The organism is Streptantibioticus silvisoli (assembly GCF_027947535.2).
Taxonomy (GTDB): Bacteria; Actinomycetota; Actinomycetes; order Streptomycetales; family Streptomycetaceae; genus Streptantibioticus_C; species Streptantibioticus_C silvisoli.
Genome location: NZ_JAAGKO020000001.1, coordinates 230,686 through 346,028, shown reverse-complemented (window position 1 = coordinate 346,028; position 115,343 = coordinate 230,686). Strand labels below are relative to the sequence as shown.

Annotated in this window: 85 protein-coding genes and 1 pseudogene (2 of these 86 only partly in view); 61 read left to right on the top strand and 25 right to left on the bottom strand. The window is 72.8% G+C overall.

Features of this window, described 5'->3' with window-relative positions:
* The 9 genes from POF43_RS01330 to POF43_RS01290 all read left to right on the top strand — a co-directional run.
* Positions 1–880, top strand: partial view of a Gfo/Idh/MocA family protein gene (locus POF43_RS01330; protein ID WP_271321858.1) — the 3' portion only. It extends 173 nt beyond the left edge of the window; only the last 880 of its 1,053 coding nucleotides appear in the window; its start codon lies beyond the left edge, outside the window; it ends in the stop codon at positions 878–880.
* A 2-nt stretch (positions 881–882) separates the two neighbouring features.
* On the top strand, positions 883–1,704 hold the full coding sequence (locus POF43_RS01325) for a DODA-type extradiol aromatic ring-opening family dioxygenase (RefSeq protein WP_271321859.1): 822 nt from the start codon (positions 883–885) through the stop codon (positions 1,702–1,704).
* Positions 1,679–2,011 (top strand): hypothetical protein, encoded by a 333-nt coding sequence (locus POF43_RS01320; protein ID WP_271312803.1) that lies wholly within the window; start codon positions 1,679–1,681, stop codon positions 2,009–2,011. The genes POF43_RS01325 and POF43_RS01320 overlap by 26 nt, the downstream gene beginning before the upstream one ends.
* A gap of 469 nt (positions 2,012–2,480) precedes the next feature.
* Entirely contained in the window at positions 2,481–3,713 is a 1,233-nt protein-coding gene (locus POF43_RS01315; RefSeq protein WP_271321860.1) for an MFS transporter, read from the top strand.
* A gap of 118 nt (positions 3,714–3,831) precedes the next feature.
* Positions 3,832–5,277 (top strand): FAD-dependent oxidoreductase, encoded by a 1,446-nt coding sequence (locus POF43_RS01310; protein ID WP_271321861.1) that lies wholly within the window; start codon positions 3,832–3,834, stop codon positions 5,275–5,277.
* A 40-nt stretch (positions 5,278–5,317) separates the two neighbouring features.
* Positions 5,318–7,720, top strand: a complete 2,403-nt coding sequence (locus tag POF43_RS01305; protein WP_271321862.1) for a non-ribosomal peptide synthetase — start codon at positions 5,318–5,320, stop codon at positions 7,718–7,720.
* Positions 7,717–10,731, top strand: a complete 3,015-nt coding sequence (locus POF43_RS01300) for a type I polyketide synthase (protein ID WP_271321863.1) — start codon at positions 7,717–7,719, stop codon at positions 10,729–10,731. The genes POF43_RS01305 and POF43_RS01300 overlap by 4 nt, the downstream gene beginning before the upstream one ends.
* A gap of 68 nt (positions 10,732–10,799) precedes the next feature.
* The gene (locus POF43_RS01295; RefSeq protein WP_271318520.1) at positions 10,800–11,438 is read left to right on the top strand and encodes a class I SAM-dependent methyltransferase; all 639 of its coding nucleotides are present in this window, start codon (positions 10,800–10,802) and stop codon (positions 11,436–11,438) included.
* Positions 11,439–11,499: 61 nt separating this feature from the next.
* Positions 11,500–12,423: an NAD(P)-dependent oxidoreductase gene (locus POF43_RS01290; RefSeq protein WP_271321864.1), complete on the top strand. Its 924-nt coding sequence runs from the start codon at positions 11,500–11,502 to the stop codon at positions 12,421–12,423.
* Between the two features lie 174 nt (positions 12,424–12,597).
* On the opposite strand, the gene POF43_RS01285 is transcribed toward POF43_RS01290, so the two are convergent.
* Positions 12,598–13,302: a class F sortase gene (locus POF43_RS01285; protein ID WP_271321865.1), complete on the bottom strand. Its 705-nt coding sequence runs from the start codon at positions 13,300–13,302 to the stop codon at positions 12,598–12,600.
* Complete coding sequence (locus tag POF43_RS01280) at positions 13,299–14,099, bottom strand: GVDTG sorting domain-containing protein (RefSeq protein WP_271316924.1); 801 nt, start codon at positions 14,097–14,099, stop codon at positions 13,299–13,301. Before POF43_RS01280 ends, POF43_RS01285 begins: the two co-directional genes overlap by 4 nt.
* Before the next feature lie 482 nt (positions 14,100–14,581).
* Here POF43_RS01280 and POF43_RS01275 point away from each other — a divergent pair, with 482 nt between their 5' ends.
* From POF43_RS01275 to POF43_RS01260, 4 genes are all read left to right on the top strand, one after another.
* Positions 14,582–15,376: a ferritin-like domain-containing protein gene (locus POF43_RS01275; protein WP_271321866.1), complete on the top strand. Its 795-nt coding sequence runs from the start codon at positions 14,582–14,584 to the stop codon at positions 15,374–15,376.
* Positions 15,373–16,191 carry a ferritin-like domain-containing protein gene (locus tag POF43_RS01270; protein ID WP_271321867.1) on the top strand — a complete coding sequence of 273 codons (819 nt, stop codon included), beginning with the start codon at positions 15,373–15,375 and terminating at the stop codon, positions 16,189–16,191. Before POF43_RS01275 ends, POF43_RS01270 begins: the two co-directional genes overlap by 4 nt.
* Before the next feature lie 72 nt (positions 16,192–16,263).
* Positions 16,264–16,698 (top strand): cupredoxin domain-containing protein, encoded by a 435-nt coding sequence (locus POF43_RS01265; protein ID WP_271316922.1) that lies wholly within the window; start codon positions 16,264–16,266, stop codon positions 16,696–16,698.
* A 64-nt stretch (positions 16,699–16,762) separates the two neighbouring features.
* Positions 16,763–17,221, top strand: a complete 459-nt coding sequence (locus POF43_RS01260; protein ID WP_271321868.1) for a hypothetical protein — start codon at positions 16,763–16,765, stop codon at positions 17,219–17,221.
* A gap of 283 nt (positions 17,222–17,504) precedes the next feature.
* Here POF43_RS01260 and POF43_RS01255 read toward each other — a convergent pair whose 3' ends face one another.
* Both POF43_RS01255 and POF43_RS01250 read right to left on the bottom strand, forming a co-directional pair.
* A complete protein-coding gene (locus tag POF43_RS01255; RefSeq protein WP_271321869.1) occupies positions 17,505–18,125 on the bottom strand; it encodes a hypothetical protein in 621 nt (206 codons plus the stop codon).
* A gap of 298 nt (positions 18,126–18,423) precedes the next feature.
* A complete protein-coding gene (locus tag POF43_RS01250) occupies positions 18,424–18,888 on the bottom strand; it encodes a hypothetical protein (protein WP_372515745.1) in 465 nt (154 codons plus the stop codon).
* Between the two features lie 685 nt (positions 18,889–19,573).
* Between POF43_RS01250 and POF43_RS01245 the strand changes: the two genes are divergently transcribed.
* From POF43_RS01245 to POF43_RS01235, 3 genes are all read left to right on the top strand, one after another.
* A complete protein-coding gene (locus tag POF43_RS01245) occupies positions 19,574–19,882 on the top strand; it encodes a chaplin family protein (RefSeq protein WP_271321871.1) in 309 nt (102 codons plus the stop codon).
* A 66-nt stretch (positions 19,883–19,948) separates the two neighbouring features.
* The gene (locus POF43_RS01240) at positions 19,949–21,196 is read left to right on the top strand and encodes a tetratricopeptide repeat protein (RefSeq protein WP_271321872.1); all 1,248 of its coding nucleotides are present in this window, start codon (positions 19,949–19,951) and stop codon (positions 21,194–21,196) included.
* Positions 21,197–21,414: 218 nt separating this feature from the next.
* Complete coding sequence (locus tag POF43_RS01235; protein ID WP_271315980.1) at positions 21,415–21,786, top strand: STAS domain-containing protein; 372 nt, start codon at positions 21,415–21,417, stop codon at positions 21,784–21,786.
* A gap of 160 nt (positions 21,787–21,946) precedes the next feature.
* On the opposite strand, the gene POF43_RS01230 is transcribed toward POF43_RS01235, so the two are convergent.
* Positions 21,947–22,513 (bottom strand): hypothetical protein, encoded by a 567-nt coding sequence (locus tag POF43_RS01230; protein WP_271315979.1) that lies wholly within the window; start codon positions 22,511–22,513, stop codon positions 21,947–21,949.
* Between the two features lie 522 nt (positions 22,514–23,035).
* Here POF43_RS01230 and POF43_RS01225 point away from each other — a divergent pair.
* Together POF43_RS01225 and POF43_RS01220 are read left to right on the top strand one after the other, a co-directional pair.
* Positions 23,036–23,509 carry a hypothetical protein gene (locus POF43_RS01225; protein WP_271321873.1) on the top strand — a complete coding sequence of 158 codons (474 nt, stop codon included), beginning with the start codon at positions 23,036–23,038 and terminating at the stop codon, positions 23,507–23,509.
* Positions 23,506–23,892 (top strand): winged helix-turn-helix domain-containing protein, encoded by a 387-nt coding sequence (locus tag POF43_RS01220; protein WP_271321874.1) that lies wholly within the window; start codon positions 23,506–23,508, stop codon positions 23,890–23,892. Before POF43_RS01225 ends, POF43_RS01220 begins: the two co-directional genes overlap by 4 nt.
* A gap of 337 nt (positions 23,893–24,229) precedes the next feature.
* On the opposite strand, the gene POF43_RS01215 is transcribed toward POF43_RS01220, so the two are convergent.
* Positions 24,230–24,802, bottom strand: a complete 573-nt coding sequence (locus POF43_RS01215; RefSeq protein ID WP_271321875.1) for a TetR/AcrR family transcriptional regulator — start codon at positions 24,800–24,802, stop codon at positions 24,230–24,232.
* Between the two features lie 169 nt (positions 24,803–24,971).
* On the opposite strand from POF43_RS01215, the gene POF43_RS01210 reads away from it, so the two are divergent.
* The 3 genes from POF43_RS01210 (at position 24,972) to POF43_RS01200 (ending at position 29,064) form a co-directional block, all read left to right on the top strand.
* Complete coding sequence (locus POF43_RS01210; RefSeq protein ID WP_271321876.1) at positions 24,972–26,120, top strand: FAD-dependent oxidoreductase; 1,149 nt, start codon at positions 24,972–24,974, stop codon at positions 26,118–26,120.
* A 204-nt stretch (positions 26,121–26,324) separates the two neighbouring features.
* Positions 26,325–26,939, top strand: a complete 615-nt coding sequence (locus POF43_RS01205) for a GNAT family N-acetyltransferase (protein ID WP_271321877.1) — start codon at positions 26,325–26,327, stop codon at positions 26,937–26,939.
* A 922-nt stretch (positions 26,940–27,861) separates the two neighbouring features.
* A complete protein-coding gene (locus POF43_RS01200) occupies positions 27,862–29,064 on the top strand; it encodes a glycoside hydrolase family 64 protein (RefSeq protein WP_271321878.1) in 1,203 nt (400 codons plus the stop codon).
* A gap of 231 nt (positions 29,065–29,295) precedes the next feature.
* Here POF43_RS01200 and POF43_RS01195 read toward each other — a convergent pair whose 3' ends face one another.
* Positions 29,296–30,834, bottom strand: a complete 1,539-nt coding sequence (locus POF43_RS01195; protein WP_271321879.1) for a condensation domain-containing protein — start codon at positions 30,832–30,834, stop codon at positions 29,296–29,298.
* On the bottom strand, positions 30,831–44,789 hold the full coding sequence (locus POF43_RS01190; RefSeq protein ID WP_282704356.1) for a non-ribosomal peptide synthetase/type I polyketide synthase: 13,959 nt from the start codon (positions 44,787–44,789) through the stop codon (positions 30,831–30,833). Before POF43_RS01190 ends, POF43_RS01195 begins: the two co-directional genes overlap by 4 nt.
* Positions 44,790–45,190: 401 nt before the next feature.
* On the opposite strand from POF43_RS01190, the gene POF43_RS01185 reads away from it, so the two are divergent.
* Positions 45,191–45,388 (top strand): hypothetical protein, encoded by a 198-nt coding sequence (locus POF43_RS01185; protein WP_271324167.1) that lies wholly within the window; start codon positions 45,191–45,193, stop codon positions 45,386–45,388.
* 442 nt (positions 45,389–45,830) lie between these two features.
* On the opposite strand, the gene POF43_RS01180 is transcribed toward POF43_RS01185, so the two are convergent.
* The 3 genes and pseudogenes from POF43_RS01180 to POF43_RS01170 all read right to left on the bottom strand — a co-directional run.
* Positions 45,831–46,046 (bottom strand): PLDc N-terminal domain-containing protein, encoded by a 216-nt coding sequence (locus tag POF43_RS01180; RefSeq protein ID WP_271324168.1) that lies wholly within the window; start codon positions 46,044–46,046, stop codon positions 45,831–45,833.
* Between the two features lie 91 nt (positions 46,047–46,137).
* Complete coding sequence (locus POF43_RS01175) at positions 46,138–46,767, bottom strand: DUF3887 domain-containing protein (protein ID WP_271322646.1); 630 nt, start codon at positions 46,765–46,767, stop codon at positions 46,138–46,140.
* A gap of 31 nt (positions 46,768–46,798) precedes the next feature.
* Positions 46,799–47,165, bottom strand: a pseudogene (locus tag POF43_RS01170) (ACR3 family arsenite efflux transporter); the annotation flags it as partial.
* Positions 47,166–47,464: 299 nt separating this feature from the next.
* Between POF43_RS01170 and POF43_RS01165 the strand changes: the two are divergent.
* The 9 genes from POF43_RS01165 to POF43_RS01125 all read left to right on the top strand — a co-directional run bounded on the left by POF43_RS01165 (position 47,465) and on the right by POF43_RS01125 (position 57,555).
* Complete coding sequence (locus POF43_RS01165) at positions 47,465–48,322, top strand: SAM-dependent methyltransferase (protein ID WP_271322647.1); 858 nt, start codon at positions 47,465–47,467, stop codon at positions 48,320–48,322.
* Positions 48,319–49,761 (top strand): FAD-dependent oxidoreductase, encoded by a 1,443-nt coding sequence (locus POF43_RS01160; RefSeq protein ID WP_271322648.1) that lies wholly within the window; start codon positions 48,319–48,321, stop codon positions 49,759–49,761. The genes POF43_RS01165 and POF43_RS01160 overlap by 4 nt, the downstream gene beginning before the upstream one ends.
* Before the next feature lie 2 nt (positions 49,762–49,763).
* The gene (locus POF43_RS01155) at positions 49,764–50,888 is read left to right on the top strand and encodes a hypothetical protein (RefSeq protein WP_271322649.1); all 1,125 of its coding nucleotides are present in this window, start codon (positions 49,764–49,766) and stop codon (positions 50,886–50,888) included.
* Positions 50,888–51,640 (top strand): DUF6182 family protein, encoded by a 753-nt coding sequence (locus tag POF43_RS01150; protein ID WP_271322650.1) that lies wholly within the window; start codon positions 50,888–50,890, stop codon positions 51,638–51,640. The genes POF43_RS01155 and POF43_RS01150 overlap by 1 nt, the downstream gene beginning before the upstream one ends.
* A complete protein-coding gene (locus POF43_RS01145; RefSeq protein WP_271322651.1) occupies positions 51,641–52,303 on the top strand; it encodes a LysR substrate-binding domain-containing protein in 663 nt (220 codons plus the stop codon).
* Positions 52,304–52,358: 55 nt separating this feature from the next.
* Complete coding sequence (locus POF43_RS01140; protein WP_271322652.1) at positions 52,359–53,135, top strand: alpha/beta fold hydrolase; 777 nt, start codon at positions 52,359–52,361, stop codon at positions 53,133–53,135.
* A 235-nt stretch (positions 53,136–53,370) separates the two neighbouring features.
* On the top strand, positions 53,371–54,033 hold the full coding sequence (locus POF43_RS01135) for a hypothetical protein (RefSeq protein WP_271322653.1): 663 nt from the start codon (positions 53,371–53,373) through the stop codon (positions 54,031–54,033).
* Positions 54,020–55,711, top strand: coding sequence for a GH3 family acyl-acid amido synthetase (locus POF43_RS01130; protein ID WP_271322654.1), 1,692 nt, complete (start codon positions 54,020–54,022; stop codon positions 55,709–55,711). The genes POF43_RS01135 and POF43_RS01130 overlap by 14 nt, the downstream gene beginning before the upstream one ends.
* 746 nt (positions 55,712–56,457) lie before the next feature.
* Positions 56,458–57,555 carry a zinc-binding dehydrogenase gene (locus POF43_RS01125; protein ID WP_271322655.1) on the top strand — a complete coding sequence of 366 codons (1,098 nt, stop codon included), beginning with the start codon at positions 56,458–56,460 and terminating at the stop codon, positions 57,553–57,555.
* 319 nt (positions 57,556–57,874) lie between these two features.
* Here the strand turns inward: POF43_RS01125 and POF43_RS01120 are convergent, their stop codons facing one another.
* On the bottom strand, positions 57,875–58,756 hold the full coding sequence (locus POF43_RS01120) for an SDR family oxidoreductase (RefSeq protein ID WP_271322656.1): 882 nt from the start codon (positions 58,754–58,756) through the stop codon (positions 57,875–57,877).
* Between the two features lie 88 nt (positions 58,757–58,844).
* Here POF43_RS01120 and POF43_RS01115 point away from each other — a divergent pair, with 88 nt between their 5' ends.
* Positions 58,845–59,423: a TetR/AcrR family transcriptional regulator gene (locus tag POF43_RS01115; RefSeq protein WP_271322657.1), complete on the top strand. Its 579-nt coding sequence runs from the start codon at positions 58,845–58,847 to the stop codon at positions 59,421–59,423.
* Positions 59,424–59,519: 96 nt separating this feature from the next.
* On the opposite strand, the gene POF43_RS01110 is transcribed toward POF43_RS01115, so the two are convergent.
* Positions 59,520–60,569 carry an aldo/keto reductase gene (locus POF43_RS01110; RefSeq protein ID WP_271322658.1) on the bottom strand — a complete coding sequence of 350 codons (1,050 nt, stop codon included), beginning with the start codon at positions 60,567–60,569 and terminating at the stop codon, positions 59,520–59,522.
* A 369-nt stretch (positions 60,570–60,938) separates the two neighbouring features.
* Here POF43_RS01110 and POF43_RS01105 point away from each other — a divergent pair, with 369 nt between their 5' ends.
* A complete protein-coding gene (locus tag POF43_RS01105) occupies positions 60,939–61,427 on the top strand; it encodes a VOC family protein (RefSeq protein ID WP_271322659.1) in 489 nt (162 codons plus the stop codon).
* Between the two features lie 18 nt (positions 61,428–61,445).
* On the opposite strand, the gene POF43_RS01100 is transcribed toward POF43_RS01105, so the two are convergent.
* Positions 61,446–62,726 (bottom strand): GNAT family N-acetyltransferase, encoded by a 1,281-nt coding sequence (locus tag POF43_RS01100; RefSeq protein WP_271322660.1) that lies wholly within the window; start codon positions 62,724–62,726, stop codon positions 61,446–61,448.
* Between the two features lie 429 nt (positions 62,727–63,155).
* On the opposite strand from POF43_RS01100, the gene POF43_RS01095 reads away from it, so the two are divergent.
* The gene (locus POF43_RS01095; protein ID WP_271322661.1) at positions 63,156–64,400 is read left to right on the top strand and encodes a lanthionine synthetase LanC family protein; all 1,245 of its coding nucleotides are present in this window, start codon (positions 63,156–63,158) and stop codon (positions 64,398–64,400) included.
* 185 nt (positions 64,401–64,585) lie between these two features.
* Positions 64,586–64,714, top strand: a complete 129-nt coding sequence (locus tag POF43_RS01090) for a BBE domain-containing protein (RefSeq protein ID WP_271322662.1) — start codon at positions 64,586–64,588, stop codon at positions 64,712–64,714.
* Between the two features lie 381 nt (positions 64,715–65,095).
* Here the strand turns inward: POF43_RS01090 and POF43_RS01085 are convergent, their stop codons facing one another.
* On the bottom strand, positions 65,096–66,580 hold the full coding sequence (locus POF43_RS01085; protein WP_271312530.1) for an MFS transporter: 1,485 nt from the start codon (positions 66,578–66,580) through the stop codon (positions 65,096–65,098).
* A gap of 180 nt (positions 66,581–66,760) precedes the next feature.
* Here POF43_RS01085 and POF43_RS01080 point away from each other — a divergent pair, with 180 nt between their 5' ends.
* Positions 66,761–67,408, top strand: coding sequence for a TetR/AcrR family transcriptional regulator (locus POF43_RS01080; protein WP_282704355.1), 648 nt, complete (start codon positions 66,761–66,763; stop codon positions 67,406–67,408).
* 486 nt (positions 67,409–67,894) lie between these two features.
* On the opposite strand, the gene POF43_RS01075 is transcribed toward POF43_RS01080, so the two are convergent.
* Complete coding sequence (locus tag POF43_RS01075) at positions 67,895–69,157, bottom strand: serine/threonine-protein kinase (RefSeq protein WP_282704354.1); 1,263 nt, start codon at positions 69,155–69,157, stop codon at positions 67,895–67,897.
* A 723-nt stretch (positions 69,158–69,880) separates the two neighbouring features.
* Here POF43_RS01075 and trpS point away from each other — a divergent pair.
* The 9 genes from trpS to POF43_RS01030 all read left to right on the top strand — a co-directional run bounded on the left by trpS (position 69,881) and on the right by POF43_RS01030 (position 80,661).
* Positions 69,881–70,993, top strand: coding sequence for a tryptophan--tRNA ligase (gene trpS, locus POF43_RS01070; RefSeq protein ID WP_372515740.1), 1,113 nt, complete (start codon positions 69,881–69,883; stop codon positions 70,991–70,993).
* Between the two features lie 342 nt (positions 70,994–71,335).
* Positions 71,336–72,034: a response regulator gene (locus tag POF43_RS01065; protein ID WP_271317507.1), complete on the top strand. Its 699-nt coding sequence runs from the start codon at positions 71,336–71,338 to the stop codon at positions 72,032–72,034.
* Positions 72,035–73,207: 1,173 nt separating this feature from the next.
* Complete coding sequence (locus POF43_RS01060) at positions 73,208–73,927, top strand: MPN domain-containing protein (RefSeq protein ID WP_271313928.1); 720 nt, start codon at positions 73,208–73,210, stop codon at positions 73,925–73,927.
* Between the two features lie 51 nt (positions 73,928–73,978).
* Entirely contained in the window at positions 73,979–74,326 is a 348-nt protein-coding gene (locus POF43_RS01055) for a MoaD/ThiS family protein (RefSeq protein ID WP_271313927.1), read from the top strand.
* A complete protein-coding gene (locus POF43_RS01050) occupies positions 74,323–75,537 on the top strand; it encodes a cytochrome P450 family protein (protein ID WP_271321966.1) in 1,215 nt (404 codons plus the stop codon). The genes POF43_RS01055 and POF43_RS01050 overlap by 4 nt, the downstream gene beginning before the upstream one ends.
* A 67-nt stretch (positions 75,538–75,604) precedes the next feature.
* A complete protein-coding gene (locus POF43_RS01045; RefSeq protein ID WP_271321965.1) occupies positions 75,605–76,558 on the top strand; it encodes a 2-dehydropantoate 2-reductase in 954 nt (317 codons plus the stop codon).
* A 301-nt stretch (positions 76,559–76,859) separates the two neighbouring features.
* Positions 76,860–77,948, top strand: a complete 1,089-nt coding sequence (locus POF43_RS01040) for a histidinol-phosphate transaminase (protein WP_271321964.1) — start codon at positions 76,860–76,862, stop codon at positions 77,946–77,948.
* A 95-nt stretch (positions 77,949–78,043) separates the two neighbouring features.
* A complete protein-coding gene (locus tag POF43_RS01035) occupies positions 78,044–79,912 on the top strand; it encodes a RiPP maturation radical SAM C-methyltransferase (protein ID WP_271321963.1) in 1,869 nt (622 codons plus the stop codon).
* Positions 79,909–80,661 carry a DUF5825 family protein gene (locus POF43_RS01030; RefSeq protein WP_271321962.1) on the top strand — a complete coding sequence of 251 codons (753 nt, stop codon included), beginning with the start codon at positions 79,909–79,911 and terminating at the stop codon, positions 80,659–80,661. Before POF43_RS01035 ends, POF43_RS01030 begins: the two co-directional genes overlap by 4 nt.
* Positions 80,662–80,694: 33 nt before the next feature.
* Here POF43_RS01030 and POF43_RS01025 read toward each other — a convergent pair whose 3' ends face one another.
* Positions 80,695–81,873, bottom strand: coding sequence for a cytochrome P450 (locus tag POF43_RS01025; RefSeq protein WP_271321961.1), 1,179 nt, complete (start codon positions 81,871–81,873; stop codon positions 80,695–80,697).
* Between the two features lie 464 nt (positions 81,874–82,337).
* Entirely contained in the window at positions 82,338–83,741 is a 1,404-nt protein-coding gene (locus tag POF43_RS01020; RefSeq protein ID WP_271313920.1) for a cytochrome P450, read from the bottom strand.
* 313 nt (positions 83,742–84,054) lie between these two features.
* Between POF43_RS01020 and POF43_RS01015 the strand changes: the two genes are divergently transcribed.
* The 12 genes from POF43_RS01015 to POF43_RS00960 all read left to right on the top strand — a co-directional run bounded on the left by POF43_RS01015 (position 84,055) and on the right by POF43_RS00960 (position 98,971).
* Positions 84,055–86,769 (top strand): phosphoenolpyruvate synthase, encoded by a 2,715-nt coding sequence (locus POF43_RS01015; RefSeq protein ID WP_271321960.1) that lies wholly within the window; start codon positions 84,055–84,057, stop codon positions 86,767–86,769.
* Positions 86,762–88,462, top strand: coding sequence for an AMP-binding protein (locus tag POF43_RS01010; RefSeq protein ID WP_271321959.1), 1,701 nt, complete (start codon positions 86,762–86,764; stop codon positions 88,460–88,462). The genes POF43_RS01015 and POF43_RS01010 overlap by 8 nt, the downstream gene beginning before the upstream one ends.
* The gene (locus POF43_RS01005) at positions 88,459–90,114 is read left to right on the top strand and encodes a hypothetical protein (protein ID WP_271321958.1); all 1,656 of its coding nucleotides are present in this window, start codon (positions 88,459–88,461) and stop codon (positions 90,112–90,114) included. Before POF43_RS01010 ends, POF43_RS01005 begins: the two co-directional genes overlap by 4 nt.
* A 91-nt stretch (positions 90,115–90,205) precedes the next feature.
* Positions 90,206–90,418 (top strand): phosphopantetheine-binding protein, encoded by a 213-nt coding sequence (locus POF43_RS01000; RefSeq protein WP_271321957.1) that lies wholly within the window; start codon positions 90,206–90,208, stop codon positions 90,416–90,418.
* Positions 90,415–91,548 carry an SDR family oxidoreductase gene (locus tag POF43_RS00995; RefSeq protein ID WP_271312809.1) on the top strand — a complete coding sequence of 378 codons (1,134 nt, stop codon included), beginning with the start codon at positions 90,415–90,417 and terminating at the stop codon, positions 91,546–91,548. Before POF43_RS01000 ends, POF43_RS00995 begins: the two co-directional genes overlap by 4 nt.
* Positions 91,545–92,555, top strand: a complete 1,011-nt coding sequence (locus tag POF43_RS00990) for a nucleoside-diphosphate kinase (protein WP_271321956.1) — start codon at positions 91,545–91,547, stop codon at positions 92,553–92,555. The genes POF43_RS00995 and POF43_RS00990 overlap by 4 nt, the downstream gene beginning before the upstream one ends.
* 14 nt (positions 92,556–92,569) lie before the next feature.
* The gene (locus tag POF43_RS00985; RefSeq protein WP_271321955.1) at positions 92,570–93,619 is read left to right on the top strand and encodes a ScbA/BarX family gamma-butyrolactone biosynthesis protein; all 1,050 of its coding nucleotides are present in this window, start codon (positions 92,570–92,572) and stop codon (positions 93,617–93,619) included.
* A complete protein-coding gene (locus POF43_RS00980) occupies positions 93,616–94,254 on the top strand; it encodes a nitroreductase family protein (RefSeq protein ID WP_271321954.1) in 639 nt (212 codons plus the stop codon). The genes POF43_RS00985 and POF43_RS00980 overlap by 4 nt, the downstream gene beginning before the upstream one ends.
* On the top strand, positions 94,251–95,195 hold the full coding sequence (locus POF43_RS00975; RefSeq protein WP_271321953.1) for a UbiA family prenyltransferase: 945 nt from the start codon (positions 94,251–94,253) through the stop codon (positions 95,193–95,195). The genes POF43_RS00980 and POF43_RS00975 overlap by 4 nt, the downstream gene beginning before the upstream one ends.
* 5 nt (positions 95,196–95,200) lie before the next feature.
* The gene (locus POF43_RS00970; RefSeq protein WP_271321952.1) at positions 95,201–96,460 is read left to right on the top strand and encodes an amidohydrolase family protein; all 1,260 of its coding nucleotides are present in this window, start codon (positions 95,201–95,203) and stop codon (positions 96,458–96,460) included.
* 283 nt (positions 96,461–96,743) lie between these two features.
* Positions 96,744–97,607, top strand: coding sequence for an SAM-dependent methyltransferase (locus POF43_RS00965; protein WP_271312815.1), 864 nt, complete (start codon positions 96,744–96,746; stop codon positions 97,605–97,607).
* A gap of 167 nt (positions 97,608–97,774) precedes the next feature.
* Entirely contained in the window at positions 97,775–98,971 is a 1,197-nt protein-coding gene (locus tag POF43_RS00960; protein ID WP_271321951.1) for a macrolide family glycosyltransferase, read from the top strand.
* Positions 98,972–99,061: 90 nt separating this feature from the next.
* Here the strand turns inward: POF43_RS00960 and POF43_RS34740 are convergent, their stop codons facing one another.
* Entirely contained in the window at positions 99,062–100,534 is a 1,473-nt protein-coding gene (locus POF43_RS34740; protein ID WP_271321950.1) for a glycosyl hydrolase family 79 C-terminal domain-containing protein, read from the bottom strand.
* Between the two features lie 568 nt (positions 100,535–101,102).
* Between POF43_RS34740 and POF43_RS00950 the strand changes: the two genes are divergently transcribed.
* Positions 101,103–101,879 carry a polysaccharide lyase family 7 protein gene (locus tag POF43_RS00950; protein WP_271312817.1) on the top strand — a complete coding sequence of 259 codons (777 nt, stop codon included), beginning with the start codon at positions 101,103–101,105 and terminating at the stop codon, positions 101,877–101,879.
* Between the two features lie 126 nt (positions 101,880–102,005).
* Here the strand turns inward: POF43_RS00950 and POF43_RS34735 are convergent, their stop codons facing one another.
* Together POF43_RS34735 and POF43_RS00940 are read right to left on the bottom strand one after the other, a co-directional pair.
* On the bottom strand, positions 102,006–104,432 hold the full coding sequence (locus tag POF43_RS34735; RefSeq protein WP_271321949.1) for a thioesterase domain-containing protein: 2,427 nt from the start codon (positions 104,430–104,432) through the stop codon (positions 102,006–102,008).
* Positions 104,429–106,255 (bottom strand): fatty acyl-AMP ligase, encoded by a 1,827-nt coding sequence (locus POF43_RS00940; RefSeq protein WP_271321948.1) that lies wholly within the window; start codon positions 106,253–106,255, stop codon positions 104,429–104,431. Before POF43_RS00940 ends, POF43_RS34735 begins: the two co-directional genes overlap by 4 nt.
* Before the next feature lie 663 nt (positions 106,256–106,918).
* On the opposite strand from POF43_RS00940, the gene POF43_RS00935 reads away from it, so the two are divergent.
* Positions 106,919–108,121, top strand: a complete 1,203-nt coding sequence (locus POF43_RS00935) for a serine hydrolase domain-containing protein (protein WP_271312820.1) — start codon at positions 106,919–106,921, stop codon at positions 108,119–108,121.
* A gap of 555 nt (positions 108,122–108,676) precedes the next feature.
* On the opposite strand, the gene POF43_RS00930 is transcribed toward POF43_RS00935, so the two are convergent.
* Positions 108,677–109,657 (bottom strand): glycoside hydrolase family 64 protein, encoded by a 981-nt coding sequence (locus POF43_RS00930; RefSeq protein WP_271321947.1) that lies wholly within the window; start codon positions 109,655–109,657, stop codon positions 108,677–108,679.
* A 104-nt stretch (positions 109,658–109,761) separates the two neighbouring features.
* Entirely contained in the window at positions 109,762–110,688 is a 927-nt protein-coding gene (locus tag POF43_RS00925; RefSeq protein ID WP_271312822.1) for a glycoside hydrolase family 16 protein, read from the bottom strand.
* Positions 110,689–111,582: 894 nt separating this feature from the next.
* Between POF43_RS00925 and POF43_RS00920 the strand changes: the two genes are divergently transcribed.
* Both POF43_RS00920 and POF43_RS00915 read left to right on the top strand, forming a co-directional pair.
* The gene (locus tag POF43_RS00920) at positions 111,583–112,146 is read left to right on the top strand and encodes a C39 family peptidase (RefSeq protein ID WP_271321946.1); all 564 of its coding nucleotides are present in this window, start codon (positions 111,583–111,585) and stop codon (positions 112,144–112,146) included.
* Entirely contained in the window at positions 112,143–113,006 is an 864-nt protein-coding gene (locus POF43_RS00915) for a hypothetical protein (protein WP_271321945.1), read from the top strand. The genes POF43_RS00920 and POF43_RS00915 overlap by 4 nt, the downstream gene beginning before the upstream one ends.
* Positions 113,007–113,533: 527 nt before the next feature.
* Here POF43_RS00915 and POF43_RS00910 read toward each other — a convergent pair.
* Both POF43_RS00910 and POF43_RS00905 read right to left on the bottom strand, forming a co-directional pair.
* The gene (locus tag POF43_RS00910; RefSeq protein WP_271312825.1) at positions 113,534–114,409 is read right to left on the bottom strand and encodes a DUF72 domain-containing protein; all 876 of its coding nucleotides are present in this window, start codon (positions 114,407–114,409) and stop codon (positions 113,534–113,536) included.
* A 581-nt stretch (positions 114,410–114,990) separates the two neighbouring features.
* Positions 114,991–115,343 carry the 3' portion of an HhH-GDP family DNA glycosylase gene (locus tag POF43_RS00905; protein ID WP_271323424.1) on the bottom strand. It continues 307 nt past the right edge of the window, so only the last 353 of its 660 coding nucleotides appear in the window; the start codon falls outside the window, past its right edge — the gene reads right to left on this strand; it ends in the stop codon at positions 114,991–114,993.

The window sequence follows — 115,343 nt, the reverse complement described above, 5'->3', positions numbered from 1 at the left end:
GATCGACGACGTGCTGGCCGATCCGGACGTCGTCAGCGTCAGCATCGTGGTCGACCACGCCCAGCACGCCGGCCTGGTGGAGCGGGCGCTGCGGGCCGGCAAGCACGTCCTGGTGGAGAAGCCCCTCGCGCTGTCCGTCGAAGAGGGCGAGCGCCTGCTGCGGATCGCCGAGGAGTGCGGCCGCGTGCTGTCGGTGGTCTCGCAGCACCGCTACGACCCGCTGGTCGTCGGCCTGTCCGACTGGCTCAGCGCCGGGCTGCTCGGCCGGCTGCTGTACGTACGGTCCGTCCTGGAGGCCAGCCGCGACGAGTCGTACTACAAGGACAGCTACTGGCGCGGCACCTGGGAGGGCGAGGGCGGCTCCGCGCTGATCAACCAGGGCTACCACTGCCTCGACGTCACCCGTGCCGTCTGCGGTGAGCTGACCGTGGTGTCCGCGATGGCCAGGGCCGGTGAACTCTTCGGCACCATGCGGACCGAGGACACCCTGTGCGCCCTGCTCGCCGCCGGGCCGGTCCCGGTGTCCTTCGCCGTCACCGTGGGCAGCACGGTCACCTGGCGCACCCGGCTGGAGTTCGTCGGCACCGCGGGCACGGTGGAGCTCGACCTGGACCACCCGGGCAAGCTGCACCGCGCCTGGGGCAACCCGGAGCTGGAGCGCCGCGCGGCCGCGCTGGACCCGGCCGCCGAGGAGGCGCCGCCGGGCACCGACTACTACGGCATCTCGCACCGCCGGCAGGCCGCGGACTTCACGGCGGCCATCGCCTCCGGCAAGCAGATGGCCGCGGACGCGCGGTCGGGGCTCGCGATGGTGCGGCTGATCACCGGGCTGTACGACGCCGCGGGACTGCCCCGGGTCCCGGCTGCCGGCGGGGCCTGACCATGGGGCGGATCGTCGCCGCGGTGGGGGTGCCGCACACCCCTGTCTTCCCGCGACTGGCCGCGGAGCCGGCGGGGGCGGACCTGCGGGCCCGCTACTCGGCGGTGGCCGACCTGCTGGCGGCCGCCCGCCCGGACGTGCTGTGCGTCTTCCACTGCGACCACATCAACGCCTTCTTCCTGGACAACTGGCCGACGTTCGCCGTGGTCGCCGCCGAGACCGTGCGCTGCCCGGTCGACGAGGTGCCGCGGGTGCCGCAGACGGACGTCGCCGTGCACACCGGCCTGTCGGTCCGCCTCTACGAGCACGCGGTGCGGCGGGAGTTCGACCCGTCGCTGGTGATGCGGGCCGGCGCGGACCACGGGCTGGCGGTCCCGCTGCACTTCCTGGACCCGCGGCACCGCCTGCCCGTCGTCCCGCTGCACATCAACGGCATGGTGGCCCCGTTCCCCTCGGCGCGCCGCTGCCTCGCCCTGGGCCGCGTCGTGGCGGAGGCGGTGGCGGACTGGGCGGCGGACGTGCGGGTCGCCGTCGTGGCCAGCGGCAGTTTCTCCCTGGAGGTCGGCGGTCCGCGGGTGCCCCCGGGGGCCGGTTACGCCGTGCCCCGGGCGGACTGGGCGGCCCGGGTGGTGCAGTTGCTGCGCGCCGGCGACCTGGAGTCGCTGGTGCGCGAGGCCACCCCGCCGCTGCTCGCGGACGCCGGAACGGTCGCCGGTGAACTGCTCAGCTGGATCGCCACTGCCGGAGCCGTCGACGGCCTCACCCTGGCCCGTCTCGACCACCGTGAAGGAGAGGCCCATGCTTTCGCGGCCTGGACCCGGTGAGGTGGCGGGGCTGTTGCGCACCCACCGGATCAACGAGATCTGCCACCGGGTGGGCCGGGACACCGAGTTCCGCGCGCGGCTGGCCCGGGACGCGGAGGCGGAGCTGCGCACCCTGCCGCTGACCGGCACCGAGCGCGCGCAGCTGCTGGCCGGCGACGTCGCGGCGCTCTACGCGAACGGCGCGCACCCCGTGCTGCTCGTGCGGTTGGCCACCTTCGGCCTGTTCGGCCTGGACGCCGAGACGTACGGGCACCGGATGGCCGGCGCGGTCCGGGCTCCGCGGCACGAGGAGAGCGGGAATGGCTGACCGGCATCCGGACCGCACAGCGGCGGCACCGCGACGTACGCCGCCGGGCCGGTCGTATTCGGGCGGGCGTTCCGCGGAATTCGGGGAATTCCCGGCGGCACCGGCGGGGCCCGCGCGCGGATTTGATTCCGGGGGCGACCGCGGTGCGGCGGCAGCCGGATTCCCGCGGTTCACCGGACGGGCGGCCGTTGCGGGCCGGTACCCTCTGTCGTCGGAAGGGCTGAGGCCGACAGGCGTGGGAGCGGCGACAACCGTGAACCGCCTGGGCGGGCCCGCCTCATGTCGATGTGTTCCGCCGCAAGGCGGACAAACAGGTGGTACTGGTAATGTTGTTCGAAAACGGAGACGCCGGCCCGCGCGGCGACTCCTGTGTCCGGCCGCAATCCCCGCCGGTGGATTCCGCCCCCGCCTCGAACGGCGGTGGATTCCGTGAGAATTCTTCTCGCCAGGGGGCCCGAGGGGTTCGCCGGTGAACCTGGTCCGGCGCAATCGCAATTTCCGCCTCTATCTGCTCGCCCGCTGCATCACCGCGCTGACCCTCGCGATCGGCCCCACGGTGATGGCGTTCGCGGTACTGCGGGTCGACCACTCCGTCGGCGCGGTGGCCACGGTGGTGACGGCCTCGCAGTTACCGATCATGGTCTTCGTCCTGATCGGCGGTGTGCTGGGCGACCGGTACGGGCGGATGTCGATGCTGGCGGGCGCCAACGTCATCTCCGGGCTCTCCCAGATCGCCATGATGGTGCTGCTGCTGACCGGTACCGCCACGGTGACGACGCTCGCGGTGGCGGCCGCCGTCGGGGGCATGGCGACCGCGGTGGCGCTGCCGGCCGGTGGCGGGTTCGTCGCCCAGATCGTGGCCCCGGCGGAGGTGGGGCAGGCGCAGGCGCTGCTGTCGGTCACCCGTACCACCTTGATGGTGGTGGGGGCCGCGGCGGGCGGTGTGATGGTCGGCTTCCTGGGCACGGCGCCCGCGCTGCTGGTCAACGGGCTGCTGTACGCCGCCAGCGCGCCGCTGCTGATGATGGTCGTGGCACCCGGCGCGAGCCGGGCCGTCTGCAGCTCGCTCGCCGGTTCGCTGCGGGACGGGTGGCAGGAGTTCTGGGGGCACAGATGGCTCACCGTCACCTTGGCGCAGACGCTCGTCTACAGCGTCTGCGTCGCGGCGGGCTTCCAGGTGCTCGGCCCGGCGGTCGCCTCCCAGCGGCTCGACGGCGCCGCGGGCCTGGGCCTGCTGATGGCCGCCCGGGCGCTGGGGTCGGTGGTCGGCGCGGTCATGGCGATGAGGGCCAGGAGCATGCGGCTGTACCCCGCGCAGGCCGGCCTGGCCGTCCAGGCCGCGATCCTCGCGCTCATGGGCCTGTCCGCGCCCTTCACGGTCCTGCTGGTGGCGATCGCCGCGGAGGGGGTGGCGTCGGAGTACTTCCAGGTCGTCTGGCAGACCAACATTCAGCTGCGCATCGACGTGGATATGCTCTCGCGCGTCACGTCCTATCCCACGCTGGTGAATTACGGGAGTACTCCGCTGGCCTCCGCCCTGGTGGTCCTGGCGCACCGCCACCTGTCCTACGGAGGGGTTTTCCTCCTGCTGGCCGTATTCACCCTCTGCGCGACGCTCACGACGATCGCCTCTCCCAGCGTGCGGAAACTGGGCACCGCCCAACTGGTAATGGAACACCAGTCGCAGGAGGAGGTCGTATAACCGCGCCGGACGGGTGTGCGGAATCAGGTGCCCGGCCCGGGCCATTGCGGACGGTCTTTCCCGAACCCGCCCATGAACCGCCTTCCGAGCACACCCACCGGCCTGATCGGAGTAGTCGATGACCGAGGAGACCTTGTCGCGCGAGTGGGAGACCATCGTGATCGGCGGCGGACCGTCCGGCCTGTTCGCCGCCCACGAGATCGCCCGCGCCGGGCGCGACGTGCTGCTGGTGGAGGCCGGCGACGGCATGTTCGACAGCCTGTGCCCCCGGGTGAAGGCGGTGGCCCGCGGCCGGCAGATCCGGGAGGCGGAGAAGTTCCGCCTGCAGTGCGCGCGCTGCACGTGTCTGACCGGCATCGGCGGCGCCGCCTTCCACTTCGACACCAACCTCGGCTACATCAAGGGCCTGACCAGGTCGAAGGTGGAGAAGGACGAGAACGGCGCCCTGCGCAAGTACAGCGGCCTGGAGCGGGCGCTCGGCAGCTTCGAGCGGGCGGAGCACGGCACCCGCGACGTCTACGACACCTTCTACCGGCTGGGGTTGAGCCGGGTGCAGGAGCCGCACGAGAGCGCGGCCGAGCAGCGGCAGGCGGACGGCTTCGTCCTGGCGGACACCGCTCCCTCGCAGTCGATCACGGTCGACGAGGCGCTGGTGGTCATCGGCCGGATGTGCGACGAGATCACCAGCAACTCCGGGCGCATCCTGCTGCGGCACCGCGTCACCCGCGTCACCCGGTCCGGCGAGCGGTTCACCGTGCACACCGAGGGCGCGCAGGGCGGCACCCACACCGCCCGCTCGGTCATCGTGGCGGTCGGCAAGCTGGGCCTGGGGTGGGTCCGCGAGGTGCTGGCCGAACTGCACGTCGAGCACGAGTCGCCGCGCCGCGTCGAGGTCGGGGTGCGCCTGGAGACGGCCGCGCCGGAGGCCGCCCCGCTCACCGCGTCCTGCCACAACCCCAAGCTCAGCTACTTCAACGCGGCGGGCGAGTCCGTGCGCACCTTCTGCGTGTGCGTCGGCGGGCGCATCATGCAGTACCAGTTCCTCGACACCGTCGTCCTCGACGGCCAGCACTGCCTGAGCGCGCCCACCCGGCGCACCAACTTCGGCGTGGTCACCACGGTGAACGCGCCGGACGGCACCGGCGGGACCGAGTACGCCCTGGACTTCGCGCGCCGGGTGAACAAGGCGTCCGGCGCCGGGGCGCTGGTGCAGAGCGTCGCGGAGTTCCTCGGCTGGTCCGCGCGGCCCGGCCGCGACATCGGATCGAGCCTGCCCGGCGCCGTGCGCGGCGACCTGGCCGCCGTCCTCGGCCCGGAACGGGTGGCCGACGTGGCCGGCATGGTCGAGCGGCTCAACGACTTCAGCCCCGGCATGATCGCCGGGCACGCGCAGGTCGCCGCCCCCGTGGTGGAACGCATCTATCCGTCGATCACCTTGTCGGACGACCTGGAATCGAGCGTCCCCGGCCTGTACTTCGTGGGCGACTCCTCCTCGAAGATCATCGGCGTCACCTACGGCGCCGTCACCGGACGCGTCGCGGCCCGCGCCGCACTGGCCCGCTAGGCACCGCACCGTACGAAGGGAGGAACCTACCGTGCTCGTGTTGCCAGAACGAACCGCCGCTCCGGCCCCCGGAACGGCCCCGGTGGTGCTGCGGGGGCCCGCCGAGACCGCGCAACGCGCCGCGGCGGCGCTGGGGATGCCCGTCGAGCAGGCCCTGCTGGCGGCCCTCGCCCTGCTGGCCGAGCGGTTCCGGCAGCCGTGGCGCTGGCGGCTGCGGGACCGGCCGGTCACCCCCGCGCCGCTGTCCCCCGGCGCCCGCCTCGCGGACCTGCTGCCCGCACCCGGTGACGTGCCGTCAGCCGCCGCGGCCGGCGGCGAGCAATCCGCGCAGCCCGTGGTGGCCGTCGGGGAAGCGCTCGACCCGCTGCGCGACGACCTCGCGGTGCGCGTCGACGGCGACCTCGTCCTGGAGGCCAACCCGGCGGCCTTCGACGCCGAGGCGCTGCGCCAACTGCGCGACCACCTCGACCTGGCGCTGCACGCGGCGGCCGCCGACCCGGCGGTCCCGGCCGCCGGCATCGAACTGCTCACCGAGGCGGAGGCCGCCTTCCTGGAGCGGCACGGCGGAACCCCCGAGCCCGCGCCGCCGCTCACCCTCCATGAGATGTTCTCCCGGCAGGCCCGGGCGACCCCGGACGCCGTCGCGCTCCAGCACGGGGACGCGGTGCTGGACTACCGCACCCTGGACGAGGCCAGCGACGCGGTCGCACGCGTGCTGGCCGAACACGGGGTGCGCACCGGCTCCCTGGTGGGGGCGACGGGGACGCGCACCCTGGAGCTGTTCGTCGGGCTGCTCGGCATCCTCAAGGCCGGCGGCGCCATCGTCCACCTCGACCCCGCCCACCCCGACGCGCACCTCGCCGCACTGGTCGAGGCCGCCGGCGTGCGGGTGGTGCTGGTCTCCCCGGGCGGGAGCGTACCGGCCGCGGGCGAGCACGCCCCGCAGGGCGTGCCGATCCACGACGTCCTGGCGTGGACCGACCGCACCCCCGCGCCGCGGGCCGGGGCCGGACCCGAGGACCCGGCCTACGTGATCTTCACCTCCGGGACCACCGGCCAGCCCAAGGGGGTGCTGCGCCCGCACCGCATGCACACCTCGCGCATCCGGCTCGAACAGCGGATGTACCACCTCGGCCCCGGCGACCGGGTCCTGCTGAAATCCCCCATATCGTTCCGCGAGTTCCTGTGGCCGCTGGCGGTCGGCGCCACCGCGGTCATCGCCCGCGAGGGCGGCGAACGCGACGACCAGTACCTGGTGCGCCTCATGCGCGACGAGGAACTGACGGTCGTGAGCTTCGTGCCGTCCATGCTCCGGCTGCTGTCGGGGCACCCGTCCTTTCCCGGGCTGACCCGCCTGCGCCACGTCTTCGTCGGCGGCGAGAAGCTCGCCCGCGACCTGGAGGACCGGCTGATCGGCTGGGGCCACGCGGTGCACAACACCTACACGCTCACCGAGGCGGACTACGTACTGCACCGCTCGGGCCCCACCGCGGAGCCCTGCACCGGTAGCGTCGTCGGCAGGGCGCTGGACATGCGGGTCTACCTGTGCGACCCGGTGGGCCGCCGGGTGCCGCCGGGCGTCGTCGGCGAGATCCACACCGGCGGCCCCGGGTTGGCCGCCGGCTACGTGGGACGCCCCGACCTGACCGCGGAACGCTTCGTGCCCAACCCCTTCGACGACCGCGTCCCCCTGCTGCTGCGCACCGGCGACCTGGCGCGCTTCCTGCCGGGCGGCGAGGTGGAGTACATCGGCCGCGCCGACCTCCAGGTCAAGATCCGCGGCCTGCGGGTGGAGCCGACCGCGATCGAGGCGGTGCTGCGCGAACACCCGCAGGTCCGCGAGGCGGTGGTGGTCGGGTACGCCGACGCCGAGCAGGGCGCCCGGCTCTTCGGATTCGTCCGGCCGGGCGACACCGCGCCCTCCGTGGAGAGCCTGCGCGCCCACCTGGCCGAGCGGGTGCCGGAGCACATGGTGCCCTCCTACTTCGTCTTCCTCGACCGGATGCCCATGCTGCTGAGCGGGAAGGTCGACCGCTCCGCGCTGTCGCCCGACTTCGGCGACCGCCCGGCCCTCCAGGTCCCGTACGCGCCCGCCCGCACCGAACTGGAACAGCGGCTGGCGCGGGTGTGGTCCCGGGTGCTGGGCGTCGCCCGGGTCGGCCTCGACGACGGCTTCACCGACCTCGGCGGCGACTCGCTGCGCGTGCTGGTGCTGCGCTCGACGCTGGAGCAGGAGTTCGCCACGACCGTGCCCGTCGCCGACCTCTTCGACCGGCCGACGGTACGCGCCCAGTGCGGGCTGTTCGCCCCGGACACCGGCGGCACCCGGCACCCCGGCACGCCGACGGCGCGGGAGGAGGCCCGTGGCCGCGAACAGGCCCGCCGGGCCGCCCTGGCCGCCACCCGGTCGCGTACCCGCGGCGGCACCGGGGGGACGGCGTGACCGGCATAGCCGTCGTCGGCCAGGCGTGCCGCTTCCCCGGCGCCGCCGACCCGGCGGCCTACTGGGCCGGGCTGCTGGCCGACGGCGACAGCATCCACCGCGCGCCACGCGCCGACCTGGCCGGGCTGGTGCCCCAGGCCCGGCTCGGCAACCCCAGGTTCGTGGCCGCCTCGGGGCTGATCGACGACGTCTTCGACTTCGACCCCGGCCGCTACCGCATCTCGCCCCGCGAGGCGGTGATCACCGACCCGCAGCACCGGCTGTTCCTGCACGTCGCCCGCGAGGCGCTGGAGAACGCCGGCGTGCTGCCCCGGCGGGCCGGCCAGATCGCCGTCTTCGGCGGGGTGGGCCGCAACCGCCACGAGGACATGGTCCGTGCGACCCTCCCGGACCCGGACGTGGAGGACCTGACCCTCGAAATCGGCAACGAGAAGGACTACTTCGCCACCAAGGTCTCCTACCGGCTGGGGCTGACCGGGGCGAGCGTCGTGGTGCAGTCCGCGTGCTCCACCGGACTCCTGGCGGTCCACCAGGCGTGCCTGGCACTGGCCAACTACGAATGCGACGTCGCCCTCGCCGGCGCCTCCACCGTCCGGCTGCCCCTGGAGTACGGGTACGTCTTCGGCCCCGGCGGCATCGGCTCGCCCACCGGTTTCTGCCGCCCCTTCGCCGCCGAGGCGGACGGATCGGTACCGGGCGACGGGGTGGGGTGCGTGGTGCTGCGGCGGCTCGACGACGCGCTGGCCGACGGCGATCCGCTGCTCGCCGTCATCCGCGGCTCCGCGGTCAACAACGACGGGACCAAGGACGGGTTCGCCTCGGTGAGCGCCGCGGCGCAGGTCGCCGTGATCGAGACGGCCCTGGACTTCGCCGAGGTCACCGCGCGCGACATCGGCTACGTGGAGGCCCACGGCTCCGGCACCGCGCTCGGTGACGAGACGGAGTGGACCGCCCTGGGCCGGGTCTTCAAGGACGGGGTCGTGGTGGGCTCCGCCAAGTCCCAGCTCGGCCACCTGCGCGAGGCGTCCGGCATGGCCGGCCTGCTCAAGACGATCGCCGTGCTGCGCGAGGGCCGCATCCCGCCGAGCCTGAACGGCGGCAGCCCGGCCCGTTACGCGACGAACGGCCCCGGACCCCGCCTCGCGACCGCCGCCGAGGACTGGCACGCCGCCGGGGGCGGACCGCGCCGCGCCGGGGTCAGCTCGTTCGGCCTGGGCGGCACCAACGTGCACCTCGTGATGGAGGAGCCGCCGGCCCGCGAGCTGCCCGCCGGGAGCGGCCGGGCCGAGGTGCTGACGATCTCGGCGCACACCGCCGAAGCGCTGCGCGCGACCGCCGAACGCCTGCTGGCCCCCGCCGGCCCCACCGCGCACATCCCGCTGGCGGCGGTGGCCGCCACGCTCCAGCACCGCAGGGAGCACCTGCCGCACCGCTGGGCGGTGGCCGCCGTACAACCGCAGGAGTGGTCGGACGAACTGGCCGACGGCCCCCGGAACACGGAGCCGGCCGCGGCGGACGGCTGCCCGACGGGCTTCGTCTACCCGGGCATCGGCGACCACTACGCCGGTATGACCGAAGGCCTGACGGACTATCTTCCCGGCTTCCGCGACCTGCTGACCCGGGCGCTCGACGAGGCCGGTGAGGTCGCCGGCCGCGACTTCCACCGGGCGCTGTCCCCCGGGCCGGCGGCCAAGGGCGGGCGTGGGACCGGCGCGTCGGTCGACCTGCGGGCCATGGTCCGCGGCACCCCGGGCGGCGCGGCGCTGTCCGACCCGGTCAACGCCCACGTGGTGACCTTCTGCGTGCAGACCGCCCTCACCGCGGCCCTCGCCGGCGTCGGCGTGGTGCCCGCCGCCGTCATGGGACACAGCCTCGGCGAACTCGTCGCGGCCACGGTCGCCGGCGTCTTCGAACCCCGCGACGCCTACCGCGTCCTGGTCCGCCGGGCCCAACTGGTCGCCGCCCAGCCCGAGGGCGGCATGCTCGCCGTCTCGCTGCCCGCCGACGACACGGCCGAACTGACCGGTCCCGGCGTATGGCTGTCCACCGTCAACACCCCGAACAGCTGCGTCCTGGGCGGCGAACGCCCGGCCCTGGCCGCCGTCGCGGCCCGGTTGGCCCGCCGCGGCGTGCAGACCCGCGCCATGCCGGTCTCGCACGCGTTCCACACGCCCATGCTCCACGAGGCCGCCGAAGAACTGCGCGAACTGCTGGCGTCGCTGACCCTGCGCCCGCCGAAGATCCCGATGGTGACCGGTGTGACCGCCGACTGGGTGGGCTCCGAGATCACCCGGCCGCAGTTCTGGGCGCGTCAGCTGTCCTCGACGGTCCACTTCGGCGCCGGCGTCGTGCGGCTGTCCGACCGCTGCGCCGCCCTGCTGGAGGCCGGACCGGGCCAACTGCGCTCGATCGCCCACCAGTCGGGGATCGTCAAGCCCGGCACGGTGGCCCTGGCGACCGTGCGCAGACGCTACGAGGTCGCCCGCGACGATGTCTTCCTGGCCCGGGCGCTGGGCCGGCTGTGGGAGCGCGGCGCCGACATCGACTGGGCCGCGCTGCGCGGCACCCCGGCCGCACCGGGCGTGCCGCTGCCCCCGAACGCCTGCGACGACCGCCCGTTCCGGGCCGGCTCCGGCCTGCTGGGCGCGCGGCCCCGCACGGCCGGCGACGACGCCCAAGGCGTCGGTGGCGGCAGCGGTCACGAGCCGTCCGGCCGCCCCGCGACCGGGCCGGCGCCGCTGCCGTCCGATTCCTGCGGCACACCGCCGCCCGGAACCCGGGAACTGCTGGCCGGCATCTGGCGGGACGTACTCGGCGTGGCCGACGTGGACCCGGCGGACCACTTCTTCGACCTCGGCGGCGACTCCCTCATGGGGGTACGCCTGATCGCGATGCTCGAGTCCTCCCTCGGCGCGGCCGTCCCGGCGAAGGTCGTCTTCGAGTCGGCCGTGCTGTCCCGGATGGCCGCCGCCGTCCAGCGATGGCTGGAGACCCGGCAGGACCCGGACTGAACCACGGCGGCGCGCCCCCGCGTTCCGCTCCGTCCCCCGCCCCACCCCGACGACGAGGAGTCCTTGACGTGGAAGCATTCACCGAGCGCTGGACGAAGAACTTCGCGAAGCTCTACACGGACGTGCCCTTGGCGGAGATCTCCTGGTTCACCGGCGCGGTCAGCCCGATGCTGTCGCAGCTGGTCATCGACGGGACCCTCCAGCCCGGCCAGAAGGTGGTGGACCTCGGCTGCGGCGCCGGCGTCCAGGCCGCGTTCCTGGCCAAGCACGGTATGGACGTCACCGGTGTCGACAGCTCACCGGCCGCGCTGGAGGCGGCCCGCCGGCTCATCGAGCTGTTCGGCGTCGAACTCGACCTCGTCCAGGCCGACATCCTGGAGACCACCCTGCCCGACGGCCACGCCGACGTGGTCAACGACTCCTTCATCTACCACAACGTCCGGCCCGAGGCCCGGGACGCCTATGTCGCCGAGTCGGCCCGCATCCTCAAGCCGGGCGGGCTGATGGTGGTGGTGGGCTTCTCCGACCGCATGACGCCCGGCAGCGGCCCGATCCGGCTGACCTCCGACGACGTGCTCGACCCGTTCATGCGGCACTTCGAGGTCGAGGAGTTCCGCCGGTTCCGCAACCTGCCCACCCAGGTGCGGCCCGACCAGTGGCACTGGTTCGGCCTCTTCCGCCGTCGTGAGGCGGCCCGCCAGGCGTGACCCGGGACCGGCGGCAGCCGGCACCCGCCGGCGGGGGAACCGCACAGGAAGGGAGAGACGCATGGCCGAGCCCCTCGGGGTGCTGGTGCCCGACGAGCTGGGGGAGGCGATGGTCCGCGCGGCCGACGGGCTCACCCCCGTCCGGTACGCGCTCGGCGAGCCGCTGCCGCCGCCGGCCGCGACCGCGGGGGTCCTCGTCCCCGGCCGGGGACCGGTCGATCACCACCTCGACCTGATGGCGGGGCTGCCGGACCTGCGGCTCGTCCAACTGCTTTACGTGGGCGTCGAGTTGTGGAGCGGCCGGCTGCCCGGGCACATCCTGCTGTCGAACGCCCGCGGCGCGCAGGCGGCCTCCACCGCGGAGTGGGCGCTCGCGGCGCTGCTCGCCGTGCTGCGCGAGTTTCCAGCGGCCGCCGCCGCGCAGGCGTCCGGCGTCTGGGGCCGTGTGCCCGCCGGCGAGACGCTGTCGGGTAAGCGGGTGCTGGTCGTCGGCGCCGGCGCCATCGGCCGCGAACTGCGGGTGCGCCTGGCGGCCTGCGGGGCGATCGCCACCCTGGTCGGCCGGACGGCCCGGCCGGGGGTGCACGGCACCGGCGAACTGCCCGGGCTGCTGCCCGCGCACGACGCCGTGGTGCTGGCGGTCCCCCTCGACAAGCGCACCCGGGGCATGGCCGACGCGCGGTTCCTCGATCTGCTGCCGCCCGGCGCGATCGTGGTGAACGCCGCCAGGGGGGCGGTCGTCGACACCGACGCCCTGGTCGACCGGCTGCGCCGGGGCCGTCTGCGGGCCGCTCTGGACGTCACCGACCCCGAGCCACTCCCGCCGGGACACCCCCTGTGGTCGGTCCCCGGTGTGCTCATCACCCCGCACATCGCCGGCGGCGCCGGGGACCACGAACGCCGCGCCTGGTCCGTCGCCGTGGACCAGATCACCCAGTTCGCGCGCGGAGGCCGGCCCGGCAACGTCGTCCACCCGGCGGGCTGACACGCCGCGGCCCGGGCTCCGTCGGACCCCGGGCCGGTGCGGTCGGGTGAAGCCTTCGGTGCCGGACCGCACGCCGCTATCGCCGCCGGCGGACGGCCCGCGTCGCCGGCCGTCCGAGGTGACCGCACCGTCCGCACCGGTGTGCGGTGCCGGGGCGTGCCGCTGCCGCCGTGGTCAGCGGGTCAGGTGGGCGAAGACGACCGTGTTGCCGTCGTACGCGCGGGTGCGGGCGTTCCAGTCCGAGCAGGTGATGAGGCGGAGTTCGGGGTCGGGGGTGTTGCCGTAGACGTCGGGGGTGGGGAAGGACTTCTTGTCGTAGGAGTGGACGGCGTCGACGGTGAAGACGGCGGTGATGTGGTCGGCGCGGGTGACCCGGATCTGCTCGTGGGGTTTCATCGCGCCGAGGCGGTAGAAGACCGCGGGGCCGGTGGCGTAGGAGTCGACGTGGCCGAGGATGACCGCCGGGCCGGGGCGGCCGGGGGTGGGTGAGCCGTGGAACCAGCCGGCCTGGAGTGGTTTGCCGGGGACCTGGAGGCTGCCGTCCTTGTTGAGGCCGAGGTCCAGCAGGGCCGTGTGGACGCCGATCGCCGGGATGTCGAGGGTGGTCGGCCGGGAGGCGGGCAGCGCCGTGACGCCGGCGGCGCTCGCGGACGCGGAGGGCGCGGCGGTCCGGCCGGCCGACGGCGCGGGCACCGGCGCACCGGCCGCGTGCGACGGCCGGCCGGCGGCGGCGCGGGACGGCTGCGGCGGCGGCGTGCCGGAGCGGCCGGTGCCGGCCAGGACGGCGGTGACGCCTGCGGCGACGCAGGCCACCGCGAGCACGAGGAGGATGACCGTCGTGCGTCGCGAGTGGCCCGCGTGCAGTGCGGAGTCCGTCATCGGGTGGCGGTGCTCCGGCGGCGCAGGGCGTAGCCGCCGGCGCCGAGGCCGATCAGCGCGGCGGCGCTGCCGCCCGCGATCATGCCGCTGTCGGCGGGGCGGCCCTGGGTGGCGCCGTCGCCGGTGTCCGCGCCGCCGGCGGGCATCGAGGACATCTGCGCGGTGGTGAACGCACCGCACAGGGCCGGGTCGGTGGCCTCGGCGGGCAGGGACTTGTCGAGTTCGCTGGCGCCCAGCACGCTGTCGTACTTGCCGTTGCCGTTGTAGTCGATGCCGTGGACGACCAGAACGGCCTTGCCGGACTTGAGGTTGGCGGCGACGTCGTCGCTGACCTCCAGGGTGCGGCTGTAGTTGATCCGGGAGCCGGCCGGGAACCGCTTGACGTCGAGCGCGCTCTTGGCGCTGCTGTCGCCGCTGGTGGTGAGCGACGTGCCGATCATGCCGTAGTCCTTCATGGCGTCGGCCACGTCGGTGGAGCTGTGCCCGTTGTGGTCCTTGGCCTCCGACGGCTTGGGGCACACCCCGGCCCCGTCGACGTGGATGTGCATCGCGTGCGGGGACGCGCCGCCGACGAGGCCGGCGGCGGTGACGGTGATCTTCGCGGTGTTGCCGGACAGCTGGAGCATCGCCTTGCCGCTGCCGGTCACGTGGTTGGCGGTGACCGGGTTGAGCGTCGCCTGGTAGGTGGTCCACGGGACGGTCGTGTCGGACGGCGCCGCCCACGCCGTCGCCGGCAGGGCCAGGGGTGCGGCCGCCACCGCTGTGGCCGCGAGAATCCGTACGGGGAGGGAACGCATGCTGGTCCGCCCTTCGCTCACGTGTACCGCGGGGCCGGCCGGCGGCCGGCTCAACAGCAGGAGGGGGAGTCTCCGCCGGGTATTCGGACCGGGCACCTGTTCGGATGGGTGCGGGATTCCCATCCGTGCGGGAACCGGTCCGCACGGCGCCTCCTCCGTACGGTCGTCCACCCTGACGGCAACCGATCCGCACGGCCTGGGTCGAGGCTCCCAATACGTGCGGGAACGGGTCCGCACGGCGTCTCCTCCGTAGGCTCCTCCCCCGGCAACCGATCCGCCTCACCTGGATGAAGACACCCCAACACGTACGGGAACCGGTCCGCACCGCGCCCCATCCGTAGGGTCGTCCACCCCACGGCAACCGATCCGCACCGCGACCAATCCGCCTCGCCTCCGGTGCCGAAGGTCCTCGTGAGTGCCCGTCGGTCGGCGGGCACCGTGAGTGCTCGTCGACCGGCGGGTGCGCGGAGAGATGGGGCGTGATGGCCACGGATCACATCGACACCCGGCTGCTGGAAGAACTTACCGAGCAGTCCCAGGACCTCAACAGCGACGCCGTACGGATCACCACCGGGGCCCTGGGGGACTTCACCGAGGTCAGCCAGGAGCAGAGGCAGTCGCGCCGCTGGTGGCAGCGGGGCGGGGCGGTGGCCGGAGTGGCGGGTGCCGCCGCCGTGCTGACGCAGCTGCGGGCCACGGCGGCCACGTCGAGCAACGACGTCATGGCGTTGCAGACGGCGGCGTCGATCGAGAACCTGGCGATCAGCGTCTACCGGACCGCTGCCGGGCTGCCGTTCATCAAGGACGGCAACAAGACGATCGCGGCGTTCATCGCCAAGACCACCACGCAGCACCAGGCGCACGCGAAGGCGTTCAACGCCGCCGCGACCCAGGCCGGCGGGAAGGCGCAGACCGCCCCGGACGCCAAGTACGCCGCCGTGGTGCAAAAGGCCCTGCCGAAGATCAAGACCCCCGCGGACGTGGTGCAGTTGGCCATCACGCTGGAGGACGTCGCGGCCCAGACCTACGCCAAGAACGTCGCGCAGGTCAGCAGCACGCAGTTGCGCCGGCTGTTCGCCTCCGTAGCGCCCGTCGAGGCGCAGCACCGCGCGACGCTGCTCGCCGTGCAGGCACTGCTCGCCGGAAGCCTGGGCGACCTGGTCGCCATCCCGACGAACGCGGCGAAGCTGCCGTCGGCCGCGGGCAGTGTCGGGTTCCCCGCCGCGTTCTACCCGACCAGGAGCGCTTCGCCGATCACCGAGGGGGCCGTGAAGTGACCGCGACACGCGACGAGTGGGACCTGCCGATCAGCGAGGCGCAGCTCACCCGCCTGACCCGGGACATGGAAGCCGCCCACCGCGAGACGCTGCCCGTCATGCGGGCCGGTGCGGTGGACCTGGCCGCGGAGATCCGCGACCGCGCCGCGGTCGGCGACGGCGGGCCGCGGAACGCGGGCCGGCGCCGGTTCCTGATCGGCGCCGGCGCCGCGGCCACCGCTCTCGCCCTGGCCGCCTGCTCCGGCAAGGACACCTCCTCGGCCAAGTCCTCGGCCACGCCGTCCGGTTCGGCGTCGGCGGCGTCCAGCCCCTACACCGGGGACCTGAAGGTCGTCGCCCTGGCGGTGGCCCTGGAGAACCAGGCGGTCGGCGCCTACCAGGCCGCCCTGGGCGCGGCGAAGGCCGGCAAGCTCGGCACGGTGCCCCCGGCGGTCGCCACCTTCGTCACCACCGCCATGGCCCAGCACACCGACCACGCCAAGGCGTGGAACGCGGTGCTGACCGGCGCCGGCAAGTCCGCGATCACCGGCGTGCCGCTCTCCAACCAGGCGGCCACCACCGCCGCCCTGGGCAAGGCCGCCAGCGTCGGCGACGTGGCCAAGCTCGCCCTGGAACTGGAGGACCAGGCCGCGCAGACCTACCTCTTCGCGACCTACAACGTCACCAGTGCGGCCGGCATCGCCACCGCCGCCTCCATCGCCCCGGTCGAGGCCATGCACGCCGCCATCCTCAACTTCGTCCTCGGCCAGTACCCGGTGCCGGACGACTTCCTGCCCACCGACAAGGCCGCCAATCCGGCCCTGCTGACGGTCTGAACCCCGCGTCCGGGGACGGCCCCTCCCTGCGACGGGCCGTCCCCGGACACCTCTCCCCCTGCGAGGCCGGCATTGACCACCACACACAGCACCCGAACTCCCCTTTCGGCCCGCCGCCGTTACGTGGCCGGCGTCGCCCTGACCGGCGCGCTCATCGCCCTGACCGGCTGCTCCGGCTCCGGCGGCGGCTCCGGGGCCACCCCGACGCCGTCCGCCAGCACCGCGCCGCACTCCGGCGCGGGTGCGGGCGCGGGCGCGTCCACCATCGTCATCGGCAACTTCGCCTTCAGCCCGGCCAGGTTGACCGTGCAACCCGGCGCCACCGTCACGGTGAAGAACAACGACTCCACACCCCACACGGTGACCAGCGACGGAGCCAGGCTCTTCGACACGGGCAACATCGCCCCCGGCAAGTCGGCGACCTTCAAGGCCCCTTCCAAAGCCGGGAGTTACAGCTACATCTGCTCGATCCACCAGTTCATGAAGGGCAGTCTCACCGTCAGCTGACACCGGGCTGCGCCCGCCGGGTCCCGGACACGGCCGTACGTGCCACGTCCACGAAGGAGAAGGCATGCCGATGGCCGAACAGCGTTTCCCCAGTGCCTTCATCCTCCACAGCGCCGCCCGGCTCCTGACCGCGGCCGGCCTGGCGGTGGACGCCTACGTCCACGCCAAGCTCGCCGACCAGTACGACGCGGTCATCGCGACCATCGGCCAGGGCATGCTCTTCCGGGTCGAGGCGGGGCTCGCCTGCCTCGCCGCACTTCTGGTCCTCGTCCGGCCCAACCGGCTCACCGGCTCCTTCGCCTGGCTCGTCGCCGCGGGCGGCCTGGCGGCGATCCTGCTCTACCGCTACATCGACGTCGGCGCCCTCGGTCCGCTGCCCGACATGTACGAGCCGATCTGGTCCACCGACAAGGTGATCAGCGCCGTCGCCCAAGTCGTGTCGGTCGCCGCCGCCTCCTACCTGCTGATCACCCGAAGGCCGCCCCGCCGCGCCCGGGCCGGCACCGTGCGGGACGCGCCGTGACCGCGTTGGGTCCTGTTGCGGCGGCCGGGTCGATGTTCCCTCGTACGGACGGGCTTCAGCGTGATGTGCGACTCAGCGGCGCCCGCTGAGGCCGAGTTCGCCGGCGGTGGCGACGGCGGCGATGCGTGAGTCGACGCCGCGCCCTCGGGGCCGGCGGAGTGGGGGCGACGGCGAAGCGACGGGCGGCCTCGGCGAGGTTGCCGACGGCGGCAGTCTCGCCGGAACGCCTGCCTCGCCCCGGCCGTACCCGCTACGACCACGTGGTGGATGGTCCGGCGCGGACTCAGACGGCGTCGGCACACAGGAGCTTGTCGGTGGAGGTCACCGTCGCCCCGGCGGCGTCGGTGACGGTCATCACGAAGGTGGCCTTCCCGCCGGCGCAGAAGAAGTCCGGGATGGTCAGCGCCTGGTCGTCGTAGACGCCCTGTTTGGTGGCGGCCGTCCAGTCCACCGTGTACGGCGCCGTACCGCCCGAGGGCTGAGTGGCGCAGATGACGTAGCCGCCCCACTGGTCGAGCGGTGTGTCGATGCAGGCGGCCCTGGCCTTCAGCGGCTTGGACGTGGGCCCCGGTGCCGGCGCGGCGCACCGCAGCGTGGTGCGCCTGGTCACCGTGGCCCCGGTGGCGTCGGTGATGGTGACGCTCTCGGTGACCGATGTCCCCGTGCACTCGTCGCTGAACTGGGTGTTGTACTCGCCGCTGGCGTCGCCGTTCCAGGAGTAGGCGTACGGCCCGGTGCCGCCGTGGGGCTCCGCCGCGCACTCGAGGACGTTCTGGTAGCCCTCCAGCGAGCAGGCCAGCCTGGTCCTCAGCCCGACCGGGGCCGCCTGGGCGGTGGGCACCGTGATGAGCACGGCGGAGGCGGTGAGCCCCAGGGTGGCGAGGGCGATGACGGGACGACGCATGGAGATCCTCTCGGACGCGGGGAACCGCTACGCGGACCATCGTCCGACCGCCGGGGCCGCATCGCGTCCGTTTTCCGGTGGATCGTCCGGAACTCGCCCCACCACTTGCCGGAGCGCTCCGTTCCGTCCCGCTCCGGACCGTTCCCACCGCCCCGGGGGCTCTGTGCGGGGCCCCTCCCCACCGGCGCCGAACGCGCCCGGGCCGCCGACCATCCAGCAGTGCTGCCTGCCACGTTCGGCGGGGGCTGCGTCGCGCCCGGGGCCGTGGCCGGGCAACGCCAGCGGGCGGCCGGTGTGGTCAACCGCACCGCTCGTCGCGGAGGAGTTCGGCGAGGTTGGTGGCGCCGGCGGATTCGATGAGGTGGGCGTCGCCGGGGGTCAGGCCGGACGGAGCCGGGGTCTCGGCGTGGATGCGGTGGAGGACGGTGGGGTCGCCGCAGGCTGCGGTGACGTCGGCGAGGGCGAGGCCGGCCAGGCGCTTGACCTGGGCGGGGTCGGCGTCGACGCGCAGGACGGTTTCCGCGATCAGTCGCAGCACGCCTCGGACGACGAAGGTGAAGCACTGGGTCCCGGTGACGAAGTCAACACGCCACTTACGGCCGGCGGCGGTGCGGCGGATGTCCTTGACGGTGGGCAGCAGGACGCTGACGGTCCGGTACGGCACGTGGGCGGTGCGGGCCCGGAAGACGAGCCGGTAATCGGTGAGATACAGCCGCCCGGCGACCACCTCACCGGCTTCCGCCTCGTCGGTGCCCGGCAGCATCCGAGCGTTCCGCCCCAACACCACCCGCTCACCGGGCAACAGGCCCGCCCCCGTCAACCGCCGCGTCCCCCGCGATCCCCGTGATGCCATCAAGGTTCTCCGCTCCTGGTCACTCGTTGGATGGGTGTTCGTGAGCGTCAGGATTCCAGTTCGCGGAGAATTCCACTCCAGGACGAACCGGGGCGGGCCGATGAGCATTGCGGCGGGGACCACCGACTCGTAGGCCGCGGCGGGGCGCCCTGCTCCCCGCGCCCCTCGGGACGCACCGTTTCAACTACCCATCCTGATCCGGGACTTCTGAGACCGGACTGGCTTCCGGCCGTTCACCACGATGCAAGACGTTCCCCGTTGGGTTCGCCGCCGTGTCTGACGCGGGCGTTCAAGACAACCACGTGACGTCAGCGGCCGAGACGCCTCTCCAGGCCAGCGCCTTCGTATGCCGGCACTTCACCGAGGTAACTGCGCGGTCGAGCCGCGCTTCCGTCCGCGTCCGTGCCCCCGTTGTCTTGGTTCCGGGGCGTTGGATATCGCGAACGAACCGTGGCCGAGGTGGGATCCCGGTGCTGTCGTGTCGGTCGCGTGTCGGGAGCCGGGGTCGCTCGTTGGTCCGGGTGCGGGCCGGGATCGGCCGGCCGGATACGAGTACGGGCACCGGGCCGCGGTGCCCGATGGATGGAGGAACACGATGGGCATGGAGACGTCGGGCCGTGGTGGTGCGGGACGCGCGGGCGCCCGGGCCGCGGTGTTCGGTGCGGTGGCCGGCATGGCGTTGCTTCCGGCAGGAGCCGCTCACGCGAGCGTCATCGGGGTGGGGAACGCGGTGTTCGGCAACAGCTGTGCCGGCCAGGACAGCGGTGCGCGGGCCGCGGGCTCCACCGTGGCCGGCAGCGGGGTCACGGGCGGCAACCAGGTCGGCCTGCCGCTGGATCTGCCGCGCAACCACTGCGGCAACAGCGGCATCGTCTGCACCGCGGTGTTCGGGTCCAGCGTGTGAGGCGCGTCGAGAGGGTGACGAAGTGGGAGTGAGCGACGGGGGTTCGGCCGGGTGAAGGTGAGTGCGGTGGCGGGTGCGCGGGTGGCGGAACAGGCGGTGGGCGAGTTGCTGGCCCTGAGCGGGCGGGCGCTGCCCCTGCTGAGAGCGTGGGTGTCCCGTGATCCGGCCTGTGGTGTGGCGCGGGCGCTGCTGACCCTGGCGACCGGCGACCGGCTGGGTGACGCCGTGCTCAAGGAGCAGTTGGTGATCGCGCACCGGGACGCGCTGGCAGCCGGTGAACGTGAGGCGAGCCTCGCGTACGCGGTCTTCCTGCACACCCACCGGCAGTACCGGCTGACGGCCGACCACCTGGTGGGCCACTTCGCCCGCTGGCCCGCCGACGAGATGGCCGGGCTCATGGTGGGCGCCTTCTCCGCCTGCGGCGACCCCGCCTACCGCACGCAGGGCGACGACCTGGTGGAGCGGCAGGCGGCGACGGCCGGGCCGGACAACTGGCCCTGGACGGCCTGGCTGGCCGCGACCCGGGCGGAGCAGGGCCGGGTACGGGAGGCGCACGGGCTGGCCGAGCGGGCCCTGGCCCTGCACCCCCGCTCGGGCGTGGCCGCGCACGCCCTCGCCCACGCCGAACACGAACTCGGGACCGGCCCCGGCGCGATCGGCTTCCTGGACCAGTGGCTCTCGGCGGACCCGCAGGCGGTGCAGACGCGGCACCTGAACTGGCACGCGGCCCTTCAGTCCATCGCCTGCGGCGACTTCTCCGACGCCCGCCGGCGGGCGGACACGGCACTGGCACGCACCGATGTCGGAATGCGCGCCGCGACGAACTGGCGCCTGCTGCTGGCCGGACAGGAACCCGCCGGCCGCAGCGACCCGGCGCAGGTACGCGAACTGCTGGCCGCGCCGGGCGGGATGGCGGAGATCTTCCACACCTTCAACCTCGCCCTCGCGCTGGCCGTGGAGGCCGCCACCGACGACCTGCACGCCCTGGCCCGCACCGCGGACGCCGACGACCGCACCGACTACCGTGAGGTTCTCGCCCCCGTCGTGCGGGCGCTGGCGGAAGTCACCGCGGGACGCCCCCGCGCGGCAGTCGGCCTGCTGACCGCGCTGGGCGAGCAGGCGGAACGGATCGGCGGCGTACGGGTGGAGCGGGAGATCATCCAGGACACCCTCGCCCGTGCCCTCGCCGACGCCGGCGAACCCGCCCGCGCCGCCGGTCTGCTCCGCCACCGCACCACCACCCGCCACCACCACACCTACGAGAACCTTCTCCTCGCGCCGCATCCCCTGGTCACCACGGCCGTGTCCAGCTGACTCCTGGGCCGGGCCCGGCGGATCTTGGCGGGATCGCGACGTCCAACACGGAACGCGACAGGGGCGAGTACAGCCGCGGCGCGGTGAACCGTACGTGAAATCCGTGGGCGTGGGCACACGATCGGAAGCCGCGTTCCACCGGACCGCGGTGGTCCGGCGCTGCGACGGTGCCGGGCCGGACCACCGCCGAGGTCACCCGCATTGCGAGGAGTCCCACCATGAGCGATCAGCTCCATGTGGCCACCGTCGAACGTCACGACGACCTGGCCGTCGTCGAAGTCTCCGGACAGCTCGACATCGACACCGCCTCGCTGTTGTACCAGCGGGTCACCCGCGCCATGGCGGAGTCCCCCCGCCAGGTCCTGGATCTCGCGGGGGTCTCCTTCTGCGATTCCACCGGCTTCAACGCCCTGCTGCGCCTGCACCGCCGCGCTGTTGAGGCCGGCGGCCGACTCGCGCTGGCCGCCATGCCGTACCAGATCGGCCGGCTTCTCGCCCTCACCGGCACGCAGGAGGTCTTCAACGTCTACGACAGCCGGGCCGAGGCGGTCGCCGCCGCGGTCACGCGCGACGACGGCCGAACCGTCTGACCAACTCGGCCCGTCCGCCTGACGGTTGGTCGGCGGACGGGTGGTCGACAGACGCAGAGGCCGCGGGTGAGGACGAAGTCGTGGCACCCGACGCAGGCACCGGTACCGCACGCGTCGTTACCGCGCGGCACCGATGCCGCACGCATCGTTACCGCGCGTCTCACAGCGGCAGGCGCTCCCTCGCCGCACGCAGCAGCACGCCCGCGCCCTGCTGCGAGGGGCGCTGCTGTTCGCCCTGGAGAGCACCGAGGACGACCAGGCCGGCAGTCAGACCGGGAACGATCCACTGCATGACGGACAACTGCCGCCGGGCTTGGGTGAAGTCGACGGGCATCTGGGCGGCGGTCTCCTGGTCCTCGGGGTCGTCGGAGGAGACCAGGTCCACCTTCTTGCCCAGAGCCCGGGTGTAGACGGTCGCCGCGAGAGCAGCGGCGGTCAGCGCCACCTTCGCCGCGGAGGAGACCCCGACCCCCGCCTGGTTCTTGACCCGGTCGCTGTTGGCTGCGAGCAGGCCACTGGCACCGATGAGGTGGGCACCGACCGCCACAGCGCCGATCGGCGCCCACTTCGACCAGCCGATACCGGCCATCCGCGCCGTGCTCAGCTCGGTCCGCCCCTCCTGCGCGGCGACGCCGTTCACTCCGACGGCTCCCATCAACGAACCGCCCAACCACGCGGCGAGACCCAGGTCATGCATGCTGCGCAGAGCCGTATTGCGTTCCGACATATCGGTCCTTTCGAAGACGGAGCAAGCTCGGGGGACCCGCTCAGCTTCCGTCGCGGCAGCCATCCCCGCGAGGGGAGACCCCCCGAATGGGTGACACCCCCCGGTCGGCAGATCGGCCCGTTCAGCGCCCCCGAACGCGGTCGGCGAACGCTCTGACCTGCGGCGATCGTTTCACCGTAGGGGCTGACGAGGTCTCGGCGGGGCGGGCGTCACCGTGCGCCGCCGACCCCGGGAGCAGCGGGCCCGGGAGCAGCGGGCCGGCCGCCGAACACCGGCGCCGGCATGAGCGCCTGGTGGCGATCCCGTTCGACCAACTGCTCGAACGCCTGCGGGAATCGCTCGACCAACTGCTGCGTACCGCCGAAGCCGACGCGCCCGGATGAGCCTGACCGCCCCACGTACTGCGCCGCTCCCCTCCCTGGCGGGCCACGGGTTGTCGCCGGCGTGCGAGGTGCGGGACTTCCCTTCCGTCGATCCGTCATCGACTTTCTTCATGGAAACTAGATTCCAGAAGGAGTTCAAATGCGCGATGTGGCAGGAGATCCGGCGGCGCTGGAGCGGCTGCGGGTGCAGCGGAGCCGGCTGGCGGACCGGATGCGGCCGCCGTGGTGGTACATGTCCGGTTTCGCTGTCGTGTGGTCACTGATCTTCGCTTGCCCCTTCAGCGCACGGTTCCTTCCCCAGGGGGTACGCATCTGGCCCGTCCTGGTCGCCGCATTGGCGGTGATCTGCCTGCTGCAATGGGGCCTGGCCCGGGCCACCGGCATAGCAGTGGCCACCCGGAGCCTGCGTGACCGCTCGGGCCGTCCCGCAGCGATCGCTACGATCGGGCTGAGCATCGCCGCTCTGGCGGCCGAAGCCTTCCTGATCGACCGGAGCCTCCTCGTGGCCGCGATCGCCGTCGCGGCCCTCGCGGTCGTGGCGGAGCTGATCGGCCTGCGGACCCGGCTGCGGGCCATCCGCCGGACCCTGCGAACCGGAGGAGGGACGGCGTGACCGCAAAGCCGGACCCGCTCATTCACCCGATCACCCGATTGTCGATCTGCGGACTGCTGGCGGCCGGCGCGGACTGGATCGAGTTCGCGGCGCTGCGTGACGCGGCCGGGATCAGCGATTCGGTGCTGTCGAAGCAGTCCCGCGTACTCGAGGACGCCGGGTACGTGGACGTCCGCAAGGGTGCGGTCGGCCGGCGGCCGCGCACCTGGTTCCGGCTCACCGCGGAAGGCCGCCGGGCGGTGGAGGGCCATCTGGCCTGGCTGGCCCAGCTGGAGGAGGCGTTCTCCGCCGGCGCCCGGGACGAGCAGCAGGCAGACCCCCCTCTCCCCGGCGACCGCGACCAGCCACACCGCGTACTGCGGCAACTGTGGGACAGCGGCTGAGCGGCCGAGTCGACTCCGCGGTCAGCCGGCATCAGCGCCAACACGCCCGTTCGGCACCCGATGCCGGCATCCTCCGTGCCCTGGGCTCTTCCACGATCGCCGCCTGCGCGTCCAGGTCAGCCGGCATCAGCGCCAACCTCCCGTTCCACACCCACCGTCGAGCACCCTCCGCCCCTGGGCTCTTCCGGCGAACGTTGGCGTCGGCGCCGGTCCGCGACTCCCGGCATGCCGTGTGCCGGTGGGCTGGTGAGCCGGTAGGCCGGCGGCCGGACAACCGCCGTTCCGAGCGCGGACGCGGGTCGGCGCGAAGCCCCATGACCGCACCGTCGGCGTGCCGTTACCGCCAGCCGTGGAGCAGGAGGTCGAAGACCGTGTCCACCACCGCGCGGGGGTCGGGCCGGCCCTTGGTCAAGGTGGGCACTTCCAGGACGAACCGCGCGAGTGCCGCGCAGGCGAGATCGTCCGCCTCCCGGCCGAGTTCCGCCGCGATCGCGGTGGCGAGCGCCCCCGCGTGTCGCATCCACATGCGTTCCGCGTACTCGCGGAGCGCGGGCGTGCGGTTCGCCAGCTCGGTGAGCTGACGCAGGCGGGGGTCCGAGGCGATCGGCACCCAGGACTTCAGCGCGTGGGCGCGGAGCGCCTCGATCACGCTCTGGCCCTCGGGGCGTTCGCGGACGGCGGCGATCAGCTCCGCCTCGACTTCCTCGTCGCGGTCGAAGACCAGCGCCTCCTTGCCCGGGAAGTGCGCGAAGAGAGTCGTGGTCGACACATCGGCCTTCTCGGCGATGTCACGGACGCTCACTTGCTCGAAACCCTGCGCCAGGAAGAGCTCCAGGGCGGCGTCGGCGATGGCCTGCCTCGTGGCGGCCTTCTTGCGCTCGCGGCGGCCGACGGGCGGTGAGTCGGGCATGGCGGCATCGTACCGCAAACTGGAGCGAGGCAGAAACTGCAATGGTTGCAGTTATTGACTCGTTCCTGCTTTAGTGGAGACCGCAGGGGTCGCCGCCGTGCAGTGCGCGGCACCGGCCGTCGTCGACGCCGTCGCGCCACCGGGAACCCCACCGACGAAAGGAACCCCCGTGGACTCTCCTCCGCCCGCAAGAGCGCGGATCAGCATCATCGGCGCCGGCCCCGGAGGCCTCACGTGCGCACGCATCCTGCGGCGGCACGGGATCGCGGCGACCGTGTACGACCGCGATACGGACGCGGACTCCCGCAACCAGGGAGGATCGCTCGACCTGCACGAGGACGACGGCCAGCTCGCACTGCGTGAGGCCGGCCTGCTGGAGGAGTTCTTCGCGCTCGCCCGGTGCGAAGGGCAGGAAACGCGCCGGCTGGACCGGGCGGGGAGGCTGCTCGCCCACCATCTGCCGGACGAGGGCGCGACGGACAGCCCCGAGATCGACCGCGGGCAGCTCCGCGACCTGCTGCTGCGCTCGCTCGCCGGGGGAACGGTGCGGTGGGGACGCGCACTGGTGTCGGTGAGCGGACCGGCCGACGGGCCGCGGACGCTGACGTTCACCGACGGGACGACCGTGGAGACCGATCTCGTGATCGGCGCGGACGGCGCCTTCTCCCGCGTCCGTGCCGCCGTGTCCCCCGCGACGCCCCGCTACACCGGGGTCGGCTTCCTTGAGGCATGGTTCGACGACATCGAGCGCGCGCACCCCGAAGTCTCCGCGCTCGTCGGCAACGGCAGCCTCCATGCCGCCGACGGCGAGCGCGGCCTGTTCGCGCAGCGGAACAGCGGCGGCCACCTGCGTGTCTACTTCATGCGGCGCGTCCCGGTGGACTGGGCGGACGCGACCGGGCTTCGGCTCGAAGACACCGGGGGCGTCCGCGCGCAGCTCCTCGGCGAGTACGCGCACTGGTCACCGCGCCTGCTCCGGCTGATCACCGACAACGACGGCGCCTACGTCGACCGCCCGCTCTTCGCCCTGCCGGCACCGCACACCTGGCGGCACTCGCCCGGCGTGACGCTCCTCGGCGACGCCGCACACCTCATGCCGCCGCTCGGCGTGGGCGTCAACCTCGCCATGCTCGACGCCTGCGAACTCGCCCTCGCACTCGCCCACTCCCCCACCATCGACGACGCCGTGCAGCGCTACGAGACGTCGATGATCCCCCGCTCCGGCCACTTCGCCCAACTGCTCGAAGGCGGCGCCGAGCATCTGCTGTCCGTCCCCGGCTTCGACGACGTCCAGCGGTCCGGCCCGGCCCAGCGGTGACGCGAGCGGTTCGCCCTGCGGGACGTACCGCGCCGGACGCGCCACCGGCGACCGACGCCGCCGCGCGCCACACCGGCCACACCTCCGCGAGCCACACATCCGCGGGCGCGAGCCACTCCTCCGCGGGCGCAGGCCGCAGGCCGCCATGGATACGGGCCGGAGTCGGGGCTTGAGGGGGCGCTCCCTGCGGCGAAGGATGGGGCCATGACATCTGCGGCAACGCTTCGCCCTTACCGGCCCGAGGATCGGGAAGCGCTCTTCGACATCTGCGTTCGCACCGGGCACGGCGGCGGGGACTCCCGGGGGATCTACCCCGACCTGGAACTGCTGCCGAGCATTTTCGCGGCGCCGTACGCGGTCCTCGAACCGGAACTGGCTTTCGTGGTGGCGGACGGAGGGCGTACCGTCGGCTACATCGTGGGCACGGCCGACACCCCGTCCTTCGTGTCGCGCTTCCGCACCGAGTGGCTTCCGCGGCTGTCCACGCGCTATCCGGCACCCACGCAAGCACCGACCACACCGACCGAGGTGATGGTCGACCTGATGCACCGTCCGGAACGGCTACTGCTTCCGGAATTGGAGCCCTACCCGGCGCACTTGCACATCGACCTGCTGCCGAGCCATCAACGGGCCGGATTCGGGCGGAAGTTGATGGAGACGTTCCTCGCGGCGCTTCATCTCCGGGGCGTCACGGGCGTCCACCTCGGCATGGTCAGCACCAACACAGCGGCCCGTGAGTTCTACGACCGCCTCGGTTTTCACGAGATTCCCGTCCCGGACCCCGGACCGCTGACCTATCTGGGGCGCGGCACTTCCTGACCGGCTCGCCCCGCACCCTGTACTCCGTACTCCGCGCCCTGTACTCCGCACCCCGCACCCCGAGGGAACGTCCTCCGCGCCCCGGCGGAACGTCCACCGCACGCCGCCGGACATGCTCGTGGCCCACCAGTCTCCTGGTGGGCCACGAACAGGGTATGGGTCAGAGCCAGCCGAAGTGGCCGAGGACGACGCTGATGTGGGCGAAGACGGCGATAGCAACCATGATGATCTCTCCTGTAGCAATCAACTTCCCACCCCGACACCTGGGGGCCGGGAGCGCCCCTTCACGGGGGCGCACTGGATATCTGACCCGCCCCCGCCGCACCATGTGCACCACCCGTCACTCTGCACACATCATTCTGATTCATCATCAGATGATCACTCAATAGGGCTGATGAGGACGGCCACAGGGGACGAAAGGTCGGATCCCGTGGCAGCGCGGACCATGCGGCAACGGGAGTTCCGGTACGGCGGGCGCGGCGGTCGCCCGGGAGACCTTCAGCAGCTCACCCCTCCCGTGCGACGCCGTGGCCTGCGTACCTCTCCGCCTCCATCGAACCGAGCACCGGGGCCTGGCGTGCTCCTCCGCCTCGATCGAACCGGGTGCCGCGGCCGGAGGCGCCGGCGGCGGCACCCAGGGCACGCACGGTGGCGCCGCGAGGAGCCGGGCGGCCGGCGCCGAGGAGACGGCCCCCGGCGCCGACCGGAACCCGCGTGGTTCGCGCTCCCCGCCCTTTCCTGTGAACGGCTTGGTTCAGACCATTGACCCGTTCATTTCGTGCTGGCTATGGTCGGCCCGGAACCTCCACGGGCCGGTCCCGCACGCTCCCGTCACCGCCCCGTCGGTCCGCCGACAGCGGACCGGCCCACGTCGTACCGCACGAGCACCGTCTCCTGCTCCACCGACGACAAGGAGCACCACATGCGCGCCTCCGCGAAGCGGAGATCCCTGGCCACCGTGCTGGCGGCCCTCGCCCTGTCCTTCGGGCCGTTCCTGACCCAGGCCGCCCCGCAGGCCCAGGCCGCCGTGCCGAGCACCCTGCCCATGACCGTCACCAACAACTCCGGGCGGTCGGACCAGGTCTACATCTACGACATCGGCACCCTGCTCAGCACCGGTCAGCAGGGCTGGGCCGACGCCGGCGGCACGTTCCACGCCTGGCCGGCCGGCGCGAACCCGCCCACCGCCGCCCCGGACGCCTCCATCGCCGGTCCGGCCAACGGGCAGACGGCGACGATCAACATCCCGCAGTTCTCCGGCCGCATCTACTTCTCCTACGGCCAGAAGCTGGTCTTCAAGCTGGCCACCGGCGGCCTCGTCCAGCCGGCCGTCCAGAACCCGACCGACCCGAACCACAACATCCTGTTCAACTGGTCGGAGTACACGCTCAACAGCTCGGGGCTGTGGCTCAACAGCACGCAGGTCGATATGTTCTCGGCCCCCTACGCGGTCGGGGTCAAGAACACCGCCGGCACCACCCAGTCCACCGGGCACCTCAAGTCCGGCGGCTACAACGGGTTCTTCACCTCGCTCAAGGCCCAGCCGGGCGGCTGGGGCAACCTGATCCAGACCAACTCCTCCGGCACGATCCTGCGCGCCCTCGCCCCCGGCCACGGCATCGAGGCCGGCACGCTGTCCGCCTCGGCCATGAGTGACTACGTCAACCGGGTGTGGACGAAGTACAGCACCAGCAAGCTGACGGTGACGCCCTTCGCCGACCAGCCGAACACCAAGTACTTCGGCACGGTGTCCGGCAACACCATGAACTTCACCGACAGCACCGGCGCCGTCGTCACCAGCTTCCAGAAGCCGGACTCCGCCAGCATCTTCGGCTGCGACAACCTGCTGGACGCACCCAACGACCAGGTGCGCGGCCCGATCTCCCGCACGCTGTGCGCCGGCTACAACCGCTCCACCCTGCTGACGGACGCCAACCAGCCGGACACCAACTCCGCGGACTTCTACCAGGACACGGTGACCAACCAGTACGCCCGCAAGATCCACGAGCAGATGGCGGACGGCAAGGCGTACGCGTTCGCCTTCGACGACGTCGGCAACTTCGAGTCGCTGGTCAACGACGCCAACCCGACGCGCGCCTACCTCACGCTCGACCCGTTCAACTGAAGGCCGTCCCGTTAGAGGTCGTCCCGTGCCCCGGTGAGCCGGTGGGCATCCCGGTGGACCGGTGGGCGTCGAGCCGTTCGCGCCGGCGCCATCGGCTCAACGGGCCGCGCTCACCGAGCTGTTGACCGTGCGCCGTCCGTCCCGGTTCCGGCGGGCGGGGCGGGCGGTGCCGGTCGGCGGCGGGGTGCGGGCTCCCACCGCCGCACGGGCCCGGCCGCGGTTCCCCGGCGGCTACGACGTGCGCGGGCTGACCGCCTGGGACAGCGACTCGACGTACGCGGTGGCCCAGCGTTCCATCGTGGCGGTGTCGAACAGGTCCGTGGAGAAGGCCAGCAGGACCTCGATGCCGTCGGGGTCCGGCGTCAGGATCAGGAAGAGGTCGGTGGTGGTGGTGTCGAGGACGATGTCCTGGACCCGCGTCACCAGCCCCGGCAGTTCCAGCACGGGTGCGCCCTGCGTCTGCATGACCACGACCACCTGGGGGAACGGCGGCACGCCGGCCGGTTCGAGCCCCGCCCGGTCGGCCAGGACCAGGGAGAGCGGGTATTCCTGGTGGTCGAGCGCGCCGAAGAACGTGCGCGACGTCTCCTGGACCGCCTCGGCGAAGGTGCCGCCCGCTCCCCGGCCCAGGCGCAGGGCGACGTTGTTGGTGAAGGCGCCGACGACCGCCTCGTGCTCGCGGCGTACGCGGCCGGCGATGTTGCACGCGATGACGGTCTCCCGCTGGCCGGTCAGCCGGGTCAGCAGGTTGCCGAAGGCGCTCAGCAGCACGGTGAAGGACGTGGCGCCGCACTCCCTCGCCAGCGCGTCCACCTCGGCCGTCAGCTCCTGCGGAATCCGCACCGACACGTGTCCTCCGCGGCCGGACAGCCGCTGCGGGCGGGGACGGTCGTAGGGCAGGGCCAGGCTCATCGGCGCGTCCGCCAGCGCCGCGCGCCAGTAGGCCCGCAGCTGGTCCCGTCGCGTTCCGGACAGGTGTTCGCGCTGCCAGCGGCCGACGTCGGCGTAGGTGACGGCGAGCGGTACCAGCCCGGCTTCCGCCTCGGTCGGCAACCGGGGTCCGGGTACGCGCACCGCGGCCCGGTAGAACCGGCCCAGCTCACGCAACAGCACGTCCAGCCCCCACCCGTCGACGACGATGTGGTGGACCACCAGGAGCAGGACCCATTCCTGCTCGCCCTGGCGGAGCAGGACGGTACGCAGCAGCGGTGCCACGGCCAGGTCGAAGGGTTCCGCCGCGTGACGCCGCAGGTGGTCGGCGGTGGTCCGCGACCGCTCGCCGGGCGGCAGTTCGCGCAGGTCGGTGAGGGGCAGCCCGACCGGTGCGACCGGCATCACCTCCTGGACGAGTTCACGGCCGTACGCCACGAGGCGGCTGCGCAGGGCGCTCTGCCGCCCGGTCGACGCGGTCACGGCCCGGCGCAGGGCGTCCACGTCCAGCGCACCGGTGATCGCGATGCGCTGGGCCACGTTGAATCCGGCAGGTGCCGCGCTGGCCAGGCACTGGGCGTGCATGCGCCGCTGGGAGTAGGTCGCCGGGCCGCTGCTCTCCACGACCGGACCGTCCGCGAGCCATGCCAGCAGGGCGGGTTTGTGCTGCCGCAGCCGTGCCAGCAGATCGTCGCCGACGGCGTTCGGCGGGGCGTCGTAGCGCAGGCTGCCGTCCACCTGGCTGAGGCGGATGTCCAACGCCCGTACGTCACCGATGAGTTCGACGAGGTCGGCCGGCGGTTCGGTACCGATCGCACCGCCGCGGCTGTCGTTCCTCACAGCGATCCCCTCACCCGGTCCTCGGAGGCGGGCGCGGACGCGGACGCGGCGGCAACGGGTTCGGCTGCCGCCAGGTGTGCGGCGGTGGCCCGGATCGTGGGGGCCCGGTAGAAGTCCAACGCCGCCAGTTCGACGCCCAGTTCGGCCCGTATCCGGTTCAGCAGGCGGACCGCGTTCAGCGAGTGGCCGCCCAGTTCGAAGAAGGAGCGTTCGACCGCGATCCGCTCCACTGCGAGTTCGGCCGCCCACAGGTCGTGCAGCCGCTGCTCCAGCGCGGTCGCGGGCGGTGCGTCGGCGGCGTCCGAGGAGAAGTCGGGGCGGGGAAGCGCCGACCGGTCGACCTTGCCGTTGGCGCTCTTCGGCAGGGCGTCGAGGAAGACCCAGGCACGCGGGACGAGGTAGTCCGGCAGCCACCGGGCGAGTTCTGCGGTGAGCCGCTCGCGCGCGGCCCGCTCGGCACCGCCCTGCGGCACGTCGTCGTCGAGGACGGCGTAGCCGGCCAGGTAGGGCTGGTCGCCGTGATCGGTGCGGGCGATCACGGCGGCGTCGCGCACCGACGCTACGCGCAGCAGGGCCGCTTCCGCCTCGCCGGGTTCGACGCGGTGCCCGCGGATCTTCACCTGCCGGTCCGCGCGGGCGATGAACTCCAGCTCACCGTCGTTGCGGCGCCTGGCCAGGTCGCCGGTGCGGTACAGGCTCCCGGCGATCCGCCCGGCGGGGTCGGTGAGGAAGCGCTCCGCCATCAGCCCGGGCCGGTCGACGTACCCGGCCGCCAAGTGCGCGCCGCTGACGTACAGTTCGCCGACAGCGCCCACCGGCACCGGGCGCAGCGCCGCGTCGAGGACGAGGGCGCCGGTGCCGGGGACCGGTCGTCCGATCGGCGGCATCCCCGCCCGGCCGTTCTGCTCGGGCACCTCGGACCAGGTCGACGCGACGGTGTTCTCCGTCGGACCGTACAGGTTGACCAGGCGGAACGGCGCTCCCGCCGGCCGCCAGCCGCGCAGCCGGTCGCCACCGGTGAGCACCAGCCGCAGCGGGGCGTCGGCGGGCCATTCCACGGCCAGCAGCAGTTCGGCGAGCGGCGTGGTGAAGAAGGAGCTGGAGACGCGCTCGGCGAGCAGCCAGTCGCGCAGCGGCTCCGGGGAGGCGCGCACGGGATCGGGCACGGGATGCAGGCTCGCCCCTGCGGCGAGGTGGGCCCACAACTCCAGCGCGCAGGCGTCGAAGCCGGGGCTGGAGATCCAGCTCGCCCGGTCGGACGGCCCGGTGCCGAACTCCCGGTGGTGCCAGTCGACCAGGTTCGCCATCGCGCCGTGCCGGATCTCGACGCCCTTGGGCCGGCCGGTCGAACCCGAGGTGTAGAGAACGCAGATCAGGTCGTCCGGGCCGGCGCCGGCGTCCACGGGGGCCGGGTGCGGGGTCCCGGCGCCGCCGTCCACGGGGGCCGCCTCCGACGCCGGAACATCGCCCTCACCGTTCACCTCGTCCGCGTCCACGGGCGCCGGGCCCGGCGCCGAAGCATCCTCACCGGCGCCGTTCACGTCGAGCACCGTGATCCCCGTGACCGGGACCGCGGTGTGCGGGGGCGTGGTGATCAGCACCGACGCCGTGCTCTCCGTCAGCATGAAGGCCAGCCGGTCCTGCGGGTGCGCCGGGTCCAACGGCAGGTACGCCGCACCGGTGCGGACCACCGCCAGTGCGGCGACGGCGAGTTCGGGGCCGCGCGGCAGCAGGACACCGACGACGCCGCCGCGTCCGCAGCCCAACTCGCGCAGCCGGCCGGCCAGCACGGCCGCGCGTTCGTCCAACTGCCGGTAGGTGAGCGTCGTACCGTCCTGCGCCACCGCGACCGCGTCCGGCTCGGCCGCGGCCCGGCGGGCCACCCGCAGGTGCACCGGCTCGCCCGGCCGGGGCGCGTCGGGCCGGTCACCGTAGGGGGCGGCGCACTCGGTGCGGGCGAGCAACTCCCGGTCGGCGCCAGTGAGTCCGGTGAGTTCCGACAGGCGCCGGCCCGGCTCCCCCACCCCGGCGGTCAGCGTCTGCGCGAAGTACTCCAGGAACCGGCGCGCGGTCCCCTCCTCGAACAGGTCGGTGCTGTACTCGACGCGGCACCGCAGTCCGTCGTCGAGGTCGATGAGGAACAGCGCGAGGTCGAACGGCGCCTTCCGGGTGGGGAGATCGAGGACCGTGGCGCGGACACCGGGCAGTTCCAGTCCCAGCGGGGACTCGCTGTCGTGCACCATGACCACCTGCACGATCGGGGACCGGGAAGGATCGCGCGGCGGGTTCAGCTCGCGCACCAGCCTCTCGAACGGCAGTTCCTGGTGATCGTAGGCGTCCAGGGCGGTCGTGCGGACCGTGCGCAGCGCCTCCTCGAACGACGGGTCCCCGCTGAGGTCGGTGCGCAGCGCGAGGGTGTTGACGAAGAAGCCGACCTCCTCCTCCGTGCCGGCCGGGCGATTCGCCACCGGAGTGCCCACGACGAGGTCGTGGCAGCCGGTGAGGCGCTGGAGGGTGGCGTAGAAGGCGGTCAGCAGCACCATGAACGCGGTGGCGCGCCGGCGGCGTGCGAAGTCGCGGACCGACGTGGTGAGTTGGGCGTCGAGCGTGCGGTGGACGGAGGCGCCACGGCCGCTGGGCACCGGGGGCCGGGGCCGGTCGGCGGGCAGTTCCAGGGCCGGCGGGGCACCGGCCAGCCGCTGCCGCCAGTGGTCGAGGCTGAGGCGTCCCTGTTCGCTGTCGGCGGCCCGCCGCTCCCGCTCGGCGTGCCCGGCACCGCCGCCGGAACGCACCGGCAACCGGTCCGGGCGGCTCTCGCGGGCCGCGGCGTACAGCTCGTTGAGGTCATGGGTGAGGACCGCGGCCGAGACGCTGTCGAAGACGATGTGGTGCGCGGTCAGCACCAGGATGTGCCGCTTCGGGGCGAAGGACAGCAGCCGGGTGCGCAGCAGCGGCCCGTGCGCCAGGTCGAACCGGTGGGTGTTCTCCTCCCCCACCACCCGGGCCAGTGCCTCGTCCTCGTCCTGCCCGCCGAGGTGGAGCAGTTCGGGCCCGTCGAACGGCGCGTCGAGCACCACCCGGCGGGCCTGTCCGCCCGTCTCCCGGAACACCGTGCGCAGCGCCGGATGGCGTTCGACCGCACGCCGTACGGCGGTGGTCAGCGCGGCGACGTCCAACGGGCCTTCCAGCCGCACCGCCGTGCACTCGTTGTAGGAGGTGTTGCCGGGGTGGAGCCGGTCGAGGAACCACAGGCGCTGCTGGGCGAAGGTCAGCGGCTCACCCGGCGGCTCCGCCTCGGTCCGCGCCTGCGGAACGGCGGCGGGTCCGGCTGATCCGATGGATCCGGCTGATCCGATGGATCCGGTTGGTTCGGCTGATGCGACGGACCCGGCGGCGCGTTCAGCGGGATCGGCGCGTTCAGCGGGATCGGCAACGGGATCGGCGGGATCGGCGGGTTCCTGGTAGCGCCGGCGCAGTCGGTCGAGGTGGGGCAGTCCGGCGGCGGCCTGCTCGGGGGTGACGCCGAAGTCGACGAAGAAGGCGATCTCGTCCACACCGGCTCGCAGCAGCGCGTCCACCACCGGGGCGGCGCTGTCCGGGGTGCCGATCAGGGCGCGGGAGCGGCAGTAGCGTTCGTAGGCGCTCTCCAGCAGGAACTCCAGGTCGTCCTCGGGGGTGTTGTCGTAGTCGATCTCCATGCCGAGGCTGTTGCCGACCTGGCCGAACAGCGAGAGGGAGGAGCGCATGTAGCGGCTGAAGGCGGGCAGTGCCTCGGCCCGTACCCGTTCCAGGTCGTCGCCGAGGTAGCTGTGCACCAGGACCACGACGCGCCCGGCCGCCGGGTCGAGGCCGGCGGCGGCACGCTCCGAGCGGTACAGCGCGATGTTGCCGGCCAGGTCCTCCACCGACTGCGTCATCAGGTTGGTGATGACGCCGATGTCGTGGCGGGCGGCCTCGCGGTAGCTGTCCGGGTTGCCGACGATCGCGGTGTAGAACGGCGGCATCCGCTGGACCGGGCGCGGGAAGAGCCGCACCCCGGTCTCGTCACCGTGCCCGTTGCGGCCGGCCACCGCATCGCCGCGCCACAACTGCCGCACGGTGTCCAGGTGTTCGTACATCACCTGCTTGTGCCGGCCGTAGTTGTCCGGTTGGAGGACGAAGTCGTCGGGGTGCCACCCGCTGGCGCAGCCGATGCCCACCCGGCCGCCGGAGAGGTTGTCGATGACCGACCACTCCTCGGCGACGCGGATGGGGTTGTGCAGCGGCAGGACGACGCAGCCGGCGTTGATGCGGATGCCGCTGGTCTCCTGGGCGAGCGCGGCCCCCAGCACGGCGGGGTTGGGGAAGACACCGCCGAACGAGTGAAAGTGGCGCTCGGGCAGCCACACCGCGTGGAAGCCGTGCCGGTCGGCGAAGCGGGCGCCCTCCAGGACGATCCGGTACTTGTCCGCCTCATCGCCCTGGTGGGGGTAGTCGCCGAAGAAGTACAGGCTGAAGTCGGGCGAACCGGCGGCGCGGGGCCGGGCGGCGGAGGGCTGCGGTGAGGGCTGCGGGTGCGCGATCGTACGGTCCTCGACCGGCCGGGACCGCGGGAGCGGAGCCGGGGCGGGTTCGGGGGCCGGAGCCGGAGCGGGCGGCGGGGCCGGTACGGGGAGTCGGTCGGCGTACGGCGGGACAGGTCGGGGCGTTCCGGGGGCCGGGAGGAAGCCGCCGCGGCGCATGTCCCACAGCGCGTTCTTGACGGCGTGGACGAGGAACTCCACGTCCTGCCCGGTGTGCGCGGTGGACAGGAAGAAGTTGCGCCACTCCCACACGTACACCCCGCGCAGCAGCAGGTGGTGGAAGAACAGTTCGAGGTTGCCCCGGTACTCGAAGCGGAACTGGGAGCCGAAGTGCGCGATCCGCACCGGGAACTCCTCGTCGGCGAAGAACCGGTTGAGGGTGCCGACCAGGTGCTCGGTAGTCGCGTTCAGGCGCTCCTGGAGCTGCGGGCCCTGCTCCTTGAGGTGGCTGAGCACGGCTTCGGCGGCGACCATGGCCAGCGGGTGCTGGATGTACGTGCCGCCGAAGAAGGTGGTGTCGCGCGGGGGGTGGCTGTCGTCGCCGTACCTCCAGAAACCGCCGTCGACGCCGTCCATGATGTCGGCGCTCCCCGCGATCGCGCCGATCGGGTAGCCGCCGCCGATGGCCTTGCCATAGGTGGCCAGGTCCGGGGTGACGCCGAACACGCCCTGTGCGCCGCGCAGATGCGGGCGGAAGCCGGTCAGCATCTCGTCGAAGAACAGCACGATGCCGTGCCGCTGGGTCACCTCGCGCAGGGAACGCAGGAACTCCCCCGGCTGGAGACCGGGATGGCGGCTCTGGACGGGTTCGACGACCACGGCGGCCACCCGGTCCGCGATCCGCTCGATCTCCGCGAGCGACTGCGGCGCCCCGTAGTCGAGGACGACCAGGTCGGCCACGGCGTGCCCGGGGATACCGGAGGAGACCGGGATGGTCTGCCGGCGGCCGTCCTCCACCACCGCGCGGCCGAGGACGTTGTCCGCGTGGCCGTGGTACGAGCCGTCGAACACCACCACCGTGTCACGGCCGGTCGCGGCGCGTGCCAGCCGGATCGCGGCCGAGTTGGCCTCGGTGCCGGAGTTGGCGAACGCCACCCGTTCGAAGCCGGTGATGTCCGCCAGCAGGTGTGCGGCCCGGCCGGTCTCCTCGTTGCGCGGACCGAGCCGCATCCCGCCGGCCAGGTAACGCCGCACGGCCTCGGTGACGAACGGCGGCTCGTGGCCGAGGAGCAGCACCCCGAAGCCCATGGTGATGTCGACATAGCGGTTGCCGTCGGTGTCCTCCAGGTGGGCACCGAACGCGCTCCGGGCGGCCAGCGGGTAGTGCATCTCCTTCGTCGCGCTGCGGAAGCCGACCACCGCCCGGCTGTCGGCGAGCACACCGCGGTAGCGCTGAGTGAGCGCCTTGGAGCCCGCCGTACGTTCGGTCAACCGCCGCGTCAGGTCTGCCACATGGGCCTGCTGGGACGCGGTCAACGCCCCGGCCGCCATGCCGGAACCCCGGGGGACGCTCACCCGGGGGCCGTGGGCGTCCGCCGGTGCCGACGCTGGCGTGGGCGTGTGGGCGGGAGCCGGGGCAGGCGTGGCGGCCACCGGCGCCGGCGCCGGCCTGGGAGCCGGCGCGGGGGCGGCGGTGGGCGGTGTCGGGGCGGGCGGAGGGACGGCGGCCACCGGGGCGGGCGCGGGCGCCGGGGTTGACGCGGCCTCCGCCGGTGCGGGGGCAGGGGCCGCTACGGGCGCCGCCGGGATCGGTGCGGCGTCCGCCGGCGCGGGGGTGCGGCCCAGCAGCGTCAACTGGTCACGCATCAGTTGGACGAAGCCATCGACGAGTTCGAGTTGGCGCTCCACCAGGCGGCCCGTTTCCGAGGTCGCCCCGGCCGGCCCGGGCGCGGCGGGAGCGGGAGCGGGCGCGGTCGCCGGGACCGGGGACAGGGCGGGTGCCGGGGGCGGGAAGGATGCCGCTGCCGGTGTCGCTGCCTCTGCCTCTGCCGATACGGGTGCCGGCGCGGGCGCATGCGTCGGGGTCGCCGCCGGTGCGGATGCCGGGAACGGTGCCGGTACCACTGCCGGCGCCGACGCCGCTTCGCCGGCCGCGACCGGTGCGGCCCCCGCGCCAGCCATCGGCACCGGCTCAGAGGTCGGCGCCGGCCCAGGTGTCCGCGCGGGCCCGCCCAACGCCGCGGCGCGTTCCGGGCTGATCCGCTCGGCGATCAGCACGCTCAGCAGTTCGGGGGTGTCGGCGTCCTCGAACAGCTCCCGCATGGAGATGCGCACCCCGAACGCCTTCTCCAGGCGCCGGATCATGTTGATCAGCAGGAGCGAGTCGGCGCCGAGGTCGAAGAAGGCGGCCTGCGGCGTCACCTCGGCGACGTCCATCGAGAGTTGACCGGCCGTCAACTCACGTACTTCCTGGAGGATCTTCGTCGTCAGCACGTCCGGGCTCTCGTTGGTCATCGCGGAACCTCCGGCCGACGGCACGCCCGCGTCGGCGCTGATCCAGTGGGACGTGCGGTGGAAGGGGTAGGTGGGCAGCGCGGTGTGGCGGCCCGGGTCGTCGGGGAGCGCGAGGCCGTGCCAGTCCAGCGCGATCCCGCGGCAGTGCAGGCCGGCGGCGGCCCGCAGCACGCCGGCCGGGCCCGCCTCGCCGCGCGGCTGCGAGGCCGTCCAGGTCGAGGCGGGCCGCGCTCTGCGACCGATCGACGTGAGCGTCCGGTCCGGTCCGATCTCGAGGTGTACTTCGGTGCCCAGCGCCGGGAGCCGGTCGAGCACCGCCGCGAAGTCGGCGGTCTCGCGTGCCTGGCGGACGAAGTAGCCGGGGTCGGGCGCCTGACCGGCCGGCAGCACCGCACCGCCCAGGTTGCTGACCATCGGCACCTTCAGTGGCCGCAGGCTCACCTGGTCCACGTGGGTCCGCAACTCGTCCAGCGCGGGGTCCACCAGCGAGCAGTGGAAGGCGCGGTCGCCCGGCAGCCGGCGCACCGAACAGCCTGCCGCCTCCAGTCGCCGGACGGCCTCGGCCAGGTTCTCCCCGGGCCCGGCCAGCACGTGGCTGCGCTCGCCGTTGACCACCGCGACCTCGACGCCGGCCAGGCCCTCGGCGGCCCGTTCCGCGGTGTCCCGGTCGGCCAGGACCGCCGCCATCGCCCCCGGCCGGCACCGCTGTTGCAGCAACTGGCCGCGCACCGCCGTCAGATACAGGCCGTCCGCCACCGACAGGGCCCCGGCCGCGCAGAACGCCGCGTACTCGCCGACGCTGTGGCCCGCGACGTAGTCCGGGCGCACGCCCCACGACTCCCAGAGCCGGCCCAGCGCCACCTCGAAGGCGAACAGCGCCGGCTGGGCGAGGTCCGTCGTCCACTCCTTCGCCGGCGCCGCGGTGTCCTCGGCGAGCAGCCACTCGTGCAGACCCGCGCCCCACACGTCCCGGTGCAGCTGCTCGCACTCGTCCACCACCTCCCGGAACACCGGGAAACGCCGGTACAGCCCGCCGGCCATGCCGCGGCGCTGGGTGCCCTGCCCGGCATGCAGGAACACCACGGGTCCGGCCCCGGTACGGGAGACGGTGCCGCGGGCCCAGGGCGAACGGGGGTCGGCGGGAGCGTCCGCGGGCGCGGCGAGGAACCGCTCCAGGGAGCCCGCCAGTTCTCCCGCCGTACCGCCCAGGACGACCAGCCGCTCCTCGTGGTGGGTGCGCCGCAGGGCGGCCGTGGCGAACGCGTCCGCGGGCCGCGGTGCGGGTTCGGCGCGCAGCCGGTCCCGGTAGGCCGCGGCGAGCTCGGCCAGGGCCTGAGGGGTACGGGCGGACAGCAGAAGCAGCCCCGGGCCGGCGGCGGAGGTCCCCGCCGAGCGGCCGTGGGCGGGAGGCTGCGGGGCCTCCTCCAGGATCACGTGCGCGTTGGTGCCGCCGACGCCGAGCGCGCTGACGCCGGCCCGGCGCGGCGCGTCCCCGCTCTCCCAGGAGCGGCCGCGGGCCGGCAGGTAGAAGGGGCTGGTGTCGACCTCCAGCGCCGGGTTGGGCGTGCGGAACCCGGCGAGGGGCGGTATGCGGCGGTGGCGCAGCGCCAGCACCGCCTTGATCAGGCCCGCCATCCCGGCCGCGGTGTCCAGGTGCCCGATGTTGGCCTTGACCGACCCCAGGGCGCAGTAGCCCCGGCGGTCGGAACCCTCCCGGAACGCCTGGGTGAGCGCCTGGAACTCGATCGGGTCGCCCAGTTCCGTCCCGGTGCCGTGCGCCTCGACGTAGCCGATGGTGTCCGCGGAGACCCCGGCGGTCCGCAGGGCCTGGGCGATCACCCGGTGCTGGCCGGCGACCCCGGGCGCGGTGAAGCCGACCTTCGCGGCGCCGTCGTTGTTGACCGCGGAGCCCAGCAGTACGGCGTGCACGGTGTCGCCGTCCGCCAGGGCCCGGTCGAGGCGTTTGAGCAGGACGGCCGCCACCCCGTTGCCGCCCAGGGTCCCGTCGGCGGCGGCGTCGAAGGGGCGGCAGGCGCCGGTACGGGACAGGATCGACCCGGGCACATGGCGGTACCCGGTGCGCTGCGGGACGTGGACGGCCGCCGCTGCCGCCAGTGCCAGGTCGGCGTCGCCCGACAGCAGCGACTGAATGGCGAGGTGGACGGCGACCAGCGAGCTGGAGCACGCGGTCTGCACCCCGATCGCCGGGCCGCGCAGCCCCAGCCGGTACGCCACCCGGGTGGCGGCGAAGTCGGCCTGGTTGCCGATGGCCACCTGAAGCGCCGTCACCGGGTCGGTCAGGTCCTGGGTCGGCACCAGGTTGCCGAGCAGGTACGTCCGCAGCGCGTGGAGGGTCATGCCCGTCGCCGCGAAGACCGCGACGCGCGTCTCCTCGGGGACCTGCGGACAGCCGCCCTCCTCCAGCACCTGGTGGCAGGTCTGGAGCAGCAGCCGTTGCTGGGGTTCCATCAGCTCCGCCTCGCGGGCGCTGATGCCGAAGAACGCCGCGTCGAACAGGTCGGTGCCGTCCAGCGCCCCGCCCACCGGGACGTGGTCGGCCCGGGAACGCTCCTGCTCGGGCACCCCCGCGACCGCCAACTCCTGCGCGGTGAACCTGCGGACGCCCAGTTGCCCGGTGTCGACGAGCCGCCAGTAGGACTCCAGGTCCGGCGCCCCGGGGAAGCGCCCCGCCATGCCGATCACCGCGATCCGGCGGTCGGGCCCGGCGCCGTCCGCCCGTGCAGCGGCGGCCGGGGAGGGGGCGGTCGCGGCGTGCCGGGCGAGGTGATCGGCGAGTTCCGCGGCGGTGGGGTACTGGAAGAGCGCGGTGCGCGGAATCGTTCTTTCCAGTGCCCGTTCAAGGAGGGCGTGCGCCCGCATCAGCTGGAGCGAGCCGAGGCCGATCTCGTAGAACGGCCGCCGCTCGTCCACCTCGTCACCGGCCACCTCGGCGAAAGCGGCCAGCACCGACGCGCGTATCGCCGCGCGATCGGCCGCCATGACCGGGGTGCCGGTGGCCGCAGGCGGGAGCACGGTCGGCGCGGGCGGCTGCACGCCTGCCTCGGGGGACGCTCCCTTCGGATCATCGGACCGCTCGGCCGGCACCGCCACCGTCACCTCCACCTCGCGGCCGCGCAGGTCCAGCAGCGGTGGCGGATCAGCGGCGCCGGCCCCGGCCCCGCGGGCGACCACGCGTTCCAGCGCGGCGGGGCGGTCCGGTCGTACCAAGCCGCGGAGCGCGGGCGCGGTCTCGTCCAGTCCCACGAAGTAGCAGCCGGGCGGCTGGGCCAGCACCACCCGGGCGAGGCGGCGGCCCTCCGCCGGGGTCAGCCGCAGCAGGCCGCGGCGCACCGCCAGTTCCTCGTAGGGGTTGTCGCGGTTGAGGCCCACGCCGTTCCACAGCCCCCACGCGAGGCAGTGCCCCGGTACGCCGAGCACCTCCAGGTGGTCGTGGAGGGATTCCAGGAAACGATTCGCCGCGACGTACGAGGCCGACTCCACGGCGGGGGCGACGGTCAGCAGGGAGGAGAACGACACGAAGCGCGCGCCGGGCCGGCGCCGCACGAGTTCGGCCAGCCGCAGCGCCCCGACCACCTTGGCCCGCAGGGCGTCCCGCCAGCGCTGCGGCTCCTGCTGGGCGAGCAGCCCCGGCAGGTAGGCCCCCGCCAGGTGCAACACCCCGTCCAGCCGGCGGCCCCACTCCCGTTCGGCCTCCTCGACGGCGGCGGCGACCGCGGCACCGTCGCCGACGTCGACCGACCGGTAGCGCACGTCCCCACCCGCACCGGTGAGCCTGCTCAGGGAGCGGGCGGCGCCGCTGGTCGGGACCTGGTCCGCGGGACCGTCGGGCAGCACCGTGCGCCCCAGGACGAGCAGCCGCAGCCGGAAACGCCGCAGCAGCCCCGACAGCACCTCGGTCCCCACCCCGCCCAGTCCGCCGGTGACGACGTAGCAGGAGCCGTGCGCGAACAACGGCTGGACCAGCTCCCCGTGCGCCGGTGGGACGGGGGCGACCTTCACCATGCGCCTGCGGTACGGCGTTCCGCCGCGCACCGCGGTCTCCACCGCGCCGACCGCGGGGGCCGGTTCGGCGGGCGGCGCAGCCAGGTACGCCGCGAGTTCGGCCGCGTCCTGCGGCGCCGCGCCGCCCGCCAGGTCGACGTGGCGCAACTGGGCCGCGGGCCATTCCAGGGCCAGACCGGCCGCGACGGCGGCGGTGAGCGAACCGGTGCAGCCGACCGGCTCCTGACCGGTGATCCGGTGCAGGCCGCGGCTGACCGTCACCACGGACGCGGGCCGGTCCCCGCGGTGCTCGCGATGGACCTGCGCGGCGAGCACCAGGGAGGTGCCGGCCTGCGTCAGCGCGGCGTCGAGCTCGGCCGCGGGCACGTCCAGCGGGATCGGCCCGGCGTATCCCGCCAGGTGGAGCAGGACCGACGGGGTACGGGCCCGGGCGCCCAGGTCTGTCCACAGGCGGTCCCAATGGTCGCGGTCGCCGAAGTCCAGGGTGTAACGGCCCGGCACCGTGCCGCCGTACCGTTCACCGTGGGAGACGACCACGGCCGCCGCGAACGGACCACCGTCGCCCGTCAGAGCCGTGGCGAGGCCGGAGCGGTCGGCGATCACCAGCGTGCGCGCCGGATCGACGGGCACGGCCCCACCGGATCGCGGCGGAAGCGGCTCCCAGACGGCACGGTGCACCGCGTCCGGCACGGTACGGGAGGTGCCTTCCGCCAGGGCCGGCCGGCGCAGGAGGTCGTCGAAGTCACCGTCGAGGTAGCGCCGGCGGATGGCGGTGCGCTGGATCTTGCCGCTGGTGGTCCTGGGGAAGTCCGCCGCGCCGACCGGCACCACCAGCACCCCGGTCAGCTCGAAGCAGCGCGCCAGCTCGGCCCGCACCCGCCGCACCGTGCCGGCTTCACCGCCGGCGCCGTCGCGCGGCACGTGGAACACCACGAGTTGCTCGCTGCCGGTCCCGGGGGCCGGCACTCCGCACGCGGCCACCGATCCCGGGGTCACGCCGTCGACGGAACCGACCACCTGCTCGATCTCGTGGCAGAAGTAGTGGGTGCCGTTGATGATGATGACTTCCTTGCGACGGCCGGTGACCGCCACCTCACCGTCCTTGAGGAACCCCAGGTCGCCGGTGTCGAACCAGCCGTCGCCGCGCAACGCCTCGGCGGTGGCCGCCGGGTCGTCCAGGTAGCCCGGGGTCACCCTGCCGGAGGCCACCTGGAGCCTGCCGATGTGTCCCTCGGGCAGGATCCGGCCGTCCTCGTCGCAGATCCGGAACCGGGCGCCGGGCGCGGGTGCGCCCATGCTGAGGAAGGTCGTCCGCTCGGCGACCGGCACCTGCGCGCCCACCCACCGCAACGCGCCGGTCAGCGAGGACTTGCGTACCCGGTGGACGGTGTTCGGCGTGCCGAACCGCTTGTAGCTGATCGCCGTGCAGGTCTCGGCCATGCCCCAGGCGAACAGGACGCGGTCGCCGGTCATACCGAACGCGGCCGTGGCGGCGAGGAATTCCCGCACGACGGGCAGGGTGCACTGCTCACCGGCGTTCATCAGCGACCGGACGGCGGACAGGTCCCAGTGCCGGCCCGGCCGCTGCCGGAGCGCTTCGACGACCAGTTTGAAGCCGAAGTTCGGCGACCAGCTGTGGGCGGCCCGGTACCGCGCCAGCAGGTCGAGCCACAGCAGCGGATCGGCCACGACGTGGTCGGTCGGAACGTGGACGGCCGCGCATCCCAGGACGGTGTCCCGCAGGTGGAACATCAGCAGGCCGCCGACGTGGTCCAGCGGAAGCCAGTTGACGGTCGTATCGTCCGGTTCGACGCCCTGGGCGCGCGCGCCGGCCGTGTACTCCAGCACCCCGCGATGGGTGATCCGGATGACCTTGGAGTGCCCGGTGCTGCCGGAGGACAGCTGGAGCAACGCGGTGTCCGCCGGTTCGGCGCGGTGCGGCTCCGCGACCGGCGCCGCCCGTTCCAGCTCCGCCGCGTCCAGGACCCGCAGCCCCGGCATGCCGTACAGCGTCCCCATCTCCCGCAAACCGTCCACGGCGGTCCCGCAGCCGATCACCACCGGTGCCTTCAGCGTCCGCCAGGCGTGGAAGAGCTTGTCGAGGACCGCGCCCCTGGACGCGTAGTCCGGCGGGTGGGCCACGGTGACCGGCAGTACCCCGCCCAGCAGGCAGGCCCACAGCGCCGGGAAGTACTGCTCCAGGGACGGCAGTTGGAGGATGACGCGGTCCCCGGGCACCACACCGGCCGCCCGCAGGCCGCCGAGCACGCGCCGGGCCCGCTCCAGCAGGGTGCGGTAGCTGAGGAAGACGGTGCGATCGGCGCCGAGCACCAGGTGCAGTCCGCGATCCGGGCGATCCGCGGCGGTACGCAGCAGTGCCTCGGGGAGCGTCCGGGGTTCGCCGGCGCCGATGTCCAGGTCGGGGCCGCTGCTCAGGGCGAGCGGCCGTGGGCCGTCCGCTGGCTCCGGGTCGGGCGGGTCCACGTCGGCCGGCGCGGGTCCGGGGTCGGCCGGCGGCTCGGGATCGAGCCCGTCGAGGTGGAGCCGTCCGGGCTGCCGCGGCACCGGCTCCAGGGCGACCTCAGCGGAGCCGCTCCCCCACCCGCGCGCGTACTGCCGCAGCAGCGTCTCGGGGACCACCGGAATCGCGTCGAGCGCCGCCCGGTCCACGCCGCCGTTCGGCAACCGCGGCACATCGTCGACCAGCACCGGCTGGACCTGCGCTCCCTCCGCCAGCGCCGCGGCGGCGAGCCGGCGCTTGAGCCGGCCGAAGTCCGCCTGCCCGCCGGGTACGACGAAGACGGTCAGCAGCTGCGACGACGCACCGTCACCCGCGGGGAGGACCGCACAGTCAACGACGTCGCGAAGGGTCCGCAGACGTGCCTCGAGTCGGACGGTCGAGTCGCTGATGGCCATTTCACCTACTCGTGGTGGATGGGCGACGGTGCCGGTGACGCCGTGTCCGCGATGGTCGGCAGTGGTGGGTGACGTCCCACCCGCAACTGCCTCCCCTGGAACATCGGCCCCAGTGTCCAGCCATCCCGTCATCCGGGGAAGGGGCGTCGACCCCCAAATGTGGGACCTCGAAGGCCCGTTGGCCATGAATGGGGTGGAACGCCCGGAGCGCGACGGGCAGGTCGGTCGCGCCGGGGCCTGCGGGCATCGGCGGGCCGTTACCGGGGCTTGCCGGCAGCGGCGCGGCCGGCGTCGATGCCGCCGGGCGAGGCCGACCGGGGCGCCGTGGGCGGACGAGGGTTGCGGAAGGGTGACAGCTCGCCAAGCTTGGTCCGCCACGGCGCCGACGCGGGGGCGACCGGGTGGGCGCCGCCCCGGCCGGCGGAAACGCCACCGCGCCGCTCAGCGAACTGGTCCGCGTCACCAGGCCCACCACGATCGAACTGCAGGCCCAGCGCGTGGACTCGGCCGGAACCGCGACGATCGCGCAGGTCGCCTCCGACAGCGCCGGTTTCACTTCGCTTCGCTACCACCAGATCTCCACCCCGTCGCGGTGGTGACCCACCCGGCCGACGACCTCCGCCGACGGGCTTCGCCGATGAGCCCGAACCCGTTGGAGGGGCGCAGCACCCCTCCAACGGGGGCTGTCACGTTGGCCGTTGGAGTGCGAGAAGCGACCTTCCAGCGCGCCCCGTGCGGCACCGCATCGTCGGCGGCGCATCCCCGACGTACACGGGCCGGACGGGGAGTCGGACGACGCCGGGGGTGCGAGGCCGCCGCGCAGCCGGTACCGGGGGACGTGTCGGCGGGCGGGGCCGTGGCGGCGGGCATCGGGGAACGCGGGGCTCGAACCCGGCCGCCGGCCCCATCGCCACCACCCAACTCGCCCTGACCGGCCGGGACTTCCAGCCGGCGGCATCGGCGGCGCAGACACCCCCGGTCTCCGTGCACGGCGGTTGAGCCCCGGCCCGCCGACCCCGGTCCGCGGGCCGCCCGGGACGGCTACCTGTCCTGGCTGCGGCCGAACCTGAGGTAGGCGAACAGCCCGAAGACGTTCCCGAACGCGCAGATGGCCAGCCACATCTGCGGCGAGAACTGCTGGGTGCGCGGGTGGCGCGCGATGTCGGCCATGCACAGGATGGCCGGGACGAGCGCGATCAGCGGCACGATCGCGACCCACGGGTTGGACGGCGCCGCCGTCAAGGAGTCGGCCAACACGGTTGATCCTTCCGGGCGTTGGGCGTTGGGCGTTGAGCGTTGGGCGTTGGGCGGCCCCGGCGGTGGCACCGGGCCGGCCGGGGGCGGCGGGTCAGGGGGTCTCGGGCGTGATGATGAAGATCCCGGCGACCTTCTCGTCCGCGTCGAACGCCACGCGTGCCTTCATGTCACCGGCCTCGTAACGCAGCGGGATGTCGACCACCGTGTGGTCGCCGACGCGGCGGACGAACGGCTCAGCGGCTCCGAAGCCCTCGAACGCGCCGACGAGGCCGGTGACGGTGACCAGGGCGTTGATCCGCACCTCGTCGGTGAACTTCTCCAGGACCTGGGCGTCGAACGACGGCCTGGCCTCGTCCATGCGGCCTTCGAGGACGTGGGTGACGATCGTGACGGCACGCTCCGCGGCGTCGGTCATGCGCACTGTCTTGTCCATGGGTTCTCCCGTTCGGGGGTCGATGGGCTTGCCGAACCGCTGGAACGCGGCCTGTCGGGTGACTCCGAGAAGGTCCCCGATCTCCTGCCAGGTGTGGCCGGCGTCCCGGCACTGCTGCACGCACAGCTTGAGCACCTGCTCGGCCAGCAGGTCGACGTCCTGGGCGCGGCGGACCAGGTCGAGGTAGGACGGCGGGGTCAACGGGCTGCCCGCCGACGCCGCCAGGGCCGAGCTCTGTCCGGCCAGCAGGGCGCTCAAAACCGTGAGAGACGGAGGGGAATCGGTCACACGTAAAGGATGCCTTTACGCGATCACCGCGTCAAGGAAACCTTGACGCGGCGCTCGACTTCCGGCCGAGCAGGCAGAAGCGGCGGGCGGCCAGGGCGACATGGCCCGGCCGATCAGGGCCGGCACCTCGATGAGCGGGCCGACGACGCCCGCGAGGGCCTGGCCGGACGCGGCACCGATGGAAGCGACGGCGAGTTCGCAGTCGTCGCCCGCCCCAGCGAACGCCGGCGTGACCGCCATCGGGCAGCCGCGTGCGACCGGCCGGCCGCCGTGGACCCGGACCGCGTCACGGCGACGGACACCGGCGGGGGCGGCGCGATCCGTGCGACGTCCGGCGAGTTGGAGGTGATGGCGTCGCGCCGGAGAGCGAAGAGCACGACGAGGGGGTGCATCGCACCCTGGCGGTGTGATCGTACGTGCGGTCGAATCTGAGGCCTGCTTACGGCCCTCGGCAAGCGGTGGGCCGCCGGGCGTCCCGCAGTCGGCGACGGGGTGACCAGGGCGATCACCACCGGGACCTTCCGGCGCGACCGGTACGTCCCGGCGGTGGCGTGTCCGCCGCACTCATGCCAAGGACCGACCGCCTGTTCCGGCAGGCCCCCGTCCGGAGGAAGGACCCGTTCCGCACCGGCTGATCCGATACCTGATGGCTCCTCGAGCCGCCGCGGTACCGGAAGCCCGTCCCGAGGAAGGCCTCATGACAGACCTGACAGCCGCCGTCGAGCGAACAGCGCTTCTCACCGCCGCCCTTCGGGCCGCCGAGAGCCGGCGCGAGGACCGCCTGTACGACGACCCCTACGCGGCGTCCCTCGTCGGCGACGTCGGCCCGGTGCTGCTCGCCGAGATCCGCGAGGCGACGTTCCCCGCCGCCCGGACGCGGACCCTGCCCAGCACTCCCGACTACAACGCCATCCGCACCCGGTTCTTCGACGACTTCCTCCAGGACAGCGCTCGGGACGAGGCGATGACGCAGATCGTCCTCGCGCCCAGCGGCATGGACTCGCGCGCCTACCGGCTGAAGTGGCCGCAGCACATTCGCTACTTCGAGATCGACCGACCGGCGGTGCAGGACTTCAAGGCCGAGCGGTTGCGCGGCGTCGAGCCGGCGGTCGACCACCGGGTGATCGCCGTCGACCTGACCGATGACGACTGGGAGGCCGAACTCGTCGGCGCCGGCTTCGACCCGCGGTTGCCCTCGACCTGGCTGCTGGAAGGACTGCTGTACTACATTCCCGAGCGGGACGGCCGCCGCATGCTCGACCGGGTCGCCGCCCTGTGCGCCCCCGGCAGCCGCGTCGCGGCGGACATCGTGAACGCCGCCGCCCTGACGCTGCCCAACATGCGCGGCCTGCTGGAGGTCTTCGCCGGCTGGGGCTGCCCCTGGGTCTTCGGCAGCGACCGCCCCGAGGAACTCTTCGCCGACCACGGCTTCGACGTGCGGGCCGTCCAGCCCGGCGAGGAGGGCGCCGACTACGGCCGCTGGCCCGACCCGGTCCCGCCGCGTGACGTCAGCGACGTGCGCCGGGTGTTCTTCGTCCACGGTACGCGCCGTTGACCAGGAACGCCGTCGTCGTCGGGGGCAGCGTCACCGGTCTGGCGACCGCCCTGGCCCTGTCGCGGCGCGGCTGGCGGGTGCGGGTGCTGGAGCGGTCCGCGCCGCCGCCGGACGGCCCGCCGCGCAAGGCGGCCCTGGAGTGGGACCGCCCTCTGGTACCGCAGAGCGGCCACTCGCAGTTCCTCCAGTCCCTCGGCGTGCACGTCCTGCGCGAGCACGCGGCCTTCGTGCTGGACGACGCGCTGGAGGAGGGCGGCCGGCTGCTGGACCTGACGGCCGTGGCACCGCCGGCCGCCGACGACGCCGACCGGGCGGGCGATGAGCAACTCGAGGCGCTCGGCATGCGCCGACCGGTGCTGGAGCTGCTGCTGCTGCGCGCGGTACGCGCCCTGCCGGGCGTCACCGTCGGCTTCGGGACGGCCGTCCGGGGGCTGCTGACGGACGCCGACGGCGGGCGGGCCACCGGCGTGGTCACCGGCGACGGCGCCCGGCTCACCGCCGACGTGGTGGTCGACGCCACCGGGCGGGCCGCGATGTCCCGTTCCTGGCTGGCCGCGGCCGGGGTGCCGGTCGAGCCGGACGAGAGCTCGCCGTCGTACCTGCGGGCCTACACTCGCTTCTACCGGCTGCTCGCCCCCGGCGGCCTGCCCGGGCCGCTGAACCGGGGCAACGCGGCCGGCGGGGTGTGGGACCACTACGCGGCAGTCGTCCACCCGGCGGACGGCGACGTCTTCGCCATCACCCTGGGCGCTCCCACGGCGGACCCGGCGACCACCGCGCTGCGCCGGCCGGGCGCCTTCACCGCGGCCTGCCGGCTGTCCCCCTTCGTCGCCTCCTGGGTGGACCCGGCGGCCGCCGTGCCGCTGACGGACGTCCGGGCGATAGCCATGCCGGCCAACGCGCTGCGCGGCGTGATCAGTCCGCGGCAGCGCCCGGTGGCCGGGCTGTTCGCCGTCGGTGACGCGGCCGGCCTGACCGATCCGCTCTACGGACGGGGCGTCTCGCTCGCCCTGCGGCACGCCTTCGTGCTGGCCGGGCTGCTCGACGACGGCGACCGGCCCTCGGCGGAGCTGAGCGAACGGGCCATGCGGTGCGCGTACGCGCTGTACCGGCCCTGGTACGAGCAGTCGGTGCACGACGACGACTCCCGCGAGCGGATGTGGCGGGCCCGCCTCGCCGGGGAGGAGACCCTGCCGCTGCCGCCGGTGATACCCGGCGGTCCGCCGCTGCCGCTGGTGGCCGCCGCCGCGGCCACCGACCGGGTCGTGTGGCGGGCCCTGGTCCGCGGCTCGATGAGCCTCGACCGGCCGGCCGACCTCTTCGGCCGCGCGGAGCTGACGGCACGCCTGCAGGCCGCACCCCGACCGGCCCCGACGGCCGGACCGCGCCCGCCCACCCGCGGCGAACTGCTGGCCGCGCTGGCGTCCGAGGGGGCCTGAGCGTGGCCGCCGTCCCGAAGGTGCTGCTCGCGCCGATCACCGTCACCCCGTCCAAACCGCTGACGCCCAGTCACCTCAAGGGCCTGTTCTGGGCGGACGTGCTGCACCGCGCCACCGGGCACCTGGCGGAGGTGACGTACCGGTACAGCCACACGACGTATCACCGCACCGAACAGGTCCTGGGCTTCTGGGAGTTCCTGGACCGTACCGAGGGCGACACCGACTACCACGACGCCACCGAGACGGAGATCGGCGAGCTGTACGTGCGCTACCGGGCGCAGGAGGACCGCCCCGGGGCCGCCGCCCTGCGCCCCTACGCGGAGGCGGTGGAGGAGAGCGGCTGGGTGCACCCGGCCAGCGAGCGGGTGCTCCGCCTGTGGTCGGGACACTACGAGCGGCTGGGGCTGTACGACCCCGGGCTGCGCGAGCACCAGCCCCCGGGGCTCGGGCTGGAGGAGATGATCGACCGTCTGGTCGCCGCCGGCTGCGGACTCGACCAGCGGCGCTGGGGCGGATCGGTCCACCTCGACCTGACCCGCTGGGGGCTGCCGCTGCGGCAGATCGTCACCCCGGACGGCCGTCCCAACTACCTGGCGTGCGCGCTGCGCGAACTGCTGGTGCTGGCACCGCGCCACGACGAGGTGGTGTTCCTGTACGACCGGGAACTGGCCCCGGACTACCGGCTGTTGGAGCGCCTCCTGGGAAGTGCGGACACCGTGGTGCGCTGCGTTCCCATCGGGCGCGTCCCCATCGGCGGGCGGATCGTCTCGGCCCGGCACGGCGGCTGGCAGGACCACACCGTGGACCGGCTGCTGGCCGCCGTGGACGACGAGCACGACGTCCCGGCGATCCGGCTGGGCCTGCGGCTGTACTTCATCGCCATGCTCGGGCCGGGCGACCAGCAGTCGTTCCGCCACGACCTGCTGGCCAAGAGCTGTGCGCGCGCCGAACGGCTGCTCGACCGGGCCGCCCGTGACCCGAAGGCCGATTCCGCCGAACTGCGCGCCGACCTGAGCCGCTACCAGCACTCCCACCGGTACGTCGATCCCTACCGGTTGACCTCGTCGCTGCTGGCCAGGAGCCGGCGCACGATCGACGCGGGGCTCTTGAGCGAGGTGTTCCTGTGATGCCCGCCGGCGCCGCCGACCGGCTGATCGCCGCCGCCGCCGGCCGCATCCGCGCCGCCCGGCCCGACCTGGTCGCCGACCTGGACCTGAGCAGCATGGCGGCCCTGGAGGCGGCGCGGGCCCGCATCCGCGACGACGACGAGGGCGACGAGGCGGTCGTGGTCGCCGTCATCCGCGCTCCCGACCTGCCGCGGTGGATCGTCGAGACCTGTGTCTTCGCCCTGTCCCTGCCGGCCGACCGGGCCGATGCCTGGCGGCGCGGCTTCACCCGCACCCTGCACCTGGCCGGTCAGCCCCGCCACCTCGGCGAACGGTTCCGGTTCGCGCACGTCGCCGGGGACGGCTCGGCCGGCTGGACCGCGCCGGCCCCGGCGTCCGACGTCCTCGGACTGCGGCGGCTGCTCAAAACGTTCGCCGGTGAGCGGGAACTGCGCCCGCACGCCCCGGTCACCGTACGGGTGCCGTACCCGGCGCAGTACCACGCCGGCGGTGGACCGGCGCGCCCGCCGGTGCACCGCGACCTCTACTACGCCACGGCCCGGGTCAGCGTGGCCGAGGGGCTCGTCCACCTCAACCATCTGCTGGCCGAGGCGGTGCTGGACGGCCTGGTCGGGCCGGGCGACCGGCTCACGCTGCGGCCGGTACCGCGCCTGACCGGGCTGGAGCGGACCTTCACCGCGGTACGCGCCGAGACCGACGTCCACCGCCCGCACACCCTGCAGGCATACGCCGCCCTCACCGAGGAGCTCTGAGTGACCGCGACCGACTCCACCGCGCCCGCCGGCAGCAGCACACCCGTCCGGCTGGGATTCCACGAAACGCCGCACCTGGTGAGCGGCATCATCGCCCGGGCGGGACTGGACCCGTGGGACTTCGCCCTCGTGCCGTACGACGTGCGGGAGCCGTTCCGGCTGCTGCGCTCCGGCGACGTCGACGCGATGGTGGTGAAGTACGGGCTGCGGGAGCCGGACATCACCGTCGGCCCGCCGGTCGGCTGGGACGAACGGGTGCTGCTCGTCGGCGCGGGCCACCCGCTGGCGTCCCGTGCCGGGGTGTCCGTGGAGGAGGCGGCGCTGTACGACGCGTTCGCACGGCCCAAGGGGTTTCCCGGGTACGTGTGGGACCGCGTCGTCCCGCCGCGTACTCCGGCCGGGACGCCGATTCGCCGGGTCCACGCCCTGACCACGGTCGAGGCCCTGGTGGCGACGCTGACCAGCACCCAGGCCGTGCACCTGTCCTTCCGCTCGGTCGAGGCGGCACTGCCGCCGCAGGTGAAGGCGGTCGCGGTGGAGGACCTGCCGAGCGCGCCGGTGTCGCTGGCGTGGCTGAGCGGATCGCACCAGCCGGGCCCGGTGCGCGACTTCCTGCGGGCCGCGGCGGCAGCGGCGGTCCCGGACCCGGCAGCGGCCCGATGACCGGATCACCCACCCGGCAGACGATGTCCACCACCCGGAGGGAAACCCCACCACGATGATCACCACCGTCGACGGCGTCCCCGTCCACTACACCACCCACGGCACCGGTCCCGGCCTGCTGCTGGTCCACTCCGCGGGCGCCGACAACGCGACCACCTTCGGGCAGCTCCAGGACCGGTTCACCGACCGGTACACCGTGATCGCCCCGGACTTCTCCGGCAGCGGCGGCACCCCGCTGCCCGACGAGCCGCTCACCGTGGACCTGCTGGCCGGCCAGGTGGCCGCGGTCGCCCGGGAGGTGACGGACCAGCCGTTCGACGTGGTCGGGTTCTCCATGGGCTCGATCGTGGCCGCCGCCCTCGCCGCCGCCCACCCCGAGCGGGTACGCCGCCTGGTGCTGATCTCCTGCTGGAACCGGGGCGACGATCCGCGCCAGCAGCGGCTGCTGGCCCTGTGGCACCGACTGGCCGACCTCGACCCGCAGGCGTACGCGCGGTTCACCGCCCTGTCGGTGTTCTCCGGCCCGTTCCTGGCGCAGGCCGGGCACGAGGCCATGGACGAGATCGTCGCGCTGATCACCCTCGGGACGGGCGTGCGCGCGCAGATGGACCTGGCCACCCGGATGGACATCAGCGACCGGCTGGAACACATCACCGCGCCCACCTTGGCGATCGGAGCCGCCCAGGACCACTGGGTGCCGGTGTCGCACGCCCGGGAGACCGCCCAACGCATCAAGGGCTGTTACTACGAGGAGGTCGACAGCGGCCACATGAGCGTCTTCGAACGTCCCGCGGAGGTGGCCGAACTGGTCGCCGCCTTCCTCGACGCCTGACCGCCGGCCGGCTCCCCGGCCCCGGTGCGCCGGCGGGGACCGCGAGACGGCCCGCCACCCGTGCTCACCCCCTCAGGAGCGCGACGCTCCCGGGGTACCGGTCCGCGGCCCGCAAGAACTCCCGCGAAGGACATCCCATGACGTCACCCCGCTCCGCGAATGCCGCGACCGCCGCGTCCCGCGCTTGCGCCGGTCCCCTCCCGGCCCCGGCCGGCCGCCGTCCGGACGGCCACCGATGATCCGGCGGACCGGCGCCGCCGCCGGGACGCCCCCGTTCTTCGTCCTGCTGGGCCCCGACTACGCGGGCAAGTCCTCCGTGCTGGCGGAGTTCGCCGCCAGCACGCCCGAGTGGCGGATCGTCTCCAGCGACCGGGAGTTCCTCGATCCCGGCCACGCGCTGATCGCCCGGCTGCGCCGCGACCTGATGGGCGACGTGCTGCCGGGCCTGGGCGGCGACTACTCGCTCGACTTCATGATCGCCGTGTTGCAGACGGCGGTACTCCACCTGCGCGACGGCATCGGGCACGGCGCGGACGGGACGCCCGTCCTGATGGATTCCCACTACTACAAGATGCTGGCCAAGTGCCGGCTGTCCGGGATGGACGAGCACCCGATGTTCGACTGGTGGCGCACCTTCCCCCAGCCGCGCCGGGTGTTCTTCCTGGAGGTGTCCACCGAGACGGCCTGGCGGCGCAGCCGGCGGGGCGGCGGGGCCAACCCCCTGGAGCACTACGGCGACCGGCCGGACCGGATGTCGTTCGACGCCTTCCAGACCGACCTGCGCAAGGCCATGTGGCAGGAGATCGAACACCTGCCGGTCACCGTCATCGAGGAACAGCACGACGTGGTCGGCACGGCACAGCAGATACGAGAGGTGATCGCCGGTGAACTCGGCTGAATCCTGGACCGATCCGGACCGCCTGCGGCGCTACCGGGAACGGGTCCTCGGCGAACGACGGCGACTCGCCGACGCGCTCGCGCACGCCGCAGACCACCAACAGCGCGTCCTGGCCGAGCTGTTGGAGTACAACGCCGGCACCGGGTACGGGCGCGCCCACAGCTTCGGCTCGATCCGCACCCTGGACGACTTCCGCAAGGCGGTGCCGATCAACGACTACGCGGCGCTGGCCCCGTGGATCGAGCGGATGGCGGCCGGTGAGAGCAACGTGCTCAGCGCCGACGACCCGGCGGTGTACTTCACCAGCAGCGGCACCACCGGGGCGCACAAGAAGATCCCCGTCACACCGAGCTTCATGCGCCGGACCTTCTTCCCGTTCTACTACGCGGCGTGGGCGCCCCTGATCGAGCACCATCCCGACGTGCTGGCCCGCCCCGACGCGGTGCTCAACCTCAAGCACGACCCGGTGTCCGCGCCGCCGACCACCGCCTCCGGCCATCCCCATGTGGGCGCCAGCCAGGTCGACTTCGGCGCCAGATTCGGCGAGACGCTGTCCGCCGAACCCGGCACCGGGGCACCGTGGGGCACGTTGCCGGTGTCCGTCGAACGCGACGACCACCTGGAGAAGACCTACCTGCGGCTGCGCCTGGCGGTGCAGAGCGACGTGCGTTGCGTCATCGGGATCAACCCCGCGATGGTCGCCGCCCTGCCCTACCAACTCGCCCTGTGGTGGCCCCGGATCGTCAAGGAGATCCGCGACGGCACCCTGGGCGGTCTGCCGCACACCCGCCCCGCCCCGGAGCGCGCCGCCGAACTGGAGCGGCTGGCCGAGCGGTTCGGCACCGTACGGCCGGCGCACGTGTGGCCGCACATGCGCGCGCTGTTCTGCTGGACCACCGGCATGGCCTCGCTCTATCTACCGCGCCTGCGTGAGGAGTTCGGCGTCGGGGTGGCGGCGCTGCCCGCGCCCGTGGCGGCCTCCGAGGGCCCGGTGGGTGTCGCGCTCGACCGCCACGGATCGGCCGGCTCGCTGGTGGTGACCGCCTCGGCCTACGAGTTCCTGGACGCCGACGAGGACGTCCGGCCCGACGCGCCCACCCTGACGTACCGGGAACTGGAACCGGGGCGCGACTACCACGTGGTCTTCAGCCACATCGGCGGGCTGTACCGCTACGCGGTGGGCGACGTCGTGCGGGTGGTCGACCACGTCGAGGGGGTGCCGCGGCTGGAGTACGCCGGCCGCAGCACCCGTTCGGACGCGGCCGGTGAACGGCTGCGCGACAGCCAGGTCCTGCGCGCACTGGCCACCGCGGCCGGCGGCACCGGGCTGGACGTGCGCAACGCCGCCTGCCGGTTCGAGCGGCCGAAGGGCGCCGCGCCGCACTACACGTTCGCCGTCGCCGCCCGCGGCCCGTGGAGCACGCCGGAGACCGACCGGTTCGCCGCGCTGCTCGACACCGCGATCGGCCGCGAGGGCCCCGCCTACCGGGCGGCCCGCCGCGCCGGGCGACTGGGACCGGCGCGGGTGCGGCGGCTGGACGGTGAGGCGTTCCTGCGCGACTGGCACACCTCCGTCGCCTCCGGCATCCGCCCGACGCAGGTCAAGGACCGCCTGTTCCGGCAGGACATCGCCCAGTGGGAACGGCTCACCGGCGCCCCCGGGGCCGCCCGCGGATGACGGGCGTGAGCACACCGCCGGCCGCGAGCGAGCGGACCGCGGCGCCGCCCGCGCCGTTTGCGGATGGGCGCCGCGGGCGGTGGAGTCCGACCTCACGGGTGCTCAGGGCGCTGTGATCGAGGCGTTGTTGCTGCCGGACCGGACACCGGAGCGAGGTGGCCGGCGGCGGGATCGGCGTGCGGTGATCGCCGCGATGGCGGCGACGGTGACCCCGGGCGCACCAGTCGTCCTCGCCCCGGGACCGCACACCGCCCGCACGGCCGGAGCGCACCGCCCGCACGGCCAGGGCGTACCACCCGCGAGGTTCGGGCGCACCGCCGACGCGGTCGGGGCGCACTGCCAGCACGCCCCCGGGACACCGCGTCGAGCGGGTCAGGTCGGGCCCGCGCCTCGATCCCGAGGGCAGCACCCCGGCTCCGCCCCCTGACTCCGGCCGGACTCTCGGCCACGTCGACTGCGATGGCATGATCAACCCCAGGTGTCCGCCGGCTCCGTGGCGTCCGCCATCCCGAGTGCGTGCACGGTACGGCCGCCAACGTCGCCCGGTACGGGTCGGCGGCCGGCCATCGTCAGCTACGACGACGCGGCCGGCCTGCCTCACCCGGTGCGCACGCTCCGCCCCGAGCGTCCGGCGGGCCGTGAGGTCGGCGCACTCGTCGTGGCGGGCCCAGGCGTTCCGGCGACCGGCAGAATTCAGCAGCGCCCTACCAACGCGTCCACCGCGATCGTCAACCGGAAGGTGTCAGGTGTCCACCAGTCGTGCCATCGTCTTGAAAGATTTCGACACGCCCCCGGCCGAGGCCGAGTTCCCGGTCGGTCCCCCGCCGGTGGGAGGAATGACCGTGGCCTGCCGTTACGGCGGTATCTGCGGCACCGATCTGCACCTCGCCAAGGGACACCTCGACGTGCCGGTCCCGCTCGTCCTGGGGCACGAGGGCCTCGGGGTCGTGCACGAACTCGGCGAGGGCACCACCCATGACGTCAACGGCCGCGCGCTCGCACCGGGTGACACCGTCATGTGGGCGTCGTCCATCGCCTGCGGTCGGTGCCACCCCTGTCATGAACTGCGCGAGCCGACCCTCTGCGAGAACCGGCGCACCTACGGAGTGAACCGTTCCCTGACCGGCGAGTCGCCGCTCGCGGGCTCATGGGCCGACTACATCTCGCTGACCGGGGGAACCACGGTCATCAAGCTCGACGAGGACATCGACCCGATCGCGGCCATGGCCTTCGCCTGTGCCGGGCCCACCATGGTCCACGCCCTGTTCGAGCGCCGGCCGGTGCGGTTGGGCGAGACCGTGGTCGTCCAGGGCAGCGGGCCGGTGGGCCTGGCCGCCGCGTGCCTGGCCCAACTCGCCGGCGCCCACGTGATCCTGGCCGGCGGCCCGCAGGCCCGGCTGGACCTCGCACAGCACGCACGGATCGGCCACCGGCACATCAACGTGGTGGAGGCCGCGGACCCCCTGACCGCCCGCGAAGCCGTGCTCGAAGCGACGGGCGGGCGCGGCGCGGACCTGGTCATCGAGTGCGCCGGGGTGCCGAACGCCGTGGAGGAGGGCACGCGGTTGGTGCGCCGGAGCGGTTCCTACCTCGTCGTGGGCCAGTACACCGACAGCGGCAACACCTCGTTCAACCCGCACCAGATCGTCTACCGCCAGCTGAACATCATCGGTTCGTGGGCCTTCACCGGAGCACACCTCAACCAGTACGTCCGGATGCTCCCGGAACTGTGCGACCGCTTCGACCTGCGCAGTCTCGTCACCCTGTTCCCCCTTGCCGAGTTCGGGCGCGCTCTGGAACAGGTCGCCTCGGGCGAGGTGGTGAAGGCCGTGCTCACCACCTGACGCTTCACACGCCCGCACACCACGCCGTTCGGCAGCACCGCCCACGGCAGGTACGCGTGCTCGACGCGGCCACCGCCCCCGCCGGCGGGCGAGTCGGCCACCGGCGGAGCCGCGACGTGTCGGCGTCCTCGTGGGCCGTAGGGACGACGGCGACGGCCCGGGCAGGGGGACGGCGACCACGGCCTGGCGGACCGGGCCCGGGGAGGGGATGGCCCGAGGGGCGCTACGACCACGATGCGGTGATCGGCACGGTCGACACCCATCGGCCCGGCGCCGGGCGGTCCCCCTCGCGTGGGCGGTGTGCTGCCATCGGCGTGCGTCAGGGCTGAACGTTCTCCAGGTCCTCAAGGAGGCCAGGGTGCGTCGGCTGCCACCCGAGGGCATCGCGGGTGTGGGCGCTGGACGCCGGCTGGTCCATGGCGAAGATCGGGCCGAACGGGCCGAAGGTCTCCTCCGGCACCGTCTCCACCGGCAGCCCCAGCCGCCGGCCGATGACCGTCGCGATGTCCCGCACCGCGTCGCCCTCGTCGGCGACGGCGTGCCAGGCTGTCCCGGCCGGCGCCGACTCGAGGACCAGCCGGAACAGGACCGCCGCGTCGAGGGCGTGCACGGCCGGCCAGCGCTGGGCGCCGTCGCCCGGGTAGCCGGCCACCCCGGTACGGCGTGCCGCGTCCACCAGCAGGCCGGCGAATCCGCCTCGGCCCTGGTGGTGGACCGTGCGCGGCATGCGGACCGCCGCGCTGCGCACCCCTTGCGAAGTCAGATCCAGCAGCGCGTTGACCGAACGGCCCCGCCCGCCCACCGGTCCGTCGGTGGGCAGCGGATCGGCCTCGGTGGAGGCGCGTCCCGGCACCCAGGGCGTGCCCGAGACCGTGACGATCGGGCGGTCGCTCCCGATGAGTTCCCGCCCCAGCGTGGCGAGGGCGTCGCCCTCCTCGGCGATGGCCCGCGCCAGCGCGTCCGGACTGCTGTAGTCGCGTCCGAACGCCAGACTGATCACGCCGTCGCAGCGCGCGGCGCCGGACCGCAGGGCGCCGAGGTCTGCCAGATCTCCGCGCAGCACTTCGGCACCGGCGCCCTCCAGGGCCCGCGCGGAGCCGTCCGAGCGGGCCAGGGCGAGAACGGTGTGGCCGTTGCCGAGCAGTTCGGCGACGACGGCGGAGCCGATGGTGCCGGTACCACCGGTGATGAAGACATGCATGAGCGCTCCCGAAGAGTGATGGGACCATTGTCCCATCACTGACGTTACACGGTGACGGGACAGGTGTCCCATCGCTTATCCTGATCCCATGGCCAGATGGCAATCGGGGGCGACCCAGCGACTCGTCGTGGCGGCGGTCGACCTGTTCACCGAGCAGGGGTACGACGCCACCACGGTGACGCAGATCGCCGAGCGCGCCGGCGTCACCAAGAGCACCTTCTTCCGGCACTTCTCCGACAAGCGCGAGCTCCTGGTCGCCGGCCAGGAGACGCTCAGCAGGCTGCTCGCCGACGGCATCGCCGAGGCGCCCGCGAACGCCAGCCCGCTTCAGGCGGTGGCCGCCGGCCTCGAACGCGCGTCGAGCGCCATGGGGCCGGCGAACCGCGAACTCGGCCCCCGCCTCGCGGCAGCCGTGGCGGCCAGCACCGAACTCCAGGAGCGCGACGCCCTCAAGAGCGTCGGCCTCGCGGCGGCCATGACGGCCGCGCTCATCACCCGCGGCGTCCCCGAGCCGACCGCGCACCTCGCGGGCGAACTGGGCGTCCTCGCGTTCAAGCGGGGTTACGCCCGATGGTCCGAAAGCGATCGCGACGACGCGGAAGGGCTCGCGCCACACGCACTGGCAGCCCTGGAGGACCTGCGCGCGGCGACCGCGTCGCTGGGCTGATCAACGCGGCTCGGCTACCGCCGGCCGGGCCCGGTCGGAGCCGCGGGCACCGCCCGTCAAACCACCGGCGCCGGCGCCGGCGCGGACGGGCGCCGTTCACCGATCGGCGGCGCGGCGGCGGCGTTTCGGATCAGCCAGGGTGGCGGCGCCGTAACCCGCGTCGTCGGGGTTGAGGTTGGTGCCGGGCGCCACGATGCGGTCGATCCGGTCCAGCACGGCGGGTTCCAGGACGACGTCCGCGGCGCTCAACTGGTCGCGCAGATGGGCGCCGGTGCGCGGGCCGATGATGGCCGCGGTGACCGCGGGGTGCGTGGTGACGAACGCCAGCGCCAGCTGGATCAGCGTCAGGCCCGCTTCCCCGGCGACGCCGGCGAGTTCGGTGGCGGCGTCGAGCTTGGCCTGGTTGCCCGGTACGTCCAGGTCGTAGTGGGAGAGCGTGGTGCGGAACGGCATCGTCCGCGTGCGGTGGCTGGACAGGTCGGCCGCGTCGCGGTGCCAGCGGCCGGACAGCCAGCCGCCGGCCAGCGGGCTCCACGCGAGCACCCCCATGCGGTACGTCTCGCAGGTGGGCAGCACGTCGGCCTCGACGCCCCGGACCAGCAGGGAGTAGGGCGGTTGTTCGCACACGAAGCGCTCGCGCCGCCGCCGTTCGGCCGTCCACTGGGCCTGCACGATCGCCGAGGGGGCGAAGGTCGAGGAGCCCGCGTAGCGGATCTTTCCCGCGTGCACGAGGTCGGAGAGCGCACCCAAGGTCTCGTCGATGTCGGTCTCGGGATCGGGCCGGTGCACCTGGTACAGGTCGATGTGATCGGTGCCCAGGCGGCGCAGGCTCTCCTCGCAGGCCCGGACGATCCAACGCCGCGAGGCACCCCGTTGGTTGGGGCCGGGGCCCATCGGGCTCGACACCTTCGTCGCCAGGACGACGTCGTCGCGGCGTCCGGCGATGGCCTTGCCGACGATGAGTTCCGATTCACCACCCGAGTACACGTCGGCCGTGTCGATGATGTTGACGCCCGCGTCGAGCGCCGTGCGGATGATGCCGATCGAGTCGTCGTGATCGGGGTTCCCCCACTCCCCGAACATCATCGCGCCCAGGCACAGCGAGCTGACCTGGACTCCTGTACTACCCAGCGTGCGATACCGCATGACGTGGGCGGTCCTTCCGTGATCGCGGCGGTGCGAGGGGGCAGCCGGCGGCCGGCTGCCACCGCTCACAATAAACGGAGCAGGGTCCGTTTGATCGGCCAGCCTAAGCGGAGCCGACTCCGCAAGCAAGTCTCCCCCGCGCGGATGCGTACCGTTGTGCGTACCCGTTCCCGAAGCCGCCGTCCGCAGCTCACCCGGCCGCCCGCGGTCCGCCGGACAGGGCAACCCATTCGGGGGATTGTCCGGGCGCGAGCGGCGGGTACTGCCCGCACCGCTGGGCCTCCGGGCGGAGGATCGGTCGCAGCGGGAAGAGGCCGGCCGCGGGGCGCCCGGGCACCGGACGCCGCATCCCGTACGACGACGGAGGACATGATGACGAACAGCGGTGGCTTCACCGTCTGCCTGTGGTTCGACGGGCAGGCCGAGCAGGCGGTGGACTACTACCTGTCGGTGTTCCGCGACTCCGCACGTGGCCGGGTGACCCGGTGGGCCGAGGGCGGGCCCGGCGAGCCCGGCAGTGTGCTGACCGCGGAGTTCACCGCCAACGGGCAGCGGTTCGTGGCGCTCAACGGCGGGCCGCAGTTCACCTTCGACGAGGCGATCTCGTTCCAGATCCACTGCGCCGACCAGGCCGAGGTGGACCACTACTGGCAACGGCTGACCGAGGACGGCGGCCAGGAGTCGCAGTGCGGCTGGGTCAAGGACCGCTTCGGGGTGTCCTGGCAGGTCGTGCCCGCCGTGCTGCCGCAGCTCCTGACCGGCGACGACCCGGCGGCCACCGCGCGCGCCATGCGGCAGCTCATGGGCATGGGCAAGCTCGACATCGCGGAGCTGCAACGCGCCTACCGGGGTGAGTAGCGCACCGCCGGCGGGCGGTCAGAACCAGTGCAGGCAGTGCGGGGAGCGCTCGGCGCGGAAGAGGGCGTCGGCGACGGTCACCGCGCCCGGGTGGTGGGCCCGGATGTGTCCGGCGCGTACGAGCGTGCTCGGTGCGGTGCCGCCGAGGTAGACCGAGCCCAGGTCGCGCACGTCCAGGGACAGGTCGGGCTCCCGGTCCGTCGGGACGCAGTCGGCCCTGCCGTCCCGGACGGTCAGCAGGTAGCGGCCGTGCTCGCCGAGGAACGGGTCGTCGACGTCGAGGACGAGTTCGCCGTCCGTGAACCAGCCGCGCGCGGTCAGCGCACGCGGGACGTCCAGCAGCCGCACCCAGAGCCAGTCCTCGTCGCTGCCCAGCTGGCCCGCGTTGAAGTCGGCGAGCTGCCAGCGCAGCGGGTGCCCGGGCGGGAAGTGCTTGAACACGACCCGGCCGACCAGGTCGTGGCCGAGCACCAGCCGGGCCAGGGCCGTGAAGACCGTGTCGTCGGTGGCGATGGTCTCGTCGACCGTCAAGGTGTCGGACTCGCCGAGCGAGTAGCTGGCGTAGCCGTCCGGGACGCCGTCGGCGTCCCGGTGGACGGCGATGTAACGCGGCGCCCGGGAGACCGGGGGCTGCCCCGCGCCCGAGGCCCACCAGCGGTGCGGCCGGGACACCGCGCCGGGCTGTGCGCGCCGGTACCGGTCGTAGACCTCTTCCATGATCTCGCCGCACTCGGCACGCCGCAGCACCTCGACCGAGCCACCGTCCGAGCCGCTGTCCGAGCCGGTGAACGAACCGGTATCCGTGCCGGTGTCCGGGCCTGCCGTCGGGGCGTCGGCCGTTCCGCGGGCCCGGGGAACGGCGAAGGCCGCCCGGTGGCGCGGCACGGTCAGCTGCCGCGTGCAGGTCGCAAGGCCGTAGCCGAACCTGCCGTAGATCGGCGCCTCGGAGGCCAGCAGGACGCAGAGGAACTCCCCGCGGGCCCGCAGTGCGGTGAGCTGGTGCCGCATCATCGCGCTCGCCACGCCCCGGCGCCGGTGCGAGGGCAGGACGCCGACGGCGGTCACCCCGGTGACCGGGAGGAGGACCCCGCCGGGCAGGGTGAGCTCGAAGGAGTACGCGCCGGCGGTGCCGACGGGCCGCCCGTCCGCGGTCACGGCGAACAGGTTGCGGTCCATTTCGTACGCCGACCACAAGAGCCCGTCGCCCTCGGCCGGTGATTCCCGGAAGCGCCCGAACGCGGCGAAGACGGTGTCGACGAAGAGTTCGAGGTCCTGGTCGGTCGTGGGACGGATCTCCATCGCTGCCGCTGCCTCTCCCGTTGCGGGCACCACGGCTCGCGGTGCCCCGGCACAGTGCAGCGCCGACGCGCGGCCCGGTCAACCGAATTACGGCCGGGTCCCGCGGCCGGTCGCAGCACAGCGCGGCCCCCGGCCGGCCCCGGGACGCGTGGCGGTGGTCGGGCCCGGCCGGGTGTGCTCCCCCGGCGCAGCCCGCACCGGGGGCTCGTCCTCGGCACCACCGCTGGATTCCGCCGTGCTGCGGCCGAAGCCGTGGCACCCTGGCCAGGACGTGGACGCGCCGGCGGGGGAACGGCGTCGCGTGTCTGCCCGCTGCCGGCTGCCCTCCTGCCGAACGCGGCCGTCCAACGCGGCAGTCCGACGGGGTCGTTCAACGGAGCGGTCCACCGGGACTTCTGCTTCCCCGTCACGGCATGTGAGACTGCCGTCGTGATCACCCCGCGGCCCAGTGATGTCGAGGGCGTGGCGGCCGGGGCGCTGGAGTGGCTCCTGGCCACCGCCCGCCCGACCGGGAACGGCCTGGCCTGGGCGACCAGGCCGAGCGAGGAGCGCCTCAATCCGGTGCTGTACAGCGGCACTGCGGGTGTCGTGCTGGCGCTGCTGGAGGCGGAGCGGCATTTCGGCGACGAGCGGTACGGCGACGCGGCGGTGCGCGGGGCCCGGAGCATCGCGGCGGCGGTCGAGGACTGGGAGCTGTCCTCGCTGTATTTCGGGCTGACCGGGATGGCCGTCGCGCTGCGTGCCGTCCACGAGCGGCTGGGCGAAGCGGCTGCCGGTGCCGCCGCGTCGCGCGCCCTCGACCTCGTGCGGTCCCGGTTCGACGGAACGCGTTGGGGTCCGCAGTTCGACCTGCTCGGCGGCAACGCGGGCGTCGCGCTCGGAGCGCTGGCCGCCGGCGACGTCGAGCTGGCCGTCCTCGCGGTGACGCCCTACACGACGACGGCGGAGACCACCCCGGTCGGCGTCGTGTGGGAGACCCGCGCGGGAAGACCCGCGCGTCTGCATCACACGGCACACGGCACGCTGGGGGTCGTACACGCGCTGGCATCGGTCGGCCGCACGGCGAACCGCACCGATCTGACCGAGCTCGCGGCGGCCGGCGCGGCGGATGTGGTGGCGCGCGACGAGGCCGGACCGGAGGGCTTCCTCGTTCCGCACTCCGACCCTCAGGACCAGCCCGAGCGCAACGAACGCCACAGCTACGGCTGGTGCAACGGCCCGACCGGCGACGCCCAGACCTTCCGGTTGCTGCGCGAGGTACTGGGCGACCCCGCGTGGTCGGCCCTCACCGACCGCTGCTGGCACACCGTCACCCACTCCGGCCTCCCCCGCCGCCCGCGACCGGGCTTCTGGGACAACAACGGGCAGTGCTGTGGCACCGCGGGAGTGCTCGCCCTCGCCTGCGACCGGGAAGTCGAGTACGGCGACGGTCTGGACTTCGCGCAGGTCCTCGTCGCGGACCTCCTCGCCCGAACGACGGCGGACGCGAACGGCGCCTGCTGGTCGAACGTCGAGTACCGGGCCGCGCCGAGCAGTCTTGAGCCCACGCCCGGGTGGGCGATGGGCAACGCCGGCATCGTCCGGGAACTGCTCCGCTTCGCCCGCGTCAGCACCGGCCGCGACCCGGGCTACGCGGTCACCTGGCCCGACCGCCCGGCGGCTGTTCCGTCGTAGTTCGCCGGCCCCGGGCCATCGTTACGTATACCGCCGGTTCGCAGCAGGGGCGCGTCCGCCACGTGACCCCCGGTGTCGAAAAGTCGGCGGTCCGCGCCACCGGTACTGAAGTCATACCGGAATGCCGGCATGCCGGGATGACGGGATGACGGGATTCCTGAACGACTGGATACCTGGATACCTGGATGCCGACGACACTGCGGGCAGGTTTTTCCGACTGGCCGATCTTCTGCTGGCTGCGCAAGATCAAGGCGAAGTACAACCCGCACAACGTCTTCCAGTACGAGCAGAGCATCCCGCCGGCGACGTGGTGACCGGTCCGCGCCGCAGGGCAGTACCGGGGCCGGGCGCGCGGTTCAAAAGGCGTCCGGCCCCCGCGGAAGCGCGTTCCCGCGGGGCGTCGGCGCGGCGTCGCACGGCTTCCGGGGCAGCGCGTCCCCCTCGCTGACGTAGACGTGCGGGACGGCGCCGGCCCCGCGGGAACCGGCAACCGCCGCAGGCCGGCTGCCGGTTCCGTGGCCGGTGCGGTCCCGCGCGGTGGTCGTTCCGCAAGCCGGGCCGTCCCGCACGACGTGTCATGGACGGTCCGTCAGGTGTGGTGCGTCAGGCGCGATCCGTCCCACGCGGTGCGTCAGGCGCTGCCGTACACACCGTCCCTGTCGCGCGGTCGGCCCGTCGGCCGGCCGGCCCGTGCTTCAGCGGCTGACCGTGGCCCGGGTCTGTTCCGCCCGCTGGGGATCGATGGTCGCCGCCGCCGGGAACCTCGCCCTCAGCAGGGTCGCCACGGCCGCCAGGAGTGCGATTCCGGCGGCCGTCCAGAAGGCGGCCCGGAACTCCGGGAAGACCGGGACCGTGGTGCCCGCGATGGTGTGCGAGGCGAGGATGGCGACGCCGAGTTGGCTGCCCACCGCGCCGCCCACCGTGCGCGCGACCGTGTTGATGCCGTTCGCCGTCGCGCCCGCGGCCGGCGGGGTGACCTCGTGGATGAGCTTGGGCAGCGCGGCCATGACGAAGCCGAACCCGGTGCCGATGACGACGTAGCAAAACGCCACCTCCCACGGGCCGGAGGAGAAGAACGCCAGCAGCACGCCGCCGATCGCGCTCATCGCGAACCCCAGCGGTGCCGCCGAGCCGGTGCCGAGCCGGGCCTCGACGCGCCCGACCGCCGAACTGGCCGGCAGCCCGAGCAGGGTGCCGGGCAGCAGGATCAGACCGGCCACGGTGACGGTCGTGCCGAAGCCGTAGTCCACCAGGTGTGCCGTTCGCGGCGGCAGCCCGGCGGGCAGCTCCGCCAGCTTGGGGATCAGCACGTAGAAGACGAACTGGCTGACGCCGAGCAGGAAGGCGCCGACGTGCGCGATGACGATGCGCCGGCCCAGCAGCAGCGTGGGGTCGATGAGCGGGCTGGTGGCGCACCGCTCCCGTCCCAGGAACGCCGAGCCCAGCAGGACCGCGGCGGAGAACATCCCGAGCACGGCGGGGGAGGTCCATCCCCACTGCGGCCCCTCGGTCAGCGCCAGCAGCACCGTGGTGAGGCAGCCGCCCAGGAGGGCGACGCCGGCCAGGTCGAGCGGCTCGCGCCGGCCGGGCCGGCTCTCCGGAACGTAGCGGATCGTGGCGAACAGCGCGGCGAGGATGAGGACGCAGGTGGCGACGAAGAGCCAGCGCCAGGAGGCGTGGTCGACGATCAGCCCGCCGCAGACCAGCCCGACGCCGGCCGCCCCGCCCACCAGGCCGGAGGTCAGACCCAGTCCGAACGGCACCCGGCGCGGCGGCAGGATCTCGCGGATCAGCCCCAGGGAGAGCGGCAGGATGGCGATGCTCGCCCCCTGCACCGCGCGGAACGCGATGAGGGCGCCGATGTTCCACGCGGCGGCCGCGCCGATGGAGCCGGCCAGATGGATCACCAGGGTCACGATGAGCACCCGGCGGCGGCCGTAGCTGTCGCCGAGGCGGCTGATCAGCGGGGTGAGGACCGCGCTCGCCAGCAGCGCCGAGCTGAGGACCGCCCAGGAGGCGCCGGCCGGCGTGGTGTGCAGTTCGCGCTGGAGCACCCCCACCGTCGGCACCAGCATGGTCTGGGCGAGGGCGTAGGACAGGACGGCCAGGATCAGGGCGATCAGGGCACGGGTCCCCGATAAGTCCGCCTTGGAGGACGACGGCTCGGTGGGTTCGGTCACGGTTTCCTCGCTCGGTGGTCCGAAGTGTGCGGTAACCTGCCCGCCACGGCGGCGGTACGGTCGGCCGCCACGACTGCGCTCCCATGATTCGCGAACATTGGTCGCTAACGCGCGAGCATAGGAGTACGCTCCCGGTCGGCACAAGACCGGGGCGGGCCGCCGTCGAGTAGAGTCCGTGCGGTGAGTGCACGCGCGCCCGGTCGGCCGGCCGTCCTGTCCCGGCCGCTCATCGTCGCCGCCGCACGGTGGATCGCCGACCACGACGGCCTCGACGCGATGACCGTCCGCGCCGTCGCCCAGCGTCTCGGCACCGGCCAGGCCTCGTTGTACCGGCACATCGCCGACCGCCGCGAACTGCTCGTGCTGCTCGCCGACGACGTGGCCGCGCGGCTGCCGTTGCCGCGCGAGGGCCTGGAACCCGGCGAGCAGTTCACCGGGCAGTGGCTGGACGCCTACGACTATCTGCGCGGACACCACTGGGCGGCACGGATCATCGCCGAGGGCGCGCAGGTCCGCGCGGGCGGTGCGGCCTTCGCGGACAGTGCGCTGGCCGTGCTCACCACGGCGAGCGGTGCCGACCGCGGCGACGCGCTGCGCGCCTTTCGGGTGCTGTGGCACCTGATGCTCGGTCACCTCGTCAACTCCCACCCCGTCGGCCACCCCCGAACGCACGAAGACGCCGGGACCGCGCCGGGACCGCACGACGAGCCCTCCCCGGCCCCCGGCACGCAGACCCCCGCCCCGCCGTCGGACGCCGCGCGGGACGACTTCGCCTGGGCACTCCCCCTCGTACTGGCCGGCCTGAGACGTTCCCCGGAAACCCGCTGAGCGCGTCGGCGGCGGCATCGGCGGGAGCGGTCAACGGTCACGCCGGTCAGCGGTCGGTGGCGCCGGTGCCCAGCAGGGCGTCCAGCGGCCAGGAGACCGGGCCGATCCGCGCCCCGGGCGTTGCGGCGGCGTCGAACGCTGCGCCGGGCCCCGGGCCGTCCCGATCCGGGTTCGACCGCTGGACGGCCGGCGCCCCATCACCCCGCCCCGGCCCGCACGTTCGCCCTCACCGGTGGCCTGCGGGCTCCCGGGGATCGTGGACGTGCCGGTCGCTTCCCGGTCCGACGGCCCTGCCGCCTCACCCGCGGTGAACCAGCCCACCCGACAACGCCCGTCGGCCGCTATGCCGCAGGGCCGCAATGCTGAAGTCAGGCGGCTCTGCACGGCCTGGTTCACGTCACGATGGGGTACGCCGGATACCGGGCTCCCACCGCCGTTCCGGTCCGAAGTCCTGATCGATGCCCTGATCGAGGTGCCGGTGCGGGGTTACCTGTGGTGGGTGCCCTTCGGGTTTCCCTGGGTGTTGCCGGCGCGGTGGGAACGGGGGCCGGTGGCGCCGGGTGCCGGGTACGGGGGAAGCGGCGGCGCATCGGTGCGGGGAGCGGGCATGGCCCCCGGCTGCCGGGCGCGGGCGGCCGGTGTCGTCGGCACCGGCTGCGCGTTCGGCGGCCGGTCGGGGACGGTGTTCGAGGTCAGCGTCGTGCTGAGGGTGGAGGCGACGCGTACGGCGGCGGCGACGGCCGCGAGGACCCCCGCCGCGGCGACCTCGCGCTTGCGCGGCCGGCGCAGTTGCTCGGGCAGGGCGTGGAGCGTGGGCGGACCGAAGGCGCCGGGGGCCGCGGGGCCGGCGTCGGGGTGCGCGGCGGGCGGCATGCGACCGGGCTCGGCGCGAGCGGCGGGCGGTGGCCCGGCGGGGGCGGCCGGGGTACCGGTGGTGCCGCCGGGCAGCGCGACCGGGGCGAGCCAGTGGGTGACGTCGGCGGCGGTGGGCCGCAGGTGCGGTTCCTTGGCCAGCAGGCCGGTGACGAGCCCGGCGAGGGGGCCGGGGATGTCGGCGCGGTGCTGGCGGGGGTCCGGGGGCGGGGACTCGACGTGCTGGGCGAGGACGGCGGCGGCGTTGGCGCCGGTGAACGGCGGGCGGCCGGTGAGGAGTTCGTGGAGCACGCACCCGAGGGCGTACAGGTCGGCGGCGTGGTCGGCGGTGCGGCCGAGGGCACGCTCGGGGGCCATGTAGGTGGCCGAGCCGATGACCATGCCGGTGCCGGTGAGCCCGCTCCCGCTGTCGTTGACGAACTGGGCGATGCCGAAGTCGCTGATCTTGAGGACGCCGCCGGAGGTGAGCATCAGGTTGGCGGGCTTGATGTCGCGGTGCACGATGCCGGCCCGGTGCGCGGCCGCGAGCCCGGCGGCAGTCTGCCCGCCGATCCGGGAGACGTCCTCGGGGGCGAGCCGGCGCAGCGCGGCGACCTCGGTTTCGAGGGTGTGCCCGTCGACGTACTCCATCACCATGAAGGGCTGGTCGTTGATGGTGCCGAAGTCGTAGACGGCGACCGTGTTCGGGTGGGACAGGCTCCCGGCGATCCGCGCCTCGTCGGCGAACCGGCGGATCGCCCGTTCGTCGCCCGCGGTGCCGGTCATCAGCTTGACCGCGACCCGTCTGCCCAGCAGCTCGTCGGTGCCGCGCCAGACCTCACCCATCCCACCCCGGCCCAGCACCTCCTCCAGCCTGTACCGATCCTTGATCAGCACCTTCCGCCCCCGTCCTTCGCTCGGTCCGCCGCGAGTTTCGCACGCGGCGCCCGTCGACCGGACCGCCCAAACCCGCCTCAAAACCTCTCTTCTGCCCGGAACGGTCCCGTGGACCGGTCCCGCGGAGCCGTGGCGTTCCTCACCCTTCGCACCGCCGCGAGCAGCAGAGCACGGCGGGGGCGGTCGGCAGAGGTGCGCTGCGCAAGCGCGTATCCCCCGGGCCGGCGGCTCGTCGAGCCTCACGCGCCGACGGTGTTCGTCGCCGCTCCCCGGGATTCGTTGTCGCTCTCCGTGGTGACGAGTCCGCAGATGACGGGTCAACAGAACAAGTCATCCCCTGCGGCTGGGCAGGCTGTCCGCCGTGGTGCGATCGGGCCGCCGCAGCCGGGTCATCGAGCGCGCCATGTCGTGACCGACCGACTGCCACCGCTCCGAACGCCGTCCCCGTAACCACCCGGCCCTGCTCGGCCTCGCCGGCGCCCTCTGCTGCTTCGGACATCTCATCCGACTCATCACACCGGACGCGGCCTTATCCTCCGTCATAAGAAGCTGACGTTATGATGGGCGCATGCATCGTTCGTCGTGTCCGTGCTGGCGGCGCTCCTCGTAGGAGCGGCCACTTGTCACGCACGACCGGGCCGTTCGGGTGAACGGCCCTTCTGTGTCCCCTGGACCAGGGCCTCGTGTCATCCTGACGGCGAGACCGACCCACCAGGAGATCTTGTGAACGCCACCCCCCAGACCGCGGGGCCCGACGCCTCTGCCCCGGGCCCCTCCGCCGACTCGCTCGGGATTTCCGCGGCGCAGGCCCGCAACGCGGTGCTGGAAGAGCTGATCGCCAAGGACCCGAAGCAGTTCCGGGTGCTGACGGGCGATCGTCCCACCGGCCGCCTGCACCTGGGCCACTATTTCGGCACGCTGCACAACCGAGTGCGTCTTCAGGACCTCGGGGTGGAGTTGTTCGTCATCATCGCGGACTACCAGGTGCTGACCGACCGCGATGTGGCCGACAACCTGACCGAGCACGTCGAGGAACTGGTCCTGGACTACCTCGCCATCGGCGTGGACCCGGCCCGCAGCACGATCTTCACGCACAGCGCCATCCCGGCCCTCAACCAGCTGATGCTGCCTTTCCTGAGCCTGGTCTCCGTCGCCGAGCTCAACCGCAACCCCACGGTCAAGGACGAGATCGCCCACTCGCGCCAGTCCGCCGTCAGCGGCCTGATGTTCACCTACCCCGTGCACCAGGCCGCCGACATCCTCTTCTGCAAGGCCAACCTGGTCCCGGTCGGCCAGGACCAGCTCCCCCACCTCGAACTCACCAGGACCATCGCCCGGCGCTTCAACGACCGCTACGGCAAGGGCGGCGCCGTCTTCCCCCAGCCCGACGCCCTGCTGTCGAGCGCGCCGCTCCTGCTGGGCACGGACGGCACCAAGATGAGCAAGAGCCGGGGCAACTCCATCGCGCTGGCGGCCAGCGCCGACGAGACCGCCCGCCTGCTCAAGGGGGCCAAGACCGACTCCGAACGCCACATCACCTACGACCCGGCCACCCGCCCCGAGGTCTCCTCCCTCCTGCTGCTCGCCGCGCTCTGCCAGGGCCGGACCCCCCAGGAGGTGGCCGACGAGATCGGTTCCGCCGGTGCCGCCGCGCTGAAGAAGACAGTGACCGAGTCGGTCAACGAGTACCTGGCCCCGATCAGGGCCCGCCGAGCCGAGTACGCGCAGGACCGCGACCTGCTGCGGCAGACCCTGCGCGAAGGCAACGAGCGCGCCCGAGCGGCCGCCGACGCCACTCTCAGCGAGGTACGCGCCGCCATGAACAGCCACTACTGACGGTCCCCGGCCCGGTGGGACGCCGCCGTCCTCTTCCGACGAACGGCGCCCCACCGGCCAACTGGTCCGACACCACAGCCACATGACGGTTTGTCAGTCCCGCTGACGTCGTCGCGGGGGCGCACCGGGGAACGCGCCTGGGCGGCGTGGCCCGCGCCCGGCCTTCCGCTCGCCGGGTCGCGATTTCACTTGGTTTCCTGGTGAAAAAACACCACGTTCGGCGTCCCAATCGTGTGCTAGCGTCCCCCCACACCGTGCTCAGCAGTCCCCCTGGGGCTCAGCCGACACGGACCTGACGGGTGCCGGGCCGGCGGGAGCCGGGGCCGGCGAGGGGGGAGCCAGGTGACGAACTCCATTCGCCTTCTGATCGCGGACGACCACACCCTGCTCCGCAACGCCCTGGCCGAACTCCTCCACGCGGAGGACGGGCTGGACGTGGTCGCCACGGCCGGCAGCGTCCCCGAGGCGTTGCGCCTCGCCGCCCGACACCGTCCGCATGTCGTGCTGCTCGACATCGAGATGCCCGGCAACCATCATCCGCTCTCCACGATCCGCCAGTTCCAGTACTTATTACCCGGCGTGCGGATACTCGTCCTCACCATGCGCGACGACCCCGCGGTGACACAGTCGCTCCTGCCGCTCTGCATCCCGGGCATCCTGCACAAGACGGTCACCCACCAGGCGCTGTGCGCCGCGGTTCGCGAAGCGTGCCAGGCCGGCAGCGGTGCGGTGACCGTCCTGCTGTCGGCGGACGGCCTGATGAGCACCGCCCCGGAGAACGGCCCGCTCTCGCCGCGCGAGCGTGAGGTGATCGAGTTCGCCGCTCAGGGCTTGAGCAACTACCAGATCGCCCGGCGCCTCGACATCGCGGAGGGCACCGTGAAGCGCCACATGCACAGCATCTTCGACAAACTCACGGCACGCTGCCGCGTCGAGGCCGTCAACCGGGCGGTAGAACTGGGCCTGATCGACCCTCCGGTATCCGCGCTACCGCGCCGCAGGCCCGATACCGTCCAGGACACGCGCGGCGGCGGCCGGTAGGACTTTCGGGCGAAGCCGGCCGAACGGGCCGGCCCCGGCTCGGGTGCGCGGCACCGCGGACCGCCCCTCCTGACGTCCTCCCTCGAATCACGGCCTTGGTGGCATTGCTCTGTCTGCGGTGCCAACGCCTCTGGTGGGTAACGCCCTTGGTGTGTAGCGCCTTTGGTATGCACTGCCTTTGGTGCCAACGCTCGTCACCTCTGCGGCGGTTGCTGTCCAGCGCCCGGTGTCCAACGTCCCGGTGCTCAACCCCACCGGTGTCCAACATCCCCGGTGTCCAACACCACCGGTGTCCAACGCTCGCCGTGTCCACGCCCGGCGGGAACGCAGACCGGCCCACGCCGCCACCGGCCTCCCGGCGCCCCTGCCGCACCCACCGGCCATGAGGACCGCTCCGGTGCGATGGCCGGCCTCGGCGTAACGGCGCACGGAAGCCCTCCCCCGCGCACCTCGGGACGAGCCGCGTACCGGCGTACCGACGCACCCGTACCGCAGCCGGAAGCCCTCCCCCGCGAACTTCGTGACGCCCCGTCTCATTACAGGTTTGTGAACTGACGGCCCCTCCGCGATACCCCCTCGCCGAACCCGGGTACGGACGTCCATGCGGTTGCCCCCAGCCGTACCGGTGTGCGTGGTGCGCGGTGCGTTCGGGCGGGAACCGATCGGCCGTATTCCGCAGCCCGCACCGCGTGCTCGCCTTCCTGACCCTTCAGCACCGCGACAACGAGCCGCCGCCCTCCCCCACGCTGAGGGTGCGGGGCCGACTTCCGCGTCAGCAAACACGCAGTCGCCAAATTGCCTATCGAATGCGCGGCCCACCACGCCGGAGAGCGCCCGCGCATACCCGCCGTCACCATTGTCGATGCCACCGAAGCCAAACAGGTTGAGCGGACAACGAAATGGTAAGTTGCCGGTATTCCGGCAAGGCGGGGAACCCCCTCAAGGGCCCTTAGTACATCCTTGGTTGTAGTTTGGCCCGCCCGGCCCGCCCCGTTGGCATGATGTGCACCGTCAACCACTGCGGCGCCCCATGGGAATGGGTGACTTGAATCCATGGGGTTTTCCCTCGGGAGTGGGGGGCGTCGGTATCGGCTATTGCTTCCAGGAACACGGAGGAGCTCGTCCGCCCGTTCAGCACGAGGGCTCGACGAGGAAACTGAGGGGGAGGCACCAGTGGCAGGGATGAAAGACGCGCAGCGGGTGACTGATGCTGCCGTTCGCGAGGTGGCCGGCCCGGCGGACGGAATCGCGCTGTTCGGCGATCTGCCTCGGACCGCCCGCTTCGAACTCGAACCCGCCAGGCGTTTCATCGACCATGCCGCGCAGGAATACCGCAAGTGTCTGGACAGTCGCGACGCCGACGGAGTGCCCAGTCATCTGCCGCGCGCGTCGGGCCTGTTGTTCGGTCAGTTCGACGGCAACGAGATAACGATCAGCGACATCGAGTTCGTGCCGAACGTCCGCGACAGCGACGAGAGCGTCATGGCCGAATTCGAAGGCACGATCGCCCCGCGGTTCGGCGACGTGTACCGGAATCCCGGGCGGGGGTTCTGGTCCGACGAAAAGGGCGTGCTCCAGGCGATCAAGGACCGGTTCACGAGCGGCCTGGAGCTGATGGGGTCCATACACTCCCACCCCAACTGGCACGAGATCGGGCCGCCGCACGAGCGGTACCAGAAGCTGAGCGAACATCCGACGCTGATGGACGAGTACCTCTTCCGCCAGTCGTGCTGGCCGGTGAACGTGATCTGGTACGTGCACGAGAACAGCCGCGGCATGGCGCATCGGGTGGCCGGCTGGAGGCCCGGGACGGACGAGTGCGACCGGCTCGACATAAGGATTCCGTCCGCGATCTGCGAAGCGTTCAACGTGGAATCGCTGCCCGGGGTATGACCGCCGCGCCGGCACGGTGAAACCACAGGGCCCATCCAAGGAGAAGAAGACATGCCCGATGTCTCGCACAGCGTCAGCAAGAGTCTCCCGGCACCTGTTGTGACCATCAAGCTGCCCACCGCCTTCAACGCGCTGACGGGCGGGCAGAAGCAGGTGGACGTCGAGGGCGACAGTATCCGGGAAGTGCTCAGCGGCCTGGAGCGGAGCTTTCCCGGCGTACTGGAGCGGCTCATGGACCAGAAGGGTTCCGTGAAGCGCTACGTCAACGTCTACCGCAACGACAGCGACATCAGGGGACTCGAAGGGCTCGAAACGAAGGTGGAGAACCAGGACGTCATTTGGATAGTGCCGGCGGTAGCGGGCGGCAGCGGAACGACCGGAGCCCAGGAGTCACGATGACGGACATTCTTCCCTCGGAGTTCTTCACCGATCCCGGGCCCTCACCGCACGCGGCGACCACCGAACTCAGGTCCAGGTGCCCGGTTCACCGGATCAACATTCCGCCGGGCGCCGAGGCGTACGCGGTACTGGGGAACAAGGTCGTCGAGGAGGCGTTCGGCGACCCGCGCCTGTCCAAGCAGGTCGAGAACCTGCCCGCCCAGTACCGCGACAAGGCAACGGCCAGCAGTCTCCTGGTGGTGGGCAATCTCGGGTTCGCCGACCCGCCCAAGCACAGCCGGCTGAAGAAGCCCATCAGCAAGGCTTTCCTGCCCGGTACGGTCGCCCGGCTCCGGCCGCGCATCCAGGACATCGTCGACGACCTCATCGACGCCTTCCCGGAGTCCGGTGAGATCGACCTGCTGAGCGCCTTCGCGCTGCCGCTGCCGCTCATCGCCATCTGCGAATACCTGGGGATACCGGTCGAGGACAGGCCGCTGTTCCAGGAGTGGAGCTACGTCCTCAGCCAGGATCCGCTGCAGCACGCGGAGTCGGAACTGAAGGCGGCGAGCGAGGAGTTCGCGGACTACTTCACCAAGCTGGTGGCCGAACGCCGCAACGACCTGCGGGACGACCTGCTGAGCGAGCTCATCAGGGCCCGGGACGAGGAGGTGTTCAGCGAACGGGAACTGCTGTCGACGATCCTGCTGCTGATCATCGCCGGCCACAAGACGGTCGCCAACATGGTGGGCAACGGCACGACGCTGCTGCTCCTGCACCCCGAGCAGCTGGCGACGCTGCGCACCACCCCCGAGCTGATTCCCTCGGCGATCGAGGAGATCCTGCGGTACGAGGGGTCGGCCGCCTGGGCCTCGCTGCGGGTCGCGGCGCAGGACATGCGGCTCGGCGGAGTGGACATCCCCAAGGGGAGTTTCGTGCACCTGTCGCTGTCCGGCGCCGGCCACGACCCCGAGGTGTACGACGACCCGGAACGCTTCGACATCACCAGGTCGCCGAACCGCCATCTGTCCTTCGGCCATGGCGCGCACTTCTGCATCGGCGCCCCGCTGGCCCGTCTGCAGGGCGAGATCGCCTTCAGCACGCTGCTGCGCCGGCTGCCGCGGTTCGAACTGGCGGTGCCTCCCGAGGAGATCGCCTGGATCGCCGACAGCTCGCTCAGCCGGGGCCTTGAGGCCCTGCCCGTGCGGCTGGACGGGCGGCTGCCCCGATGACGGTGCGGCGCAACGGTGTCGCTCGGGCCGGACGGCCCGGGCCGGAATCTGTGGGAAGTGAGGAAGGATGACCGGGGAACCGGGCGGACCGAGCATCGCCGTGGTGGGGGCCGGCGCGGTGGGCGGCTATTTCGGCGGCCGCCTCGCCGCCGCCGGCCACGACGTGCGGTTCCTGGCCCGCGGCGAGAACCTCGCCGCGCTCAGGCGCAAGGGGCTGCGGGTCGCCAACGGGTCGAGTGACTTCTCGGTGCCGGAGGTTCGGGCGTCGGACGATCCCGGGGAGATCGGCGAGGTCGACTTCGTCCTGCTCTGCGTCAAGACCTCGCAGTTGCCGGCGGCCATCGACGCGCTGGGCCCGATGGTCGGCGACGACACCGCCGTGGTCACCCTGCAGAACGGGGTGGAGGCTCCCGAGCAGGTCGCCGCGGGCATCGGCCGCAGCCGGGTGCTCCCCGGCACCGTCCGGGTCGTCGCCACGCTGGTCGGGCCGGGCGAGGTCGAACACCTGGGCGGGCCCGGCGGGATGGGCTTCACCGAGTGGGACAGCAGCGTCTCCGCCCGGGTGACGCGCCTGCGCGAGGCGCTGGGCGACGCCTCGGTGACCGCGATGGAACCGGCCGACATCTGGACCGCCCTGTGGTCGAAGTTCATGCTGGTCGTCCCCGTCGGCACCCTGGGAGCCGCCACCGGCGGCGCGACCATCGGGGAGCTGCGGTCGCGGGCCGGCACCCGGCGGATGCTGATCGCCGGTATGCGGGAGATATACGAGACCGCCACCGGACTCGGCATCGCGCTGCCGCAGGACGCCCTGGAGACCGCGACCGGTCTGATGGACCGTCAGCACCCGGACGTCACCTCCTCGTTGCAGCGCGACATCCTGGCGGGGAGGCCGTCGGAACTCGAAGCCTGGACCGGGGCCGCGGTCCGGCTCGCCGAACGGGCCGGCCGGACCGCGCCGGTCCACGAGATGCTCTACGAGCTGCTCGCCACCCGGGTGGCACGGACGGCGAAGACTGGTTGACCGCCCGGGAATCGCGGTCTCCCCGGCACCCCGGCCGCCGCCGCGGGGCCCGCGATCACCGCCGCGGTCCGGCAGCCGCCCGCCCGGCGACCCTGCGGTGGAAACGGCTGCGCGAGCCGCTCCCGCCCGGCGGCCCCCGCGGTGGAACGGCTCCGCGAGCCGCCGGACGCCCACCGGCCGGGTGCGCGACGCCCCGCTCCGGGGCGACACGCCCACCGGGAGCGGCGGGCGTGGTCCGGCAAGCCATGGAGCCGGTGTACCGACGTCGGACGTCCCACTACGTCACGAGGAGTCTCCCGCGATGAACGTGAGGTACGCAGGACGCAGCACCCTGCGGGACATGACGGCCTACCGGGGCTCGGAGTCGTCGAACGCCGAGGGAGACCCGCCCGTCGCCTTCGACCTGTCCAGCAACGAGCTGTTCCTTCCCCCGCTGCCCACCGTGCTGTCCGTCATCGAGGAGGGCTTCACGCGACTCGCCCGCTATCCCGATCCCACCGCACGGGCACTGACCGGGGAGATCGCCGGTCATCTGCGCGTCGAGGCCGACGAGGTGGCGGTCGGCCCGGGAAGTGCGGGCGTGCTCCAGCAGATCCTTCTCGCGCTGTGCGGTGAGGGCGACGACGTCATCTACGCCTGGCCGGGGTTCGACGCGTATCCGCTGCTGGTCGCCATGTGCGGCGCGAGCAGCATCCATATTCCGCTGACCGCGTCCGGACACCACGATCTGGAGGCGATCCGGGCCCGGGTGAGTGCCCGGACCAAGGTGGTGATCCTCTGCTCCCCGCACAATCCGACCGGGACCATGATCGACGACGCCCGACTGCGCTCTTTCCTGCGGTCGTTGCCGGACCACGTGGTGACGGTGCTCGACGAGGCGTACGTGGAGTTCGACCGCGGCGGCGACCCGCCGGGCCGGTCGGAGGTGATACGGGAGCACGGCAACACCGTGCTGCTGCGCACCTTCTCCAAGGCGTACGGGCTGGCCGGCCTGCGGGTCGGCTACGCGGCCGGATCGCGGCAGATCATCGCCACCGTCCGCAAGGCCGCGTTGCCCTTCGGCGTGACGCACCTCGCCGAACGGGCCGCGATCTCCTCCTTGCACAGTGCGGCCGAACTGCGCGACCGCCTGCACGCGGTGAGCGCCGCACGCGAGGAACTGACCGCGGGCCTGGCGGCATTGGGGCTGCCCGTCCTGCCGTCCCGGGCCAACTTCGTCTGGCTCCCGCTCACCTGCGCCGCCGAGCCGCTGGCCCGGGCCGCGGCGGCGGCCGGGGTCAAGGTGCGGGCCTGTCCCGGACAAGGTGTGCGGATCTCGGTGGGAGGGGCCGCGGCACACCGGCTGCTGCTGACGGCGCTCGACCGGACCGACCGCGCCAACTGGTCCTGACCATCCGCCCGTTCGACGTGCTTCACCTCGCTCCCCCGTCCACCGCAACCCCGCGCGGCTTCCGCCATCGACAGAAATCCTAGGGTAGGAATCCTGTGAAACTCCTGATGATCTCCATGCCCTGGCAAGGGCTCGACACACCGTCCAGCGCGCTGGGCATCCTGGGGCAGTGCGTCCGCAAGAACGCCGCCGGCTGGGCCGTCGAAGAGCTGTACGTCAACATGCGCTGGGCCGAATACCTGATGCGTGAGAGCAACGGCACCATCTCGTCGGCGGATTACCAGAAGGTCGCGGACCAGGTGTTCCACGGCGTGGGCGACTGGGTGTTCACACCGGCGCTGTACGACGTGGACGCCTACAAGGCCGACGAGTTCTCCGAGTTCCTCCAGCAGCGGGACGTGGACCCGCTGGTCCCGGTCGAGATGCAGAAGTACGCCCGGGCGTTCATCCGGGACATCGCGGCCGAGATCGCCGCCGATCCGCCCGAGGTGGTCGGATTCACGAGCACGTTCATGCAGAACGTGCCGTCCCTCGCGCTGGCCAAGGAGCTGAAGAGGCTCGTACCGGCCATTCGGACGGTACTCGGCGGCAGCAACTGCGACGGACCGCAGGGCGCCGCGCTGCACCGGAACTTCCCGCAGATCGATTTCGCGGTGAGCGGCGAGGGCGAGCGCGCGCTGCCCGCGCTGCTGAACCGCATCGCCAAGGGCACGGCCTTCGCCGACGTCCCCGGGCTCAGCTGGCGGGACGAGGAAGGCCGGACGGTGGTGAACGAGGCCGCCAAGGGGGCGCTGCCGTTCGCCGCGGTGCCCGCGCCCAACTACGACAGCTACTTCCAGGCACTCGAAACCTCCCTGTTCCAGCACAGCGTCCGTCCGAAGATGGTGCTGGAGACCTCCCGCGGCTGCTGGTGGGGCGAAGTCCACCAATGCACGTTCTGCGGCCTGAACGGCTCGAACATCGATTTCCGGAGCAAGGCTCCCGAGCGCATCGCCGACGAGGTCAGGGATCTCGCCGAGCGCCACCAGATCCTCGACCTGATCATGGTGGACAACATTCTCGACATGAAATACCTCACCACCGCCATGCCGGCGATGGCCGCTCTCGACTGCGATCTGCGGATCCACTACGAGATCAAGTCCAACATGACGCGGGACCAGCTGAACAGCCTGCGGGAGGCGAACGTCCTCTACGTCCAGCCGGGCATCGAAAGCCTGAGCAGCCACGTGCTGCGCCTGATGGACAAGGGCGTCAGCGCCGCGCACAACGTGCGCATGCTGCGCGACGGCGAGGACCTCGGCCTGAACGTGACGTGGAACATCCTCTACGGTTTCCCCGGTGAGACCGAGGACGACTACCGCAAGCTGCTGAAGAAGTTCTCCGCGATCGAGCACCTGCAACCGCCGACCGGAGCGTGGCGCATAGCGCTGGAGCGGTTCAGCCCCTACTTCGAGGACCCCACCCAGGGATTCATGTTCCGCCGGCCGGCCGAGATCTACGAGTTCATCTACCAGGTACCGCGCGATCAGCTGTACGACCTCGTCTACCTCTTCGACAGCAGCGCCCAGGGGATCGTCGGCCCCCTGGAGGACGAGCTGAAGCAGGGCGTCGAGGAATGGGCCAAGGCGTACCCGGAGAGCACTCTGTCCTACTGGTCCGACGACCGGGGCCGGGTGGTCATCGAGGACCGCCGCGCCAGCTGGCCGCAGGAGGTCATCGAGCTGGACGAGGTCCGCAGCAACATCTACCTCGGCATGTTCCAGGGCGCCGCCCACGAGGGCATCCGCCGGCGGCTGACCGAGAGCGGATACACCATCGGGGACGCGGACCTCGAGGAGGCGCTCCGCTACTTCGTCGACCGCGGCCTGGCCTTCGAGGACGAGGGGCGCTACGTGAGCGTCGCCCTTGAGGTGGACCCGTACCGGCGCAAGCTGGTCGACGGCAAGGAGGTCGCGGCATCATGAACGACGCGTTGATGGACATCGACGAACTCAGGACCCGGGCTTCGGGCGAAGGACGCGCGGCGGCCGGCGGCCGGCCCGCCGGGGCGACGCTGACGCTCGGTTCCGGCGGGGCCGAACTCCCGCTCGCCGGCGAACTGGCGGCACTGCTGCCCCGGGTGCCGGTCGCCGGGGTGCGGCTGGCGGAACCCGCCGACCTGACGGCGCTCCCCGATCAGGCGATCGTGCGGATCATCGCGTTGCTGCGCGAGTGTTCCTCGATCGGCACCCGGACCGCCTGGTCGCTGACCCTGGGCGCGCAACAGCTCGACCTGATCCCGCGGCTGGACCACCTGCCGGCGCCCGACACCATCACCGTGCGGGAGAACGGGACGTCGTTCGACGGCGAGTGGCGCTCCTCGCGGAGTTTCGGTCTGCTCTACTTCCGCAAGGGGCCGAAGTTCCTGTCCGTCGTCGATCAGCGACCCGAATCCAGCAGCCGGACCATCGTGGACGATCCCGCCATGATGGACGTCTTCCTCCAGGCACTGGAGGCAAGGGCGTGGGCGGAGGTCACCCGGACCGCCCAACTCACCGCCGCAGCCGAGAAGTTGGTGGACCAGGGCCTGATCATGCGGTTCGGGGACCATTGCGTGACCCTTCCGGTGCACATGCGTTCCTGGCCCCTGGGATCGGTTCTGCTCGGCGGAACCCTGGCCTCGGCCGGAAAGAAGTCGGAGACGAACCCGCACGACGCACCGGTAGGCATATGAGCGGGTTCCCGCACCCGTAGCCGAAAGCGGTGGCTACGAGGCGGTCGGCCGGCGGTCCTCACCGTGCAGGACGACCGGCAGCGCGGTGAGCCTGCCGCCCAGGGTGCCGCCGCCGTCGATCTGGCGCAGGTCGGCGAAGGGGACGGCGAGGCGTGCGTGCGGATAGTCGTTGACGAGCACCTCGGTGAGCGCGCGCATCTGGAACAGCGCGAGTTGGGCGCCGATGCAGTAGTGCGGGCCGGCGCCGAACATCAGGTCCGGGCCGCCGGCCGGGCGGTCGGGGTCGACGGTGATACCGAACAGGTCCACCATCACCGGCGTGCCCGGGGGCAGCGTGACCCCGGCCAGTTCGACCTCGACCGCGGTGAAGCGCCACAGCGTGAACGGGGCGGGCGGCTGGCGTTGCAGCACCTCCTGGACGAACTCGTCGAGCGCCTTGCGGTCGCTGCCGGCGGCGCCGTGTTCGAGCAGGTTGGCCACCAGGAAGCCCAGGAACGCCTCCATGGTCGGCTGCCCGGAAAAGATGATCACCAGGATCAGGTAGCGCAGGTCGTCGTGGCCGGTGTCGGCCGGCAGCCGGTCCCGCAGCTCGGCCGCCACCCCGTCGCCCGCCTCCAGCGCCGCGTCGGCGAGCTGGGCGAAGGCCGCCAGGGCGGCGGCGAACGCGGCGGGATCGGGGTTGAACAGGTCCCGGCACGCGGAGATCGCCAGGTCGACGTGCTCGGCGGGCACGCCCAGCACGTCGCCCACCACCGCCAGCGGGAAGCGGATGGTGAAGTCGGTGGTGAGGTCGACCGCGGTGCCCGCCGGCACCGAAGCGGCCAGGTCGGCCAGCAGTGCGCGGGCGATGGCGACCATCCGGTCGTAGTACCGGCTGACACCGCGCGCCGAGAACATCGGGGCGTGCACCTTGCGCAGCGCCGCGTGCGCGTCGCCGTCCAGGGTGGTCACCGACATCTGCTCGGCGACGGGCCGTTCCAGGCCGGACACCCGCGGGTCCCAGTCGGCTGGTGCCATGCCCGGGTCCTTCACGAAGCGCGGGTCGGACAGCACCTGCCGGGCGAGGTCCTCCTCGGTGACGATCCACGCGGGACCGCCGGCGGGCGCCTCCACCCGCACGAGTGGGCCGGCCGCTCGCATCGCGGCGTGCGCCGGCCGGTGTTCGCTGATCCCCCGTTCGACCGGGACGAAGGGGGTGATCGGATCGGACATGAACCCTCCGGTTGAGCGCCGAGGACGAACGGCCCCGATCATCACTTGACCGGGGAGGTCCGTCGCTGCTGTGGGGTGAACGTGTGACGTCGGTCGGGGCCGGACCGGGCGGCGGGGCCGGACCGGGCAGCGGGGGCGGGACGGGACGACGGCGGTGGCGATGGCGGGCGAACGGTCACGGCCTCGGCGACGCAGGGCCGGCACCGGAGGCCAACTCACCCGCACCGAGACTGTTGACCGGTACCGGATGACAACTGACCGGCACCGAAGGGCTGTTGCTCAGTACCGGAGGCCAACTCATCCGCACGAAGAGGCCGTTCACCGGCGTCGACCGACCACCCACCGGCGCCGAACGACCACCCACCCACACCGAAAGGCCGTTCACCGGTGCCGAACCGGCCACCCGCCGGCGCCGAAGGCCATCCTCCGGCGCCGGCCGGCTCGTTCCCGGTTCCGCTCCGCGCTCAGCTGCCCTGTTCCGCCGGGGCCTGGTGCACGGGGCACGTCGCCGGCTCGGCCGACGGGCGCCGCTCCAGCGGCTGTTCGTGGGCGACGGCCACGGCCTGCCGGCCCGGGACGAGGGTGGCGTGCCACATGCGCTGGGCCTCCGGCGCCGGGTCGACGGCCGTCAACCGCACGTGCCTGAGCACCTCGCGGGTGATGACCTTCATCTCCATCGTGGCGAGTTGCGCGCCGACGCAGTAGCGGCGGCCGCCGCCGAACGGCAGGAAGGACTTCTGCGCCGCCTTGGTGTTGTCGCCGAGGAAGCGCTCCGGGCGGAACTCCTCGGGGTCGGGGTAGACCGTGCTGTCCTGGAGGATGAGGGAGAACATCGGGATGGCGACCCAGCCGGCCGGGATCTCGTACTCGGCCAGCCGCAGCGGCTTGTCCAGCAGGCGGCCCATGCCAAAGATCACCGGCCGCGAGCGCAGCGACTCCTTGATGACGGCGTCGAGGTAGACCTCCTCCTCGCCCCGTTCCAGCTCCTCCTGGAGCCGTCCGAGCACCTCCGGGTTGCGCATCAGCCGTTCGAAGGTCCACGACAGGCCGGTGGCCGTGGTCTCCAGGCCGGCCTCCAGCAGGGTCAGCAGTTCGTCGCGGATCTCCTGGTCGCTCATCGGCTGGCCCTCGTCGTCGCGGGCCCGCACCAGCCGGCCCAGGACGTCGGTGGCCTCGTCGTCCTGCTCGTTCCTGCGCCGGGAGATCTCGTCGAACAGGACATGATCGACGGCCTTGGCCGCCTGCATGGCGCGGGTCGTCGGCAGGAACGGCAGGCGTGCCGCCAGCGGTGACTTCTCCGCCCAGCTGCGCAGCCGCGCGGGGGTGAGGAAGAGGGCCGGGGAGCCGCTGGCCTTGGACAGGGCCATCAGGGCGGCCCGCAGCCGGGCTCCCTGGTGGGGGTCGGCGACGCCGAAGACCAGCCGCAGGGTGACCTCCAGCGTGATGGCCTGCATGTGCTCGCGCAGCGCGAACGGGGTGCCGAGCGGCCACGTCCTGATGTCCTGGGCGGCGATCTCGGCGATCATGTCGGGGTAGCCGGCGATGGACCGGCCGTGCAGGGTGGGGCTGAGCAGTTTGCGGTGCCGCCACCATTCCTCGCCGTCGTTCGTGAGCAGCGAGTGCTCCCCGACCCACGGCACGTATCCGGCGCGCAGGGCTCCGGCGCGGCTGCCGTCACCGTCCGTGGCGTAGATCCGGTTGGCCAGCTCCGCGTTCGAGACGACCACCTGGGGCGGGAAGCCGAGCAGTTTCATGCGGAACACCGGACCGTGACGCCGCCGCAGGGTCTCGAAGTAGCGGACCGGGTCGCGCATTTGGATGGTCTGCAGGAAGGCAGGCTGCCGCGATCCGGGGGGAAGGGGAGGCATCGTTTACTCCATTTTCCGGCGTCTGCCCAGTTCAGGGCCTGCGGTCGGTGGCCACGGGGGTCGGTCGGCCGGGAATCCGCCGGCGGCCGGGAAGAACTGAGGGCATGGGGACGGGAGGCGGGCCGAGAGCTGAGGGGAATCCTAGACATGGGCCGACCGGGAGCCGCTTCGGGGTTCACCAGTCACTAGGGAAACCCATAAACAAAGGAGATGGCCGGATGGCGGCCGTGCGGAGTCTTGCTACGTTGTGCGACGACTTCACCGCCGGACGAGCGCGCTTTCGCCCACAGGGCTCGAATCATCGAGGGGTTTCATGCGAACCATAATCGCCGAGAGTCCTCCCGATGAGGTCGCGCTATTAGCAGGTGGCAAGGGAAAACATCTCCACGAACTCTCGGGATTCGGGCTCGACGTCCCGCGGTGGGCCGTGGTGGGTCTGGACGTATTCGAGGAATACGTCGCCGCGCTCGACGGGTCGGGGCGCGTCGAGGCGTTGCTCGCCGACGTCACCGAGGAGACGGCGGGGCGGATATCCGGTCTGCTCGCCGGGATCATCGGGTCGGGAGATCTGGGTGAACGGGCCGCGTCGGTCGTCGAGGACGCGTACGCGCGGGTGGGCGGCGGCCGGGTGGCGGTGCGTTCCTCCGGCGCCGAGGAGGACGGTGCGCAGCACTCGTTCGCCGGGCAGTTCGCCACCCATCTGAACGTCTGCGGGCTCGACGAGGTGACGGCGTACGTCAAGAGCTGCTGGGCGTCGGTCTTCAGCGAACGGTCCCTGCACTACCGGTTGCGGCACGGGCTGCCGTTGCGCGGGGCGGGCATCGCCGTCGTCGTGCAGCAGATGGTGGACTCCGAACGCAGCGGGGTCATGTTCACCGCCGACCCGGTGAGCGGCAACCGCGGGCGGTACGTGGTCAGTTCGGTGTACGGGCTGGGCGAGGGCCTGGTCTCGGGGGCCGTCGACGCCGACACCGTGGTCCTCGACGCGGCCTCCGGCGAGGTGGTCGAGACGGTGCTGGGCGACAAGGGCGAGCGCTACCACGCGGACGCCGCGGGTTCGGGCTGCCTGGTCAGCGAGGTGCCGGCGGCGGAGCGCGAGCGGCTGTCGCTGACGCCGAAGGAGCTGGCGCGGCTGCACGAGGCCGGGGCGCGCATCGAGAGCGCCTTCGGCACCCCGCAGGACATCGAGTGGGCGCTGGCCGACGACGTCCTGTGGATCCTTCAGACGCGTCCCGTCACCGCGCTGCCGCAGCACGTCGCGCCGGCCGACCGGACGCCGAGCGAGGGCGAACTGCGGATCTGGGACAACGCCAACATCGTCGAGAGCTTCTCCGGAATCGTCTCGCCGCTGACATACAGCTTCGCGGCCCATGTCTACGGCACGGTGTACGAAAGCTACGCGCGGAGCCTGCGGGTTCCCCGGGCCGGGCTGCGCGAGATCGAGGAATGGGCTCCTCACATGCTCGGCTATTTCCACGGCCGGGTGTACTACAACTTGCTCAGCTGGTACCGGATGGTGCGCATCGCACCGTTGTACAAACTGAACAGGAAAGTCCTGGAGATCGCCATCGGTGTCGAGGAGGAACTCGACGACGACATGGCGGAGGCGATTTACCCCTATACTTTCTCGTCGTCCTTGACCGGCCGGCTGAGCCGGGCCCGGACGGTCGCCGCTTTCGTACGCCGTTTCCTCACGATGAACCGCTCGGTGGAGCGTTTCATGGCGTACTTCTACTCGGCGTACGAGGAATTCGACAACGTCGACTACGACGCGATGGAGGGCCAGGACGTCTACCGGCGTTTCCGTGCCCTGGAGAAGGACCTGCTGGAGAAGTGGGGTCCGATGCAGGCCCTGGACGCGGCGATCCTGTGGTCCATCGGCGGGCTCGCGCTGCTGAACCGGCGCTGGCTGCCCGACGCCCCCGAGTGGCTCACCTGGAGCGCCGCGAGTCCGGGACCGAAGGTGGAGTCCATCGAGCCGGCGCGTGCGCTGGCGCGGCTGGCGGCCACCGTTCGGCAGGACCCCGAACTGGAGCGGCTGGTCCGCGAGACCCCGGCCGAACGCACCCACGCCACGCTGCGCGAGGGCGGCCACACCGCCTTCCTGGCGGCGGTCGACGAGTACGTGGCCGCGTACGGCTACCGCAGCCTCGACGAGCTGAAGCTGGAGGTGCCCGACCTGCGGGAGGACCCGTCGACCCTGTTCGCCCTGGTGCGCACCGCGCTGCCGGAGGTGGACACCGACCCGGCGGGGAAGGCCGACGCCTACCTCGACACCCGCCTTCGCGGGCCGCGCCGGTGGCTGCACGGCGTCGTGCGCCGCAAGGCGCAGAGCTCGCTGTACAACCGGGAGCGGCTGAGGTTCTGCCGTACCCGGGCGTTCGGTTCGGCGAAGCGGATGCTGCGGGCGATGGGCCGCGACCTCGCCCGGATGGGGGCGATCGACCACTGGAACGACGTGTTCTTCCTGCACCTCGACGAGTTGCGGGGCGCCTACGAGGGCTCGACCGGGCACACCGGGCTGCGCAGCCTGGTGGAGTTGCGCAAGCGGCAGCGCGCCGAGGACGAACTGCTCTCGGCGCCCTCCCGGTTCACCACGCGCGGGGCGCCCTACTGGCGGGGCAATCTGGAGCGGGCCGGCTTCTCGGCGGGCCCGGCGGTGCGCACCGGCGTGCAGGAGTTGCGCGGCACGGCGTGCTGTCCCGGTGTGGTGGAGGCCCGCGCGGTGGTCACCGACACCCCGGTCGACGTCAACGGCGGTGTGCTGGTGACCTACCGCACGGACCCGGGCTGGGTGGCCGCGCTGCCGTCCGCCTCGGCGCTGGTCATCGAGCGGGGCAGCCCGCTGACGCACGTGGCGATCGTCGCCCGGGAGCTGGGCATTCCGACGGTCGTACAGGTCAAGGGCGTGATGGCGGAGTTGGAGACCGGGATGCGCGTGCGGGTGGACGGGGCGGCGGGGACGGTGACGATCCTGGCCGAGGCGCCGGACGCGCCCGGGACGGCGAAGGACGCGGACCATGAGTGACCACCTGCTCGCCTGGCTGGCGGAGCCGGCCCGCACCGGCCCGGGCGCCGACGACCGGGGCATCCACCTGGCGGACGACCGGGGCGGCTGGGTCTTCCACCCGTACCGCGAACTCGCCGCCTCCGCACGGCGGGTGGCCGGGTCGCTGGCCGCGCTGGGCGTGGGGCGCGGTGACGTGGTGTGCGTGCTGCTGCCGACCGGCTACCCCTGCCTGTCGTCGCTCTTCGGCGTCTGGGCGGCGGGCGCGACGGTCTGCCTCGTGCCGCCGCCGGCGTTCGCCGCGGAGGCGGAGTACGTCGAGCACGCGGCGGGAATCGTGGAGCAGGCCGCGGCCGCCGTCACCATCACCGCGGAGAGTCTCGCGCCGCTGGCCGCGCGGGTGCTGGCCGCGGCCGGTCGCGACCGGGAGCCGTGGATCTGGCGGGACGACGGCCAGGAGGCCGCCGTCCGCGAGCCCGGTGAGTTGGCCCTGCTGCAGTTCACCTCGGGTTCCAGCAGCCGGCCGCGCGGGGTGCGCGTCAGCTGGGCGAACCTGGAGGCCAACATCCGGCTGATCCGCGAGCGGCTCGGCTGGCGGGCCGGCGACGCCGCGACCTCCTGGCTGCCGCTCCACCACGACATGGGCCTCATCGGCTGCCTGCTCACCCCCACGAGCCTCCAGGACGACCTGTGGCTCATGCGCCCCGAGCAGTTCATCCGCGATCCGGCCCGCTGGCTGAGGACGTTCGCCGTCGCCGCGCACACGGCCGCGCCGCCCTTCGCGTTCGAGTACGCGGCCCGGCGGCTCGGCGAACGGCTCGGGGAGCTGGACCTGTCGGCGTGGCGCAACGCCATCATCGGCGCCGAACCGATCGTCCCGCGCATCCTGGAGCGCTTCGCCGAACTCGCCGCGCCCGCCGGTTTCTCCCCTTCCGTCTACCTGCCGTCCTACGGCCTCGCCGAGGCGACGCTCGCGGTGACCGTCGGCTCCGGCGACGCCGCGGCGCCCACCGTGCGCGTCGACGGCGGCGGCCTGCGCTTCGGCGCTCCGGTCGTGATCGCGGCGGAGCGCCGGTTCGGCAGTGCCGAGTCGCCGGACGACGGCGAGGACGGCTGGATGATCGGCTGCGGGCGCCCCGGCGGCGGGGTGGGCGTGGCGATCGTCGACGAGGACGGGTCGCCGCTGCCGTCCGGGCACCTCGGCGAGATCGAGGTGACGGGCCCTTCGGTGACCGGCGGCTACCACGCCGGGCGCACCGGCTCCACGCGGTACACCGGCGACGGCATCCGGACCGGGGACGCCGGGTTCCTGCACCGGGGCGAGCTGTTCGTGCTCGGCCGGATGGGCGACAGCCTCAAGGCGCACGGGCGCAGCGTCTACATGGAGGACCTGGAGTCGAAGGTGGTCTCCGCGACCGGGATCGCGCGGGAGAAGTGCGCGGTCGTCGGCGTCGAGGGCAGCGGCGGCGCCACCGTGACGCTGTTCGCGGAGAGGACGGCCGGCGCGTGGGTGGAGGACGCCACGAGGGCACTGCGCGGCGCGCTGTCGGACGAGGTCGCCATCACCGTCGTCGTCGGCCGCAGCGGACTGATCAGCAGAACCTCCAGCGGGAAACCGAAGCGCCGCCACATGTGGGAACAGCTGCGAGCAGGCCGCCTGAAGGACGCGCGTGTCCTTGAGGCCACCGACACCACGACCGGGAGACCCGCGTGATCCTCAGCGAGGAGTACCTGCAGAGCCTGCTCGACAAGGCCTATCCGCAGATCCGTTCGGTGGCCGACTGCGCGGTGGTGCTGGAGGGTTCGATCGCCGAGGGCTTCGGCAACTCGTCGTCCGACATCGACTTCCTGCTGATCGCCGACAGCGACGCGGACCTGCCGACCATGCCGTCGCTGCTGTTCGTCGACGGGCGGCGCGTGGAGATCAGGACCCGTTCGGTGCGGCAGGTCGCGGAGCAGTTCTCCGCGGTCACCGCGGCCGCGGCCGGCCGGCCGGGGGCGGCACCGGAGGATCTGCTGAACCGCTGCCAGCGGCTGCTGCGCAGTTTCCCGCTGCGCAACCCGGAGCTGGTGGCGAAGGTCAAGGGGCTGATGTCCTTCGACGACTTCCAGGACACCGCCCGCGAGTGGTGGGCGCACGCCGCGCGCCAGTCGGTCCGGTACGCGCTCGTCCTGCGGCAGCTGGGCGAGGAGCGGGAGGCCGCGGCGTGGACCGAGGCCGGACTGCTCCAGGCCGTGAAGTCCTGGGCGGCGGGGCGCGGGGAGGCGTACCTGGAGCCGAAGTGGCTGCCCATGCAGCTGGACCGGATCGGCGACCACCCGCTGTGCGCCCGCTACCGGGCGCTGGCGTCGCTGGACGTCTCCGGTCTCGACGCGGCCGACTACGTCACCGAGGGTGCCCGACTGACCGTCGACCTGGGCGTCACCGGTGCCGAGCCGGAGGCCGGGCGGATCACCGTGGCGCGGGCCGGTGCGGTGACCACCTGGCAGACCGGTGAGCGCGTGCACGTCGTGCGCGGCCAGCAGGACGTGTTCGTCCTCGGCGACCGTGCGGCGCGGGCGTGGCGTTCCCTCGTCTTCGGGCGGACCCTGGAGCAGACGCTGGCCACGGCGCAGGTCGCGGGCGTGCCGCAGGCGGGGCCGCTGATCGCCCAGTTCCTGCGGTTCGGCCTGGTGCGGGCGGCGTGGAAGGGCGAGGGGACGATCGTCCCCCGCATGCCGCTGGCGGCGCCCTCCGGCGACGTCACACCGCCGCCGAGCACCGCGCGTCCCGTCGTCGGCATCGGCGGGGCGGCGGCCGGCGGCGCCGAGGCGGTCGACCTGGTGCCGGTGCCCGCCCGCCGGTTCAGCGCCGCCGCGATGACCCTGGTGTGGTCCAACGTGCTGGTGGAGAACGCCCGCGAGGACCTCGTCGGCGCCCTCGACCGCGGGCAGTGGAGCGTCGCCCAGCTCAGCGCCCGCCGGATGCTGCGGTTCTCGCTGCGCGGGGTGCTCAGCGCCTACGCGGTCAACCCGCTGCCGCCGGACTCCGAGGTCGTGCGCCGGCTGTCGCTGCTCCCGGCCGCGGCGGACCTCGACGAGATCCGGGCGAGCGCCCCGTCCTTGGAGACCCTCACGGTCGCCTGCGACACCGAGGGGGCCGCCGCGCTGGCGGCGCTGGACGACTTCGTCGCCCTGGTGCGCCGGGCCACGGGCGCGCACAGCTTCCCGTCCTCGTTCGGCTCCTCGGACGGATGGCGGCAGACCCTGGAGATCGGCTACGACTGGCTGCGTCTCGGCGCCCACCTCAACGCGGACCTGCCCATCGACGAGGCGAGCGATCTGCTGTCGAGCGGAGGGGCGCAACCCCATGCCACCTCGGTCTGACGCTGCTGGAGGAACGTTGACGTCCCACCCGAACCCACCCTGCCCCACCGAGGACGCGACGCGGAGCACGGTGTACGCGATCGTCGGCGCGATGGCGCCCATGACGGGCGTCGAACTGGCCGACGAGACCACGCTGGTGGCGGATCTGGCCTACGACTCGCTGCGGCTCATCGAGCTGACGCTGGCACTCGAACAGGGCTTCGGTCTTCCGGAGCTGCCCCAGGAGGAGACGGCCATGGTCACCACGCTCGGCGACATCGTGCGCATGGTGGCCGCGGCCCGGCGACAGGAGGCGGCGCGATGAGGCGGCGGCTGAGGGTCCTGGTGACCGGCGCGGCCGGACTGGTCGGCGCGGAGGTCACCGCCCGGCTGGCGGCGGCCGGCCACGAGGTGACCGCGCTGGTCCACCGCACGCCGGTGCTGGTGGGCAACGACGGCACCCCGCTGGAGGCGGCCGGCGTCAGGTGCCTGACCGCAGATGTGACCCGGCCCCGGCTCGGCCTGTCCGAGGCCGACCACGAGGCGCTGGCCGGCGGGATCGACCGGATCGTGCACTGCGCCGCGATCACCGACTTCGGCCGCCCCGAGGAGGACTACCAAAGGGTCAACGTCGACGGCACCGCGCACGTGCTGGAGCTGGCCCGCGCCGGCGGTGCCGACCTGGTCCACGTGGGCACCGCCTACGTGTGCGGTGAGCGCGACGGGCTGATCCTCGAGACGGAACTGGACGAGGGCCAGCGGCTCGCCAACGCCTACGAGGCCAGCAAGCTGCGGGCCGAGACGCTGGTGCACAAGGCCCGGGCCGACGGGGTGCGCTCGGCCGTGGTGCGCCCCAGCATCGTCGTCGGGGACGAGCACACCGGCGTGGTGCGCGACTACAAGAACATCTACGTCGTGCTGAAGCTGACCACCGAGGGCAAGGTCCGCTCCATCCCCGGCCAGTACGAGGCACGGCTGGACCTGGTGCCCGTCGACTACGTGGCGGACGTCATCACACAGGTCACCGAGCGGTTCGACGAGGCGGCCGGCCGCACCTTCCACGCGGTGGGCGCTCCGCTGACGCTGCGGGACTTCTCCGACGTGATGGCCGAGTACCCCTCGTTCCAGGTGCCGCGGTTCGTGCCGCCGACGAGCTTCGACCTCGGGCGGCTGCCGCGGGAGGAGCGGGTGTACTACGAGCGGGTCGTCGCACTGTACGAGAGCTACTTCCGGCGCCGGATGGCGTTCGACGCCTCCAACACCGCGCAACTGGTCGCCCGTCCGGCGCCCGGCGGCGGGCAGGACTTCCTGCGCCGGCTGATCGACCACTGCCTGGAGTCGGGCTACCTCGGCGCGCCCCTGCCCGGCGTCGCGGACGTGCTGGCCCGGCTGGACCTCACGGGAGCGGATGTGTCCGGTCCCGCCGCGAACGACGCGAACGGAGCCGGCCGATGACTGGCGACACGGTGGACGCCCGCCCCTTCGGCGACGAGGTCTCCCCCGCCCTCAGCTGCGACCCGCGCAAGCGCGCCCTGTTCGCCGCGGACACCTACTTCCTGGAGAGCGTCGAGCAGTTGGGCGCGATGACCGCCGACGTGGACGGCTTCCTGCACCGGCACGCCGCGCTGCTGCTCAAGCCCGACGCGGTGGTCAGCCGGCAGATACCGGCGACGGTCGAGTGGCTGGCCGCGAACGGCCTGCGGATCGTGGCCGCGGAACGCACCCGGCTCACCCGGACCACCGTGCGGTCGCTGTGGTACTACCAGTGGAACCTGGCCACGCCGCAGCGGCGCCGGCTCGCGGACCTGTTCATGGACTCGTGCGACGCGGTGGTGCTCGTCGTACGCCCGCAGACCGACGAGGCCGGGGCCGTGCCGGCGTCGGTCGTCGTCACCGAACGCAAGGGACCGACCGACCCGCTCGCCCGGGTCCCCGGCCAGCTGCGGTACGCCATCGGCCGCTACAGCTTCCTGCTCAACCTCGTCCACACTCCCGACGAACCGGCGGACGTGGCACGGGAGTTGGGCATCCACTTCGACACCGCGGCCCGCGAGCGGCTCTACGCCGACGCGCTGTCCGGCGAGGACCGCTCCGGGCGGGCGCTCGAACTGGCCGAGCAGCTGCACGCCGAAGTGCCGCAGCGCGATCTGACGTTCGAGCCGGCGGCGGAGCGCCTGAAGCAGGCGGTGCTGGAGGCGGAGGAGTCCATGCCGCCCGGCGCGGTCCGCGACGAACTGCGCGCGGCCCGGCTGACCGCCTGGTCCCCGGAGGGCTACCAGCGGCTGCTGGAGGCCGTCTGGCGGGCCGGTCTCCCGCTCGACACCTGGGACGTGGTGATCGTCGGCACCCATGTCCTGCCGATGAAGCGCAAGGGTCTGGCCCCCGTGCTCGACGGGGTCAGCGTGTCCGACTGGCAGCTCCACATGGCACGGCTCACGGCCGGGCAGCCCGCGTCCAGGTAACCAGGAGGAGAAGCATGGACACGGTGGAGTTCAGCCGTACGGTGCCCCGGGAGCTCGTCCACCGGCTGAGTGTGGCGGAGGTGCTGGTCACCGGCGCGGTCGCCCGGGACGAGGACACCCTCGACGTGGGGACGCAGATCCCGCGCTCCCACGCCTTCTACCGCGACACGGCCGGGTGCCGGCACCTCTACGACCCGATGGTGCTGGTGGAGGCGGCCCGGCAGACGCTCATCATGCTGGGGCACGAGCTGTTCGACATGCCCTTCGGCACGAAGTTCATCCTCCGCGAGATCGCCCTGCGCGACGCCGACCCCACCGCGCTGGCGGTGTGCGGCGTCCCCACCGAAGTGGTGCTGCGCTGCCACATCCTGCGCCGCTTCCGCGGCCGCGCGGGTGTGAGCGGGGCACGTCTGCGCTACACCGCGCTGGTCGGCGACCGGGTGGCGGCGACGCTGGAGTGCAGCATGTCCTGGGTACCGCCCGACCGGTGGCAGGCGATGCGCGACGAGGGACGCACGGAGCTGGGGCTGGCCCCGGGCCTGGTCATCGACGCCCCCGAGCCGCCGCCGCGCGTCGGGGAGCTCCTGGTCGACCGCCGCGACCCCGCCAACGTGGTCCTGTCCTCCTTCCGGGTCCCGCCGGGCGACCGGACGACGGGAACCGCGCGGCTCGTCGTCGACACCGGCCACCCCGTGCTGTTCGACCACGTCGTCGACCACGTCCCCGGCATGCTGACCCTGGAGGCGTTCCGGCAGCTGGGCATCGCCACCGCCGTGGCCACCGGGGCACTGCCGTCGGCGTCGGCCCTGCTCACCGGGGTGAACGCGCGCTTCACCGGGATCGGCGAACTGGATCTGCCGATCAGCTGCGAGAGCGTCCTGACCCGGACCGACGGGACGAACGCCGTCCTGCGCTGCGCCCTGCGGCAGGAGGGACGCACCGTCGCCGAGGGCGAGGTATGCCTGACCGCCGTCGCCGAGGGTGAAAAGCGCCCGGCCGGCACCGGCGTGGGCGAGGTCCACCTGACCGGCATCGGCGCCGGCGCGGAGGCGGGGACGAGATGACCACCGCCCCCGTCACCCTCGACATCGACGGGCTGCTGACCCGTACGCCGACCGTGCGCCGCAGACTCGACCTGACGCGGCCGGTCCCCCGGCCGCTGATCGAGGAGTGCCTGCGGCTGGCCCTGCACGCGCCCAACGGGGCGAACCGGCAGAACTGGCGGTTCCTGGTCATCGACGATCCGGCCACGAAGGCGGGGATCGCCCGGTACTACAAGGCCGCCTCGGACGCCTACCTCGCGGCCGGTCCCCCGGCGGCGATGAGCGAGCGGGCCGTCGCCGGGGTGCGGTACCTCGCCGACCACCTGCACGAGGTGCCCGCGCTCGTACTGGCGGCCACCCGGGGGCGGCTGCCGCGTGACGCGCCGCTCGCCCAGCAGTCCGGCTTCTTCGGATCCGTCTATCCGGCGCTGTGGAGCTTCATGCTGGCCGCGCGCAGCCGGGAGCTGGGCGCCGCGCTGACCACGGTGCACCTCGCCCACGAACGCGAGGTGGCGGAGCTGCTCGGCATCCCGGCCGACGAGGTGACCCAGGTCGCCCTGCTGGCCGTCGGGTACACGACGGGCGGCCCCGGTTTCCGACCCACCCCGCGCCAGCCGCTCGACGAGGTCGTGTCCTGGAACAGGTGGGAGCGGTGAACACCACCCCGCTGGACACCGCGCCCGGCACCCCGCTCGCCGCCCCGGCCCTGTCCGAGGTACCGGCCCGGCTGGGCCGCTTCGTGCTGCGGATGTTCCGCCCGCAGATCTACGTCACCTACGGCGTGCTGTGGACGCTGGCCCTGGAGGGCGGCGCGGAGCGGCTGGCGGCACCGGCCGGGCACTGGACGCCGTCATGGGCGACCGCGGTGCGCGCGGCGAGCGTGGTGCTGGCGCTGCTGTTCGTCCGGATGGCCGACGAGCAGAAGGACCTGGAGTACGACCGGCGCCACCATCCGGACCGGCCGCTGGTGACGGGCGCCATCACGGTCGCGGAACTGCGCGGCGCCATGGCGCTGATCACCGTGCTGGTCGCCGCCCTGAACCTGCTGGTGTCGGCGTCCTCCGTCCTGCTGATCCTGCTCGCCCTGGGATACACACTGTTCCTGGCCGCGTTGGAGCGCCGCTTCCCGCGCCTGGTCGACAACCAGGTGGCCGGCCTGCTGGTCAGTTATCCGGTGCAGCTGCTGCTGTCGGTCTACCTGTGCGTCTCGCTGGTGACCGGCGGCGCCGTCCACGCCGACGGGCGGCTCGTGGCGCTACTGGCGGTGTTCGCGTGCGTCTTCCTCCAGTTCGAGTTCGCGCGCAAGACCGAGTGGCGGCCCGATCCGCAGGCGCGGCTGTACTCGCAGGTGTTCGGCCCGCGCGGCAGCGCCGCGATCAGCCTGGGCCTGGCCACGGGCGCCGTGCTGCTCGCGCCGGCGCTGCTGGGGCGGTCCGGCCTGTGGCCGGCGGCGGCCCTGCTCTTCCCCGTCCTCGGTGCGTGGCGCTTCCTGCTGCGCCGGCGGCCGTCCGGGCTGGCGCTCCCGGCGATGGGTTTCGTGCTCTTCTTCAACCTGCTGTGTTTCTACGGATCCACGGCGATCGCGATCGGACGGTGAGACAGGTGCGACCGGTGATCATCGACGGGGCACGGATCTTCGACGGAACGTCGACGACGGGCCCCGGCCGGGTGGAGTTCGCCGACGGCGTCATCACCCGCGTCGTCACCCACCCCACGCCGGGGGCCCCCGCGCCGGCCGGGGCGATCGACGGCACGGGCATGACGCTGCTGCCGGGGCTGATCGACGCGCACACGCACGTGTTCGGCGCCGAGAGCAACCTCGAACTGGCCCTGGCCTTCGGCGTGACGACCGAGCTGGACATGTTCATGGGCCCGCCGGAGGAGACCCGGGCCCTGTGCGAACTGGCCGCCGGGCGGCCCGACCTCGCCGACCTGCGCAGTGCCGGGCTGCTGGCGAGCGCGCCGGAAGGACATCCCGCGGTGACCATGCCGGGACTGCCGACCGTCGCCGGCCCCGGTGACGCGGACGCCTTCGTGGCGGACCGTCAGGCGGAGGGCGCGCACTTCATCAAGATCATGGTGGACGACGGCGTCAACCACGGGATGTCGCTGCCCGCCCTGGACCGGGCGACCGTGACCGCGCTCGCCGACGCCGCCCGCCGCCGGGGCCTGCTCAGCGTGGCCCACGTGTCCGCCATGTGGTCCGCGCGGCTGGCCCTCGACAGCGGTGTGGACGTGCTGACGCACCTGCCCCTTGAGGCGGTCGTGGACGAGGAGTTCGTCCGCCGCGCCGCTGAGGACGGTCGGGTCGTCATCCCCACCCTGGCGATCCTGGAGCTGTCGGCGGTACGCACCGGCCCCGGGGTGAACGTCGCGCGGTCCCTGGCGGAGGACCCGCGGATCGCCGGCCACCTGCCGCCGGACGCCCACGCCGCGATCACGGAGGGCGGCGAGGGCCTGTGCGTGGAGCACCCCTCGCCCGAGCACCGTTTCGGGCACGCCCTGTCCAGCGTGGCCCGCCTGCACCGGGCGGGCGTGCCCGTGCTGGCCGGGACCGACGCCAACCACCGGCCGGGGCGGGCCTGCCCGGTCGTCCACGGCGCCAGTCTGCACGCCGAGCTGACCCTGCTCGTCGAAGCGGGGCTGACCCCGGAGCAGGCGCTCGCCGCCGCCACCTCGGCACCGGCCGCGTACTTCGGCCTCACCGACCGCGGGGTGATCGCCCCCGGCCGGCGCGCGGACCTCCTGCTCGTCGCCGGCGACCCCACGAAGGACATCACCGCGACCCGGGCGATCGAGGGGATCTGGCGCGGCGGTGTCCGATTCGACCGCGAGGCGTACCGCAAGCGCACGGCGTCATGAGCGGCAGCGGCTCGAGCCGTAGCGGCCTGAACGGTAGCGGTACGAACAGTGGCGGCCGGAGCGATGGCGGCACGAGCAATGGCGGCCGGAGCAGCAGCGGCCGCAGTGCTGGCCGCCGGAGCGGCAGCGGCTTGAGCGGCGGCGGTACGAGCAGTGGCCGCCGGAGCAGTGGCTGCTTGAGTGCCGGCCGCAGCGATGACGGCTTGAGCGGCCGCAGCGCGTACGGCGGCCGTGCGAACGGCCCGATCGACCTGACGGGCGACCACACGAAGCGGAGAACGCCATGACCGACGGATCCGGACTCCTCACCGGTGTCAGCAGCACCGCACTGGTCGTGGGCATGGCCCGCGCGGCCGAGAGCGAACGGGCGGACCGGCTGTTCGACGACCACCTGGCCCGGCGCTTCCTCGACGCCGCGGGCGCCGGGCAGCAGGCGGTCTGGAGCAAGGGGCGGGGCGACGGGTTCGCCGAGGCCATGGGCGACTACTTCGCGCTGCGCACCCGGTACTTCGACGACTGGTTCGCCCGGGCCGGCGCGGCGGGCTGCCGCCAGATGGTGCTGCTGGCGGCCGGCCTGGACACCCGCGCCCACCGGTTGGACTGGCCGGCCGGGACCCGCCTGTTCGAACTGGACCAGCCCGACCTGCTCGCCTTCAAGGAACACGTCCTGCGGGATGAGGAGCCGCGCTGCCGGCGCGAGGTGATCGCGGCGGACCTGCGCGAGGACTGGACCGTGCCGCTGGCCGAGCAGGGCTTCCGCGCGGACGAGCCGACGGCCTGGCTGGTCGAGGGGGTGCTGGTCTACCTGTCCGAGGAGGACGCCAACGGCCTGCTGGCCCGGATCAGCGCGCTGTCGGCGCCGGGCAGCCACCTCGCGGTGGAACACGTCACCCGGGCGATGGTCGAATCGGACCAGGCCAAGGTGGCGGCGGCCGCCGAGCCGGAGGGCGCCGTGAAGCTGCTGTCGACGCTGTGGAAGAACGAGATGACGCGTTCTCCCGGCGACTGGCTCGGCACCTACGGCTGGGACGCCGCGGAGGAGCCGCTCACCGACCTGGCCCGGCGGCACGGCCGCGCCGTTCCCCCGGCGTTCGACCCGGCGTCGCCCGGCACGGGCCGCGTCAGCCTGTTGACAGCCGTCCGGTGACCGCGGGCGGCCGCCCGGCGGCCGCTCCTCGAAGCTCGCCGGGCCCCGCTCCCCACCGTTCCCCGCACCCCGCCGGACGCGTGACGCGCCGGCCGGCGACGGCCGATGACCGACCGCACATCAGCATCCGCGGTCCTCCGGGACCGCCTCACCCGCTAAGGACACGCATGCCCGGCCACATTCTCGTCCTCACCATTCCGGCGCAGGGGCACATGCGCCCCGCGCTGGCGGTCACCGAGGAGCTCGTCCGGCGAGGACACCGCGTCAGCTTCCTGACCCCGGAGAGCTTCGAGCCCGCGGTGAAGGCCACCGGCGCCACCGCGATCCGTTACGAGAGCCTGCTGACCGAGGCCCTGGGCCCCGGCCAGTACAAGACGCTCACCTCCGACCTGCTCGCCTGGTCGGCCGTGCTGTTCCTCCAGGAGAGCACCCAACTGGTGGCGCTGGCCCAGGAGCTCTTCGCCGGCGACCTGCCGGACCTGGTGCTGTACGACATGATCGTCGCCCCCACCGGCCGGGCGCTGGAACAGCTGTGGGACCGCCCCGCGGTGCAGTCCACGCCCTCGATGGCGTCCAACGCCAACTACTCGCAGGTGCGCGCGGTCCAGCTGCGGTCCGGGGTGCCCGACGAACACCCGGCCGTCGTCGAACTGCTCAGCCGGGCCGAGAAGTTCGCGGCCGACCTGGGCATCAACGCCTCACCGGGGTACCTGGTGGACTGGGGTGCGGACAAGAGCGTGGTCTACGCGCCCCGCGAGTTCCAGCCGTTCGGGGAGACCTTCGGGGACGAGACGACGTTCGTCGGCCCCTGCCTCTCCCCCGAGTACACCGCGCAGACCTGGCAGGCGCCCGGGGACGGGCTGCCGCTGGTGATCATCTCGATGGGCACCCTCTACAACCACCAGCCGGACTTCTTCCCGCTGTGCGTCCGCGCGTTCGAGGGCCAGCCCTGGCACGCGGTGATCACCGTGGGCAACGGCCTGGACCCGGACTCGCTGGGCCCGTTGCCGCCGAACGTCGAGGTCCTGCGGTGGATCCCGCAGCTGGCCGCGGTGCGCGAGGCGGACGTCTTCGTCACCGCCGCCGGGCTGGGCAGCCTGATGGAGTCGCTGTACGCGGGGACGCCGCCGGTGCTGGTCCCGCAGGTGCCGGAGACCCGGGTGCTGTCGGACCGGGCGGTGGAGCTGGGGCTCGGCACGCTGCTGAACGCGGCGGACATCACCGAGGAGACGCTGCTGTCCGCCGTACGCCGGACGGCCGCGGACGAGGGGCTGCGCGAGCGGGTGCGGCACATGGCCGGCGTGCTGGAACGGGCCGGCGGCGCTGCCCGGGCCGCGGAGGCCCTGGAGGCCCGGCTGCCGTGACCCGGCGCCCCGCCCCGGCGGGGTCCTCCCACCGGGTGCCGGCCGGACAGGCCCTGCGGGGCCGTCCGGCCGGCTGCCCGGCTCAGGTTCTCAGCTGAACCGGATGATCGCGGCGCTGCCCGCGGGCACCGTGACCTTCGCGGTCCGACCGTCGACGGAGACCGGAGTGGACTGCGGCGTCGGGAAGGCGCCGTGCGGGCCGACCTGCTGGCCGCCGAGCGTGATGCCCGACGTCGCGGCCAGGCCCGCCGAGGACGAGGTCGTCAGCGCGGTGAGCTGGCCGGCGGCGAAGTCGCCGCCGAGGTTGAGCGTGACGGTGCTCGCGCCGTTGCTCGCCGGGTCCTGGACGTTGTCGAGCACGACCGTCAGGTGCTGGCCGTCGCTCACCGCGTAGGCGCGCACGTCCGCCGGGTCGGGGTTGTCCAGCGTGGCGAAGCGGCCGGTGCCGACGAGTTCGGTCGCGAGCATGCCGTAGTAGAGCGGTTTGGCGGTCAGGTCGCCGGTGCCGGGGCACAGCGGTGAGTACGGGTCGCAGCCGGCGGCGTTGGTGCCGTCCATGAAGTCGGCGTTGACGATGCCCTGTTGTGCGATCAGCAGGCTGTAGTCCAGCGCCCACAGCGCCGAGGCGAACGCGTCGCTCACCCCGGGGGTGCCGGCGCAGACCACCGAGTTGGTCTCGGTCATCGCCGCCGGGACGCCCAGTTGCGCGGCCGCGGTGAGCGCCGCCTGCGCGTTGGCCGTCTCGTACTGCGTCGAGCCGGTGCCCAGCAGTTGCGGGATGGTGGCGGTCGAGGTGCCGCAGGCGCTCGCCGGATAGGTGTGGTCGGAGATCTCGGTGACGTCCGGGTTGCCGGCGTCGAGCGCGGCGAACCCGCCGAGCCACGAGCTGTGGTTGGTCTCGGCGTCGGGACCGGTGATGCCCACGCCGGGCACCGCCTTCTCGATCGCGGCGACGTAGGACTCGAAGTCGGAGTAGTACGCGGAGACGTCGCTGTAGTAGAAGTTCGGCTCGTTGCCGATCTCGATCGCCTGAAGCGAGTCGCCGAAGATCTGCCGCGCGTACTTCGCCTCGTCCGCGGCCCTGGCCGCGTCCGGGTGCTCCAGGTTGACGGCGAGGATCACCTTCCAGCCGGCGTCCTGCACGATGGTGGCGAGGTGTTGCAGCTTGTCCGGGGTGATCGTGCCCCCGGTCGCCCAGGACGGCGCGGTCTCTCCGGTGGAGGTCCAGAACGTGGTGTCGCCGGAGTTGCCGCCGACGCGGACCACGCCGGTGTCGCCCAGGGTCTTCAGGTAGCCGCCGAGGTCCGTGCTGGCGTAGCTGTCCGTCGCGACCGTGCCCGCCCCGAAGGAGAACCCGACGAACCCGGCGTTGAGCTGCTTGCCGAGTTCGTCCGGGTGCACGGTGATCGACAGGCTGCCGGCCGACGCGCTGTCGGCGGGCGCCACGGTGGCGGCGTGGACCGGGCCGGAGCCGATCAGCGTGGCCCCGGCGACGGCGGCGGCCACCGCGAAGGTGGCGATGCGGGTGCGTCCGAAGTGTCGTGTACTCAGGGAGGGTTTCACGCATCCAACCTCGGGCGAGTCGTGCTCATTGGCAAGAGAGAAGACGGCAAAATTTCATGGAAGTGACCACTGTTCACAGGTGTGAACGAATGCAATGACCAATGTGAGCTGCGTCACATTACGACGCGTGGTCTGGCGCCGCCCGATCCCCGGGTGTCGGCTGAACCCGGGCACCACTGGTCGTCGTTGACAGCACGTCAACCGATCGGCTCCGCCGCCCCGGTCCGGCACCCGAAAAGCCGGTCCGAGCAAGCCCCGCAGGCCGGCACACGCACCACGAACCGCCTGATCAGAGCCGCCCGCAGCACTCGGAGAACGCACCGCAGAACCCAGGCGGCGCCGACGCACAGCGCAGTACGCCGCCTCGGCCCGAACCGCTTCGGCGACACCGCCGGAGCCGTTCCCACGCTCAACGGAATACGGAACCGATCACGCTGAGAAACCATCAGCGGCTCGCGAGGCGGCGCTTGCCGGACTCGTTGACACGGATCGGGGCCGGTGTTTATCTCAGAAAACGAAAGGACTAGACCTATCAGGTCCAGTCCCCCAGGGACCGGAGGGAACCCCCATGTCCAAGCTCTCCCGCATCCGCTTGGTCGTCGCAGCCGCCTGTCTGTCCGGTGTGGTCGGAGTGCTGGGCGCCACGCCCGCCGCCGCGCTGGACAGTACGGTCGCGCCCGGCGGCAACTTCGACCTCTCCACGTGGGAGCTGCAGGAGCCGGTCGGCTCCCCCGGGTCGCCGACCACCATCCTGCCCTCGCAGCTGGAAGGCGCCGACGGATACCAGGACTCGTACTTCTACACCGGCTCGGACGGCGGGATGACGTTCTGGGACCCGGAGAGCGGCGTCACCACGCCCAACTCCAACTACGCCCGCTCGGAACTGCGCGAGATGAACTCGGACGGCAGCGCCGCCGACTGGGCGCTGAGCGGCAACCACACCCTGACCGCACGGGTCCGGGCGATCTCGATCACCTCCAGCACCTGCGTCGGCCAGATCCACCTCGGCTCGGGCGGCAGCTCCACCAAGCCGCTCGTCGAGCTGTACTACCACTCCAACGGCGATGTCGTGGCCGGCATCGAGAACTCCCCGTCCGGCGGCCAGACCACGCACACCCTGGGCAACGTGCCGATCGGCAGCACCTTCGGCTACACCCTCGCCGTCAGCAACGGCAACACTTTGGAGATCACCGTCAACGGCAGCACGACGAGCTACTCGATCCCCTCCTCGTTCGACCAGTACCACCAGTACTTCAAGGCCGGCGACTACAACCAGTCCTCCTCCAGCAGCACCACCAAGGGCGCGCGCATCGTCATCTACCAACTGCACGTCACGCACAGCTGACCCCGTTCGGCCAGGTCCGAGGGGAACACCGCCGAGGTCGACCGGCCCGCACGATCCACGGGCCGGTCGACCTCGGCGACCGCCCGGTGCGGACCGCCACCTCCGCCGGGCGAGCCCCCGTGCCGTTCACCGCAGGCAGTGGCGCAGTGTTTCGGCCAGCTCGCGGAGTTGGGGCTGCCGGAAGACCGTGAAGTGGTTGCCGGGTGTCGGGAGGGTGCGCAGCGCGGACATCGCCTCGGGGTCCCAGCCGTTGTTCGGGTCGTCCAGACACAGGTGGACCTGCCGGTCGCCCCGGAGCACAGGAGGGAAGCCGTCCATGGCCTTGATCAGGGTCACCGGAAGATCCGAGGGCGCCGGCCGGTAGTGCACCGTCGCCTCCAGGCTGGCCTGGTACACGCTGAGCATGGTGACGACGAACTCCTCGAAGGGCAGCGTCCCGGACGCCCCGAGGAAACGGGCCAGTTGCTCGCGCAGTTGCTCGGGTGAGGTGTCCGCGTCCGGGCCGCCGAGCGGATCGCGGGCCGGGGAACGGCTGCCGGGGTCGGTGAGCCGGTGCATGGTCATCAGCTCCTCGATCGCGGCCGTCTCGTCCTCCGGGGGCGGCGCCTGCCCGGGCACCGCCAGATACGTGTCGATCAGCACGACACCGGCCACCTCCTCGCCCTCGCCGCGCAGGCGCAGCGCGGTCTCGTACGCGACGCAGCCTCCGAAGGAGTGACCGCCGAGCGTGTAGGGGCCGTGCGGCTGGACCTGGCGGATCGCCTCGGCGTACCGCTCGGCCCGCTCCTCGACGCGGGCGAGCGGCTCCTCCGTGCCGTCGTAACCGGGGGCCTGGAGGGCGTAGAAGGGCCGGCCCTGGCCGAGTTCACGGGCCAGGGGGCGCAGGTACTGCGTGGTGCCGACGGCGCCGCCCGCGCAGAAGAACGGCCGCAGGGGTGTCAGGTTCAGCAGCAGCGGCGAAGTACCGGCCGGCTTGCGGGAGTTGAGCTCACGCGGGTCGGGGCGCTGCGCGAAGTGTTCGGCCATCTCCGCGATGGTCGGCCGGTCCAGCAGTTCGGCGAGGGGGATGTCCCTGCCGATCCGGGCGGACAGCGCGGCCTGGAGGGAGGCGACGGTGATGGAGTCCAGGGGGTAGTCGTCGAGTGGGGCGGTGGGGTCCATCTCCTCGGCCGGGATGTCGAGTTCGGTGGCGATGGTGGTCGACAGCCAGTCGGCGAGGCCGTCCCGGTCGAGCCGTGGCGTCCGCGGCGCGGCGACGGGCCCGTGCGGTGCGGAGGGTGCGGCGTGGCGGGTTTCGGGGGCGGCGAAGAAGCGTTCGGCGAGCTGCTGGGCGTAGCGCACGTTGCACTCGACGAGCTCGAAGGCGGCGAGGCTGCCCGCGTGGTAGGTACGGCGTCGGCCCTGAAGCTGTTCGAGCCGGTCCATGATCCCGGCGGCGAGGTCGTCGCCGGAAAAGTGCGGCATGTAGGCCCACCGGTGGTGCGACAGCACGGATGTGAGCCGGCCGCCCAGCCGGGTCACGTCCTCCTCGAGCCGTTCGACCACGCGCCCCTCGTCGTCCTCCGGGCCGTCGTAGACGTAACCGCTGTAGACGTCACTGCCGTCGTAGCGGTGGTGGAACGCGGCCAGGCGCCCGGGAACCGGCCGGGCGCTGTGCGGGCGGAGCAGGCACAGGCGGGAGCGCGGCAGGCCGGCGGCGGTGAACACCACGGTGCGGTAGTCAATGTGGCGGATCCTGGCGGCCAGTTCGCGTTCCTCGGCGGTGGAGTCGAGCACCGGGAGCAGGGGGGCCAGCGGGACCGTGAGGACCAGGTCGTCGGCGCTCAGCAGACCGTCGGCGGTCTTCACCCGGACCCCGTCGGGGTTCCGCTCGATCCGTTCGATCCGCACTCCGAGCCTGACGTCGGGGAGTTCGTCGGCGAGCCGGTGCCACAGCCGGCCGAAGCCGCCCGCGATGGTGAACGAGCGATCGCTCGGCGCGGTCCCGGCCGCGGCCAGGTTGGACAGTTCGACGAACTTGGCGAAGTACAGGGCGGGTGTCCGCGCCGGGTCGCCGTAGCCCGACCCGGAGTAGACGGCGCCCAGTGCCTCCCAGAGGGGTTCGAGGCGGTGCTCGGCCAGCCATGCGGTGATCGGCCGGGCCAGTGCCCGGGCGGAGTGCGCGAGCCCCGGTTGCGCGATCGAGGGGAAGCGCTCGGCCCGCAGTGCCGCGTAGCGCTCCGAGGCCTCGCCGAGTTGCTGCAACCGGCCGAGCGGTACGGACGCGCCGGCGCCGGGCTCGTGCACGGCGTAGGGCGTCGTGTCCTCGGTGGCGACGCCGAGTTCGGCGGCGAGGCGTTCAACGGCGGAGTAGCGGGAGGTGCAGAAGTGCCCCCCGAGGTCGTAGGCCCGGCCGTCGAGGTGGACCGACGCGGACTTTCCGCCCAGGGTCGCGGCGGCGTCCACCACGATGGGGCGGTGCCCGGCCCGGTGCAGTGCTCGCGCGAGGGTGAGTCCGGTGGCCCCGGCCCCGACGACGAGCACGGTACGGGCGTGGTCGGCTCCCCGGTTCACCGCTGCGCTCCCTGACCGGGCCGCGTGGGCAGCGGTTCACCGGCGCCGCGCAGATCGGAGACGGTGAGGGTGGTCGCGGCCCGCTGGACCGCACCGGATTCGAAGGCCTGGCGGCAGGCGGCGCGGCGGACCTTGCCGCTGGTGGTCTTGCGGACGGTGCCGGGGCGGCCGACGACGACGGTGTGGACGACCACGTCGTGGTCGTCCTGGACCCGCTGCCGCACGGCTCGGACCACATCCCGCTGCTGGTCGTCGTCGGGCTTGCCCTGCTTGATCTCGACGAGCAGGACGACCCGGTCGTCGCGCGCGCCGTCCCGTGCCGGCAGCGCGAACGCGGCGACGCAGCCGGGCCGGATCAGCTCGTGAGCCTGCTGGGCGCTCTCCTCGACGTCCTGCGGGTAGAGGTTCCGCCCGTGCACGATCATCAGGTCCTTGTGCCGGCCGGTGACGAACAACTCCTGACCGTGGAAGAACCCGAGGTCCCCGGTGCGCAGGTAACTCCGCGGGTCGTCGTCGCCCTCCACCCGGGCACGGAAGACCTCGTCGCTCTCGGCGTCCCGTCCGTAGTAGCCCAGGGCCTTGGTCGCCGAGTCGACCCAGATCTCCCCGATCCGGCCCGGCGCGCAGGGGACGCGGGTGGTGGGATCGACGATGCGCACCCGGGCGTCCCGCTTGGTGACGGTGCCGCAGCCGACGAGTTCCACCGCGTCGTCAGGAGCGTCGTCGCCCACGGGGACGGCCTCGCCGCGGGCCAGTGCCTGCTTGGCCAGGCGCAGCCGGGTCCGGCCCCCCATGGTCACGCTGACGGTGCACTCGGCGAGTCCGTAGGCCGGATAGAACGCCTCCGGTGCGAGCCCCGCCGGGGCGAACGCCGCCAGGAAGCCGTCGACGGTGCCGGGCCGCACCGGTTCCCCGGCGGACAGCACCACGCGCAGCGGGCTCAGGTCCAGGGCGGCCCGTTGCTGCGGTGTCGTCTTGCGCACGACGAGGTCGAAGGCGAAGTTCGGCGCCGCGGTGCTGGTGGCGCCCACCCGTGAGGCCGTCTCCAGCCACAGCGCCGGCCGGCGCAGGAAGCTCAGCGGCGACATCAGCCAGGTGTCGGCGTTGCCGGCGATCGTGGAGGAGATGACGCTGATCAGGCCCAGGTCGTGGAAGTGCGGCACCCAGGAAACGCCCCGGCTGCCCGCCCCCAGCCCGAGGTCGGTGGCGTTCGCCGCGGTCTCCGCGGCCAGGTTCCCGTGCGTGATCACCACACCCCGCGGGTCACTGGTCGACCCGGAGGTGTACTGCAGGAACGCGGGCGCGGCCGGGTCCCCGGGCAGTCGCCAGTCCAGTTCCGGCGGGCCGTCCGACAGGCCGCGGTCGGTCCGCCGCCACGGCAGGTCGGGCCACCGCACGGTCTGCCGGGAGAACACGGCGGCGACCGTCCCCAGCTTCCTGGCCCGCTCGTACTCACCGTTGGTGAGCACGACGGCGGCCTCGCAGTCGGCGGCCAGGCGGGCGAAGGCCGCCACGCCCTGCGCCCGCCGGGGATCGGGCGGACAGACCGGAACCGGCAGCACCCCCGCCGCCAGGCAGCCGAGGAACGCGCCCACGAAGTCCAGGGACGGCGGATGGACCAGCAGCGCCCGGTCGCCGGGACGCACTCCCCACCCGGGTAAGGCGCGGGCCACCGCGTCGGCCCGCGCCGCGAGACCGGCCACCGTGAGCCGCTCCTGGTCACGCCCCTCGTCGTCGACGAAGGTGAACAGCAGGCGCTCGGGCGCCTGTTCGTACAGCTCCAGGAAAGCGGTCGGCAGAAATCGCGTCGTCGCTGGTGTCATGGTCAATTCCGGTGCCTCGCAGGGAGCTGGTGGCGGCGATGGTGTTGATGCGGCTGTGCGGAACGAGGCCCGGCCGGACGCCGGGTCGGCCTGGCGGACCCGCGGCCGGCGGAGCGCGACGGCGCGAAACGCCTGTTTCCGGGGCGGACATCGGATCGCCGTCCCGGCGATCCCGTCAGCCACAGGCAACCTGGGCGCTCTCCCCGGCCGGAAGGCGCCTGCTGCCCGTCCCTTCGGCACCGTTCGCCCCCAGTCTGCCGTCCTGAGGCGGAACCACAAGAACGCTAACCGGTCACGCCATGTGGCCTGATCTCGTGCACCGGGGTAAAGGCGCGGGGCAAGCCCCGGCAGCCGTCCAACGGGATCGTGGACGGTACGGCAGGCGAGAAAACCTCGCCGGCGAACCGGGGCGCGAGAACGATCCCCGGAGCGCGTCGCCCAGGCCGGCCCGGCGGCACCGTGGACCGTCGTGCGGCTCCGGCCACCTTCCGGCCACCTTCCGACCGCCTTCCGACCGCTTTCCGACCGACTGCGCCCGGGCGGCTCCGAACGGGTGGATTCGCCGGAACACGTTCGCACAAGGGGCAGGTGCGGCGGGTTCTGATGATGAGGTGAGCGTACGAGCATCTGATCGGAAGATCTGATCGTAAGAGGGGACACGGCATGAGACGTACCCTCCGCCGACGCCGGCTGCTCGCCGCGACGCTGCTGCTGGCCTCCGTCCTGATCCCGATGACGGCGGCGCCCACCACGGCCATCCGTGCCGGGAGCGCCGACCGGCACGAGGGAAACCCGCTGCCGGCCGGCGGTCCCGGCCGCACGCTGACCGCCCGGCTCGACAAGGCGATCGGGGACGTGCGCCGACAGGCGGGCATCCCCGGTGTCGTCGTCGGCCTGTGGATGCCGGGCCGGGGAAGCTACGTCCGCGCGACCGGCGTCGCCGACACCGCCACCCGCGAGCCGATGACCGTCGGCCCCTTCGTGCGGATCGGCAGCGAGACCAAGACCTTCACCGTCACCGCGCTCCTGCAACTCGTGGACCGCCACCGGGTCCGGCTGGACGACCCGATCTCCCGCTACGTCCCCGGCGTGCCGGACGGTTGCCGGATCACGCTCCGTCAGCTCGCCGAGATGCGCAGCGGCCTGTTCCCCTACACCTCCGACGCGGACTTCACTCATGCCCTGCTGAGCGACCCGCACCGTTACTTCACCCCTCACCAGGTACTCGCCTACGGCTTCAAGCACCCGAACACCTTCGCGCCGGGTGCGCGGTTCCAGTACTCGAACACCAACCTGGTCCTGCTCGGCCTGGTGATCGAGAAGGTCACCGGTCGCCGGCTCGCCGACGTCCTCGACCGGCGGGTACTCCGCCCGGCGGGCCTGCACGCGACGCTGCTCCCGCGCGGAGCCGGGTTCCCCGAGCCGCATCCGCACGGATACACCGACCAGACGCTGAGCGGAGCGGTCGCCGACGCCACCGACTGGAATCCCAGTTGGGCCTGGTCGGCCGGGGCGATGATCTCCGACCTGCACGACCTGCGCCGCTGGGCGTACGTCGTCGCCACCGGAAGACTGCTCAGCCCGCAGACCCAGGCACAGCGCCTCAAGACACTGCCGACCGGCTTCCCCGGCACCGGCTACGGCCTCGGTGTCTTCGAGACCAACGGATGGATCGGGCACAACGGCTCCATCCCGGGCTACGAGACCGTGACCGTCTACCTGCCCCCGCAGCGGGCCACCCTGGTGATCATGATCAACACGGACTCCACCAGCCAGGGCCAGGAACCGTCCACCCTCCTCGCCCGTGCGATCACGGCGGTCGCCACCCCCGCCAACGTCTACGACGGCGCGGTCGTCACCCGGTAGGTACGCCGGCCCGTTCCAACGGCGCGTACGGCGACCGGCGTCCGGCACCGCGAGCGACAGCCCGCGGACCACGTCGAACGACGCTTTCCTGTGCGATGCGGTCCGTCACGTCAGCCTGGCGCGGTCCGCTATTCGGGATGTCGGTCTGTGCGACGGCCCAGAGCTGGGTGCTCCTCCGTCGGCGATTCCGCTTTCCCTTGAGGGAGCGCTCTCGTTTCCCCGGCCGGGCGAGGGGTCCGGCCCCTTGGTGATCCCTGAGCTGTCCGACGCATGGGACAGCTGACTTCCTCCGGAGGCCGCTGCTGAACCGGCACTTCCGAAGGCGCTGTTCCGCCCCCCATTCGGACATCGCCCGGTCCGGCGATTCCGAACGGCGGCAGGCGGAAGGTCACCACCCCTGGCGGGGCCGCCCTGCCCGTCCTTCATCCGGCCGGCCGGAGACCCCGCGTCGGCCGCTCGACCGTGCGGGGCCCTCGTCCGGCAGGGACCGGACCCCGCCGGATCACCGCACGGTCTGCGCGCGGTGATCCGGACGGTCGGCGCGGTGCGGCCGGATCAGAAGCCGACCGCGACCTCCAGCCACTGCGGGTTGGCATGGGAGACGTAGGTGGACTGGCCGTCCGCGTCGTCGTAGGGGAAGCCGTAGGCCAGGCCGTTGATGCCGTTGTCGTGCCAGAACTGCGCGTAGTAGTTGGCGGGGCCGGCCTTGTAGTAGTTGGACGGGTCCGCCTGCTGCGCGGCCGACAGCGTGGCGACGTGCCGGTTCAGCGCCGAGCACACCGTCGGGTTGGTCGCCAGCGAGCCGGCACACGAGAAGATGTTCTGCGTGGTCTCGCTGATCCCGGCCGACTTGGCATACGCGGTGAAGTAGCTGGCGTTGGCCCCTCCGGGCTGGAAGTTGGGCGAGCTCCCCGGCGCGATGATGCGGTAGGGCGACTGGGACTGGGCCAGGGTCTTGAACGCCTGCGGCACCGCCCCGGTGAAGTCGCTGAAGACCTGGTTACGCGCCTCGTCGAACAGCGTCTGGGTGTCGCCCACCTGGACGTCGTAGCCGTCCTTGGCGTGCAGCCGCATCGCCAGCGGCAGGCCCCAGGCGTCGACGCGGGTGGTGTTGCCGTTGAACACGCCGTTGCTGACGGTGAATTCGATGAAGTCGTAGTACTGGCTGGTCGGCGAGCCGACGTAGAAGTACATCCGGCCGGAGGAGTTGGCCGGCATGTCCAGGTACGGCTGGTCGGCGATGGAGTGCGTCTGGCCGTTGAAGCTCCAGTACACCTGGCTGTCGGGGTACGCGCCGTTGGTGCGGTTGAGGATCTTCACCTCGACGGCGTTCTTGGCGGCCGGGATCGTGCTGGTGTCGCCCCAGAAGGCGTTGCCGGTGGGGTTCCCGGCCGAAGGCGCCTGTGCCTGCGCCGAGGACGGGCCGAGCGCGACCGCGGCGGCCGCCAGCAGAGCGGCCGTCAGCGTGACGGCCAGCGGCGATCGCGACCGGCGGCGCGAGGACCGGCGGGACGGACGGAGGGTGGGGCGGGACATGGCGTCTCCTGAGCGGTGGGAGTCGTGTGCGGCTGTCGGTGTCTCACGCGGGGCCGCCCGGGCCGGGCGCGGCGATGGGCTCGGCCGGGCGGTCCGGTCGCCGGTCAGCCGGTGGTGTACGCCGCGACCCAGCCGACGTGCATCGCGCCGCCGGAGGTGGTGCCGGCGGCCGGGGAGGTGCAGCCGCAGACGCCGTTGGGGAAGCCGCCGCCCATCGCCAGGTCGAAGATGATCGACATCTTGTGGTCGAACGCCGCCTTCCAGGTCGCGGCGCCCACCTGGTTCTCGGTGACGGTGAAGTACGTCTTGCCGTCGAGGGAGAAAGCGACCGACTCGTTCGAGGCGTTGGTACGGTCCAGCACCATCGCGTAGGTGTGGTAGCCGGTCTGGCAGCCGGCGCACGCGGTCAGACCGCTGCCGATGCCGTTGCTCTCGTTGCAGGGGCCGCCCGGGTCCGTGCCGCAATGGACGGTTCCGGCGACCTTCGACAGGGCGTTGACGTCCTCCATGATGTCGATCTCGCCGTTCTCCGGCCACTGGCCCGGGCCCAGCATCCAGAACGCCGGCCAGTAGCCGAGGCCGCTGGCGGGGTTGGGCTGCTGGATCGAGGCGGCCACCTTCAACTTGCCGCCGGCCGGGGCGCCGACGTTCGCGGTGGTGGTCTGGATGCGCCCCGAGGTCCAGTTGCCGCCGGACTTGACGGCGGTGATCGCCAGGTGGCCGTTGCCGTCGACGTGGGTGTTCGCCGTCGAGTTGGTCATCGTCTCGATCTCGCCGGTGCCGAACGAGGAGCCGGCACCGGTGTCGAACTTCCACTTGGACGCGTTGGGCGCACTGTTGGCGGCGCCGGCGAAGTTGTCGCTGAAGACGGTCGTCCACCCGCTGGGCGGCGCGGGCACGGTGACCGCGTTGGCCGTGCCCGCGGAGGACAGGGCGAAGACGGCGAGCAGGGCGGCGGCCGCGGGGGCGGCCAGCCGGCGGGCCGCGCGCAGCAGGCGGCCGGAGGCGGACGGTCGGGTGCGGGGACTCATGAGCGGCTCCGAGGAAGGGCCACCGGGGACCGGCGGCATACGTCAGGTGCATGACATTCCTTGCCAGCAGAGGCGTTCCTGGACGGGAACACCGTTGTGGCAAGGACGAGTTGGCGCCGTACGCGGCCGCAGACGTCCCACGAAACTGAATCGCCAGGAAACATTGCTGCAACGTTCGTATTCAACTCCGGGCCTCGGAGGAGCGTCAAGATTCCCCGGCAGGCAACAGGGCGTCTGCGCCGGCGACTTGGCCGACCATCGACGGACCCGACCGCTGCGCCGACGCATGCCGGCCGCTCCGGGCAGAGCCCCAGGTGCCGGTGGTCAGGCGGAACGCGGACGCCACGCTGTCCGCTCCTGACCGGTGCGTGACCTGTCGGCGGCGTTCAAAGCGATGGGGCCGCCCCGGCCACCGGACGAGCCGGTCACGGGCCGGCCGCCGCACCCCACCACCAGGCGCAGAACGAGGGCGGTCAGGGTGTGCCCGATGGCGGCTGTGCCACCGTCCTGGCACGCATCGGCTTCCTCCCGCAGTTCCTCCCCACGACGGCGGGCGGCGCACGCACGCTGTTGCGGAAGCGAAAACGCAGTCCTCGATCTCGGAAAAACAACAACGGCAAACCATTCCACCACCCCGACAACCGACAGCACGCACCCTCGCAAACGTACGGCGGGCGGATGGTGCCGATTCTCCGCACAGACAGTCAGTGACAACAGGCTGCTGATCCGGTGATCGGAAAGCGACATGATTGCCGGACGCGTCAGCACGTGTTCTCCGACCATCCTGGCTTTCGCAGCGAAAGCAGGGCGTGACCTTGTCCGCCGCAACGGCGTTGATCGCGGCAGGAGCATGCACCCGGGGCAGCTCCCCAACCATCCCGGAAAGGCGGGGATATGCGCAGGCTGAAGCGTTCCGCGATTGCATCGGTCATGGCACTGGTGATCGTCGGCGCGTCCGCTGCAACGGTTCGGGCAGAGGCGGGTCAGGACCAGATCAGGATGCTGAAGCAGCTGAAGTCCCAGTGGTGCTGGGTGGCTTCCGGGCTGACCATCGCCCGGTTCCAGGGTTACGGCTCGACGCAGGACGATTTCTGCAAGCGGGCGGCCAAGCAGAGTGGCCAGGTGAACTGCGACAACTACCCGGCCACTCTGGGGGACATGGCCGGGGCGTGGGCCGACCTCGGCATGAAGCATCCCGGTATCGGCCTCAATCGTGCGGCGTCGTTCAACGAGATCAAGACCGAGGTCAAAGCCGCGCGACCGGTCGCCGCGCGCATCGGATGGCAGCAGGGCGGCGGCCACATGAATGTGATTTACGCCTACAACACGGCCAACGACACCATCGGGGTGGCGGATCCCTGGCCGGAGACCGACACCTTCACCTGGTGGAAGTACAGCAGCTACGTGCGGAACCGGCAGTTCTCCTGGACCCATTCCCGCATCGGGATCTCCAAGTGAGGGCCGCCGACGTGCATACCCGATCACGAGCCACCGCGCCGCGCCGCATCCGGCTCGCCCGTCTGACCGTCACCGTGGCGCTGGGCTGCTGCACCCTGCTGGGAACAGCGCCCCTGGCCGCAGCCGCCGGCTCGGACGACCTGCCGAATCGTCAAGCGGCTGTCGACGTGCTGAATTCGGCCGACACGCGTGCCGAGGTCTGCAGCTTCTTCGACGAACCGGACCCGGCCAACTCGCCCGGACAAGTCGCAACGCTCCCGGACGAGTCCGACCCGTGCGCGGGTGTACCCGACTTCACCATCGGCAGCCCGGTGGCCCTGAACGAGATCGCCGAGGACTTCGTCTCCGGAGCCGTGTCGCCGGATCCCTCGACCGCGGTCACCCTCGGATACGCGATCGCGGCCGTGAAGTTCTCCGACGGGCGCGCCGCTACGGTGATGCTCTCCCCCCATGACACGACGGGATGGGAATTCGCCGCCGTCCGCGAGGGCGACACCGACTTCACCTACGCCCGCCAGGGCGACGCTGCGGCAACGGTGTTCAACGAACCCGAGATCGAGGCCTACTACAAGCTCACCGGCTCCGACGTGGAACCCCTGAACGACGAGGCGCGGGACGGCCTCGACGGCCGGGCCTCGGTGTCCCTGTCCGAGTACCAGGAGATCGTCGAGGGCCGCTACGCGAACGAAGAGTCCGGCTCGCAGTACGACAGGGAGGGCCGCGCCGGCGGCTTCGGACGCGCTGCCGCCAAGCCGTCCTCCCAACTCTCCACGGTCATCGTGGGCGGAGCGGGCACCAGCGCGGCCGTGGCCGGAGTCGCCGTCTTCCTCCTCCGCCGAAAGCGGATCACGGCACGGTGACGTGCGCGCGGCCCGCCGTCCGACGCACGGGTCGCGTTCCGGCACCGGCGGCCGGGCCCGAACTCCCCGACGGGATCCGGGCCCGGCCCTCGTATGCCGCCGCCGGGCCGAACACCGCCATCGGCCCTTCGTCGAGGGTGTCGTGCAGGAGTGCGTCCCGTCGGGCCAGGCGCCGGGCAGGAGACTCCGCCCGCTCGTCGATTGCCGACCGCGGAACGGTTTCCGCCGACCCGCCGGCGAAGCCTGGCCGGTGTGCGGACCAGGCATTCGCGTGGGGCGTCGGCCGGGCGACCGCTGCGCGACCTTCCCGACCGCCAGGGGCCTGCCGAAGGGGCATCGCACGAACATCGCCCAGCGGGCATGCCCCGGCCGGGCGCGTCGACGGCGTCCTGCCGCACCGGAACCTGCGCGCCGGGCGCACGCGGTGGCCGGCGACAGTTCCGTGCGGTCCGCGGCCGGCGTACTGCGCGACGTCCATGGCGGTGACGCCGTCGGTCCGCTCGTGCGGTCCGGTCCCTGTCTCGCACTCAGGAGGAGGGCACGGGGAGCCCGAGGAGGTCACACATGGTGGCCGCGGCGCGGACGGCGGCGTCGCCGCAGCAGTTGTTGAACAGGACGTGCACCTCCCGGGCCTGCTCGGCCAGGGCCTGGACCCGGGGCGTCCACTCGGCCAGTTCGTCCGGTGTGTAGGTGTGGCGGAAGCGGTCCTCCTTCGAACCGCGCCCCCAGCACGCGCTGCGGCCGTGCAGGCGCACCACCGCGAGCCGGGGCGTCGTCACGGGCGTGACGGGCGGGATCGACGCCGGCACGGTCTGCGTCATGTCCACCGCGGCGGTGGCGGCGCCGAGTTCCGCCAGCAGCGCGGTGGTTGAGGCGTACTGGTCGGGCCGCCACCAGTCGGGGTGCCGGAATTCGACCGTCAGGGGCCAGTCGGCCGCCCGTTCGCGGCAGTGCCGGAGCGTCTCGGTCGCGGCCCTTCCCGGACGGAACGACGGAGGGAACTGGAACAGGACGGCACCCAACCGCCCGGCGCCGCGCAGCGGTTGGAGGGCGCCGCTGAAGCGCTGCCACACCTCGTCCAGCAGGCCCGGGTCACGCCCGCCCCGGGCGACCAGCGCGTCCCGCAGGTCGGCGGGCATCGCTTCGGGCCGCGTCGGGTGCCCGGTCAGCAGCGAGAACGCCTTCACGTCGAACCGGAAACCGTCGCCGGTGCGCTCGGCCCACAGCTGGCCGTTGCGTGCGGCGGGCAGGGCGTAGTAGGTGGCGTCCACCTCGACCACCGGGAACTGCGAGGCGTAGTACCGCAGTCTGCCCTCCGCGTCCCGCTGCCCTTTCGGGTACCAGCCGCTGGACAGCAGCGCCTTGTCCGTCCACGAACACGTGCCCACCTTGATCTCTCCCACCCCGCCCGCCTGCCCCGGCCACGTGGTGTCACCCCGACTTCGTCACGAACACCGGTCCCGCCGCCGCCCCACCCCTCCCGGCGGTCCCGGGCCTCGCGCCGCTGGCGGAAGCCGACGCCGGACGCGTCGCACGCGGTGGCCCCCGCGTGCGCGCTCCATATCCGCAGGGTCGGAGGCGTGGGGATGCGGCGTTGCCGCGTTGCTGCGTTCCTCGAACGGGAAGTACTGGACGGCGTTGGTGACGTGAGCCTGTTCGGGGTCGACGCCCGCCGTTGGTGACGTGAGCTGTTCGGGGTCGACCCCCGCGTCGTCCAAGGCCCCGTTCAGCAGGCGACCGGCCGGTCCGGCGGACCGTTCGCCCTCGCGGTCGTCCGGGTCACCACGGCTGCTCACCCAGCAGCACCGCACGGGCCGGCCCCGGTTCCGAGCCGACGGCCGTCCGCGTCGCGTCCCGGTACAGCGGACCCCCGGCAGTCCCGCGCGGTCCGGCGCGGTGCCTCGACGCCACCGCTGCGCGCCTCTACGCCACCGCCGTGCGGGACGAAGGGGACCGTGTCGTAAGCCGGGGGCGCCGGCCGGCTTCAGTGCGCCGCGACGTGTTCGGCGATGTCGTCGGCCACGTGCTGGTCGAGCGCCGAGCGCACCAGGCCGGCCGCGAGGGCCGGGTAGTCCTCGGGGTCCGCGAGTCGTGCCAGCGCCCGGGGTGACTCCGGCAGCCCGAGTCGGGTGGCGCCCTGCACGGCCTTGCCGTCGAAGTACGGTGCCGCCTCGGGCCAGACGCCCTGGGCCTCGCGCAGGAAGATGTCCGCGCCGACGGGTCCGACGCCGGGCATCTCGCGCAGCAGGCGCTTCTCCTCCTCAACGTCCTCACCGGCCCGGTCCCGCAGATTGCGCAGGTCGCCGCCGTACTGCTCCAGGAGGAGTTCTGCGCCGT

What these genes read in the sequence shown, in the direction of transcription:
- POF43_RS01325 (WP_271321859.1), top strand. Translation starts at nt 883, where the DNA reads ATGGGGCGGATCGTCGCCGCGGTGGGGGTGCCGCACACCCCTGTCTTC.
- POF43_RS01320 (WP_271312803.1), top strand. Translation starts at nt 1,679, where the DNA reads ATGCTTTCGCGGCCTGGACCCGGTGAGGTGGCGGGGCTGTTGCGCACC.
- POF43_RS01310 (WP_271321861.1), top strand. Translation starts at nt 3,832, where the DNA reads ATGACCGAGGAGACCTTGTCGCGCGAGTGGGAGACCATCGTGATCGGC.
- POF43_RS01290 (WP_271321864.1), top strand. Translation starts at nt 11,500, where the DNA reads ATGGCCGAGCCCCTCGGGGTGCTGGTGCCCGACGAGCTGGGGGAGGCG.
- POF43_RS01285 (WP_271321865.1), bottom strand. Translation starts at nt 13,302, where the DNA reads ATGACGGACTCCGCACTGCACGCGGGCCACTCGCGACGCACGACGGTC.
- POF43_RS01280 (WP_271316924.1), bottom strand. Translation starts at nt 14,099, where the DNA reads ATGCGTTCCCTCCCCGTACGGATTCTCGCGGCCACAGCGGTGGCGGCC.
- POF43_RS01275 (WP_271321866.1), top strand. Translation starts at nt 14,582, where the DNA reads ATGGCCACGGATCACATCGACACCCGGCTGCTGGAAGAACTTACCGAG.
- POF43_RS01260 (WP_271321868.1), top strand. Translation starts at nt 16,763, where the DNA reads ATGCCGATGGCCGAACAGCGTTTCCCCAGTGCCTTCATCCTCCACAGC.
- POF43_RS01255 (WP_271321869.1), bottom strand. Translation starts at nt 18,125, where the DNA reads ATGCGTCGTCCCGTCATCGCCCTCGCCACCCTGGGGCTCACCGCCTCC.
- POF43_RS01250 (WP_372515745.1), bottom strand. Translation starts at nt 18,888, where the DNA reads ATGCTGCCGGGCACCGACGAGGCGGAAGCCGGTGAGGTGGTCGCCGGG.
- POF43_RS01245 (WP_271321871.1), top strand. Translation starts at nt 19,574, where the DNA reads ATGGGCATGGAGACGTCGGGCCGTGGTGGTGCGGGACGCGCGGGCGCC.
- POF43_RS01235 (WP_271315980.1), top strand. Translation starts at nt 21,415, where the DNA reads ATGAGCGATCAGCTCCATGTGGCCACCGTCGAACGTCACGACGACCTG.
- POF43_RS01230 (WP_271315979.1), bottom strand. Translation starts at nt 22,513, where the DNA reads ATGTCGGAACGCAATACGGCTCTGCGCAGCATGCATGACCTGGGTCTC.
- POF43_RS01225 (WP_271321873.1), top strand. Translation starts at nt 23,036, where the DNA reads ATGCGCGATGTGGCAGGAGATCCGGCGGCGCTGGAGCGGCTGCGGGTG.
- POF43_RS01215 (WP_271321875.1), bottom strand. Translation starts at nt 24,802, where the DNA reads ATGCCCGACTCACCGCCCGTCGGCCGCCGCGAGCGCAAGAAGGCCGCC.
- POF43_RS01205 (WP_271321877.1), top strand. Translation starts at nt 26,325, where the DNA reads ATGACATCTGCGGCAACGCTTCGCCCTTACCGGCCCGAGGATCGGGAA.
- POF43_RS01200 (WP_271321878.1), top strand. Translation starts at nt 27,862, where the DNA reads ATGCGCGCCTCCGCGAAGCGGAGATCCCTGGCCACCGTGCTGGCGGCC.
- POF43_RS01190 (WP_282704356.1), bottom strand. Translation starts at nt 44,789, where the DNA reads ATGGCCATCAGCGACTCGACCGTCCGACTCGAGGCACGTCTGCGGACC.
- POF43_RS01165 (WP_271322647.1), top strand. Translation starts at nt 47,465, where the DNA reads ATGACAGACCTGACAGCCGCCGTCGAGCGAACAGCGCTTCTCACCGCC.
- POF43_RS01150 (WP_271322650.1), top strand. Translation starts at nt 50,888, where the DNA reads ATGCCCGCCGGCGCCGCCGACCGGCTGATCGCCGCCGCCGCCGGCCGC.
- POF43_RS01140 (WP_271322652.1), top strand. Translation starts at nt 52,359, where the DNA reads ATGATCACCACCGTCGACGGCGTCCCCGTCCACTACACCACCCACGGC.
- POF43_RS01135 (WP_271322653.1), top strand. Translation starts at nt 53,371, where the DNA reads ATGATCCGGCGGACCGGCGCCGCCGCCGGGACGCCCCCGTTCTTCGTC.
- POF43_RS01120 (WP_271322656.1), bottom strand. Translation starts at nt 58,756, where the DNA reads ATGCATGTCTTCATCACCGGTGGTACCGGCACCATCGGCTCCGCCGTC.
- POF43_RS01115 (WP_271322657.1), top strand. Translation starts at nt 58,845, where the DNA reads ATGGCCAGATGGCAATCGGGGGCGACCCAGCGACTCGTCGTGGCGGCG.
- POF43_RS01110 (WP_271322658.1), bottom strand. Translation starts at nt 60,569, where the DNA reads ATGCGGTATCGCACGCTGGGTAGTACAGGAGTCCAGGTCAGCTCGCTG.
- POF43_RS01105 (WP_271322659.1), top strand. Translation starts at nt 60,939, where the DNA reads ATGATGACGAACAGCGGTGGCTTCACCGTCTGCCTGTGGTTCGACGGG.
- POF43_RS01100 (WP_271322660.1), bottom strand. Translation starts at nt 62,726, where the DNA reads ATGGAGATCCGTCCCACGACCGACCAGGACCTCGAACTCTTCGTCGAC.
- POF43_RS01090 (WP_271322662.1), top strand. Translation starts at nt 64,586, where the DNA reads ATGCCGACGACACTGCGGGCAGGTTTTTCCGACTGGCCGATCTTCTGC.
- POF43_RS01055 (WP_271313927.1), top strand. Translation starts at nt 73,979, where the DNA reads ATGCCCGATGTCTCGCACAGCGTCAGCAAGAGTCTCCCGGCACCTGTT.
- POF43_RS01050 (WP_271321966.1), top strand. Translation starts at nt 74,323, where the DNA reads ATGACGGACATTCTTCCCTCGGAGTTCTTCACCGATCCCGGGCCCTCA.
- POF43_RS01045 (WP_271321965.1), top strand. Translation starts at nt 75,605, where the DNA reads ATGACCGGGGAACCGGGCGGACCGAGCATCGCCGTGGTGGGGGCCGGC.
- POF43_RS01040 (WP_271321964.1), top strand. Translation starts at nt 76,860, where the DNA reads ATGAACGTGAGGTACGCAGGACGCAGCACCCTGCGGGACATGACGGCC.
- POF43_RS01030 (WP_271321962.1), top strand. Translation starts at nt 79,909, where the DNA reads ATGAACGACGCGTTGATGGACATCGACGAACTCAGGACCCGGGCTTCG.
- POF43_RS01025 (WP_271321961.1), bottom strand. Translation starts at nt 81,873, where the DNA reads ATGTCCGATCCGATCACCCCCTTCGTCCCGGTCGAACGGGGGATCAGC.
- POF43_RS01020 (WP_271313920.1), bottom strand. Translation starts at nt 83,741, where the DNA reads ATGCCTCCCCTTCCCCCCGGATCGCGGCAGCCTGCCTTCCTGCAGACC.
- POF43_RS01015 (WP_271321960.1), top strand. Translation starts at nt 84,055, where the DNA reads ATGCGAACCATAATCGCCGAGAGTCCTCCCGATGAGGTCGCGCTATTA.
- POF43_RS01010 (WP_271321959.1), top strand. Translation starts at nt 86,762, where the DNA reads ATGAGTGACCACCTGCTCGCCTGGCTGGCGGAGCCGGCCCGCACCGGC.
- POF43_RS01000 (WP_271321957.1), top strand. Translation starts at nt 90,206, where the DNA reads ATGGCGCCCATGACGGGCGTCGAACTGGCCGACGAGACCACGCTGGTG.
- POF43_RS00995 (WP_271312809.1), top strand. Translation starts at nt 90,415, where the DNA reads ATGAGGCGGCGGCTGAGGGTCCTGGTGACCGGCGCGGCCGGACTGGTC.
- POF43_RS00990 (WP_271321956.1), top strand. Translation starts at nt 91,545, where the DNA reads ATGACTGGCGACACGGTGGACGCCCGCCCCTTCGGCGACGAGGTCTCC.
- POF43_RS00985 (WP_271321955.1), top strand. Translation starts at nt 92,570, where the DNA reads ATGGACACGGTGGAGTTCAGCCGTACGGTGCCCCGGGAGCTCGTCCAC.
- POF43_RS00980 (WP_271321954.1), top strand. Translation starts at nt 93,616, where the DNA reads ATGACCACCGCCCCCGTCACCCTCGACATCGACGGGCTGCTGACCCGT.
- POF43_RS00965 (WP_271312815.1), top strand. Translation starts at nt 96,744, where the DNA reads ATGACCGACGGATCCGGACTCCTCACCGGTGTCAGCAGCACCGCACTG.
- POF43_RS00960 (WP_271321951.1), top strand. Translation starts at nt 97,775, where the DNA reads ATGCCCGGCCACATTCTCGTCCTCACCATTCCGGCGCAGGGGCACATG.
- POF43_RS00950 (WP_271312817.1), top strand. Translation starts at nt 101,103, where the DNA reads ATGTCCAAGCTCTCCCGCATCCGCTTGGTCGTCGCAGCCGCCTGTCTG.
- POF43_RS00940 (WP_271321948.1), bottom strand. Translation starts at nt 106,255, where the DNA reads ATGACACCAGCGACGACGCGATTTCTGCCGACCGCTTTCCTGGAGCTG.
- POF43_RS00935 (WP_271312820.1), top strand. Translation starts at nt 106,919, where the DNA reads ATGAGACGTACCCTCCGCCGACGCCGGCTGCTCGCCGCGACGCTGCTG.
- POF43_RS00930 (WP_271321947.1), bottom strand. Translation starts at nt 109,657, where the DNA reads ATGTCCCGCCCCACCCTCCGTCCGTCCCGCCGGTCCTCGCGCCGCCGG.
- POF43_RS00925 (WP_271312822.1), bottom strand. Translation starts at nt 110,688, where the DNA reads ATGAGTCCCCGCACCCGACCGTCCGCCTCCGGCCGCCTGCTGCGCGCG.
- POF43_RS00920 (WP_271321946.1), top strand. Translation starts at nt 111,583, where the DNA reads ATGCGCAGGCTGAAGCGTTCCGCGATTGCATCGGTCATGGCACTGGTG.